The sequence below is a fragment of the Streptomyces sp. NPDC047017 genome (assembly GCF_040644175.1).
Taxonomy (GTDB): domain Bacteria; phylum Actinomycetota; class Actinomycetes; order Streptomycetales; family Streptomycetaceae; genus Streptomyces.
On record NZ_JBEYVW010000016.1, the window covers coordinates 1 to 114,556 of the forward strand.

The following is a 114,556-nucleotide window of genomic DNA, read 5'->3' on the forward strand; positions in this document are numbered from 1 at the left end:
TTAAGCACGCCGCCAGCGTTCGTCCTGAGCCAGGATCAAACTCTCCGTGAATGTTTTCCCGTAATCGGGACGACACATCACGAGAGCGGAACCAGGAGAAGGAATATTCTCCCGGTTCACAGCGTCCTCGCTGTGTTTTCTTCAAAGGAACCTCGCCCCGGCCATGATGACCGGAGACGGGGTATCAACATATCTGGCGTTGACTTTTGGCACGCTGTTGAGTTCTCAAGGAACGGACGCTTCCTTTGTACTCACCCTCTCGGGCTTTCCTCCGGGCGCTTCCCTTTCGGTGTTCCACACTCTATCAGGCTTTTCCGGCCCTCTTGACCACCGTCCCGCAGGCATGCGGAAGGCGATCCAGAGATAGGATCTGACAAGTTGGATGCCGCTCGGGCCAAGGGCGCTTGATCGCGCCGCTCACCCCCGAGCAGGAGTACGACTGTACAGGCGCCCCCGGAGCCGGTGCAAATCCGTGGGATTGGTGGTCTAGACCACTATCGTGAGCTGTCGTAAGCTCTCGCCCGGAACCGGTACTTACCGTGACATACCCTGCTGCACAGATGCGCCGTCCGGGACAGGCAGTGACGGCCCATACGAATCTCCACCCCTGGGAGGCTTCCCATGACCACCGTGACGTCCCCGCTCGCCGGACGCGCCATCGGACTGGCCGCCGTGCCGGACCCCGTCTTCTCCGGCGCCATGGTCGGGCCGGGCACCGCCATCGACCCCGTGCGTGAGCCCTCCGAGGCGGTCGCGCCCGTGGACGGTGTCATCGTCTCGCTGCACCCGCACGCGTTCGTCGTCGTCGACGAGCAGGGGCACGGCGTGCTCACCCACCTCGGTATCGACACCGTGCAGCTCAACGGCGAGGGCTTCGAGCTGCTCGTGAACAAGGGCGACACGGTGACGCGCGGCCAGGCCGTGGTGCGGTGGGACCCCGCCGCCGTCGAGGCCGCCGGCAAGTCCCCCGTGTGCCCGGTCGTGGCTCTGGAGGCCACCGCCGAGTCCCTCTCCGAGCTTCGCGACAGCGGCGATGTGAAGGCCGGCGACAGTCTCTTCGCCTGGACGTGACCGCCCCGCCGTTCTCCGGGACGGCGTACAGACCAACCACCGCGGCGGGACGCGCCGCACTATCGGAGACGGGTGAGATGGACACAACGCTGCGAGGCGTCGGTGTGAGCCACGGTGTGGCGATCGGCGAGGTACGGCACATGGGCACGGCGGTGCTGGAGCCCCCGGCCAAGCAGATACCGGCGGAGGACGCGGAGCGCGAACAGGGGCGCGCCCGCCAGGCCGTCGACGCGGTGGCGGCCGACCTGACCGCGCGGGGCAACCTCGCGGGCGGCGAGGCCCAGGCGGTTCTCGAGGCGCAGGCCATGATGGCCCAGGACCCCGAGCTGATCGCGGACGTCGACCGGCGGATCGCGGTCGGCAGCACGGCGGAGCGCGCGGTGTACGACGCGTTCGCCGCATACCGGGACCTGCTGGCCGGTGCCGGTGAGTACCTGGCGGGCCGGGTGGCCGACCTGGACGACGTGCGCAACCGGATCGTCGCGCGGCTGCTGGGTGTGCCGATGCCGGGCGTGCCGGACAGCGACGAGCCGTACGTGCTGGTCGCCCGTGACCTGGCGCCGGCCGACACGGCTCTGCTGGACCCGACGCTGGTCCTGGGCTTCGTCACCGAGGAGGGCGGGCCGACGAGCCACAGCGCCATTCTCGCGCGGGCGCTCGGGGTGCCGGCCGTCGTGGCGCTGCCCGGCGCCGGTGAGCTGGCCGAGGGCACGGTGATCGCGGTGGACGGCAGCAGCGGTGAGGTCTTCGTGAATCCCGGTGCCGCGAAGAAGGCGGAGCTGGAGGCCGCGGCCGCCGAGCGCAAGGCCGCGCTGGCCGCCTCCACGGGGCCGGGCGCCACCTCCGACGGGCACAAGGTGCCGCTGCTCGCCAACATCGGCGGTCCGGCGGACGTGGCCGCGGCGGTCGAGGCCGGTGCGGAGGGTGTGGGCCTGTTCCGGACCGAGTTCCTCTTCCTGGACGACAGCAGGACGGCACCGTCGGAGGAGAAGCAGGTCGAGGCCTACCGGCAGGTGCTGGAGGCGTTCCCCGAGGGCCGTGTCGTCGTGCGGGTGCTGGACGCGGGCGCGGACAAGCCGCTCGACTTCCTGACCCCGGCCGACGAGCCGAACCCGGCGCTGGGCGTGCGCGGTCTGCGGACGCTGCTCGACCACCCGGAGGTGCTGCGCACGCAGCTGACGGCGCTGGCCAAGGCGGCCGAAGGACTGCCGGTCCACCTTGAGGTGATGGCTCCGATGGTCGCGGACCGGGCGGACGCCAAGGCGTTCGCGGACGCGTGCCGTGCGGCGGGGCTGCGGGCGAAGTTCGGCGCGATGGTGGAGATCCCGTCGGCCGCGCTGCGGGCGCGCTCGGTGCTGCAGGAGGTGGAGTTCCTGTCGCTGGGGACCAACGACCTCGCGCAGTACACGTTCGCCGCCGACCGTCAGGTGGGTGCGGTGTCCAGGCTCCAGGACCCGTGGCAGCCCGCGCTGCTCGACCTGGTCGCGCTGGCCGCCGAGGCGGCCGGGGCCGAGGGCAAGAGCTGTGGTGTCTGCGGTGAGGCCGCGTCGGACCCGCTGCTCGCCTGTGTGCTGACCGGTCTGGGTGTCACCTCCCTGTCCATGGGTGCGGCGTCGCTGCCTTACGTGCGGGCGACGCTGGCCAAGCACACGCTGGCGCAGTGCGAGCGTGCCGCGGCCGCGGCACGGGCCACGGAGAGCGCCGACGAGGCGCGGGCCGCGGCCCAGGCGGTGCTGTCCGGCGAGTGACCGGGCCGCGCCGCCGTCACCGGCCGGCTCATGAGGGGCGCCCCGCCTTCGGGTGGGGCGCCCCTCATGCGTGGTGCGCGGTCAGTGGTGGTGCCGCGGGCTCGGTCCCTGTTCTCCGAGGTCCGGGGGCTCGCCGTAGTCGACGCCGGATTCGGGGGCGACGAGGTCGCCGGATTCCACATCGGTGCAGTAGGCGTCGAAGACCTCGCCCGCGGTGAGCGGTTCGAGGCCGTCGCCGCGCAGGCGCCAGCCGTAGACGCGGTCCGGGGTGCCGGCGGTGGTGATGCGCATGACGAGGCCACCGGGGCTGCGGGTGGCGATGCCGAGGGCGAGGACGGTGGTGAACTCCAGGGCTTCGGCTTCGTCCAGTCGGGTGGAGCCGTCGTTGTCGTCGTCGGCGTGCAGGACGGCCAGGAGGGGCTCGGGTGCGGTCGAGACGCTGCAGACCAGATGCCGGTCGCCCGGCGGTGCCGTGTCGAGGACGCGGACGAGGAGGTCGGCGGCGCGGTTGAAGGCGGCCCGGCCGATGTCCTCGCCGCAGGTGGTGCAGGGGCCGAGCCGGGACAGGAGGGTGGAGGCGTACTCCCAGGTGGCCTGGCGGACGGCTTCGTCGACGAGGGCCGGGACGAGGTCGGCGAGGGGCCGGCCGTCGTAGGCGACGGTGGGGCCGGTGGTCGCGATCTCCGCGGTGAAGCGGGCGCGGCTGGCCGGGAGGTCCGGGTCGAGGCCGGTGTCAGCGCAGTACGCGGCGTACTCCTCCGGGTCGAAGAGGGCCACTGTGGTGTGGCCGCCCTGGGCGGCCCTGGATCGCAGGAGTGTCTCCACCTGGCGGAGGTAGGCGGTGTGGTCGTCGAAGGTGAAGGTCCGGTAGCGCCGCATGGCGCGGAAGTCGTGTTCGTCGGTGAGCAGGCCGATGGTGCCGGCGATCTCCCGGCGCAGGACGCGTCGCATGGTGCGGTGGTCGGTGTGCGTCATGTCTCCCCCATGGATTTCCCCGTGTGTGCACGGTCGATCAGTGCTCACTCACAGTAACGGGAGCCACTGACAACGGGGCTGGGTCGAGGCGGTCGCGGACCATGCGGTGCTGGATGACGCAGGTCAGGGCGATGCCGGTGCCGAAGACCGCCCATCCTGCGGGGCCGGTGGCGATGGCCGCGGTGACGGCGAGTGGGCCGATGCTGCGCTGGGCGGACTGGGCGAGTCCGTGCACGCCGAGGTAGGCGCCCTGGGCGGTGTCGGGGGCCAGAGCGACGGACAGTTCCCAGGAGACGGTGGCGTGCAGCATCTCGGCCACGGTGAAGGAGGCCGCCGCGGCCGTGAGGAGCACGGTGGCCGCGAGCGCGCCGCCGGTGGCGGACAGGGCCAGGGTGATGCCGCCGAGGGCGTAGGCGAGGGAGAGCGGGAGCAGGAGGGTGCGGGCTGCCGCGGTGGTGGTGCCGAAGCGGGCGAGGGGGACTTGGAGGGCGACCACCATGACGTTGTTCAGGACCAGGAGGAGGGGTGCGAGGCCGTGGGGCGCGCTGCCGGCGTGGGCGATCCACAGGGGCAGGCCGACCTTGAAGACGGCGTCGTCGAGGAAGAGGACGGTCTCGGTCGCGACGTAGGCGAGGTAGGGGCGGTCGCGCCAGGGGTTGGCGGGCCTGGCGGGGGCCGGGGTGGTGGAGGTCGCGACGGTGCGGGAGGAGGAGGCGGGTTCGCCGCAGCGCAGGGTGAGGAGGGCGACGGCGACGAAGGAGAGCGCGTCGCCGAGGAGCAGCCACCGGTAGGCGGCGGTGGTGCCGAGGGCGAGGGCCGCAGCGGCGCCGAGGCCGCCCAGGGCCCAGCCCGCGTTGGCCATGGTGCGGTTGAGTGCCTGGTAGCGGACGCGGTCGGGGCCGGCGACGCGGGTGGCGTAGAGCTTGGTGAGGACGCTGGAGGCGCGGTCGCCGAGGCTGCCGAGGGCGGAGAAGGCGAGCAGGAGTGCGTAGTGGTCGGTGGTGAGGAGGCCGAGGGAGGCGACGGCGCGCAGGAGTTGCAGGGCGATGAGGACGCGGGTGAGGGGGAGGCGGTCCGCGATGCGGCCGCCGATCGGGGCGCCGGCGATGCCGACGGCTCCGGCGAGGGCGGCGAGGGTGCCGACCTGGGTGACGGAGAGGCCTGAGACGTAGGTGAAGTAGAGGACGGAGACGGAGGCCCACAGTCCGCTTCCGACGCGGTCCACGAAGGCGACGGCGAGCATGCGGCGCCCGTCCCGGCCGCCGGGTATGCGCGGCCTCCCCGGTCCGGCCTTCTGTCCTGTGGTGCCGCGTGCGGTTCCCATCGCTCCCCCTTGCACTTGCCCTGCATTATGTATTGATACATACTTATCAACGTGGCAATACATTATGGGATCAGTGGCACGTCGGCCAGGACGATTTCCGCGTCCGTGGAACGCGGTGTGGCCGAAGGGGCGTTGGCGCCGGGCGCCGCGCTGCCTCCGGTGCGGCGGCTCGCGGACGAGCTGGGGGTGAGTCCGGGGACGGTCGCCACGGCGTACAAGGAGCTGCGCGCGCGGGGCATCGTGGTGACCCGGGGGCGGGGCGGGACCGTGGTGGCGCCGGCTCCGGCGGTGGCGTCCCGGCGGCCGCCGAAGGTGCCGCCGGGGCTGCGTGACCTGGCCGGCGGCCATCCGGACCCGGCGTTCCTGCCCGCCCTGGTGCCCCCGTCGCGCCTGTCCTCCGGGGCGCGCTCGCACCGGTCCGCCCCGCGGCTGCCGGGCCTTGAGGAGGCCGTGCGCGGCTGGCTGCGGCCCGACGGGGTGCCGGTGGAGCACGTGACGTTCGCGCACGGGGCCCTGGATCTGGTCGGACGGCTGCTGTCCGTGGAGTTGCGGCCCGGTGACGCGGTCGCGATGGAGGACCCGGGCTACCACCATCTGCTGGATCTGGTGACCGCGCTGGGGCTGCGCGGCGTCCCGGTGGCGGTGGACGACGAGGGGATGCGCCCCGATGCCCTGCGGCAGGCGCTGCGGGCGGGGGCGCGGGCCGTGGTGTGCAGTCCGCGCGGGCAGAATCCGTACGGCGGATGCTTCTCGGCGCGGCGGCGTGACGCGCTGGCCGCCGTGCTGCGGGAGGAGCCGGACGTGCTGGTCGTGGAGAACGACCACGCCTCGGCGGTGACGGACGTACCGCTGCGGACGCTGACCGCCGACGCCGGCGGGCGCTGGGTGCATGTGCGGACGGTGAGCAAGTTCCTGGGGGCGGATCTGCGCTGGGCCGCGGCGGCCTGTGACGCCACCACCCTGGCCCGCCACGACGGGCGGCTGCTGCTGACCTCCGGCTGGGTCAGCCATCTGCTCCAGGAGACGGTCCTGGGACTGCTGACGGACGACGGCACGCGCGCGCTGGTGTCCCGCGCGCGGGAGACGTACGCGGAGCGGCGGACCGCGCTGGTGTGGGAGCTGGGTGCGCGGGGGCTGCCGGCGCACGGGGTGAGCGGGATGAACGTGTGGGTGCCGGTGGCGGACGAGTCCGCCGTGGTGAACGGGCTGCGGTCGTACGGCTGGTGGGTCGCCGCGGGGGCCAGGTTCCGGCTGTCGGCGCGGCCGGGGGTGCGGATCTCCGTGGCCGCGCTGGAGCCGGCCGACGCGGTGCGGCTGGCCTCGGACTTCGCCGCCGTGCTGGGCGAGTCCGAGGCCACCTACGGCGGCTGACCGGGGGCCGGCGTCCGGCCGGGCGGTGCGGCTCAGGCGCGCTCGCGGGCCAGGGCCTCGTAGAAGCGCAGCAGGTCGAGGTCGTCGACGGAGCCGGGGTTGACGGCCTTCTCCAGGGGGGTGCCCTGGAGAAGGCGCTTGACCGGGACCTCGATGCGCTTGCCGGTGAGGGTGTGCGGGACGCCCGGCACCTCGATGACCTCGTCGGGGACGTGCCGCGGGGAGAGCTGTTCGCGGATGGTCCGCTTGATGCGGTCCAGGAGGGCGTCGTCGAGGGCCGCTCCCGGGGCCAGGTGGACGAAGAGGGGCATCCAGTAGCCGCCGTCGGGCTGTTCGATACCGATGACCAGGGATTCCTTGATCTCGGGCAGCCGTTCGACCGCTTCGTAGATGTCGGCGGACCCCATGCGCACGCCCTGGCGGTTGAGCGTGGAGTCGGAGCGGCCGTGGATGATCACCGATCCCCGGGAGGTGAGGGTGATCCAGTCGCCGTGGCGCCATACGCCGGGGTACATGGCGAAGTAGCTGTCGTGGTAACGGCTGCCGTCCGGGTCGTTCCAGAAGTGGATGGGCATGGACGGCATGGGGTTGGTGACGACGAGTTCGCCGACCTCGTCGACGAGGGGTGCTCCGCTGGGGTCCCAGGACCGCAGGTCGGTGCCCAGGCAGGGTGCCTGGAGTTCACCGATGTGGACCGGCAGGGTCGGTACGGCTCCCGCGAAGCAGGAGCACACGTCCGTGCCGCCGCTGACGGAGGCGATCCACAGGTCGTCGCCGACCTCGTCGTGCAGCCAGCGGAAGCCGTCCGGGGGCAGCGGGGAGCCGGTGGTGGCGACGCACCGGACCGTGGACAGGTCGAAGTCGCGGGCGGGGTGCACCCCGGCCTTGCGGCAGGCCATGACGTACGCGGCGGAGGTGCCGAAGAGGGTGGCGCCGGTGCGTTCGGCGACCCGCCACTGGGCGCCTGTGTCGGGATAACCGGGACTTCCGTCGTACAGCACGATCGTCGTACCGGTCAGCAGGCCGGAGACGAGGAAGTTCCACATCATCCAGCCGGTCGACGTGTACCAGAAGAACCGGTCCCCCGGCCCCAGGTCGCAGTGCAGGCCGAGCTGCTTGAGGTGCTCGACGAGGATGCCGCCCTGCGACTGCACGATGGCCTTGGGCAGGCCGGTGGTGCCGGAGGAGTAGAGCACCCACAGGGGGTGGTCGAAGGGCACCTGCTCGAAGGCGGGCTCCACGTCGGCGGAGGTGAGGGCCGACCATTCCAGGGCGCCCTCGGGAGCGTCGGTGCCCAGCAGCGGGATGTGCACCACGGCCCGCAGGGTGGGCAGCTCACGGCGCAGTTCGGCCACCGTGTCGCGGCGGTCGTGCTCCTTGCCGCCGTAGCGGTAGCCGTCGACGGTGAACAGCACGACGGGTTCGACCTGCTGGAAGCGGTCCAGGACGCTGCGGGCGCCGAAGTCGGGGGCGCAGGAGGTCCAGACCGCGCCGACGGCGGCCGTGGCGAGCAGCGCGACGACGGCCTGGGGGACGTTCGGGAGGTAGCCGCTGACCGGGTCCCCCGGGCGCACGCCGAGGGCGCGCAGCTCGGCGGCCAGGGAGCCGACCTGGCGGCGCAGCTCGGCCCAGGTCACCGGGCGTGGTTCGTGCGTCTCGTCGACGTGCAGGAGGGCCGGCTCGTCGGGACGGGTGGCGGCGGCCCGCAGGGCGTGCTCGGCGTAGTTCAGGGTGGCGCCGGGGAACCATTGCGCGCCGGGCATCGCACGATCGCCCAGCACGCGCGCGCAGGGCGTGCTGAACCGGACGTCGAACCACTCCGTGACGGCTTGCCAGAACGCCTCCAGGTGGTCGACGGACCAGCGGTGCAGGGCCGGGTAGCCGCCCTCGGCCGGTGCTCCGTGGTGCTCGGCCGCCCAGAGCTGGAACTTCGTGATCTGTGCCTGGGCGATCCGCTGCGGATCGGGCTGCCAGAGCGGCAGGGGGTTCACGGTCGACATGGGGGCTCCCGGACTCTGCGCGTCGTGTGCGTCGGTCCGCGCACGTGCTGGGGTGTGCGCGTGACGCGGCTGACACGGACGATGCCATGTGATCGACTTCGGCACCAGGGTTGGTCCCACACAGTCCGTGCCGTGAAGATGTGGGCCGGACCTGGGTGAACGGCAGTTGAACGCGACCCGCCCGGTGGCCCGTCGGTGGCAGGGTGAGCGGCATGGACGGTCGTGACCTGGTGCGTTCGGTGAAGGCGGTCGGCTCCGCGGGGGCGGCCCAGGGGGTGCGCACCGTACGGGCCGCCTGGCGTCGGCGGCGCGCCGATGCCAAGGGCCTGCCGCCGCGGGGGGCGGAGCGCGCGCGGGTGCCCGGGGAGGTGCGGGACGCGCAGTCGGGGCCCGGCGGTGGTGTGCTGCGCTTCAGCCGGTCGCGGCTGCGCGTCCTGGTCGCGGTGAACGGCGCCGTCTTCTGGGGCTGGGACGGGGCCGGTCCCGAGCCGTCGTACGCCCTCGCCGGACCGTGTCCGGAGCCCGATCCGCGCGCGGTGCTGGAGCCGGACAAGGACGGCGGCTGGCGGGTCGTGGCCGAGCGGGTCACCGTCACCGTCTCGCGCCGGGGCGCCGTCGAGGTGTGCACGCCCGGCGGTGTCCTGCTGCGCCGCGATCTGCCGCCGCGGTGGTGGGAGCCGGCCGGCGGGGGCCCGGCGCGCTGGACGCAGCGGTCGCAGGTGGCGGCCGACGCCCGGTTCTTCGGCCTGGGCGGGCGTGCCTCGGGGCCGAGGCTGCGCGACGGTGTCCATCGTCTGTGGAACACCGATCCCGGGCACACGTCCGCCCCCGGGGACGACCCGGCGCACCTCACCATGCCGGTCCAGCTGGTCGTCGCGGACGCGGGCACGCATCTGGTGTTCCACGACAACTCCTGGGACGGCACGGTGACGCTGCGGGAGGGCGAGGAGGGCGCCGGTTCGGGGCACGACCGGCCCGGGGCGAGCGAGCTGAGGATGGACGGCGGTCCGCTGCGCTGCTGGGTGATCGTCGGTACTCCCGCGCGCGTGGCGCACACCTGGGCCTCGCTCACCGGCGCGGCCGCCCTGCCTCCCGCCTGGGCCCTCGGCCACCAGCACGCGCGCGGGGACGTCGGCGGCGAGCAGGAGCTGCGCCGGGTCGTCGACGGCTACCAGGAGCACGGTCTGCCGCTGGACGCCGTGCACCTGGGCAGCGGCCACCACGACGCCCACCGGGTGTTCACCGTGGACCAGGAGCGCTTCGGGAAGCTCCCGGTGCTCGCCGAGGAGCTGCGGCGGGACGGCATCCGGCTGGTGTCGGCCGTGGGCCCGGGGGTGCGGGCCGCGCCGGGCGACGCGGTGTACGACTCCGGTGCGGCACGGGACGCGTTCGTGCGGGACGTGTCGGGGAACGTCGTGCGGGGGGTGGGGCGGCCTGGAGAGACGGTCTTCCCGGACTTCACGGACGCGCGCGTACGCGCGTGGTGGGGCGGTCTGTACCGGGAGCGGCTGGACCAGGGGTTCTCGGGCTTCTGGCACGACGGGGACGAGCCGACGTCGTTCGCGGCCTTCGGTGAGAGGACGCTGCCCCGGTCGGCCCGGCACGCCCTGGAGGGACGTGGTGGCGACCACCGGGAGGCCCACAATGTGTACGGGCTGTGCATGGCCCGGGCCGGGTACGAGGGTCTGTGCGCGCTGCTGCCCGAGGAGCGGCCCTTCGTCCTCTCCCGCTCGGGCTGGGCCGGGACGCAGCGCTACGGCGGCACGTGGACGGGAGGGGCGGCCACCGGCTGGCCGGGGCTGCGGGCGTCGCTGGCGCTGGTGCTGGGGCTCGGACTGTGCGGGGTGCCCTGTGCGGGGCTGGACGTGGACGGGTCGGACGGCGTTCCCTCGCCCGAGCTGTTCCTGCGCCGGCTCCAGCTGGGCTCGTACCTGCCGCTGTTCCGGACGTACGCCGGTGTGCGGGCGGGGTGGCGGGAGCCGTGGGAGTTCGGCCCGGAGGTGCTCGCGCACGCGCGCGGGGCGCTGGTCGAGCGGCGTCGGCTGCTGCCGTACTTCGTGACGCTGGCGCACCTGGCACGGCGCACCGGGGCGCCCTGTGCGCGCCCGGTGTGGTGGAACTCGCCGGAGGACCGCGCGCTGCGCGACTGCGGGGACGCCTTCCTGCTCGGTGACGCCCTGCTGGTGGCGCCGGTGTTCGGTCCCGGTGTGCGGCAGCGGGTGGTGCGGCTGCCGCGGGGCCGCTGGTACGACACGGTCACCGAGCAGGCGTACGAGGGACCGGGGCAGGTGCGCGTCGACGCTCCCCTGGGGCGGATCCCCGTGCTCGCGCGCGCGGGTGCCGTGGTCCCCGTGCGGGGTGAGCGGGGCGGGCTGGAGCTGGAGGTGTGGGCGCCCGCCCCTGGGAGGACCGGGGGCGGGCAGGTGGTGCCCGACGCGGGCGACGGGTGGGACGAGCCGGAGATCGAGCGGTACGCCGTCCGCCGGCAGGGCCGTGAGGTGGTCGTGGAGCGGGAGGAGGGCGCGGGCGGGCCGATGCGTCCGGTGCGCGTCCGGGGGCTCGGCTGAGCCGGGGTCGGACGCCGGGGCCGGGATGTTCTGGCACGGATGTTCGTGGCCGGGACCGTACGCAGGCGGACACGCAGGCGGACACGCAGTCGGACACGCAGTCGGACGTACCGAGTCGGGCTCACGGAGTCGGACGTGCGCGGTCAGATGTAGCGGCCCTCGAACCAGGCCCGTACGGCCAGTGTGTGCAGCGGGAAGGCGAGCTGTTCGGGCCCGCGCAGCAGGTGCCAGCCCTCCGTCTCGTCGGTGGGGGCGGACTTCGGCAGGCTCTCGGCCGGACGTTCCGGGAGCAGGCCGAAGAGCAGCAGGTAGCCGTCGGGCGCGCTCATGGCGTCGGTGAGCCGCACCTCGCGAGCGGCCGCGTCGATGCCCGTCTCCTCCTTGAGTTCGCGGACCACGGCCTGCCGCCAGTCCTCCCGGTCGTCGATGAAGCCGCCCGGCAGTGCCGTGCCCCCGCGCGCGGGGGCGATGGTGCGGGTGATCACGACCAGGGCGGTGCCCTGGGGGTCGTACACGGGCTGGAGGGCGACCGCGACCGGCAGCGGGTTGCGGTAGACCACGGTCCCGCAGGCCGGGCAGGTGCGGGGCCAGCCGGTGACGCCCTCTCCGTAGGGCGCTCCGCAACTCGAACAGTGCGAGTTCGGTACGGAGTTGGCGGACGGGTGCTGAAGTTCGGACACGCGCGGACTGTATCCGATCAGGGCACGGACGGCTTCTGTCAGGCCGCCGGGTGTTCGGGCAGGGCTCGGGCCGGCTCGGGCTGGTACGTGTAGTGCCGTGTCATGTCTGCAACATCTGCTGGCGGCCAGGCGCCGGGCAGGGACCGGCAGCGTGCCCGCGCCCTTCCGGGCGCCTGCCTCAACCATCCCGCGCCGGATCCGTGCAATGTGGGACAAACTGATACCAGCGAGACCTCAGGGGCGGAAGGGGCCCGGCTCAGGGCCCGTTTCGCCGCTCCCGCAGATCCGCCTCCGACCCTCGCCCGAAGGGGTAGCCATGACGGACAACGCCGAGAAGTACGTGGCCGCGATCGACCAGGGCACCACGTCGAGCCGCTGCATCATCTTCGACCACAGCGGCGCGATCGTCGCCGTCGACCAGCGCGAACACCGCCAGATCTTCCCCAAGCCGGGCTGGGTGGAGCACGACGCCACCGAGATCTGGTCGAAGGTGCAGGCGGTGGTGGCGGGCGCGACGGCCAAGGCCGGACTGCGGGCCGGGCAGCTCAGCGCGCTGGGCATCACCAATCAGCGCGAGACGACCGTCCTGTGGGACCGCGCCACCGGGAAGCCGGTGCACAACGCCATCGTCTGGCAGGACACCCGTACCGCGGCGCTCTGCAACGAGCTGGGCGGCACGGACGGGCAGGACCGTTTCCGCGAGCAGACCGGGCTGCCGCTCGCCAGTTACTTCTCGGGGCCGAAGGCGGCCTGGCTGCTGGACAACGTGCCCGGGCTGCGCGAGCGCGCCGAGCGCGGCGAGATCGCCTTCGGCACGATCGACTCCTGGCTCATCTGGAACCTCACCGGCGGCACGGACGGCGGCCGGCACGTCACCGACGTCACCAACGCCTGCCGCACCATGCTGATGAACCTGGAGACGCTCCAGTGGGAGCCGTCCATCCTGGCGGCCATGAACGTGCCCGAGGCGGTGCTGCCGGAGATCCGGTCCTCCGCCGAGGTCTACGGCACCGCCGTGGGCCAGCTGGCGGGCGTACCGGTGGCCTCGGCCCTGGGCGACCAGCAGGCGGCCGTGTTCGGCCAGTGCTGCTACGACGTCGGGGACGCCAAGAACACCTACGGCACCGGCAGCTTCCTGCTCCTGAACACCGGCGACCGGCCCGTGCCCTCCAAGAGCGGCCTGCTCACCACCATGGGCTACAAGATCGGCGACGAGGCGCCCGTCTACTGCCTGGAGGGAGCCATCGCGATCACCGGCGCGCTGGTGCAGTGGTTCCGCGACCAGCTCGGCATCATCCGCACCGCGGACGACATCGAGCCACTGGCGGCGAGTGTCCGGGACAACGGCGGCGCGTACATCGTGCCCGCGTTCTCCGGGCTCTTCGCCCCGTACTGGCGTTCGGACGCGCGCGGGGTGGTCACGGGTCTGACCCGGTACGTCACCAAGGCCCACCTGGCGCGGGCCGTGCTGGAGGCGACCAGCTGGCAGACGCGTGAGGTCGTGGACGCGATGTACCAGGACTCCGGGGTGGAGCTGACGACCCTGAAGGTCGACGGCGGCATGACGAAGAACAACCTGCTCATGCAGCACCAGGCCGATGTGCTCGACGTGCCGGTGATCCGGCCCAAGGTCTCCGAGACCACCTGCCTGGGCGCCGCGTACGCGGCCGGACTCGCCACAGGTGTATGGAACGACCTGGACGAACTCAGGTCGCACTGGCAGAAGGACGCGGAATGGACCCCGTCCATGGACGCCTCCGTCCGCGACCGGCAGTACCACAACTGGCGCAAGGCCGTGGAGAAGAGCTTCGGCTGGCTGGAGGACGGCGAGGACTAGCCACGCGCGCGAGGGCCTGCGGTCCGTGCTCCACGCGCGAGGACTTACGGTCCGTGCTCCACGCGCGCGTGGCCGGCGACCGGTGCTCCACGCGCGCGTGCCGGGGCGGTGCGGCGGGGTCAGGTGGTCACGGTGCCGCGGCGTGCGGCCGCGTACTCCCCCGCGTGGCGGACGACGCCGATGAGGGCCTCCTTGACCGATTCGCGGTCCCGGGCGTCGCACAGCAGCACGGGGACGCCGTCGTCCAGGTCGAGGGCCTGGCGGACCGTCTCCACCGGGTAGCGGGCGGCTCCCTCGAAGCAGTTGACACCGATCACGAAGGGGATGGAGCGCCGCTCGAAGTAGTCGACGGCGGCGAAGCAGTCCTCCAGGCGCCGGGTGTCGGCCAGCACGACCGCCCCGAGCGCGCCCTCGGACAGCTCGTCCCACATGAACCAGAACCGCTCCTGCCCGGGCGTCCCGAACAGGTACAGCACCAGATCCTCTCGCAGCGTGATACGGCCGAAGTCCATGGCCACGGTGGTGGTGTGCTTGCCCTCCACTCCGCTGACGTCGTCGACCGGGCGGCCCGCCTCGGTGAGCACTTCCTCGGTGCGCAACGGCCTGATCTCGCTGACCGCGCCGACCAGGGTCGTCTTGCCCACGCCGAAGCCGCCGGCCACCAGGATCTTGAGCGTGAGCGGCTCGACCGGGGGCTTGCCGCGCTCAGTACGCCCGAAGATCATCGTTCTTCTTCTCCTGCTCGACGAGGGTCGGGGTCGGGTGGCGGTGGCCCGTAGCCTCCGCCGCCGGGGGTCTCGATGACGAGTACGTCGCCGGGAGCGACGTCCGCCGTATCGCTTCCGCCGAGGTCCCGGACGGAACCGTCCGGGTGTTCGACGCGGTTGGCGCCCAGGGCGCCGGGCTCGCCGCCCGCCATGCCGTAGGGCGCCACCCGGCGGTGCTGGGACAGGGTGGAGACGGTCATGGGCTCCAGGAAGCGGATGCGGCGTACCGCGCCGTCCCCGCCGCGCCACGCGCCCGCGCCGCCGCTGCCGTGCCGCACCGCGAACTCCTCCAGGCGCACGGGCAGCCGCCATTCGAGGACTTCGGGGTCGGTGAGGCGGGAGTTGGTCATATGGGTCTGGACGACACTCGCGCCCGGGAAGCCGTCGCCCGCGCCGGAACCGGAGGCGACGGTCTCGTAGTACTGGTGGTGTGCGTTGCCGAAGGTGACGTTGTTCATCGTCCCGGAGCCCTCGGCCTGGACGCCGAGTGCCGCGTAGAGCGCGCCGGTCAGGGACTGGGACGTCTCCACGTTGCCCGCGACGACGGCGGCCGGCGGCTCGGGGCTGAGCAGGGAACCGGGCGGTACGACGATCTCCAGGGGGCGCAGGCAGCCGTCGTTGAGCGGGATGTCGTCGGCGACCAGGGTGCGGAAGACGTACAGGACGGCCGCGTGGACGACGGAGAGGGGCGCGTTGAAGTTGGTGGGCGCCTGCGGTGAGGTGCCGGTGAAGTCGATGGTCGCCGACCGGTGCTCGCGGTCCACCCGGACGTGGACGCGGATGACGGCGCCCGAATCGGTCTCGTAGGCGCACTCCCCGTCGGCCAGGGCGCCGACGACCCGGCGGACGGCTTCCTCGGCGTTGTCCTGGACGTGCCGCATGTAGGCCTGGACGACGTCGAGGCCGAACTCCTCGATCATGCGGGCGACCTCGTCGACGCCCTTCTGGTTGGCGGCGATCTGGGCGCGCAGGTCGGCGAGGTTGGTGTCCGGGGCGCGGGAGGGGTGGGGGCCCGTGGTGAGCAGGCCGCGGGTCTCCTCCTCGCGCAGGCGGCCGCTCTCGGCGAGCAGCCAGTTGTCGAAGAGGACGCCTTCCTCGTCGATGGTGCGGCTGTCGGCGGGCATGGAGCCGGGCGCGATGCCGCCGATCTCGGCGTGGTGGCCGCGGGAGGCGACGTAGAAGAGGAGCCGGTCACGCCGGGTGCCGTCGGTGCCGAAGACCGGGGTGATGACGGTGATGTCCGGCAGGTGTGTGCCGCCGTGGTACGGGTCGTTGACGGCGTAGGTGTCCCCGGGCCTCATCCGGGAGCCGCGGCGCCGGATGACCTCTTTGACGCTGGTGCCCATCGAGCCCAGGTGGACGGGGATGTGCGGGGCGTTGGCCACGAGGTTCCCGTCCGGGTCGAACAGGGCGCAGGAGAAGTCCAGGCGTTCCTTGATGTTGACGGACTGCGCGGTGGCCTGCAGCCGGGCGCCCATCTGTTCGGCGATGGACATGAAGAGGTTGTTGAAGACCTCCAGCAGAACGGGATCCGCTTCCGTGTCCGGCCGGGAACTCTGCGTGACCGCCACGCGTTCCAGGATCAGCTGCCCGTCGTGGGCGGCGGCCCGCCAGCCGTCGTCGACGACGGTCGTCGCACTGGCCTCGGTGATGATCGCGGGTCCGGTGACGGTGGCGCCGGGAGGCAGGTCCTCGCGGCGGTGCAGGGGTACGTCGCGCCAGGCGCCGCCGGTGTGCAGCCGGACGGTCCCGGGTGTGCGGGAGCGGTCCGCGCGGGCGGGTTCGTACGGGGTGAGGGCGGACAGGTCGGGGGGTTCGGTGAGGCCGGTGGCCTCCACGGAGAGGGATTCGACGACGAGGGGGCGGTCGAGCGTGAAGGAGTACGTGCGGCGATGACGTTCTTCGAAGGCGTGCCGCATGGTGTCGGGGCCGGTCAGCTCGACGGTGAGGGTGGTGTCCGTGCCGTCGTAGCGGAGCTGGGCGCGCCGGGTGACGCGGACGTTCTCCTCGGGGACGGCCTCGGCGGCGAGTTCCGCGCGGGCCGCCGCCTCCAGGTCGTCGGCGGTTCGCAGGACGTCCGGCATGGCGTCCGGTCGCAGGGGTGCCTCGACGGACTGCTCGCGCATGGCGGTGGTGTCGGCGAGGCCCATGCCGAGCGCGGACAGGACGCCCGCCATGGGCGGCACCAGGACGGTGCGGATGCCGAGCGAGTCGGCGACCATGCAGGCGTGCTGCCCGCCCGCGCCGCCGAAGGTGGTGAGGGCGTAGCGGGTGACGTCGTGCCCCTGCTGCACGGAGATCCGCTTGACGGCGTTGGCGATGTTCGCGACGGCGATCCGCAGACAGCCCTCGGCGACCTGTTCCGGGGTGCGGTCGTCGCCGGTGTGCCGGCGGATCTTCCGGGCGAGCGCGGTGAAGCGGTCGTGGACGAGTTCCCCGTCGAGGGGCTGGTCGCCTCCGGGGCCGAAGACCTGGGGGAAGTGGGCCGGCTGGACGCGGCCGAGCATCACGTTGGCGTCGGTGACGGTGAGCGGGCCGCCGCCGCGGTAGCAGGCGGGTCCCGGGGCGGCTCCGGCCGAGTCGGGTCCCACGCGGTACCGGGAGCCGTCGAAGTGGAGGACGGAGCCGCCGCCCGCGGCCACCGTGTGGATGTCCAGCATGGGGGCCCGCAGCCGGACGCCCGCGATCTGCGTGGTGAGCACGCGTTCGTAGGCGCCGGCGTAGTGGGAGACGTCGGTGGAGGTGCCGCCCATGTCGAAGCCGATGACCCGCTCGTGGCCGGCGAGCCGGGACATGCGGGCCATGCCGACGATGCCGCCCGCGGGCCCGGACAGGACGGCGTCCTTGCCCCGGAACCGCCCCGCTTCGGTGAGCCCGCCGTTGGACTGCATGAACATCAGGCGGACGCCGTGCAGTTCGTCGGCGACATGCCGGACGTAGCGGCGCAGCACGGGCGAGAGGTAGGCGTCCACGACGGCCGTGTCACCGCGCGGGACGATCTTCATGAGGGGGCTGACCTCGCTGGACAGCGAGATCTGCGGGAAGCCGGTGCGGGCGGCCAGCTCGCCCACGGCCCGCTCGTGGGCGGGGTGCAGATGGCTGTGCAGGCAGACCACGGCGACGGCGCGGATCCCGTCGTCGTACGCCTCGCGCAGTGGCCCGGCGAGGGCGTCCAGGTCGGGCGGGCGCAGCACGGTGCCGTCGGCGGCGATGCGCTCGTCCACCTCGATGACGCGTTCGTGCAGCAGCTCGGGCAGGTCGATGCGGCGGGCGAAGATGTGCGGGCGGTTCTGGTAGGCGATGCGCGGCGCGTCGCGGAAGCCGCGGGTGATCACCAGGACGGTCCGCTCCCCCGTGCGTTCCAGCAGGGCGTTGGTGGCCACGGTGGTGCCCATGCGGACGGAGTCGACGGGGCCGGGGGCGGTGGCGAGGAGTTCGCGGACTCCGGCGACGGCCGCGTCGGCGTACCGCGCCGGGTTGTCGGACAGCAGTTTGCGCGTGAGGAGGCGACCGTCCGGACGCCTCGCGACGATGTCGGTGAACGTGCCGCCCCGGTCGACCCAGAACTGCCAGCCTGTCACGTCGTCACTCCGCTTCCACGCAGCTCACAGCGCCCGCAGCCCGCTGATCACGTCGCGCAGAATACTTTCGTCCGGCAGCTCGGCCGGAGGTACCGGACGGCTGACATGAACGTACTCCTCGTCCACGAGGTCACCGATCAGGACGCGCACCACACCGATCGGAAGATCGAGTTCCGCGGCGAGTTCGGCGACCGACTGCGGGGCCCGGCGGCACAGCTCGACGATGTCCACGTGTTCCGGGGACAGCGCGTGGTCCGCCTCCGGGTCGTCCACGTGGGGTTCGGTGACGACCACCGCGATCAGGTCGAGGCGGTGCTGCGCCGCGTGATTGGTGCGGCCCCGTGTCATGGCGTACGGGCGCACCACCGGCCCGGCCTCGTCGTCGAACCAGTGGCTTGCTGCCTGACCGTCTCCGCTCATGCCATCCCACTACCCGCCTGCGGGCAGGTCGGTACGCGGTGCGGCGCCCAGATGCACACCGACCCGCTTGACGAGGAGTGTCATCTCGTAGGCCACCTGGCCGATGTCGGACTCCGCGTCGGACAGGACGGCGAGGCAGCTGCCGTCCCCGGCGGCGGTGACGAACAGGAACGCCTCGTCCAGTTCGACGACCGTCTGCCGGACGCTGCCCGCCTCGAAGTGCCGGCCCACGCCCTTGGCGAGGCTGTGGAAGCCGGAGGCGACGGCGGCCAGGTGCTCACTGTCCTCGCGGGTCAGGTCCTTGGACACGCCGGTCGCCAGGCCGTCCCCGGAGAGCACGATGGCCTTGCGGATGCTGGCGACCCGGTCCACGAGGTCGTCCAGGAGCCAGTTCAGTTCCCTCTTGCCGGTCGGGCTGTGGCCGGTCGCGTTCGGTGCGGTCATCGACCGTCTCCCTTGGTCGTTCCTGGTGCTGTGCTGCCGTCGCGGACGTCGTCGCCCGCGTCGTTCTCCTCACGGCCGCGCCGCCAGCCGCGCTGGAGCGAGGCCATCCGGCTGCGTACCTCGTCGGCGTCCCGTCCGGCGGGGTCGACGTGGGTCCCGGTGTGCCGCTCGGGAGTCTGTCTGAGCTGGGGGGCGAGGTTCGCCTGCCGTACGCGCCGCGGCAGCGCCCCGGCCTCGGGCGCGGTCCCGCCGGCTCGGGGGGCGCGGCCCGGGACCGGCCCACCGCTGTCATCGCTGTCGCCGGGCGCGGGCGTGCGGGTGCGCTGCGGGAGGGCCGGCAGCTCGCCGCCTTCGCGCGGGGCGCGGGACGGGCCCGAGGGGCCGCCGCGCTCGCCGGGCGCGCCGACGGTGGTGGTGTCCGTGGTGTCCCTCCTCGGCGGCGGGCCGCCGCGGCGACGGGCCGGCAGCGGGGCCGGGGACTCCTCCCGCGGCGCGGTGGTGCCTGTGGCGTCCTGGTCGTCCGCTCCCCCGCGCCGAGGCCGCTGCCCGATGACCGGGCGCCCGTGCGAGCTGACCAGCTTGGGAGTGCGGCGCCGGGTCAGCGGGACCGGGAGATCGCCGGGCTCGCCGCCGCCGGCCTGCTCCGGCGCGTCCCGCCGGGCGGTGCCCGGCCGGTGCTCGGCCGCGGGACGGTCGGGCGTGCCGTCGCCCTGGGGGCGGGCCGGGGATCGGCGGGGGCGGAACAGACCGCCGCGTTCGCTGTCCTCGTCGGGGAGGGCGCCCGGGAAGGCCTCCAGGGGGGCCAGGCCGAGGGGGGCCTCCAGTTCCACCGGTCCGTCCAGGAGCGAGACCGGCAGTCCCGGCAGCTGGACGGGGGCCTGGGCGAGGGCGTCCCGGCGGCTCTCCTCCCGTTCGGTCTGCGTGGCGGGCCGGTCGAGACGGAAGCCGATGCCGTTGGTGTCGGGGACGTCGTCGGTCAGCAGCGCCTCGGGGATGAAGACGATCGCGGTGGTGCCGCCGTACGGCGACGGCTGGAGGGAGACGCGGACGTTCTGCCGCTGGGCGAGCCGGCTGATGACGAACAGTCCGAGGCGGTCGGTGTCGGAGAGTTCAAACTCCGGTGTCTCGGCCAGCCGGAGGTTGGCGTCCAGCAGGGTCTCGGCGGCCATGCCCAGGCCCCGGTCGTGGATCTCCAGGGTGAAGCCGTTGGCGACGCGTTCGCCGAGGACCTGGACGGCGGTGTGCGGCGGGGAGAACACGGTGGCGTTCTCCAGGAGTTCGGCGACGAGATGGGTGAGGTCGGCCACGGCGGACCCGGTGAGGGCGACCCGCGGCAGCCGCCGGACCTCGATGCGTTCGTAGTCCTCGACCTCGGCGACGGCGGCGCGGACGACGTCCATCAGCTGCACGGGCTTGCGCCACTGCCGGGACGGGGCGGCGCCGGAGAGGATCACCAGGCCCTCGGCGTGCCGGCGCATACGGGTGGTGAGGTGGTCGAGGCGGAACAGGTCGGCGAGTTCCTCGGTGTCCTCGGTCCGGCGCTCCATGGTGTCCAGCAGGGTGAGCTGCTTGTGCAGCAGGACCTGGCTGCGGCGGGCGAGGTTCACGAAGACCTCGGAGACGCCGGCGCGGAGTTCGGCCTGTTTCACGGCGGCCTCGACGGCGGCCCGCTGCAGGGTGTTGAGGGCCTGGCCGACCTCGCCCATCTCGTTCTTGTCGTATTCGAGGCGGGGCACCTCGGTCTCCACGTCGACCTGCTCGCCCGCCGACAGGCGGCGCATCACACTGGGCAGGCGCACCCCGGACGCCTCGTGGGCCTCCAGGCGCAGTTGCCGCAGGTCGCGGATGAGTCCGCGGCCGATGCGCACGGACAGGAAGAGGGAGACGAGCAGCGCGACCAGTCCGAGGACGCCGGCGACGGCGGCGCGCAGGATGACGTTCATCGCGACCGGGTGGACCCGGTCCTGGTAGCGGTCGTTGGCCCGGTCGTCGAGGGTGCCGAGATCGTCGAGGGCGCTCGCGGCGGCGGTGTCCCAGCTCTTCGCGGTCACCCCCCGCGGCATGCCCGATCCGGTGGCGGCGGCGGCCCGTTCGGCCGCGCGCAGCGGGGCGGAGGGGGCGCCGGACCAGAAGCTCTGGTAGCGGTCGCGTTCGGCGGCCGGCAGCAGCGGCAGGCTGATGTCGTACAGCAGGGACCGCTGAGCGGTGAGTGCGGCGACGTCCCGGCTCTCGTCGCGGGTGAGGGTGCCGACGACCAGCGAGGAGCCGAGCAGGGCGTCCTCGCGGGAGAGGAGTTCGCGGGCCCGGGCGAGGTTGACCAGGGCGCGGTACTGCTTGTCGAGTCCGGCGTCGTCGGCGAGGTGCAGGTCGGCGAGGAGGGCGTAGCAGGGATCGACGAGGTGGTCGTAGCGTTCGAGCGCCTGGGCGCGGTCGACGGTGCCGCCCTCGACGCCGCGGCGCAGTGCCGCGATCCCGTCGAAGGCTCGCAGTACGGCGGTCATCCGTCCGTGGTTGCCGGTGCCCATGGCCCTGCGGGCGCGGTGCGCCGCCGCGTTGCCGCGGAGCTTGGCCACGGCCTCGTCGGTGGCGGCCCGGCTGCGCCGCAGCGCGTCGAGGGTGTCGGCGGCGCGGGGGTCGGCGAGGTAGACGAGTGTCTGCCGGCGCTCCTGCTGGAGGACCCGCACGGTGTCCTCGGCGGGGTAGGCGACCTTCTCGACGACATAGGTCGCGTGGACCATCCGCGTCGCCTGCTGTCCTGTGACGACCGTGGCGAAGGCCCAGATCGCGGCCAGGGAGAGCAACGGCACGAGAAGCAGCGCCACGATCTTCCGGCGGATGGACTTCCCGCGAAAGCGCATGGCCTCCCCCAGCTCGACCCCCATCCGGAAGGGGGTACACATGTACGTCAACAAACGGCGCGAGCCTACTACCGACACACACGTATCTCGAAGGGCCGACCGGAGTTCAAACCTCCGCTCCCCTGCAAAGAGGTGGCGAGTTGTCCGGGCATGGCGTGAGATGGCGGGCCGGATCACCGGGGTGACGACCCGGCAAAACAGGTCATCCGCCCTGCCCGGTGGCCGATATTTTTCGCCTGCCGGGAATCTTCGGGACGTGTCGTTCGTCCTAGTCGATGGGAGATGGGGCGGAACGGGGCTGGAGCCGCGTCCCGTACCCGGGCGGCGTAGAACAGCGCAAGCCGGGCAGCCAATGGGGATCCGGTTCTTGGGACACCGGGGCGAGCGGTCTGCTGGCGGTGGGGAGTGACACCTTGATGGACACGGCGGAGCGACGCGGGAGGACCACCGGCGGTGGCGGCGGCAGGGTCGGGGCGGCGGTGCCCGCTCAGGTCCTGCCGGAGCAGGCCTCCTCCAAGCCGTTGTGGGTCGAGGAGCCCGCGCGCCGGCGCAGACTTCCGGACCCGGTGCGGGAGGCGGCCGTACGGGCGGTGCTGATCGCCTCCGTGACGCTCATCCTGGCCGTGGTGGCGTTCCTGTGCACCATGGCCGGCTCCTGGCCGGCGTTCCCGATGGTCATCAGCAGTGTGGCCGGCACGGTGGTGGCCACCTGGGCGGTGCTGGACGTCTGGGTGACCCGCCAGGTGTGGAACCAGCGCCACGGCGTGATCTCCGCCCCGAGCAGCACCGCCCGAAGCCTGCGGCGCGAGCGGCGCAAGGCCCGGCGGGAGCAGCGGTCGGCCGAGCGGACGCAGGAGCGGATACGCCGGGGCGGGGGCGCGGGGCGGCTGTCGCATCCGTGAGCGGGGGCGCATCCGTGAACGGGACGGCCTCGACGAGCCGTTGCGACCCCGGGTGGGTGGACCGGTGCGGTGACGCCGGGCGCAGGCCCTGCCTGTTCGTCTTCGGGTGGACGCACTGGGTGCGGTGACGGCGGCCGGGCCCGGCTTCCCGGGCGCCATACCGTCGCCGGTCTGGGACCGCGTCCAGGGCCTGCCTAGGCCGGGCGCTTGAACATGCGGGTCGCGGTGATCTCGCTGTGGGCGGCCTCCTCGGTGCGGGACTGCTGGGGCAGGCCGGGGCGCAGGTGTTCCTCGACGCTGATGTACTTCAGTCCGGCGCGCAGGTCGGCGTCGTTGCGCAGGCGGATGACCAGCGGGAACTCGGCCAGGGCGGTCGTGTCGAACAGGCCGGTGGTGTAGAGCAGCTGGACGCCGAGCGCGTCGGAGACGGCCCGCTGGAGTTCCAGCAGGTAGGTGGCGTTGGCGCGGCCGATGGGGTTGTCCAGGAACAGGGTGCCCGCGTGCCGGTGCTTGTCACGGCCCCGGTCGTTGGAGCGCAGGGCCGCCATCGTGCAGTACAGGGCGATGGCGGCGGTGAGCAGTTGGCCGCCCGAGAACACGTCGCCCATCTGCCCGACGGGCACGCGCTCGGCGCGCAGCACGGCGTCCGGCTTGAGGATCTCCACGGCCACGCCCTTGGGCTGGAGCGCGGCGCCGACCCCGCGCAGCAGCAGGGACATCCCGTCGCGGCGCAGGTCGGAGTTCTTCTTCACGGCGGCGCGGGTCGCCTCGTCGATGACCTCGCCGAGCCGCTCGGTCAAGGTCGCCTGGTCGGGCTCCTCGAAGCGGATGCGCAGGAACTCCTGCCCGGACCACTCGCCGAGCCCTTCCGGGAGGCGGGACAGGCGCTGGGCCGAGCGGAGCGTGGCGAGCGCGGACTCCACCAGGCCGCGCAGCCGGTCCACGATCGAGTCGCGGTTGCGCTCCAGCTGGGCCAGTTCGTCGGTGAGGACGCGCAGCCGGGGCGCGAACGCCTCGGCCCACTTCTGGGCGTGCTCGGGCAGCGCGGAGGCGGGCAGTTCGCGGATCTGCTGCCGCGCGGGGGTGCGTACCTGCTCGTAGCGGGTGGAGTTGGCGTGCCGGACGAGGACGTCGCTCGCCTCGCGCACGGCGGCCTCGGCGGCGGACAGGTCGGCGGCGCAGCCGCGCAGCGACCTGCGGGCCTCGGCCGCCGCCTGCCGGGCCGCCTCGGGGGTGCCCGGGTAGGGCTCCGGGGCCTGCGCCTCCTCGTCGCCGGTGTGCTCGCGCAGCAGGTCGCGGAGCAGGGCGGCGATCTCGTCGAAGCCGCTCGCCGCGTCCTCGGCGGCGCGGTGGGCCGCCAGCAGCTCGCCGTGCGCCGCACGGGCCTGGACCAGCGCCTCGGTGCGGGAGGTGAGTTCGGCGGTGGCCGTGCGCAGCAGGGCCTGGGCGTGCTCGGCGTCGCGCGGGAGCAGTTCCCCGGACAGCTCGGTGTGGGCGTCGCCGTCCTCGGGCGCCAGCCGCTCGGCCTCGCCGCGCAGCCGGCCGAGTTGTTCGCTCGCGGTCGACATCCGGGTCTCCAGGAGCTGCACCAGTTCCTCGGCGCGGGCGGCGGCGGCCTGGCGGGAGGGGCCGTCGGAGCCGTCCGGGGACCCGAGGAGCTGTTCCGCGCGGGTGCGGACCTTGTTGCTGAGGCGGTCCAGTTCGGCGCGGGCCGCGCTCTCGTCGCTCTCCGCTCGGGCCTGCTCGGCGCGCAGGTCGGCGCCGACGCCCACCTTCTCGTACACCTGGGAGGCGGCCCGGTACGCCTCGCGCAGGGCGGGCAGGGACGCCTCGGGAGCGTCCGCGCCGGCCTCGGGCAGGTCGTCGGGGGCGCCGGCGATCTCGGAGCGTTCGGCGCGCAGCGCGCGGGCGGTGCGGCGGGCGTCGTCGGCGGCGCGCTGGGCGGCGCGCCGGTCCTCGTCGGCGGCGCGGGCGCGCTCCAGGCACGACTGGGCGCGGGCCTCCGACTCGGCGGCCTCGTCGGCGAGTTCTCGCAGCCGGGCCTGCCAGCCGGCGCGTTCGCGCAGCCGGAAGGCGAGTCCGGCGAGGGCGTCGGCGGCGCGCCGGGCCTTCTGCGCGGTCTCCTGCCGCTCGTCGCGTACCTGCGCGGCCTCGGCGGCGGTCTCCTCGGCCTCGGCGCGTGCGGTGCGGGCCTCGGACAGCTCGGCCTCGGTCTCCTCGGCGAAGGCGTGTGCCTCGCGGGCGGCCTCGGCCAGTTCGGCCAGCCGTCCCGCCGGGCAGCCGGTGCGCCAGGAGGAGAGCCGGGCGGCCAGCTCGCGGTCCTTGCCGAGCCGGGCGGCGAGCCGGCGGATCTCCTCGTCCCGCTCGGTGGCCCGGGCGCGCAGCGTCTGCCGTTCCTCGTCGGCGGCGTGCTCGTCGTGCATGGCCGGGTTCGGCGGCACCAGGAAGACGTCGGTGGGCGTGGCGTCGGCCGCCGGGGTGGGGGCGAGCAGGGCGGCGGCGGTGCCGACGGCCACGGCGGAGCGGGGCAGCAGGGCGGCGTCGGCGAGGGCGGCGCGGGCCCGGGCGTGTGTGTCCGGGTCGGTGATGATCACGCCGTCGACGAGTTCGGGCCGGGCGGCCAGCACGCGCGCGTGGTCGGCGGGGTCGACGGCCTGGGCGAGGTAGCGCCAGCCGGGCAGTGCGGGAATGCCGTGCTCGCCGAGGAACTCGACGGTGGCCAGCACATCGGGTCCGGGCGGCAGCAGGCCGCCGTCACCGAGCGCGCCGAGGATGCGGGAGTCGTCGGCGGCGGCCGTACGCAGCTCGAACAGGTGCCGCTCGGCGGAGGAGACGGCGTCGTCGAGGAAGGCGCGCAGCTCGTCGGCGAAGCGGTCCAGGTCCTCCGGTGTGAGGGCGTCCTCGACGGGCCGGTGCGGTCCTTCGGCGCCGGTCCCGGCCGTCGGCGCGGTCCGGGTCCCGCCGGCGTCGTCGGACCCGCTGCGGGGGCCCGGCACGCCGAGCCGGGCGACCGCCGGGCCCGTGCCCGTGCCCGGCAGCCCCAGCAGCTCCGCGAGCCGCTCCTCGCCCGCCAGCGCCTCGGCGGTCCGCCGCTCGGCCCGGTACGCCCGTTCGGTCGCGGCCGTCGCGTCGGCTGCGCGGGCCGCGGTGAGTTCGGCGCGGGACTCGGCCGAGGCCGTCTCGCGGGCCTGCTCCGCCGCCTTCCGGGACACCTCGCGGGCCGCGTCCCAGGCGGCGACGGCCGTCTTCTCGGCGTCGCTGGCGGCCAGGGCCGCCCGGGCCGGGTCGGCGTCGGGGGCGCTGTCGTCGAGCCAGCCCGCGCGGACGGCCTCGGCGGTCTCCTGCTCGACCTCGGTGAGCCGCTGGCGCAGATGACCGGCCTCGCTGCGGGCGCGCTGCGCCTCGGTGGCGGCGGCCGTCGCGTCCCGGTGGGCCGTCTCGCCCAGCTCCTGGAGGTGCGCGGACCGCTCCTCGCCCTCGTTGGCGAGCGACTCGGCGCTCTCCGCGGCCGCGTGCAGGGCCCGTACGAGGTCCACGGCGGCCTTGGCACGGGCGGCGAGGGCCGGGGCCGCGTCCCGTTCGGCTTCCTGGATCGCCGCGGAGACCCGGGACACGCGGTCGGCGGCGGCGCGGTGGCGCAGCGCGGCCTCGGCGGCCTGCCACGCGGAGTGCAGGGTGCGGGCGTCGGCCAGTTCGCGTTTCTGCGCGGCGGCGGACTTCTCGGCGGCGGCCAGGGCCAGCGAGGCGTGCCGGTAGGCGAGTTCGGCGGCGATCAGGGCGCCGCGCTCGCGGGCGCCCTCGGAGTGCGTGACGGTGTAGGCGGCGGCGGTGACGCGCTGGGCGAGGTCGGAGGCGCGCACCCGCTCCTGCACCGCGCGGGCGGACAGCCGCCGCGCCAGCGTGCGGGTACGGCGCTCCGCTCCGGCGTGCACGTCCCGCGCGCGGGCGCGGGTCTCGGCGGCCTCGACGATCCGGCCGAGCAGGTCGGCCGAGCCGGCGGTGAAGTCGCGTTCGGCGATCAGCTCGGCCCGCCGGCCCAGCTTGTTGCCGAAGCCGCTGACCAGGTCGGCCAGTCCGTCGGTGTCCCGGGTGTCGGTGACGGCGCGCAGCAGCAGGTCGGTGAAGTCGGAGTCCTTCTTCACCGCGAACAGGCCGGCCGCCTCGCCCTCGTCGGCGTTCATCTCCCGCTGGTAGCGGAAGAGTTCGGGGTCGAGACCGAGGTCGCCGAGGTGTTCGATCCAGCGGTCGTGGATCTCCTCCCAGTGCGCCTCCAGGTGCGGGTACGCCTTGCCCGCCTCGGTGAGTGCGTCCCGGAAGCCCTTCATGGTGCGGCGCCGGCCCTGGGCGCCCGAGGTGCCCTCGGCGGGCGGCCGCACGGAGGTGGCCTCGGCGACGGGGAGGCTGTCCAGGGTGAGGCCGGGGCCGGGCCGGAAGGAGTACCAGGCCTCGGCGAACTTGCGCGGGTCGTTGGAGACCTGGCGGCCGCGCCACTCGCTCGCCTTGCCGACGACGACGCACTCGCCGGTCTGCACGTGCTGCCACTCCAGGGCGACGTGCCCGCAGTCGTCGGCGAGCAGGAACTTGCGCAGCACGCCGGAGCTGGCGCCGCCGAGGGTGTTGCGGTGGCCGGGCAGCATCACCGAGAAGATCAGCTTGAGCAGGACCGACTTGCCGCCGCCGTTCTCCAGGAAGAGCACGCCCGCGGGTGCGGGGCGGCGCGGCGGGCCGACCGGCTCCTCCTCGAAGAACTCCGCCTGGGTGGGCGCGGGGTCGGGCACCGGCTCGCCCACGCCGCGCAGGTCAAGCACGGTGTCGGCGTAGCGCGCACCGGCGGGTCCGATGGAATAGAGGCGGACCCGGGACAGCTCGTACATGGCGGACTCTCGTCAGTCTTCTTGCGGTTCGGCGTGGTTCAGGGGGTCAGGGCTGGGCGGGGGCGTGGAAGGGCAGCCCGGCGTCGGCGACCAGTTCCAGGTCGTCGGTGTCCTCGCCGGGCAGCAGGCTCGGCGTGCCGTCGGTCACCGGGACGACGCCCAGTTCCAGGAGTTCGGCCATGGCGGCGCCGGCCGCCATGTCGCGCACCTGGAGCTGGTAGCGGGCGGTGGTGCGGTAGGTGCCGCCGCTCTCGTCTCCGGTGCGCTGCAGGAACCCGGAGTCGGTGAGGAACGCCAGGGCCTTGGCGACGATGCCGGTGGTGGAGGCGGCGGGGCGGCGGGCGTCCTTGGTGGCGCCGGTCGCGCTGCGCCGCGCCCAGATCCGCCAGGCGGCCTCCAGGCCGGGCGCGTCGGTGGCCGGGTCGGTGTTCTCGCCCTGCTCCTCGGCGCGTTCCTCCAGGCGGCGGCACGCCTGGCGGACGAAGGCGTCCACGCCGTTGACCGTGACGCGGCCGATGTAGCCGTCGTCGGCCAGGTCCTCCGGGCGCGGGAACGCCAGGGCGGCCACGGCGAGGTGGGCGAGTCCGTGCAGGAAGCGGTCGGCGGAGTCGGCGGCGGCACGGCGGGCGTAGTCGCCCATGCGGACGGCGAACACGGAGTCCTCGGCGGCCGTGACCGCCATGCCCGCGCGCGGGGACACCTCCAGGACGACCAGGCCGAGTCCGGCGGCCACGGCGTCCGCGAGCCGGGCGAACGCCGGGTCCTCGCGGTGGCGGCGCAGCAGGTCGGCGTACTCCTGGTCCCGGGCCGGCTGCAGCTTGGGCTGCAGGCCGAAGGCGACCAGCCGGGCCGCGTCGGCGGCGTCGGCGGGGGTGACGGCGGCCGTCACGGCCGGCCCACCGGCTTCCGGCTCACTCCGGTCGACGTGCTCGGTCACGGACACAACTCCTTGGTCTGAGAACTGGGGGCGGGGGCGCTCGGGCGGGAGGCGCGGGGCGGGGCGCTCGGCCGCAGGGCGCGGGGCGGTGTACCCGGAAGCGGGGCGCTGGACGGCGTACCGGCCGTTCGAGGGCCGCGCGGCACGGCCCGGGCGGCCCCGTACGGGTGGGCCGGGTGCGGCGGCGGGAGCTTCACGTGGCCTCCGTACGGGTGGGCCGGTCCCAGTGGCGGGCGCGTCACGCCGCCTCCGTCCGGTCCGCGGCCATGCCCGCCGCGTCCAGCAGGGCCATGCCCACGATCAGGTCGGCGCCGCCGAACCCCGGATCGTCCAGCTCCATGCCGTCGTCCACGGCGAAGAGCAGCTTCTCCTCGCCCTGCCGGTAGGCGGTGCCGACCGGCGGGCTGGCCGCGTGCACGGCCAGCAGGGCGACCAGATAGGGCAGGTCGGCGTCCTTGCGGCGGGCCTCGGCCAGCAGTCCGGACAGCCGTCGCGGGGCGTCGGCGGGCAGGTCCAGCAACTCCATGGCGGCCGCCAGCTGCTCCTCGCTGAAGCGGCTGTCGTCCGGGGTGGCGATCAGGTCCGGCTCGGGCATCTCCGCGCCCAGGTGCTCGCGCTCCACGGGCGGGGTGAGCAGTATGTCGACGAGGTCACCGACCCGGACGGACACCGGGGTGCGCAGTCCGGTCCCGTGCCCGAAGAAGGCGTCCGTGACGCGGACGGCCCGCTCCAGCGGCAGCGGGAGCGTGGGCGCGAGCAGGTGGCCGTAGAGGTCCGTCCCCGAGGTGGTCAGGGGGGTGGCGAACGCCTGCCGGTCCTGCTCGGCGCGGAACAGCGGGCCGGCCTCCAGCAGCCGGGACTGGAGCTGGGTGTGCCGGCGGATGCAGTCCTTGACGATGTCGACCAGCTCGGCGGCGCGCCGCTTGTGCTCGGGCTCCTCGGTCTCGTCGCGGGCCTTGCGGATGTTGGTGAGGATCGCGTTCTCGTGGCGGTAGCGGTCGGCGACGTGGTCCAGCGCCTCGGCGATCATGTCCGGTACGGCGCTGAGCCAGTCCACCGCGCGGACGTTGCGCCGGGTGGCGTCCAGGGCGCGGCGCAGGGTCTCGGAGTACTGCACGGTCCGGTAGCGGGCCTGCTCGGCGGCGAGCTGGGCGTCGGCGAGCCGGCCGCGGTTGATGAGCACCTCCAGCTTGACCTCGGCGGCGATCTGCGCGCTGGTGACATCGGTGTCCAGGGCGCCGACGAGGACGTTGACCGCCTCGTCGGTCGTGCGCAGGTAGACGCTGCCGCCCGGTCCGGGCACCTCTTCGATCAGCTTGAAGTCGTAGTCCCGGCGCACATAGGTGCCGTCCGGCGCGAACGTGCCGTACACCGCGCGGAAGCCGCGGTCGGCGCTGCCGACGTTGATCAGGTTCTCCAGGACCCAGCGGGCCACCCGCTCGTGCTCGGCGGCCGGCCGCCGCGGGGCCTGGGCGGCGACGCGCGGGACGAGCCGGGCGGCGACCTGGTCGTGGTCGGCGCCGGTGTCGAAGTCCATGTTCAGGGTGACGAGGTCGATGGCGGCGAGCGCGATCTCCGCCATGCCGTACACCGAGTACTCGCCCGCGAGGTTCGCCTTGCGCGCGTCGAGGTCGTGCAGCGGCGCGGTGCAGGCGAGCGCGCGCAGCCGCCGCGCCAGTCCCTCGTCGGCGGCCGGACCCGGTGCGGGGCGCGGCCCCGCGCTGAACTGGGGCGGAACGCTGTCCGTCGATGCTGGCGAAGTCACGGTGCACAGACTAGGTCCTCGGTCTGACATCGGCCCAAACGGCGCAGACGCACCCCCGGCGGCAGCCACCGTCACCGCCCGGCGGCGCCCGCCGTCACCACTCCGCGACGCCCGCCGTCACCACTCCGCGGCGTCCCGCGACGCCCCGCACGTGACCCGTCACCCGACCCCCGGACCCCCCGTCACTCTTCCAGCCCGACCCGCCTCCGGTAGACCTCCACGACCTTCTCCAGCGAGTCGTCCAGGTAGACCGCGAGCATGCGTTCCGCCGTACCGCGCTCCCCCGCCTGGAGCGCCCGGAGGATCTCCTGGTTGCGGGTGAGGTAGGGCTCGTGCAGGCGGCGCGGGTCGTCCACGACGTGAAAGGCCAGGCGCAGTTCGGCGAAGACGCTGCGCATGAGTTCGCCGGTGCGCTCACTGCCCGCGAGCGCCACCAGTTCGCGGTGGAAGTGGATGTTGGCGGTGCCCAGCTCTTTCCAGTCACCTTCGCGCGCGGCCCGCTGCCCGTCCGCGACGGCCCCGGCGAGGCCGTCGAGCGCGTAGGGCGGCTCGCCCAGGCCCCGTACGACCGCGCACTCCACGAGGCGGCGGGTGCGGTAGATGTCCTCGACGTCCTCGACGGCCAGCACCCGCACGAAGACGCCGCGGTTCAACTCGTGGACGAGCAGCCGCTCGTGGGTGAGCAGCCGGAACGCCTCGCGCAGCGTGTTGCGGGAGACGCCGAGCGCGCCGCCGATGCTGTCCTCCGACAGCCGGGTGCCGGGCGGGAAGTAGCCCTCGGCGATACGGCTTCTGAGGATGTCCGAGACCCGCTCTGCGGTGCTGGTGCGGCCCAGCAGGGCGCGGTCGTCGGCCAGTGACGTCAGCGGCTCTCCCATGCCCGGAATTCAACCGCAGACGCAAGGACGAGACAACAGGGGTATTGAAGGATCGTTCAACGATCCTCTACCTTGCTCGTCATCGCACGGCTCAGTTCCCGCACTCTCCGTCCCTCAGCTGCGAGGTGCCCATGAGCACGACTCCCCCACCGCGGTCCCTGCCCCCCGGTGCTCGGACCGGACCGGCCGAACCCGCCCGGGAGGAGGGCGCGTTCGGCTGGCTGCGCGCCCTCGACCCGCGCGGCCGCCGCGCCTTCGCGGGCGCGTTCGGCGGCTACGCGCTGGACTCGTACGACTACTTCACGCTGCCGCTGAGCATGGTCGCGCTGGCGGCGTACTTCGGCCTGGACAGCGGCCAGACGGGCCTGTTCACCACCGTCACGCTGGTGGTCTCCGCGGTCGGCGGGGCGCTGGCCGGTGTGGTCGCGGACCGGTTCGGCCGGGTGCGGGCGCTGGTGATCACCGTCGCCACCTACGCGGTGTTCACGGTGGCCTGCGGTTTCGCGCCCGACTACGGGACACTGCTGGCCTTCCGGGCGTTGCAAGGGCTCGGGTTCGGCGGCGAGTGGGCGGTCGGCGCGATCCTGGTCGCCGAGTACGCGAGCGCGCGGCACCGGGGCCGCACCCTGGGCGCGGTGCAGAGTTCCTGGGCGGTCGGCTGGGCACTGGCCGCGGTCGTGTACACGCTGGTGTTCTCCGTCGCCGGGGACGACCTGGCCTGGCGCGTGATGTTCTGGACCGGCGCGCTGCCCGCGCTGCTGGTGCTGTGGGTACGGCGCCGGGTGCACGACGCGCCGCAGGCGACAGCGGTCCGGGAGCAGAGCGCCCGGAAGGGCTCCTTCGCGGCGATCTTCGCGCCGGGCACGGCCGGATCGCCCGGCCTGCTGCGCACCACCGTCTTCGCGAGCCTGCTCTCCACCGGTGTCCAGGGCGGCTACTACACGCTGGCCACCTGGGTGCCGACGTACCTGAAGACCGAGCGGGGCCTGTCGGTCGTGGGCACCGGCTCGTACCTGACGTTCCTCATCTCGGGCGCGTTCGCCGGGTACCTGACGGGCGGCTGGCTCACCGACGCGCTGGGCCGGCGGCGCACCATCTGGCTGTTCGCGCTGCTGTCGGCGGTGTGCGTGCTGGCGTACGCGAACATCCCGGACGGCTCGAACACCCTGCTGCTGGTGCTGGGCTTCCCGCTCGGGTTCTGCATGTCGGCGATCTTCAGCGGCTTCGGATCCTACCTCAGCGAGCTGTACCCGACGGCGGTGCGCGGCACCGGCCAGGGCTTCACGTACAACACGGGACGCGCCGTGGGCGCCGTCTTCCCGACCCTGGTCGGCTATCTGACCGACAGCTGGGGCGTGGGCGGCGCGCTGGTCTTCGGCGCGATCGGCTACGGCATCGCGGCGCTCGCGCTGCTCGGACTGCCGGAGACACGCGGGAAGGAACTGACGTGAACGGCACCCACACCACCACGGGCCACCGCCCGGCGGACATCACGGAAGATCACCCGGTGGCCGCCACCGGAGACAACGCCGCGGCCGTCGGCGACCGTCCGGTCGTACTCGTCGACGAGCACGCGCACGCGTGGAGCCCGCACGCCGCCCGGGAGCGCTTCCGGGCCGGGCTGATCGGTCCCACCGCCGGGGTCGCCGCGGGCCACACCCAGGTGAACCTGATCGCGGTCCCGGCCGACTGGGCGTACGACATGCTGCTGTTCTGCCAGCGCAACCCCAAGCCGTGCCCGGTCCTGGACGTCACCGACGCCGGCTCGGTCACGAGCGCCCTCGCCGAGGGCGCGGACCTGCGCACCGACCTGCCCCGCTACCGCGTGTGGCAGGACGGCGAGCTGGTGGCCGAACCGGCCGACGTGCGCGCACACTGGCGCGCGGACCTGGTGACGTTCCTCATCGGGTGCAGCTTCACCTTCGAGTGGGCGCTGACGGCGGCGGGTGTCCCGATCCGCCACATCGAGCAGGGCCGGAACGTGCCGATGTACGTGACGAGCCGTCAGTGCCGCCCCGCCGGACGGCTGCACGGCCCCCTGGTGGTCTCCATGCGGCCGGTGCCGCCCCAGCACCTGTCGGCGGCGATCCGGGAGAGCAGCCTGCTCCCGGCGGTGCACGGCGCTCCCGTGCACTGCGGCGAGCCGGGCGGGCTGGGCATCGAGGACCTCGGCCGCCCCGACTTCGGTGACCGGGTGGACGCCGGACCGGACGACATCCCGGTGTTCTGGGCCTGCGGGGTGACCCCGCAGGCGGCGGTGATGGCCTCCCGGCCGCCGTTCGCCATCACCCACGCGCCGGGGCAGATGTTCCTGACCGACGCCCGCGACGAGCAGTACCGCGTGGCGTGAGACGACCGACGAGCAGTACCGCATGCCCGAGAAGACCTGGGAAGAGACGTGAGCCATCCATGACCTCCATCGACCTGAACGCCGACCTGGGCGAGGGCTTCGGCCGCTGGCGGCTGACCGACGACGAGCGGCTGCTGTCCGTGGTCACCAGTGCCAACGTGGCCTGCGGCTTCCATGCCGGGGACGCCGTCACCATGCGCCGGGTGTGCGAACTGGCGGCCGCGCGCGGGGTGCGGATCGGCGCGCAGGTCTCCTACCGGGACCTCGCCGGGTTCGGGCGGCGCGCGATGGACGTGCCGTCCGCGGAGCTGGCGGCCGAGGTGGCCTACCAGATCGGTGCCCTGGAGGTCTTCGCGCGGGCGGCCGGCACCCGCGTGTCGTACGTCAAGCCGCACGGAGCCCTCTACAACCGGGCCGTGCACGACGAGGAGCAGGCCGCCGCGGTCGTCGAGGGGGTCCTGCTGGCCGACGCGGGGCTGCCGGTGCTGGGGCTGCCGGGGTCGCGGCTGCTGGAGCTGGCCGCGCGGGCCGGGCTCCCCGCCGTCACCGAGGCGTTCGCGGACCGCGCCTACACCGACGAGGGCACGCTCGTGCCGCGCGGCCGGGACGGCGCGGTGGTCACCGACGCGGACACGGTCGTGGAGCGCTCGGTGGGCCTGGCCCGCTCCGGTACGGTCGCCGCGCACTCCGGGACGCTGATCGAGGTACGGGCCCGCTCCCTGTGCCTGCACGGGGACACGCCGGGCGCGGTGGAACTGGCCCGGCGGGTCCGGGAACGGCTGGTGGCTTCGGGCGTGCGGGTGGAGTCCTTCGCGTGAGCGGGCTGCGGGGGCCTGGCGGGACGCGGGGGCCAAGTGGACCGAACGGTCTGAGAGAGCTGCGGGTGCTGCCCGCCGGTGACGGCGCGCTGCTCGTCGAGGTCTCCTCCGGCCCCGCGGCGGAGGCCCTGCACGCGGAGCTGGTGCGCCGTCGCGCCGAGGGGCTGCTGAGCGTGCGGGAGATCGTCCCCGCGGCCCGTACGGTCCTCCTGGACGGCCTCGCCGACCCCGACCGGGTGGCCCGTGAGCTGACCGCCGCCGAGGTGCCGGACGCGCCCCCGCGCGGGGAGCGGACCGTGGAACTGCCGGTGCGTTACGACGGCCCGGACCTCGCGGCCGTCGCCGCCCACTGGAAGGTGTCCGGGCCGGAGGTCGCCCGGATCCACGCGGCCACCGAGTTCCGTGTCGCCTTCTGCGGGTTCGCGCCCGGCTTCGGGTACCTCACCGGCCTGCCCGACCACTGCCACGTCCCGCGCCGGGCCACTCCGCGCACGGCGGTCCCGGCCGGCGCGGTGGGGCTGGCGGGCCCGTACACGGGGGTGTACCCGCGCTCGTCGCCGGGTGGCTGGCAGCTGATCGGCACGACCGACGCGGTGCTGTGGGACCACGCGCGCGTGCCGGCCGCGCTGCTGTCCCCGAACACGCGCGTGCGGTTCGTGCCGGTCGAGCGGCTGGGGGCGGCATGACGGACCGCGCGCTCGTCGTCGTACGCGCCGGGGCGCTGACCACCGTGCAGGACGAGGGCCGCCCCGGGCACGCGCACCTCGGGGTACCCCGCTCCGGGGCGCTGGACGCGCCGGCCGCCGCACTGGTCAACCGGCTGGTCGGCAACCCGCGCGGGGCCGCCGTCCTGGAGACCACGCTCACCGGGTGTGCGCTGCGGCCCCGCTCGGCCGTCACCGTGGCGGTCGGGGGCGCGCCCTGCCCGGTGTCGGTGGACGGGCGGCCGGTCGCCTGGGGAGCGCCGGTACGGGTCCCGGCGGGGGCGCTGCTGGAGGTGGGGGCGGCCGTCCGGGGCGTACGCGGCTACGTCGCCGTCTGCGGCGGTGTCGCCGTCGAACCGGTCCTGGGCAGCCGTTCCACGGACCTGCTGTCCGGGCTCGGTCCCCCGCCGCTGGCCGACGGCGCGATGCTCCCCCTGGGGAGGCCGGCCGGCCCTCCCGCGCGCGTGGACGTGGCCCCGCAGCCGGCGCCGCCGGCCGAGCTGGTGCTGCGGATGACCTGGGGGCCGCGCGAGGACTGGTTCACGCCGGGAGCCCGGCAGGAGTTCGTCTCGCGCCCGTACCGGGTGTCCTCGGCGAGCAACCGCATCGGGCTGCGTACCGAAGGGCCCGCCCTGGGCCGGGCACGGGAGGGCGAACTCGCCAGCGAGGGCATGGTCCTGGGCGCGGTGCAGGTGCCGCCGGACGGCCGCCCGGTGATCTTCCTCGCCGACCATCCCACCACCGGCGGCTACCCGGTGATCGCCGTCGTCCACGCCGCCGACCTCCCGGCCGCCGCACAGGCGGCTCCGGGCACGCCGGTGCGGTTCGTGGCGGTACGGGGGCGGCGGTCGCCGTAGCGCGCATCCGCGCCGCCGCCCCGTCCGACGCCGGAGGCCGGGGCGGCGGCGCGGATGAGGGGTTTGCCGGTGGTCACCGGGTGGGACATCCGGACGCCCGACTCGCACCGGCGGACGGTCACCGGACGGAAACGTGCGCCGTCGTCGGCCGATCACCGGCCGGGAGCGGGCGGCTCAGCCCACCGGGCTGCCACGGGTTGGGAGTGCCCGGCCGCCCGCCGGGCGCTCACCGAGCGGGGAGCGTTCGCCACCTCCGCGCCACACGATCACGGGCAGGGACGTCCGGCACACCCGGACTGCACGATCACCGGCCGGAGAACGCCTGGCGTACCCCGTCTGCCGATCCGATCACCACGCGGGAGCGTCCGCCCCCTCCGGCCGAGCACTGGGCCGGAACGCCCGGCTCATACCCGCCGGGTGATCACCTGGCCGGACGGCCCAGCCAGCTCCCCCGCCGCTCGGCCACCCGGCCGGAAGGTCCGGCTCGCAGCCCCCGCCCCGGCCGACCGGTCGCCCGCCGGACGGCCCAGCCCGCCGGCTCCCCGCCCGCTCACCCGGCCGGAATGTCCGGCTCGATCCGGTTGCGTACCGCCGTCTGTACCTCGGCCTCCTCGGCCGGGTCGGCGGCGAGGCGGCGCAGGCGCTCGACCACGCGCTGGTCGCCGGTCTCGGCGTAGCGGGCGGCGAGTTCGCGGGTGGTCTCCTCGCAGTCCCACAGGCACTCGACGGCGAATCCGGTGGCGAAGGAGGGGTCGGTGGCGGCCAGCGCGCGGGCGGCGCGGCCCCGCAGATGGGAGGAGGCCGTCTCGCGGTAGACATGGCGCAGCACGGGCGCGGCGCAGGCGATGCCGAGCCGCCCGGCGCCGTCCACCAGGGTCCACAGGGTGGCCGCGTCGGGTCCCTCGCCGCGGACGGCCTCGCGCAGGGCGGCCAGGACCAGATCGCGGTCGCGGGCGCCGCCGCGGCAGGCGAGCACGCGTCCGGCGGCGGCGCCCAGCGGATCGGGGCGGCGGGCCCAGCCGCGCGCCCGGTCGACGGCGGCGACACTGCGCATGCGTTCGAAGGCGTCGACGGCGGCCTCCACCACAGGGGCCGGGCCGTCGGACACGGCCGCCTCGATCAGGTCGAGGGTGTCCGGGTCGTTGCCGTCGGCCAGGTAGCGCAGGGCGGTGCAACGGGCGCCCTCGGTACCCTGCCGGGCCGCCTCCAGGATCTCGGGCCGGTCCTCGGGGCCCGCGACGGCGGCCAGACAGCGGGCGGCCGGGACATGGAGGGCCGCGCCGCGCTCGGCGCCCTGCTGGGCCCACTCGAACACGGCCCGCACGCTCCAGCCGGGGCGGGGCCCGGCGGGGCGCAGCTGGCGCTGCCAGCGGTCGAAGCAGCCGGTCTCGTGGGCGGCGCGCACCCGTTCGGCGATCGCCGGGCGCGGGTCATCGGCCCACAGCCGCCAGGGCCGCGGCTCGAAGGCGTCGCGCACCGCGGCGGCCAGCTCGGCCTCGCCCTCGGCGTCGGTGGCGAAGCGCGCGAGGACCGGGGCGGCCAGGGCGCGCAGCCCGGCGTCGTCGTCGCGCAGCGCCAGCTCGTCCAGGGCCCAGGCCCAGTTGGCACCGCGGGCGGCGTACGCGCGCAGCAGGACGAGGGCGTCCCGCCGGCCGTAGGAGGAGAGGTGCCCCAGCACGGCGAGGGCGAGCCCGGTGCGCGACTCGTCGGCGTCGAGGAGGTCCTCGGGGGCGAAGAGGTGCGCCTCGATGGCGTCCAGCTCGCCGTTCAGGTCGAGGAAGAGCCGGGCGTAGTACAGGGAGCGGTTCTCCACCTGCCAGTCGTGGCGGGGGTCGTGCAGTACACAGTGGTTCAATGCCGCGAGCGCTTCGGCGCGGGGGGCGGTGAGCGCGTGCAGTGTGCCGTCGCCGCGGCCCCGCTGGAGCAGGCCGAGCAGCGTGCCGCTGGGCGCTATGACCGGATCGAACATGGGAAACAGCCTCACATCAAGCGTCGACGCAACCGGGGAACGCGCACTACCTGGCCACGTGACAACACGTCGGGGCGCCCGCCGTCTCTTGCTTGCTGTAGACCATCTTCCTCTGCCTCTCGTCGGTGGCCCATGCGGGCCGCTTCACGGTCCGCGCGGTGCGGCAACACCTGCCCAACCGCCGCGTCCATGAATCACGACGTCATGATGACCCGGTGGGTGCGCTGCCGCGACCGAAATTTCCGGCGGCCCCGTACCGCCTCCCCCGTTTTCAGTGTCGTTGCTGGTCAAGGGGCCGTTTCAGCTGATCACGGCCCCTGCGTTCACTGCTCGCCGAACAGTTCGAGCAGCTCGGTCCGGCCGAACATGCGGGCCGTGTCGAGGGCGGACGGGGTGCCCGCGGAGGGGTCCGCTCCGCCTTCGAGGAGCGCCTCGATGACGTCCTGCTCGCCCTTGAAGACCGCTCCCGCGAGGGGCGTCTGCCCCCGGTCGTTGACGCGGTCGGCGGCGGCGCCGCGGGCCAGCAGGGCACGGACCGCGTCGGCGTGGCCGTGGTAGGCGGCGAGCATCACGAGCGAGTCGCCGCGGTCGTTGGTGAGATCGGCCGGGACGCCCGCGTCGACGTACGCCACGAGCGCTTCGGTCCCGCCCTGCCGGGCCAGATCGAAGATCTTGGTCGCCAGCTCCACGACCTCGGGGTCGGGGGCTTCACTCATCGGCCGGACCGCCTCTCACTGCACATCTCGGGGACTGTGGGTACTGCTGGTACTGCGGTGCTGCTCAGTACTGCCATGCTGCCGTGCTGCCGGTACTACTGGCATTGCCTGGTGTTGCCGGTACTGCGGGTGCCATGGATGCTGCTGACACCGCGTGGGACCCACTGGGGAGCGCGGGCCGCCGGTGCACGGCCGTGAGCGGTGCACGGCCGTACGGGTGAATCGACAGGGTACTGGCTCGTGCGGCCGGTGGCCCGCCGCGCCGGAGGTAAAGATCACCGGGAACCCGGCGGTACGCAACAGGGCCGCACGCCCGCGCCGCACACCGACTCGGCCGACCGAGCGAAATCGAACGGATTTCACCCGGTTGCACCTTTTGTCATATGGATACATGCTGTGATGCTGGAAGGACTCAGGGTGACTGTCCCCCTCGACACCAGGAGATCTCACATGATTCTCTCCATCTCAGGCGTCGTCCTGTTCGGCGTCATCGGCTTCATCTTCTTCCGCAAGGACGGCCTGAAGCCCTCCCACGCATGCGTGTCGACGCTGTTCGGCTTCTACCTGGCGAGCACGGCCATCGCCCCGAGCATCCGAGCCGGCGGCGAGAGCCTGGCCAGCCTGCTCGGCGGTATGAGGTTCTGACGCGGCCGCCCGAGGACTTCCACCAGTCCGTCCAGGGGGCGTGTCCGACCGCCCTCGCGCACTCACCGGAGGCAGCAGTGGCCCGGCGCCCCCTCCCCCGCATTCTGAGCACAGGCAGCGCGCAGCTCGCCCGGAGCCGGGAGCTGGCCCGGTCGGCGGCGGACGGTGCCACGGACATCCTCCATCCGCTGATCACCATCGCCCGTGGTCTGCGCCGGCTGGCCTCGGCCGGGCGGCGCAGATGGGCGCAGACCCCCAAGGACCGGCGCGGCCCGCTGCTGTTCATGGTGGCGGCGGTGATCCTGGTCCTGGCCCTGGTCCCGTACGGCCCGCTGCTCGCCGCCGTGTCGCTGACCGCGGCCGCGGCCTGGCACGGCCGGGACCGCACCCCGCCCGCCGCCGACGACTCCGAGGAGCCGCGCATCCAGCGCCTGACGGCCCTCTACGAGGCCCTGGTCCCGTACTTCTCGGTCGCCGAGGACCCGGTGCCGCTGTACGCGCACGGCGGCGACTGGCAGAAGGCGTTCCCCGGCCACGAGTTCGACGACTCCGGCCGCCTGACCCACCTGCTGATCCGCTACCCGGCGTACTTCACCGACGGCGAGCCCGAGGCCCGCGCGCGGATCGAGCACCTGCTGACCGCCAAGTCCGGCCGCGGCCGCGAGTACCTGTTCACCTGGGACGAGGAGGGCAACGAGCTGGCGGTCACCGCGCTGGACCCGCTGCCCACCGGCATCGCCGCCCAGCGGTTCGTCACCGCACCGGGCGAGACCGTGCTCGGCTTCACCGACCCGAGCGAGGTCCAGCGCACGCTGCCGCTCGGCTACGGCGAGGAGCAGCGCGACGTGCCGCCGGTCGTCTGGCGCACCGGGCTGCGCTCCACCGAGCCGCACCTGCTGGCGATGGGCCAGCCGGGCAGCGGCACCTCCACCCTGCTGCGCTCGCTCGCGCTTCAGGCGCTCCAGCACGGCGACGTGGTCGTCGTCGACGGCGGCGGCACCGGCGAGTACGCCTGCCTGACCGGCCGGGACGGCGTCCTCGCCGTCGAGTGCGGGCTGACCGGGGTGCTGGCGAGCCTGGAGTGGGCGGCCACCGAGACCGAGCGCCGGCTGATCGCGGTCAACCGCGCCCGGCAGGCGGGCCACCCGCCGCCCGACGACACCAGGCGCCCGCTGTGGCTGCTGGTCGACCGGCCCGCCGCCTTCACCCATCTGGCCGCCGCGGGCGGGCGCAAGGACCCGCAGGCCCTGCTCCAGGTGCCGCTGCGGCACGGCCGCGCGGTCAACGTCACGGTCGTCGTCGCCGAGCAGTTCGACAGCGCGGAGGTGCTGGGCGACGCGCTGCGGCAGCACACCCGCGCGCGCGTGGTCCTCGGACCCGCCACGGCGGAGCAGGTCAAGGCGGTGCTCGGGGCGCCGCCGCACACCACGCCGCTCGCCCTCGTCCCGCCCGGGCGCGGGTACGCGCGCCTGGGCACCGGCACCGTGCACCGGCTGCAGGTCCCGGCGACGCCCGACCCGTACGACGACACCGTGAACGAGACACTGCGCAAGGCGGTGCGGGATCTGCTGCCGCCGAACACGACCCCGGCGGACGGGGAGACGGTCCCGGAGGACGGCGAGCCGGTCACCGCGGACGACCCGGTGGCCGAGGTACCGCCGCTCGACGAGCGGACGATCGACGAGCAGGCGGTCGACCAACCGGGGGTCGACCAACCGGGGGTCGAGGCGGCCGCGGCCAAGGAAGCGGTGGTCGAGGCGGCCGCCGCCAAGGAAGCGGTGGTCGACGAGCCGGTGCTCAACGCGGCAGTGGTCAACGACTTGGTCGTCATGAGGAAGGAACCGGCGCTCCTGGAGAAGGAACCCGCCGTCCTGGACAAGAGCGCCCCGGCGACCGCCGGAACCGCGCCGGAGCAGAAACCGGTGGCCCCGCAGGCCGCCGTGGCCGAGCCCTCCTGAGCCCCCCGCCCGCACACCAGGCACGCACCACCCGCGCCCCGGCGACCGCCAGGACCGCGCCCCGGCCACGCCCTGATCAGGCCCTGATCACGCCACGAACGTGCGCGGCGACTCCCCGCCCTGCGTCGCGCCCGTCTCCACCAGCCGGGCCGCCGCCGCGAGCCGGGCCGCCGCCTCCTCCGCCACCGCCCCCTGCACGGTGAACGGCAGCCGGACGTACCCCTCGAACGCGCCGTCGACACCGAACCGCGGCCCGGACGGCACGCGGACGCCGACCCGCTCGCCGGCCTCGGCCAGCCGGGAGCCGGACAGCCCGCCGGTGCGCACCCACAGGGTCAGGCCGCCGCGCGGCACCTCGAACTCCCAGTCGGGCAGCTCACGGCGGACCGCGGCGACCAGGGCGTCCCGGTTGCCGCGGGCCTGGCCTCGGCGGACCTGCACGGCCTGTTCCCAGCCTCCGGTGCTGAACAGCCAGTTGACGGCCAGCTGTTCCAGGACGGGGGTGCCCAGGTCGGCGTAGGCGCGGGCGGCGACCAGGCTGCGGATCACGTCCGGGGCGGCCCGCACCCAGCCGATGCGCATCCCGGCCCAGAACGCCTTGCTGGCGGACCCCACGGTGATCACCGTGGACCCCGCCGGGTCGAAGCCGCACACCCGCCGCGGCATCTCCACGTCCGGGTCCAGGTGCAGCTCGCTCATCGTCTCGTCGACGACGAGGACGGTCCCGGCGGAGCGGGCCGCCTCCACCAGGCGGCGGCGCTGGTCCTCGTCGGCGAGGGCGCCGGTCGGGTTGTGGAAGTCGGCGACGACGTAGGCGATCCGGGGCGCGGCCTCCCGCAGCACCTGGCGCCAGCGGTCCAGGTCCCAGCCGGCGAGCCCGTCGGCCATCGCCACCGGCACCAGCCGGGCGCCCGCCTCCCGCATCAGCTGGAGGATGTTGGCGTAGGACGGCGACTCGACGGCGATGCGCTCGCCCCGGCCGCCGAAGAGGTGGCAGATGGCGTCGATGGCGCCCATGGCACCCGTGGTCACCATGATCTGCTCGGGCATGGTGGGGATCCCGCGCGCGGTGTACCGCTCGGCGATCATCGAGCGCAGCGCGGGCAGTCCGGCCGGGTAGTCGCCGTGCGTGTGCGCGTAGGGCGGCAGCTCCTCCAGGGCGCCCTGCACGGCCCGGGTGAGCCAGGGTTCCGGCGCCTGGAGGGCGGCGGTGCCCAGGTCGATCATCGAGCCCAGTGACTCCGGCGGCAGGGGTTCGAGCCCGCGCGCGGGCAGCGGGTTGCCGGCCGGTACCGCGGTCCAGCTGCCCGCGCCGCGCCGGGACTCCAGGAAGCCTTCGGCGCGCAGCGCCTCGTAGGCGGCGGCGACCGTGGTGCGGCTGACCGACAGGGACAGGGCCAGTTCCCGTTCGGCCGGCAGCCGGGCGGCCACCGGGACGCGGCCCTCCAGGACCAGCAGCCGGATGCCGTCGGCGAGCGCCCGGTAGGCGGGCGGTCGGCGCGCGCCGGGCCCCGCCGGGCGGTCCTGGGAGCTGAGCAGCCGGGCGAGCTGTGCGGCACCCACCGCCGAGGTCCACTGAGCCATGCCGACCAGTCCACCTTCCTCGAATTGGCCATGGAGGAGTTTCCTTCCCCTGCCACAGGGTGGCACGGGCCAGGCCACTTCCACCAGCAGGGGGACGACCGTGCCCAGACCGGACCGCCTCGGGCGGCGACTTCTGCAGCTCTACGCCGGGCTCGTGCTGTACGGCGCCAGCTCCGCGCTCCTCGTCGAGTCGGGGCTCGGCCTGGAGCCCTGGGGCGTGCTGCACCAGGGGCTTGCCGAGCTGACCGGTCTGACCATCGGTGTGGTGTCGATCGGCGTGGGCGCGGTGGTGCTGCTGCTGTGGGTCCCGCTGCGCCAGCGCCCCGGCCTCGGCACGGTCTCCAACGTCTTCGTCGTCGGCCTCGCGATGGACGGCGCCCTCGCCCTGATGTCCGGCGCCCACGGCCTCGGCGTCCGCATCGCCCTGCTGGTCGTGGGCATCGGGCTCAACGGCGTGGCCACCGGCCTGTACATCACCGCCCGCTTCGGTCCCGGTCCCCGGGACGGGCTGATGACGGGACTGCACCGGCGCACCGGCCGCTCGATCCGGCTGACGCGCACGGTCGTGGAGCTGGCGGTCGTGGCCACCGGGTTCGCGCTGGGCGGCACCATCGGGATCGGGACCGTGCTCTACGCCGTCTCGATCGGCCCGCTGGCCCAGTTCTTCCTGCGGGTGTTCGCCGTGCCGACGGCGGACGGGAGCGGGCGGGCCGTTGCCGCCGGTACACCCGAAAGGGTGATACTGCGTCCGTGAGCACGCGCGTACGCCACCCGTATCTCGACCATCCGGGGCCCCTCCCCTTCGCGCATCGCGGCGGGGCCGCCGACGGCCTGGAGAACACCCTGGCCCAGTTCCGGCGTGCCGTCGATCTCGGCTACCGGTACATCGAGACCGATGTACACGCCACTGCCGACGGCTGGCTGGTCGCCTTCCACGACGCGACCCTGGACCGCGTGACCGACGGCGCGGGCCGGATCGCCGACCTGCCGTGGCGGGAGGTGCGCCGCGCGCGGGTGGCCGGCCGGGAGCCCGTGCCGCTCTTCGAGGAACTGCTGGAGACCTTCCCCGGCGTCCGCTGGAACGTCGACGTGAAGGCGGAGCCCGCGCTGCGCCCGCTGCTGGATTTGATCGAGCGCACGGGTGCCTGGGACCGGGTCTGCGTCGGGTCGTTCTCCGAGGCGCGGGTGGCCCGGGCGCAGCGGCTGGCCGGACCGCGCCTGGCGACGTCGTACGGCACGCGCGGGGTGCTGGGTCTGCGGCTGCGCTCCTGGGGGGTGCCGGCCGTGCTGCGCCGGTCGGCCGTCGCCGTGCAGGTACCGGTCTCCCAGTCGGGCGTCCCGGTGGCCGATCCCGCCTTCGTCCGCGCCGCCCACGCGCGCGGGCTGCACGTGCACGTGTGGACGATCAACGAACCGGAGCCGATGCACCGGCTCCTGGACCTCGGGGTCGATGGCATCATGACCGATCACATCGACACGTTGCGCAAGGTCCTGGAGGAGCGGGGCGTCTGGGCCTGAGTCCCGGCCGCCGTCCCGAGGGCTCGCGCGGCACTCCAGGCGGGGAAGCGAGGGCACGGGTGGGCACCGGCACCGTGCGTGTGCAGGCGGGCGACGATCCCGTCGAGCGGCGGCGCGAGCAGCGCGGCTGGTACTTCTACGACTGGGCGTGCTCGGTCTACTCGACCAGTGTGCTCACCGTGTTCCTGGGGCCGTACCTCACCTCGGTGGCCCGGGCGGCGGCCGACCCGGACGGGTACGTGCACCCGCTCGGGGTTCCGGTGCGGGCCGGGTCCTTCTTCGCGTACTGCGTGTCGGCGTCGGTGATCCTGGCGATCGTGGTGATGCCGGTCGCGGGCGCGGCGGCCGACCGCACGGGCCGCAAGAAGCCGCTGCTCGCGGTCGCCGCGTACGTGGGGGCCGGCGCCACCACCGGCCTGTTCTTCCTGGACGGCCACCGCTACCTGCTGGGCGGCGCGCTGCTCGTCGTGGCCAACGCGTCGGTGGCCGTCTCGATGGTCCTCTACAACTCCTATCTGCCGCAGATCGCCCCGCCCGAGGAGCGCGACGCGGTCTCCTCGCGCGGCTGGGCCTTCGGCTACGCGGCCGGATCGCTGATGCTGGTGGCGAATCTGGTGCTGTTCACCGCGCACGACTCGTTCGGCGTGTCGGAGGCGACGGCGGTGCGCGTCTGCCTGGCCGCGGCGGGGCTGTGGTGGGGGCTGTTCACGCTCATACCGCTCAGGCGGCTGCGCGACCGGCGGACGGCCGCCGCGCCGCCGGCGGCCGCGCACGGCTGGCGGCAGCTGGCCGCCACCGTCCGGGACATGCGGGCCAGGCCGCTCACCCTGGCCTTCCTGCTCGCCTACCTCGTCTACAACGACGGCATCCAGACGGTGATCTCCCAGGCCTCCGTGTACGGCTCCGAGGAGCTGGGGCTGAGCCAGTCGACGCTGATCACGGCGGTGCTGATGGTGCAGCTGCTGGCGGTGGCGGGGGCGCTCGGCATGGGGCGGCTGGCCCGTCGCCACGGGGCCAAGCGCACGATCCTCGGGTCGCTGGTCGCCTGGACGCTCACGCTGGCCGCCGGGTACTTCCTGCCGGCCGGGGCGCCCGGGTGGTTCTTCGTGCTGGCCGCCGGGATCGGCCTGGTCCTCGGCGGCAGCCAGGCGCTGTCCCGGTCGCTCTTCTCGCATCTGGTGCCGCCCGGCAAGGAGGCCGAGTACTTCTCGGCGTACGAGATGAGCGACCGGGGCATGAGCTGGCTGGGGCCGCTGCTGTTCGGGATCACCTTCCAGCTGACCGGGAGCTACCGGGATGCGATCATCTCGCTGGTGGCCTTCTTCGTGATCGGGTTCGCCCTGCTCACGCGGGTCCCGGTCGGACGGGCGATCCGGGACGCGGGCAATCCGGTGCCCGACCGGATTTAGCACTCCAGGCGAAAGGGCTGTAGTGTACGCGTTTGGCCTGCCAGGCGTACCGTTACTGCGCGTCAAAGATGCCGAAACGCTGGGTGACATCTCCTTTCAGATGTGACAAACCGGGCGCCGGTGGGTACTGCACTGATTGACAAGGCTGCGGCTACGACGGCGACACCTGACCCGGAACGGGACATCGGAACGGGAATCTTTACCGCCGACCGGACGTTGACCGGATGACGACGACAGCGACACCTGTCCTGTGGGCGACAAGCCCGGGAGGCACGATTCATGAGTGAGCGAGCTCTTCGCGGCACGCGCCTCGTGGTGACCAGCTACGAGACCGACCGCGGTATCGACCTGGCTCCGCGCCAGGCCGTGGAGTACGCATGCGAGAAGGGGCATCGTTTCGAGATGCCCTTCTCGGTCGAGGCGGAGATCCCGCCGGAGTGGGAGTGCAAGGTCTGCGGGGCCCAGGCACTCCTGGTGGATGGCGACGGTCCGGAGGAGAAGAAGGCCAAGCCGGCGCGTACGCACTGGGACATGCTGATGGAGCGGCGCACCCGCGAGGAACTCGAAGAGGTCCTGGAGGAGCGTCTCGCCGTGCTGCGGTCCGGTGCGATGAACATCGCCGTTCATCCGCGGGACAGCCGCAAGAGCGCGTAGTTCCTGCGCGGCTCGGGCCGGTTATATCCGTACGCGAGAAGCGGGACGGGCGGGGCAAGTGATCATCACTTGCCCCGCCCGTTCCGCCTTTTCCGGTCTTTCCGCTTTTTCCGGTCTCTCGCCGCCCTCACCGGGTCAGCGGCGGGCGCTGCTCCCCGGAGCTGTCGGCCCGCTCGTCGTCCCTGATCACCTCGCCCTGGACGACCTTGCCGTCCGGGCGGTGCATGCGGACCTGCTGGAAGGCGTCGCCCAGCGTGCCGGGACCGGCCGTGCGCAGCTTGCGGTCGACCGTCCGCTGCGTGAGCCCGCCGACGGCCCGCTGGACGGGCGGGAGCAGCAGGAGCAGGCCCGCCGCGTCCGAGAGCATGCCGGGGATCATCAGGAGCAGACCGGCCAGCATCATCAGGCCGTTGCCGCCACGGCCCTGCGAGGGGGCGCCGCCCCGCTGCAACGCCTCGTTGAGGTTCTGGAAGGCGCGGCGGCCGGCTCGCTTGATCACCACGGCGCCGAGCACGAAGCCGGCGACCAGCAGCAGGAACACGGTGAACCCGCCCGCCGCGCCCGCGACCAGGGTCAGCAGCCAGATCTCCAGCACCAGCCAGACCGCGACGCCCAGCGGCAGGAACCTGCGCAGCCGGGAGCGCGGGGGCCGGGTGGAGTGCGGAGAGGTCGGAGCGCCAGTCGTCATACTCCCAGTGTGCCTGGGACCTGCTCAGTGCCGGATAAGAGCGGTCACTCGGGCTTGCCGCCACGCCCGGTGATCTTGGTCACCCGCTCCCCCACGCCCCAGGCGGTGACCCGCCACAGCGCCTCGACCAGGATGTCCCGGCTCATCTTGGAGTCACCGAGTTCACGCTCGACGAAGGTGATGGGGACCTCGACGACGTGGTAGCCGGCCTTCACCGCGCGGCGCGCCAGGTCGACCTGGAAGCAGTAGCCCTGCGAGGCGACCTCTTCCAGGCCCAGGCCCTCCAGCGTCTCGCGGCGGAAGGCGCGGTAGCCGCCGGTGATGTCCCGCAGCGGCAGGTCCAGCGCGAGACGCGAGTAGAGGCTGCCGCCGCGGGAGATGATCTCGCGGCCCTTGGGCCAGTTCACCACGCGCCCGCCGGGCACCCAGCGGGAGCCGAGCACCAGATCGGCACCCTTGAGGGCGGTCAGCAGCCGGGGCAGTTCCTCGGGCTGGTGCGAGCCGTCGGCGTCCATCTCGACCAGCACGCCGTAGCCGTGCTCCAGGCCCCAGCGGAAGCCCGCGAGGTAGGCGGCGCCCAGGCCCTCCTTGCCCTTGCGGTGCAGCACGTGGACGTGCCCGTCCTCGCCGGCCAGTTCGTCGGCCAGCTTGCCGGTGCCGTCGGGGCTGTTGTCGTCGGCCACGAGGACGTGCGCCTCGGGGACGGACTTGCGCACCCGGCCCACGATCGTCTTGATGTTCTCCGCCTCGTCGTAGGTCGGAATGATCACCAAGGCCGTGCCGAGCGGACCGAACCGCCTGTCCTGGGACCCAGCCGCCGGGGTGCCGTCGCCGTGGTTCACTACTGCCCCTTCATGTCCGTACGCAGGGGACCACCTTAGTGGCCGCGGCCTGCGGGGATGTGACACCACGTGGGTGCCGTGGTGTCGTTTCGGAAAGAGCGGGGTAAGAACGCTCTTTTCAGGAGTCTTACGGATTCGTACCCAGGGCCGGTGCCCCGGACCCGTGTTCCGCGCCCCGCACCGTAGGACGCGATCCGGGCGCCCGAGGGTCCCTCGTCCGCGACCTCGGTCACCGATACCTGCGGATGGGGGCCCGGTGCCCTTCGGGCCGACCTGGGACCCGCTGGCTGCGGATCGACCGAAAGCCGTTGTCTACTGAGCGACCGGGCCCCACCCGGGTCACACCTTGCCGACCGTCCGGAACGTTCCCCCGCTCACGCGGGACGCTGGGCCTGGCTCCCAGTGACGGTGACCCGGTGCGGCACACCGTCCCTGACCCAGCGGCGCCGCGCCGCGGGTACGGAAGTTCCCCGGTCAGGCGTCCGGTGGTGGACCCGGCAGAACCTACCGGCCTCCTGCCGTCGGCTGTCAAACAGCCCGCCGGCCCGGCCGGAGGGCCGCCGCCGCCCGGCCGGGCCGGAGGATGCGCAGGTCGCGCGACGGAGCGGCGTGCGGTGATCGGGCCGACGCCGCCCCGGCAGATCACTCGCCCGGCCGTACGAAGACCGTCCGGCCGCCCACCACGGTCCGCAGGCAGCGGGGCAGCTCGCGCCCGGGGGCGAGGTCGGGCAGCCCGGGCGTGCCCGACCTCGGGTCGGTCGACCAGCGCGCGACACGGTCGTCGGGGGCCTGCACCACCAGTTCCCCGGTGCGCCAGACGGCGTAGTCCGCGGGCGCGCCGGGCACCAGGACGCCCGCGTCGTCGCGGCCGATCGCCCGCCAGCCGCCCCGGGTGTGCGCGGTGAACGCGGCGCGCACGGAGACGCGGTGCCCGGGGGTGCGGTGGAAGGCCGCCGCCCGGACGGCGCCCCACGGATCAAGCGGGGTGACGGGGCTGTCCGAGCCGAAGGCGAGCGGGACGCCGGCGCGCAGCAGGGCCGCGAACGGGTTCAGGGTGCGGGCCCGCTCGGCGCCCAGGCGGGCGGCGTACATGCCCTCCTCGCCGCCCCACAGCGCGTCGAAAGCCGGCTGCACGGAGGCGGTCAGGCCCAGTTCGGCGAAGGCGGCGATCGTCTCCGGGGTGAGCATCTCGGCGTGTTCGACACGGTGCCGGGCGGCCCGGAGGCGGGCGAGGCCGACCTTCTCGGCGGCCGCGCGCATCCCCTCGACCACCGAGGTGACGGCGGCGTCGCCGATGGCGTGGAAGCCCGCCTGGAGGCCCGCCTCGGTGCAGGCGATGACGTGGGCGGCGACGGCGTCCGCGTCGAGGTAGGCGGTGCCGGTGTGGGCGGCGTCGGTGTACGGGGCGTGCAGGCAGGCGGTGTGCGAGCCGATGGCGCCGTCCACGAAGAGGTCGCCGGCGGCGCCGAGCGCGCCGAGCCTGCGCGCCTTGTCCACGTCCTGCTCGGCCCAGTAGCCGACGACCCGGGGGCCGGGCTGCGCGGCGGCCAGCTCCAGCAGGCCGGTGAAGTCGCCCTCGGAGGAGATGTCCGGCCCGCCGCACTCGTGCACCGAGCCGATCCCGAGGGAGGCGGCGTGCGCCAGCGCGGCGCGCTGCGCCTCGGCGCGCTGGGCGGGGGTCACGGCCGCGAACGCGGCGGCGCGCACGGCGTGGTGGTCACCGGCGGTCAGCGGGCCGTCCACCGGGCCCCGGACGGCCGGGACCAGATCGAGCAGGGCCGTGCTGACGACCGCGGAGTGGACGTCGATCCGGCTGAGGTAGAGCGGGCGGCCGCCGGTGGCCGCGTCGAGTTCCGTACGCGTCGGAGGCCGGCCGCCGGGCCAGCGGGCCGCGTCCCAGCCGTGGCCGAGCAGCACCCGGTCGCCGGGGCGGGCGGCGGCGAACTCCCGCACCCGGGCCAGGGCCGCGTCCAGGGTCGGGGCGTCGGACAGGTCGAGGCCGGTGAGCGCGAGACCGGTGGCGGTGGTGTGCACATGGGCGTCGGTGAACGCCGGGGTGACGAGGGCGCCGTCCAGGTCCACGACCTCGTCGACGCCGGACGCGAAGGCGTCGGCCGCCCCCTCCGAGCCGACCCACGCGACATGGCCCGCCTCGACGACCATGGCGGTGGCGAACGGGTCGGCGGGACTGTGGACCTCGCCGCGGCGGAGCAGGACGGTCTGCGGTTCGGTGGTGCGCTCACTCATGGGCACCAGTCTCGCGCCTCGCCCGGGCGGCCCGGCGCGCGGGGGCGGTCGTACGGCGGGTCGGTCCGAGGGGGCCGGGTGGGTCGTACGGCGGGTGGGGGTGCGGCGCACGGCGGGCGAGGATGAGTCGTACGGCGGCCGGGGGTGGGTCGTACGGCGGCCTGGAGCCGAGCACATCACGGCCGAGGCCCCGCGGCCGCCAGGGCGGGGCGCGCGGCCGCCGACGGGCCGTTCAGGGGCCGCCCGCGGTCGCCGTCCTGGTCAGATGCGCGGCGGCCGGGCCTCGTACGGTGTCGAGAGGACGACCGTGGTCCGGGTCGACACGCCTGCCAGCGTCCGTACCCGGGCGAGCAGTTCCTCCAGTTCGTGCGGCGTGGCGACGCGCACCTTGAGGATGTAGTTCTCGTCGCCCGCCACGCTGTGGCACGCCTCGATCTCCGGGACGCCCGCCAGGCGCTCCGCGATGTCGTCGGGGGCGCTGGGGTCGAAGGGTTTGACGGAGATGAAGGCGGTCATGGGCAGGCCCACGGCCTCGGGGTCGACGACCGCGGCGTACCCGCGGATGACGCCACGCTGCTCCAGCCGCCGCACCCGCTGGTGCACGGCCGACGTGGACAGGCCCGTAGCCTTGCCCAGGTCGGTGTAGCTCATCCGCCCGTCCTTGACGAGCAGCTGCACGATCTGTCGGTCCAGCTCCTCCATGGCGCAAGAACCTACAGTGCGCCTGATCTCCTCGGATACCTCGGCAGCCCAGGTCATGCCCCGTTTCGCGGCGGACCCGGCGGCGGCCGTCGACCCGCCAGGGGGACAAAACAGTCGAGGCGGGCATCCGCGCCAGGGGTGTGACGAACACCACACCCCGCAGCTGCCCTCCGTGATGTTCTCGTGATTACCTCGGGAACCGGACGGGAAGTGCTTGCTGTGGTCGAGACCGCAGTGCCGTCACGGCCCAGCCTTTAGGGGGAGAATCCCATGCAGAGTCTCAAGCGCCCTGGCCGTTCTGTGCCCAAGCGCAGGCAGCCCGCCGTCGAATCGCAGCCGGAGGGCGTCGAACCCGACGCCTTCGACGAGGAGCCCGACGAATTCGACACCTTCGAGATGTACCGGGTGATCTGCCCGGAGTGCGCGCAGCCCATCGCGCTGCTGGCGGACGAGGAGATCCTGCCGGAGCACGCGCTGTGCGCCTCGCCGTGGAACCCGTTCGGGCTCACGGTCTGCGCCGGCACCGGCCGCAGGGCCTGTGAGGCCCGTCCCGCCGACGAGTCCGTCGAGCCGCAGGAGCAGCAGACCGCCCTGCTGCTGACGCTCCCCCAGGGACTCGACTGGCGGACGCAGCCCTTCTCGCACGTCGGCGGCCCGGGTTCGCGCCCGCTGCGCGTACCGACGCTGCGCCGCGAAGCCGCCTGAGCGCCCGCGGACCACACCGCCTCCGGCACTCCCTGCACCATGGCCGTACGGCGCCGTGGTGCGGGTTCGACATGCCCCCCAGCGCCGCGAGCGGCCCGACGCCACGCGGGGCCGAGGTGACCGATGGCCGTGACCTGCGGCCGGGTCCGGCGCGGGACGCCGCTGGACTCACGCGCGATTCCGCCGACCGGTGACCTGGCCGCCCGGAGCCGCGTTGCCCCGGTATGACCACCCTCCATCCGGCGGCCGGGCGGCGGCGTCGCGTCTTCATGCCGCCGCCCGCGGATTCGGTCCCGCCCGTGCCGCCGCAGCTCCCGGACCCGCCGATCTACCGTGAGCTGGTGCGGGCCTGGGCGGACCGGGGCCGCACCCTGCCGGGACGCCACGACCCGGAGTGGGTCCGGCTGGCGGCGCCCTTCCTCGGTCTCGGGCAGTTCAGCGGGTCTCGGGACCCGCGACGTGCCGGGCGATGACCATCCGCTGGATCTGGTTGGTGCCCTCGACGATCTGCAGCACCTTGGCCTCGCGCAGGTAGCGCTCGACCGGGAAGTCGGCGGTGTAGCCGTACCCGCCGAGCACCTGGACGGCGTCGGTGGTCACCTTCATGGCCGCGTCCGTGCAGAACAGCTTGGCCATGGCCGCCTCCCGGGCGAACGGCCGGCCGGCGTCGCGCAGCCGCGCCGCCGCCAGGTACAGCGACCGGCCGGCCTCGATCTGGGTCGCCATGTCGGCGAGCATGAAGCGCAGGCCCTGGAAGTCGGAGATCGGCCGGCCGAACTGGCGCCGGTCGGTGGCGTAGGCGACCGCCTCGTCGAGCGCCGCCTGGGCGAGGCCGACCGCGCAGGCGGCGATGCCGAGGCGGCCGGAGTCCAGCGCGGCCAGCGCGATGGCGAAGCCCTGGCCCTCCTCGCCGATCCGGCGCTCGTCACCGACCCGCACCCCGTCGAGGTGGAGCTGTGCGGTCGGTGAGCCCTTGAGGCCCATCTTCTTCTCCGGGGCGGCGGCGCTCAGCCCTTCGGCGTCACCGGGCACCAGGAAGGCGGTGATGCCGCGCGGGCCGTCCTCGCCGGTGCGCGCCATGACCGTGTAGAAGTCGGCGATCCCGCCGTGGGTGATCCAGGACTTGGTGCCGGTGATCACCCAGTCGTCGCCGTCCCGGACCGCCTTGGTGCGCAGCGAGGCGGCGTCCGAGCCGGAGGCGGGCTCGGAGAGGGCGTACGCGCCGAGCAGGCCGCCGCCGAGCATCGCGGGCAGGTGCTCGACCTGCTGCTGCTTGGTGCCGTGGGTGGCAAGCCCGTAGGCGGCCAGGCTGTGCACGCTCAACCCGAGCCCGACGGTGAGGCGGACGGCGGCCAGCTCCTCCAGGACCTGGAGGTAGACCTCGTAGGGCTGGTCGCCGCCGCCGCACTCGGAGTCGTAGGGCAGGCCGAGCAGTCCGGAGCGGGACAGCAGGGTGAAGACCTCGCGCGGGAAGCGTCCGGCGTCCTCCTCCTCGGCCGCCTTCGGGGCGATCTCGTGCTGCGCGATGTCGCGGACGAGCGAGATCAGGTCCCGGGCCTCGTCCGTGGGCAGTTGCCGGTCCACCGGCTGCGGGGCGCGGTCGGGCATGGCGACGCTCTCCTCCCTGTCGGGCACGGGCGGACAGGCACCTTGTGGGGCGGCTCCGCCGGTCATCCTCGGGCCGGCCAATGCTCGCACTCCCGGGTCTCGGGGACGGCTGACCAGCGGCTGTGCGCTGTGAGTATGCCCGATCGGCGGCATGGAGTCACCGGTTAACGACCGCTTACTTCAAGAAAGGTCGAACCGTTACGTCGGGGGGCCGGAAACCGTCCCTCGCCCGGGTCGGGTCACAGCAGGCCGAGCTGGGTGACGAGCATGGCGATCACGACGACGAGGGTCCAGCCGAGGACGTGTTCGAGGGCCTTGGGGCCGTCGCCGTCGTCCTGGGGGCCGCCGGTGCGCGGGCGGGCGGAGGGGACGGTGGCCGGATGGGTGCTCATGGTCTCTCGCAGGGTCGTGCGTGCGGTGCGGACTCCCCCGCGGACGCGTCCCCTCCCGTCCCGCGTCCACCTTGCCACCGGCGGCGGCCGACGCGGCGGAGAGCTTGGTCACAGGGCCTGGCCACAGGGCCTGTGAGCTGCCCGGACATGCGCAAGGCCCCGGGCGCCCGGGGCCTTGCGCACAAGCTGCCCGTCCGTCAGCGCACACCCACCGCGGCGAGCGCCGCGGTCTGGCGGGGGGTGGGGTGCGCCGGGAAGTACAGGTAGCAGACGCCGCCGGTGCCCGAGACGACCGCCCCGGAGGCGTTGTACCGCTTGGTCCTGAGCCAGATGTTCTCGAACTCCCGGCGCCGGTAGACGCGCCGCACCGCCGTGTCGTCCGGCGCGGCCGGGTCGTTGGCGATCACATCGCCGTCGGCGGTGAAGCCGATGACCGTCATCAGATGGCCGGAGGTGCCGTACCCGGCGCCGGTCAGCTCGGTCTTGAGGAACGACTGCGAGGTCATCGCCGGGATGCCCGCGGCGGTCAGCGTCTCCAGGTCGGTGAGCGAGGCGAGCCGGGTGACCACGCCCTGGAGGTCCTTGAAGGTGGCCGCGTAGGCCGCGTTGAACGGCCAGTTGCCGCAGCCCGCGTACTGGTAGTCGTAGGTGTACCGGGCCGCGTTGCAGACCTGCGGGTCGGGGTAGGACGGGTCGACCCAGGACAGTTGCTGCTGGCTGAGCCGGCCGCCCCAGTACTCGATGATCATCTGCGACGAGGTGGGGCTGCACCACGCCTCGCCGCCGTTGTCGTACTGCGGGTACTGCCCCGTGTGGATCTCCTGCGAGTAGCGCGGGACGGCCAGTTCCGTGCCGGTGCGCCCGGGGGCCGAGGCGGGGACGGTGAAGCGGTCGGGGACGTCGGAGCCCATGACGCCGATCCGCCGGACGGTCGGGGTGAGCCGGGTGCCGGGCCTGCGGTAGAGGGTCAGCCGCAGCCGGTAGGAGACCAGGCGCAGGCCGGAGGCCGGGGCGTCGAGGGCGAGGGTGTCCGTCCAGACGGAGCTGCGGCCGTCGCTCTGGCCGTCGACGGAGGTCCGCTTGATGTCCTCGTCGCCGGCCGCCCAGCGGCCCATCACGTACCAGGGGGTGTTGGTGCCGTCGGAGTAGGTGCCGCGCAGTTCCGTCTGGAGCCAGGTGCCGGCCGGGGTGTGCGCGTTCCAGGAGGCGATCGCCTCGGTGGCGGGCACGGCGAGCCGGTGGGCCGGGCCGGTCCAGGTGGCGTACTCCCACCGGGCGGTGGTGCCGGTGTGCGGGTCGGTGTAGTCGGTGGTCCCCGCCGGGGCGGCGATCTCCAGGCCGGGACGGGTCCCGGCGACCGCGCGGGTGCCGCGGGTGGTGCCGGCGCGCCAGTCGGTGTACGTGGTCCAGGCGCGGTAGTCGACCGGGCGGGCCGCCTCCGCAGCGGCGGGCGGGGCCGCACCGGCGGGGGACGGAGCCGGACCGGTGGTCCGTTCGGCGGCGGTGGCGGTGGCGGTGAACGCCGGGACCGTGCCGCCGACCGCGGCGGCCGCGACGGCGGCGGCCAGGAGGGTTCTGCGGGACGGCTGTTCGGCTCTGCTCATGGGTGGAAGACCCCCGGGTGTCCGAGTCGGGGCGGGTGGCGGGTCCGTGCACGGCGTTGCGCCCACTATGGACGCGGGGACCGGCTCCTGCCAGCACTTCGGCACACGCCACGCCTACCAATATTGGTCTCGTCCACTGGCATGACCTGCGCCTGCGCCGGGCGGGGGCGGGCGCCGCGGCACCCGCCCCACCCGCTCGTCCCGGCCCGCCCCGGTCAGATGAGGTCCATCGCCGCGACCTCGTCGGGCCGCCCGTAGCTGACCGGGCCCTGGAAGCGGCGGCGGGCGGTCGCGAACCACCACACGGTGGCCACGAGCAGCACGGCGGCCAGGGCGATGGGGGCGTAGTTGAAGGAGTCGGCGGTGATCGGGGACGCCTGGGGCAGCATGAACAGCACGCTGCTCAGCACGATCCAGGTGACGGCCACGACACCGACCGGGCGGCCCCAGCGGCCCAGGTGCCAGGGGCCGGCCTGGAACTCGTCGCCGAGCCGCAGGCGCAGCAGGATCGGGACGGCGTAGGCGAGGAAGAGACCGACCACGTTGACGCTGACGATGGCGGTGAAGGCGGTGTGCGACCACCAGCCGGGCAGCACCAGGGCCAGCGAGCAGGCGACCGCCAGCCAGACCGCCTTGACGGGGGTGCGGGTGCGCGGGGAGACCGTGTGCCACCAGCGGGAGCCGGGCATGGCGCCGTCCCGGGAGAAGGCGAAGATCTGCCGGGTGTTGCTGGTGAGGTTGGCGAGGCCGCAGAAGAGCATGGACCCGATGACGATCAGCAGCATGGCCTTGGCGGTGCCCACGCCGAGGGCGTCGATGAGGAGCTGCACGGGCGGTGCGTCCGTGCTCGCCACCTGCGCGTAGTCGCGAATGCTGTAGACGAGGGCGAGCATGAGGATCAGACCTGTGACGGCGGAATAACCGATGGCGCGGATGATCCCGCGGGGCGCGTTGACGGTCGCCTGGACGGTTTCCTCGGACATGTGGAAGCTGCCGTCGAAGCCGGTGAACGTCCAGCTGGTGACCAGCAGACCGAGCATGCCGCCGTAAAGCCCGCTCGTGAAACCGGTGTTGTTCGCGAAATGCGTGATGAAGGACACCGGGCGGTGATGATCGGGAACGGCGATCAGTGCGGTGGCGATGACCACCATTCCGACCAGCAGCCACCATACGGAGATCCGGTTCAGGACGGCGACGAGCTGGACCGTGTAGGTGTTGGCCAGTCCTTGCAGCACGATGATCAGCGCGGTGATCAGCACCGTCTGGTGGGTGGTCGGCTGGTAGGAGGACCACTGGAGGGCGATGAACGCCTGGATGAAGGTGGCGGCCGCGTAACCGGTGGCGGCGGTGCCGCCGACCTGGCCGACGAAGTTCAGCCAGCCGGTGAACCAGGACCAGGCCCCCTTGTGGCGTTTGGCGAGTTTCCCGGCCGAGAAATACAGCGCGCCGCTCGTCGGATACGCGGAGGCGACTTCCGCCATGGCCGCGCCGACGAACAGCACCATGACGGAGACGCCGATCCAGCCGAACACGAGAATGCGGGGGCCGCCCGCGTTCATACCGAATCCGAAGGACGAGAAAATACCCGAGATGATGTTGATGATGGTGAACGAGATGGCGAAATTGTCGAACGCCTTGAAACGCCGGGTGAGTTTCCTCGGATAACCCATCGCGTGCAGGGTCGCGTCGTCGTCGAGCGCGCTCGGGTCCGCGGGGCCGTGGGCCTTGGCTCGCGGGGCCTGTATCCGTTCCGACACGGGTCGGCCTTTCTCTCGATGGGCGGGCTGGTGGGCGGGGTGGGTCGGGCGGGTGGGTCGGGCGGGTCAGGGGGCCTGGGGTACGGGCAGGCCGCAGGCGCGCCGGGCCCGGGAGAGCTGCTCGACGGGGTCGCCGAAGACCGCCCAGGGCATCCGTGAGGCGTAGGGGCCCATGGCGGTGAGCACCGCGCGGGCCTCGAACTCGCAGCCGGCCAGCACCAGCGCGTGCCCGAGATAGGCGAGGTCGAGCACCGGGGTGAAGCGGTAACCGGCTGCGGCGGGCAGCCAGTTGCGGTAGATCGCGAGCGCGGTGGCGCGCCACTGGGGCTGTTCCCACACCCGGTCCGCGAGCAGTTGCGAGGGGTCGTAGCTCTCCACCAGGGCGACCAGCGGCAGCAGCCGCAGCGCGGAGTCGGCGGGCGCCCGCTGGCTCAGGAAGGCGGCCACGTCCCAGGCGGCGTTGACCGAGCCGCCGTACCGGGTGAAGAAGAAGGCGAGGAAGCGGTGGTGGGCCTCGCGGTGCCAGGGGTCGAGGGACAGGATGTGCGCGAACAGCCGCCAGGGCCCTGGCGGGGCGGTCAGCAGCCCCTGCGGCGCCGGGTCGCGCAGCCGGTGCAGCCGGGCCATGGCCAGCTTGGCGGCCCAGGGGGTGGGGTCGGCGGGGTCGATCGCGGAGGCCCGCTCGCAGGCCGACAGCGCTATCCGCTCCAGCGGGGCGGCCCGCTCGTCGCCGGCGTCGGCCGCGCGCAGCGCCCGCAGGACCGCCACCCGCGCCCACACCAGCGCGGACTCGGGGGCCGGCTCCTCGGCCAGCCAGCGTTCGGCCAGGTCGGAGTCGGCGGCCTCGGAGGCCAGCACCAGGGAACGGTGGGCCCGCAGGGCGAAGTCGCCGCGCGTCTCGGCCAGCGCGGCACGGGCGCTGGCCCAGCGGCCGGCCCGGATGTCGACGCACACGCTGGCGAGCACGCGGTCGTCCGCCGCCGGGTGCCAGACGTACTGCCCGTCGAATAACCCAGCGGTCATCTTCCCCCGTCCATCCCCGTACGGCACCCCAGTGTTGTGCTGCTTGCACTTTACTCAGCACGGGGCACAACCGGAACGCGCTTTTCGACATGTTCACCCGGGGAATCACGCGGTGATTAGCGGACTTGACAGACGCTCACCGGGCAGTTCACCGAACGGTTCAACATAGAACCTTTTCGGTGCCGCGCCGGGTGTCCGGTTCGGCCGGTGGCTAGAATGTTGCCGCGAAATATCCCCTCACATCGGCACCCGCCCCGCGCGCATTCACTCCGGGAACCACCATTCACACCCTCGCTGCCCAGCTGCGCCGCCTCCCGCCGTCCTGCGGCCCCGTCCGCCTGATCGGCGTCGACGGGCACGCGGGCTCCGGGAAGTCCACCTTCGCCGGGCGGCTCGCCGCCGCGCTCGGCGACGCCCCCGTGCTGCACCTGGACGACATCGCCAGCCACGCGGAGCCGTTCGCCTGGGACCGGCGGCTGCTGGCCGAGGTGATCGAGCCGCTGGCCGGCGGCGCGACGGCGCACTACGCCCCCTACGACTGGCACGCCCGGCGCTTCGGCCCGGCCCGCGCGCTGCCGCCCGCGCCGGTGATCCTCGTCGAGGGCGTGGGGGCCGGCCGCCGGGCGCTGCGCCCGCATCTGGCCCGGCTGCTGTGGATGGAGCTGGAGCGCGAGGAGTCCTGGGCGCGCGGACGGGCCCGGGACGGCGCGGAGCAGCGGGAGTTCTGGGCCGGCTGGGTCGAGGCGGAACACCGGCACTTCGCGCGGGACCCCTCCCGGCCCTTCGCGGACCTCCTGGTGCGGCAGGCGGCTCAGGGGTACGAGCTGCTGCCAGGGCCCGCCGGAACCCTCGGTCCGGACCAGTTCGTCACCCACCGTGATGGGCCGTCGGCAATGTGCTGAACTTGTGAAGACCCCTGTGGAAGAAGTTCGCCCAGTCTCCCAACTCTGCTTGACCGGGGGGACGTACAGGTCTTACGTTCTCAATGTGCGGTCATCGAGGACCGCCCGCAGACGCGAAGCCCCCGGTTGTTCCCCCGTGATCGGGGGCTTCGTTCTGCCCTCGTTCCGTTTTCCGGACACCGCGCACCACTTTTTACTCACCCTCAGTCACCGTTCCGGTGCGCCCCTGTCCGCCCCCGCCCCGGCGAACGCTCCCCTCCGCACCCTTCGGCGCGGGGTGGCCCCGCGGGTACGATGCCCTCGGTGCGACCTTCGGACAGCTGCTTCGCGCACCTGCAACTCCGGTCCGCGGCACTGCGGTTCGACCAAGGCGGCCACCGGGCGACGGTCCGGCGGCGAACCTACGGGGGCACGGTTCGTGGGGGACGTGATGGACTTCGGCACGCAGGGCCCCGACGCCCCGGCCGACCTCGCCTGGCTGCGCGGCGTGGACGCCTACACGATGGGCGCCTATCCGCAGGCCGAGGAGGAGTTCCGGGCCGCCGTGGAGATGGATCCCGCGATGGCGGACGGCTGGCTCGGGCTGCACGCGCTGCGGGTGGACACGACGACCGCGCTGCTGCGCATGTTCCGGCACCGCGACCGCTTCGGCGAGCAGCGCGCCCGGCACCGCCGCACCCTCAACTCCTGGTACTGGCTGGGCTGGTGGGTGCAGCCCGTGCTGGAGAGCCCCCGCGATCTGCTGCTCGCGCACTCCTCGCACTGGCTGGACGGGCGGCACGTGCCCGAGCTGGACCGGGCGCTGGCCGGGCTGCCGCCGGTGGACGCCGACGCCCAGGTGCGGTTCCTGCACGCCTGCCGCGCCTATCTGGTCAAGGACTGGGAGCAGTTGGTCCGGCACACCGACCCGCTGGTCGACGACGCGATGCTCGGCATCGAGGCCGGGCTGTTCGGCGGCATGGCCCGGGTCCGGCTGGAGATGTACGGGCAGGCCGAGCCGCTGCTGTCGGCCTCGCTGATGCGCTGCCGCAGCGAGCAGCCGCAGCGCAAGGAGCTGCGGTACTGGCTGGCCCGGGCGCACGAGGGCACCGGCCGCAGCGCCGCCGCGCTCCCCCTGTACCGGGCGGTGCACCGGGTCGATCCGGCCTTCATGGACACCTCCGCGCGGCTCGCGGCGATCGCCGAGGGCGACGGGTACGACGACAGCGCGGACCTCGCGGCGCTCACCCTCACCGGGGCCGGGCAGGACAGCGTGGACGGTCCGGACGTCCTCGACCCGCTCTTCGGCACCGAGGGCCGGGACCTGAAGCTCGGTGAACCCGATCTCCCGGCCGGCGGGCCGTACTCCTCGGCGGCCGATCCCGCGGTGCGCGAGCGGACCGCGGTGGTCACCGGGCCGCTGCCCAGCGGGCCCACCGACCCCGCGTTACTCGAACAGGCGCTCGCCGAGCTGGAGCGCATGGTGGGCCTTGAGCCGGTGAAACGGCAGGTCAAGGCGTTGTCGGCACAGCTGAACATGGCCCGGTTGCGGGCCGGGCAGGGGCTGCCCGTGCAGCCGCCCAAACGTCACTTCGTCTTCTCCGGCCCCTCGGGCACCGGCAAGACCACGGTCGCCCGCATCCTGGGCCGGGTCTTCTACGCGCTCGGGCTGCTCGGCGGCGACCATCTGGTGGAGGCGCAGCGCGCCGACCTGGTGGGCGAGTACCTGGGCCAGACCGCGGTCAAGGCGAACGAGCTGATCGACTCCGCGATCGGCGGGGTGCTCTTCGTCGACGAGGCGTACTCCCTGTCCAACTCGGGGTACGGCAAGGGCGACGCGTACGGCGACGAGGCGCTGCAGGTGCTGCTGAAGCGGGCCGAGGACAACCGGGACCATCTGGTGGTGATACTGGCCGGCTATCCCGAGGGCATGGACCGCCTGCTCGCCGCCAATCCGGGTCTCTCCTCCCGTTTCACCACCCGGGTGGACTTCCCGTCGTACCGCCCCGCGGAACTCACCGAGATCGGCCGGGTGCTGGCCGCGGAGAACGGCGACCAGTGGGACGAGGAGGCCCTCGACGAGCTGCGCTCGATCGCCGGGCACGTGGTCGACCAGGGGTGGATCGACGAACTCGGCAACGGCCGGTTCCTGCGCACGCTCTACGAGAAGAGCTGCGCCTACCGGGACCTGCGCCTGTCGGTGTACCCGGGCACGCTGACCCGGGACGACCTGGCGACCCTGCGGCTGCCTGACCTCATGCAGGCGTACGGGGAGGTGCTGTCCGGGCGGGGGCCCCAGGACCCGTCCGCGCTGTGACGGAGTCGATCCGTCCGCGGCGCGGCGGAGTCCCGGGGCCGTCCGGCCGGCCGCCCGAGGGGCGGGTGCCCGCGGGGTGCGGCGGGCCCGGCGGCTCAGGAGGCCAGGACCTCCTCCGGCTCCCCGTTGCCCCGCGGCTCCGTCAGGCGTACCTCCGTCGCCACCCGGTGGGCCGGGTCACGGACCTCGCCCACCAGCAGCTCCAGTACGTCCTCCAGGGCCACCACGCCGAGCACCTTGCCGCAGGCGTCGGCCACCTGGGCCAGATGGGTGGCCGCCCGGCGCATCACCGTCAGCGCGTCGTCCAGCGGCAGCTCGGACCTGAGCGTGGTCATCGGGCGCCATATCCGCTGGGGCACGGCCCGGTCGGAGTCCTCCAGGTCGAGGACGTCCTTGACGTGGAGGTAGCCCATGAAGGCGCCGTTGTGCGCGGCGACCGGGAAACGGGAGTACCCGGTGCGGGCGGTGAGCGCGACGATCTCGCCGGGGGTCACCGAGGGGCTGACGGTGACCAGCGCCTCCCGGCCCAGCAGTACGTCCAGGACGGGGCGGGAGCCCAGTTCCAGGGCGTCCTCCAGCCGCTCCTGCTCCTCGGGGTCGAGCAGTCCGGCCTGCCCGGAGTCCTCCACCAGCCGGTTGAGCTGCTCGCTGGTGAAGACGGCCTCGACCTCGTCCTTCGGCTCGACGCGGAAGAGCCGCAGGACGCCCTTGGCGCAGGCGCCGAGCGCCACGGTGACCGGCTTGCAGACACGGGCGAAGGCGACCAGGCCGGGGCCCAGCCACAGCGCGGCCTTCTCCGGCGCGGCCATCGCCAGGTTCTTCGGCACCATCTCACCGATGACCAGGTGGAAGAAGACCACGGCCGCGAGCGCGATGACATAGCCCAGCGGATGGACCATCCCGTCGGGCAGCCGCATCCAACCGAACACCGGTTCGAGCAGTTGGGCCACCGTGGGTTCGGCGACGGCGCCGAGCGTCAGCGAGCAGACGGTGATGCCGAACTGCGCGGCGGCCATCATCTGCGGCAGCCGCTCCAGGCCGTGCAGCACCTGGCGGGCCCGGGCGGTGCCGACCGGCTCGATCTGGCTGCGGCGGACCGAGACGAGCGCGAACTCGGCGCCGACGAAGAAGCCGTTGGCGAGCACGAGCAGCGCGGCGAAGACCAGTTGGAGGACGCTCATCGGGCGGCCTCCGCCAGGTCGGCGGCGGCGTCGGCCGCCGGGGCGGTGCGGACGAGACGGACGCGCTCGGCGCGGTAGTGCCCGACCTGGCGCACGGCGAGCCGCCAGCCCGGCAGCTCGGCCCTGTCACCGGGGGCCGGGATCCGGCCGAGCAGATCGGCCACCAGGCCGGCGACCGTCTCGTACGGGCCCTCGGGCGCTTCCAGGCCGATGCGCCGCAGCAGGTCGACGCGGCAGCCGCCGTCGACGTCCCAGGCGGGCCGGCCGTCCTCGGGCGGGGCGGGGGCCAGCTCCGGCACGTCCTTGGCGTCGTGCTCGTCGCGGACCTCGCCGACCAGTTCCTCGACGATGTCCTCCAGGGTGACCACGCCCGCCGTGCCGCCGTACTCGTCGACGACGACCGCGATGGGCTGCTCGCTGCGCAGCTGCGTGAGCAGCGGCCGCACCGGCAGCGTCTCGGGGACCAGCAGCGCCGGGCGGGCGATACGGCCGACCGGGGTGCGCAGCCGCTTCTGGGCGGGCACCGCGAGGGCGTCCTTGAGATGGGCCATGCCCACCACCTCGTCGATCTTCTCCTGGTAGACGGGGAAGCGGGACAGGCCGGTGGCGCGGGTGAGGTTGACCACGTCCTCGGCGGTCGCCGAGATCTGCAGGGCGCTGACCTTCACGCGCGGCGTCATCACGTGCTGCGCGGTCAGGTCGCCCAGGGACAGGGTGCGCACGAACAGGTCGGCCGTGTCCTGTTCCAGGGCACCGGCCCGGGCCGAGTGCCGGGCCAGCGAGACCAGCTCGCCGGGGGTGCGGGCGGAGGCCAGCTCGTCGGCGGGCTCCACGCCGAGCGCCCGCACCAGGCGGTTGGCCACCGTGTTCAGTGCGGCGATCACCGGGCGGAACAGGCGGGCGAAGGCGTGCTGCGGGCCGGCCACGAAGCGCGCGACCTGCAGCGGCCGGGAGACCGCCCAGTTCTTCGGGACCAGCTCGCCGACCACCATCTGGAGGGCGGAGGCGAGCAGCATGCCGACGACCACGGCGATCCCGGACACGGCGCCCTCGGGCAGGCCGGTCGCGGCGAAGGGACCGCGCAGCAGGTCGGCCAGCGCCGGTTCGGCGAGCATGCCGACGACCAGTGAGGTGATGGTGATGCCGAGCTGGGTGCCGGAGAGCTGGAAGGACAGCTCGCCCAGCGACTCGACGACCGTACGGGCCCGTGGGTCGCCGTCGGCGGCGGCCTTCTCGGCCTCCGGACGCTCGACCGTCACCAGGCCGAACTCGGCCGCGACGAAGAAGCCGTTCGCGAGGATCAGCAGGAAGGCCGCTCCGAGGAGCAGCAGGGAGAGGGTCATGATGCCGCCGCCTCGGCGTACGCGCGGGCCGCGGGGTCGCGGCGCGCGCCATGCCGGCAGGGGGCGGCGCAGGTACTACAGGACGATCCGTCCATCGCCGGAGGGAGTCACTCCTCGGGTAGCAGGAGCCCCTGGCACCGGGCGGGGCACAGGGGCGGGGGCTCAGCGAAAAGCCTCCCCCAACAGATTAATCAAGACCGGGCCCGGCGCGGCAGGGCGGACGCCCCCGACTCAGCCCCGGGGTTCCCCCTGGGACCTCTCGGGGTCCTCGGCCGTCCCGGCGTCGACCAGTGCGCGCAGGGCGCGGGCGTCGGTGAGGGCGCGCTGCCGGGCGATGCCCGGCTGGATGCCGAGCACGGGCAGGCTGGTGCCGTCGCTCAGGTCGAGGAACACCCACGGGTCGCCGGGGCGCAGGTTCACCTGAAGGATCTCCGGCCAGGCCAGCCGGCGCCGGGAGGCGATGTTGACCACGGTGACGCCTCTCTCGTCGGCGACCACCTTGGGCCGGGCCAGCATCGCCAGCACCCCGAACAGGAGCGCGCCGGTGAAGACGAAACTGAGGCGCTCACCGGGGGTGAGCTGTTCCAGCAGGACCGCGACGACCGCGATCACCGCGAAGATCGCGGTGCCGGCCGAGAGCAGGACCGCGCGGGTGACGCCCGGCCGGAAGGTGACGGGGAGTGCGGGCAGGTCGGACATCGGATCTGGGCCTCTCTGTGCCTCGCGTCGCCTTTTCCCGGGTGCTCAGAGGCGGCAGGCGTGGATGGCCGTGGTCAGGATGGCCCGGGCGCCGATGGCGTACAGGTCGTCCATGATCCGCTGGGCGTCCTTGGCGGGGACCATCGCGCGCACGGCGACCCAGCCCTCGTTGTGCAGCGGGGAGACGGTCGGGGACTCCAGGCCGGGGGTCAGCGCGACGGCCTTCTCCAGCTGCTCGACCCGGCAGTCGTAGTCCATCATCACGTACGTCCGGGCGACCAGGACGCCCTGGAGGCGGCGCAGGAACTGCTGCACCTTGGGCTCCTCGGCGTCCGCGCCGGTGCGGCGGACGACGATCGCCTCGGACTTCATGATCGGCTCGCCGAAGACCTCGAGGCCCGCGTTGCGCAGGCTGGTGCCGGTCTCCACGACGTCGGCGATGACCTCGGCGACGCCCAGCTCGATCGCAGTCTCCACCGCGCCGTCGAGGTGGACGACGGAGGCGTCGACGCCGCTGTCGGCGAGGTGCTTGGCGACGATGCCCTCGTAGGAGGTGGCGACCGTCTTGCCGTTCAGATCGCCCACGCCGTTGGCGGTGCCGGGCTTGGAGGCGAAGCGGAAGGTGGAGCGGGCGAAGCCGAGCGGGAGGATCTCCTCGGCGTTGGCGCCGGAGTCCACGAGCAGGTCGCGGCCGGTGATGCCGATGTCGAGGCGGCCGGAGGAGACGTAGATCGCGATGTCGCGGGGGCGGAGGTAGAAGAACTCGACCTCGTTGTTCGGGTCGACGATCCGCAGTTCCTTGGACTCGCGGCGCTGCTGGTAGCCGGCCTCATGCAGCATGTCCGCCGCAGGGCCGGAGAGTGAACCCTTGTTGGGGACGGCGATGCGCAGCATGAGGTCGGCTTCCTTTGTTCGTCTCGTACGGATGCGTCGCGTAGGGATTCTTCGCGTACGAAGGGGTGTGCGGGGGTGGTTCAGAGGTGGGCGTAGACGTCGTCCAGGGAGATGCCGCGGGCGACCATCATCACCTGGACGTGGTACAGCAGCTGCGAGATCTCCTCGGCGGCGGCGTCCTTGCCCTCGTACTCGGCGGCCATCCAGACCTCGGCGGCCTCCTCGACGACCTTCTTGCCGATGGCATGGACGCCCTTGCCGACCAGCTCGGCGGTGCGGGAGGTGGCGGGGTCGCCCTGGGCTGCCTTGTGCTGGAGCTCGGTGAACAGCTCCTCGAACGTCTTCTTGGACATGGTGCTCCCCACCCTAGCCGCTGTACCGGCCGGCTCACCGCCAGGGTTCGGATACTGAACGCAGCGTGGCCGCGGTGGCGACCGCCGCGGTGACCGCCTCGTGTCCCTTGTCCTCGCGGGAGCCGTCCAGGCCGGCCCGGTCCAGGGCCTGCTCCTCGGTGTCGCAGGTGAGCACGCCGAAGCCGACGGGCACGCCGGTCTCGACCGACACCTGGGTCAGGCCCTGGGTGACGCCCTGGCAGACGTACTCGAAGTGCGGGGTGCCGCCGCGGACGACCACGCCGAGGGCGACGATCGCGTCGTAGCCGCGGCCCGCCAGCACCTTGGCCACCACCGGGAGTTCGAAGCTGCCGGGGACCCGGAGCAGGGTCGGCTCGTCGATCCCGAGGTCGTGCAGGGCGCGCAGGGCGCCGTCCACCAGTCCGTCCATCACCTTCTCGTGCCACTGTGCCGCGATGACGGCGACCCTGAGATCGCCGACGTTGCGGACGGACAGTTCCGGTGCACCCTTGCCGCTCACGTGTCTCCTCCGTGCTGTTCTCTTGCCGTGCTGGTCGTGCTGGTCGTGCTGGTCCGGCCGGCCCTGCTCGCCGGGCCGGCCGGGTTCACTGGTTGCCGCAGGTGGACGCGGTGGTGCCGTCCAGCCAGGGCAGGTCGTGGCCCATCCGGTCCCGCTTGGTGCGCAGGTAGCGCAGATTGTGCTCGCCCGCCTGGACGGGCATCGGCTCCCGCTCGGTGACCTTGATGCCGTGGCGCAGCAGCGCGTCGGACTTGTCGGGGTTGTTGGTCAGCAGCCGGACGCTGCGGACGCCGAGGTCCCGCAGGATCTGCGCGCCGGCGCCGTAGTCGCGGGCGTCGGCGGGCAGGCCGAGTTCGAGGTTGGCGTCCAGGGTGTCGCGGCCCTGCTCCTGCAGTTCGTAGGCGCGCAGCTTGGACATCAGGCCGATGCCGCGTCCCTCGTGGCCGCGCAGATAGACGACCACTCCCCTGCCCTCCTGCTGGATGCGCTCCAGGGAGGCGTCCAGCTGGGGGCCGCAGTCGCAGCGCAGCGAGCCGAAGACGTCGCCGGTCAGGCACTCGGAGTGGACGCGGACCACGACGTCCTCGCCGTCCGCGAGGTCGCCGTGCACGAGGGCGACGTGCTCGACGCCGTCGGCGGTGGAGCGGTAGCCGTACGCGGTGAAGGTGCCGTGCGCGGTGGGCAGGCGGACCTCGGCCTCGCGGCGGACGGTGGGCTCGCTGTCGCGGCGGTAGGCGATCAGGTCCTCGATGGAGATGATCGTCAGGCCGTGCTTGCGGGCGAAGACCATCAGCTCGGGCAGGCGCAGCATCCGGCCGTCCTCGCCGGCGATCTCGACGATGGCGCCGGCCGGGCGCAGTCCGGCGAGCCGGGCGAGATCGACGGCGGCCTCGGTGTGGCCGTCGCGGGCCAGGACGCCGCCGGGCCGGGCGCGCAGCGGGAAGACGTGCCCGGGGCGGACGAGGTCGGTGGGCTCGGCCGTGCCGCCCGCCAGCAGCTGGAGCGTGGTGGCGCGGTCGGCGGCGGAGATGCCGGTGGTGACGCCGTGCGCGGCGGTGGCGTCGACGGAGACCGTGAAGGCGGTCTTCATCGACTCGGTGTTCTCCTGGACCATCTGCGGGAGCCGGAGCCGGTCCAGTTCCGCGCCCTCCATGGGGGCGCAGATCAGCCCGCGGCACTCGGTCATCATGAACGCGACGATCTCGGGGGTCGCCTTCTCGGCGGCGATGACGAGGTCGCCCTCGTTCTCCCGGTTCTCGTCGTCGACGACCACGACCGGGCGTCCGGCCGCGATGTCCGCGACGGCCTGCTCGACCGGGTCGAGCCCGAACTCCTCGGGGTCGCCGGTGCTGTAGAGGACGGTTGCCGCACTCATGCGGGCGCTCCTTCCGGGACGGGCCGCGCGCTGTGGCGGGAGCGCAGCCACCAGTCGCGCAGGCCCCACAGGACGAGCGCGCCGTAGATGACGTAGACGAAGCCGGAGAAGGCGAAGCCGTTGGCGAAGTTGAGCGGGACGCCGACGGCGTCCACGAGCAGCCAGGCGAGCCAGAACTCGACCATGCCGCGCGCCTGGGCGTACATGGCGACGACGGTGCCGACGAAGATGTACGCGTCGGGCCAGGGGTCCCAGGACAGCGACGGGTAGGCCGTGAACAGGCCGGCCACCGCGACCGTGCCGACGGCCGCCGTGGCGAGCAGGGCGGCCCGTTCGCGCCAGGTGGCGAAGCGTACGGCGATGTGGCCGTCCGCGCCGGTGGCCTTGCCGCGGTTCCACTGCCACCAGCCGTAGACGGCGACGACCATGACGACGATCTGCTTGCCGGCGCTGCCGGACAGGTGCGCGGTGGCGAAGGCGGCGAAGAGGATCACGCCGGACAGGAACTGGGTGGGCCAGCTCCACAGGGAACGCCGCCAGCCGAACGCCAGGCCGAGCAGGCCGATGACGTTGCCGATCATGTCCGACCACTTGATGTGCTGGTCGAGGAGGGTGAAGGCCTCCGAGTTGAGCCAGTTCACCTGCCCTCCCCCTCTCGCGTCTCCGTTCCCGGCGCGCGGTCGCCGAGCAGCCGCTCGACGTACTTGGCGACGACGTCCACTTCCAGGTTGACCGGGTCCCCGGGCTGTTTGAGGCCGAGGGTGGTCAGGGCGAGGGTGGTGGGGATGAGGCTGACGGTGAAGTGGTCGGCGCCCACCTCGACGACGGTGAGGCTGATGCCGTCGACGGTGATGGAGCCCTTCTCCACGACATAGCGCGCGAGGTCGTCGGGGAGGGAGATCCGCACGATCTCCCAGTGCTCGGAGGGGGTGCGGTCCAGGACGGCGCCGGTGCCGTCGACGTGTCCCTGCACGATGTGGCCGCCGAGGCGGGCGCCCACTGCGGTGGGGCGTTCGAGGTTGACCCGGGAGCCGACGGCGAGGGCGCCGAGGCTGGAGCGCTTGAGGGTCTCCGCCATGACGTCGGCGGTGAACTCGTCGCCCTCGTGCTCGACGACGGTGAGACAGACTCCGTTCACGGCGATGGAGTCGCCGTGCTGCGCGCCCTCGGTGACGACGGGGCCGCGGAGCCGGAAGCGCGCGGCGTCGCCGAGGTCCTCGACGGCGGTGACTTCGCCCAGCTCTTCGACGATTCCGGTGAACACTTCCCGGGTCCTCCTGCCTCTTCGGGCACGGACTCCGGGGCTGTCGCGAACGACAGGGAAGACGAACGAACACACACGGGGCGACGACGCCGGAACGGGTCCCGTCATGACGACGAGCCCGTAGACGGCGGCGCGCGCACAGAGGTGTGCCCGCTCGCCGCGCACTGCCTCCCATCCGGACTTTAACCGTCGGTCCAGGAATTCCACCTGGTCAACCGGCCGCTGGAAGCGACCGGGTCGCGGACTATAACCGCCGGTTCGGACTTTCACCGACCCCGGAGTGCGCTGCTACTGGTACACGGCCAGTGTGCCACGCGTGGTCGGCATCCATACAGGCGGTCGGTGTGGGCTCGCTCACAGAGCGCAGTGCCGCGAGACCCGGCGGCGGGCAAGGGCCGTCGTCACCGCCGCCGGGCCGGTCTGTGCAGGAGTCAGACCTTAAAAGGACTAGACCAGTCCGGTCAACAGATCGGCGGAGGCGGGGAGCTCACCCGGGGCGCGCGAGCGGCGGACGGGCGCCGCGTGGACGGCGTACGGGCGGCGCGCAGGCGGGGGCGCGGATGGCATTACGTACGGCACGGCGTTACGGGGTGGACGGTGGACGGGGACGAACGAGGACGCACGAGGACGGCGGTGCGGGTGCGCTCGATGACGAACGCGGACAAGCTGGACGGGACCTCACCGCGCACGTCGTCCGGAGGGACTGAGGAGCATGACCACGATCCTGGTGACCGGCGGCACCGGAACACTGGGCAGGCATGTCGTCGGGCGGCTGCGCGCGGACGGCCACGAGGTGCGCGTGCTCAGCCGGCGTGGCGGGCCGTACGCCGTCGATCTGCGCGAGGGCGGCCCGGGGCTGGACGCGGCCGTCACCGGCGTCGACACCATCGCGCACTGCGCCAGCTCGCCCCGGGGCGGCGACGAGGAGGCCGCCGCCCACCTGATCGCGGCGGCCCGGAGAGCGGGGGTCGGTCACCTCGCCTACATCTCCATCGTGGGCGTCGACCGCGTGCCGCTCGGCTACTACGCCTCGAAGCGCGCCGTGGAGCGGCTGGTCGTGGAGTCGGGGCTGGGCTGGACCGTGCTGCGGGCCACCCAGTTCCACGATCTCCTGGTCACCTTCTTCCAGACCCTCGCCAGATCGCCGGTCCTGCTGCTCCCGGCGGGCGTGCGGGACCAGCCCGTCGAGGTCACGGAGGTCGCGGGCCGGCTGGCCGAGCTGGCCGCGGGCGCTCCGGCGGGCCGGGTCCCGGACCTGGGCGGCCCGGAGATCCGCCCCCTCGAATCCCTGGCCCGCGCCTACCTCCGCGCCACCACCCGCCACCGCCCCGTCCTGAACGTCCCCCTACCGGGCCGCACCTACCGCGGCTTCCGCGAGGGCAGCCATCTGACTCCGTCCAGGGCGGTGGGGAAGCGGACGTTCGAGGAGTATCTGGCGGGGCGGTTCGGGGGTGGTGGGTGACGGGGGGCGCGGGGTGGGGCTCGGGAGTGCGGCACCCGCTCAAGCCACCGAGCCGGGCGGAGCCGGGGGGCGCAGGGGGCGGAGCCCCCGCCGGGGATCAGGGCCCGGAGCGAAGGCCCAGGGACGGCCACCCCCTCAAGCCACCGAGCCGGGCGGAGTCCAGGGGTGCAGGGGGCGGAGCCCCCGCCGGGGATCAGGGCCCGGAGCGAAGGCCCAGGGACGGCCACCCCCTCAAGCCACCGAGCCAGCCGGAACCCAAGGGCGCAGGGGGCGGAGCCCCCGCCGGAGGGACCGGCGCGGAGTCCCAGGGGGACGATCGCCTCTCAAGCCACCGAGCCGAGCGGAACCCGGGGGTGCAGGGGGCGGAGCCTCCGCCGGGGGCCGGGGCGGAGACCCGGGGGCGGTCACCCCTCAAGTCACCGAGTCGGGTGGGTGGGTGGGCCGAGGGGGGTGAAGAGTTCCTCCTGGGCTCGGTCTCGGGCCATCAGGACCGCCCCCCGCAGCACCGCTCCGCCGCCCAGTTCCCCCGCCCGCACCTCCGTGGGCAGCGGCGACATCTCCCGTACCCGTTCGGCCACCCGCGCGGCGAGTGTCTCTCCTCCGGCCTGCCCGACCTCTCCGCCGAGCACCACGCACCCGGGGTCCAGCACGGCCGCGACGGAGGCGGCCCCGAGGGCGAGGCGGCCGGCGAGGGCGTCCAGGAAACCGGCGGCCCCGGTCGCCTCGCCGCACACCGCACGCCGTACCAGTTCCGCCGCGGCCGGCTCCGGCCCCGTACCGGCACCCGACAGCCCGTACCGCCCGGCCAGGTCCACCACCGCCGCCGATCCGGCCAGCGAGTGGAAGCCGCCCGCGCAGTCCGTCGCCGAGGGCGGCCGGCCGGTGCCGGGCACGGGCAGGAAGCCGATCTCGCCGGTGCCGCCGGAGGCCCCGCGGCGCAGCATCCCGTCCAGGACCACCGCCGCGCCGATGCCGTGCCCGAGCCAGAGCAGCACGAAGGTGTCCCGGTCCCGGGCGGCCCCGTCCCGCTGCTCGGCGAGGGCCGCGAGGTTGGTCTCGTTCTCGACGGTGACCCGGGTGTGCGGCATCCGTTGCTGCAGCGCGGCCACCAGCCGCCGGTGCCAGGCGGGCAGCCCGGTGGTGTCGCGCAGTTCGCCGGTGACCGGGTCGATCAGTCCGGGCGCGCCGATGCCCACGGTGTGCAGCCGGGCGGCCCCGGCCTCCTTCGCCGCCCGTTCCACCAGGGTGACCGCCCGCTCCACCGCCGCCCCGGTGCCGGTGTCCCCGACGACCGGCGCGGACGCCCCGGCCAGTTCCCGCCCGAGCAGGTCGGACACGGTCACGGTGACGCTCTCGGTGCGGACGTCGAGGGCGGCCAGATGGGCGCGGTCGGCGACGATGCCGTACAGCCGTGCGTTCGGGCCGCGCCGTTGCGCGCCGGACTCCCCCACCACGGTGATCAGTCCGGAGGCCGTCAGGCGTTCGACCAGATCGGCGACGGTGGGCCGGGACAGGCCGGTGAGCTGCTTCAGCCGCCCTGCCGTCAACGGCCCTTCCTGCTGCAGCAGCCGCAGGGCGAGCCGGTCGTTGATGGCCCGGGCGGTGCTCGGGGATGCGGGCATGGCGGGAATCCTCCCAGACCGGCGGGGCCGCGCCGACGGGACGGCCGTATATCCGCTATCTATCAGGTATCCGCTATCTATCAGGCAGGGTCCCTGATAGTTTACGCCGAAACCTGAGCACGGCCCGGGGAGGGGCAGCGGAATGAGCGCAGTGGGGCACGACCGGGGCGAGGTACGGCGCGCGCGGTACGCCGTGGCGGCCGTCTTCGCGGTGCACGGCGCGGTGACCGGTTCGTTCGCGACCCGGATGCCGTGGATCCAGGACCACGCCTCGGTCGGCGCCGGCCAGCTGGGCCTGGCGCTGGCCTTCCCCGCGCTGGGCGCGTCCCTGGCGATGCCGCTGGCCGGCGGCATCACCCACCGCTTCGGCGCCCGTACCGCGCTGCGCGGCCTGCTCGCCCTGTGGACGCTCTCCCTGGTGCTGCCCGCGCTCGCCCCGAACCTGCTCACCCTGTGCCTGGCCCTGTTCGTCTACGGCGCCTCGGCGGGCATGTCGGACGTCGCGATGAACGCGCTCGGGGTGGAGGTGGAGAACCGGCTCGGCCGCTCGATCATGTCCGGCCTGCACGGCATGTGGAGCGCGGGCGCCCTGACCGGCTCGGCGGCCGGCACGCTCGCCGCGCACCTGGGCGCGGACGCCCGGCTGCACCACGCCCTGGCGGCCGCCGTGCTGACCGTTCTCGGGCTGATCGCCTGCACCTGGGTCCTGGACCTGCAGGCCGCCGAGGACGAGGAGCCGCCGCCGCGGTTCGCACTGCCGCCGCGGTCGGCGCTGCTGATCGGGGCGATCGGGTTCTGCGCGGTCTTCGCGGAGGGCGCCAGCCTGGACTGGTCGGCGGTGTACCTGCGCCACCAGCTGGAGACCTCGGCCGGTCTCGCGGCGGCCTGCACCACGGGCTTCACCCTGACCATGGCCGTCGCCCGGCTGGCGGGCGACAAGGTGGTGGACCGGTTCGGTTCCGTGCGCACGGTCCGGGCGAGCGGCGTGCTGGCCGTCGCCGGCGGCCTGCTGGTGGTGCCGGCCGGGCATCCGGTGGTGGCGATGGCCGGGTTCGCGCTGCTGGGGTTGGGCATCGCGGTCGTCGTGCCGCTGTGCTTCGCCGCGGCCGGGCGCAGCGGCCCGAACCCCAGTCAGGCCATCGCGGGCGTGGCGACCATCACGTACACCTCCGGCCTGGTGGCGCCGGGCGCGATCGGCGGGCTCGCCCAGGCGACGAGTCTGGTGGTCTCGTTCGGCCTGGTCACCGTGCTGGCGTGCGGCCTGGCGGCCTTCGCGGGCGTGCTGCGGGCGGGCGACCGGGGCCGCCCGCAGGTCAGTGGCCGTCCCGCAGCAGTTCCCGGCCCGCGGTCCTGAACTCCTCGCTCCACGGCGCCGGGCGCAGGGTCGCCGCGTCCAGCCGGACCAGGACGCGGGTGCCGTGGGCGTACGTGGTGGCGCCGTCGGCCGAGCAGAACCGGAAGCCGTACGTCAGCCCGGTCGTGCCGAGCCGTTCCAGCCACAGGTGGACGGCGTACTCACCCGGCCGGGTCACCGGCGCCTCATAGGTCACGCGCAGTTCCCTGACGGCGTTGCAGGCGTCCCCGGCCGCCGCCCAGTCGCCCTCGAAGCGGAACCCGTGCCCCTGCCACAGCTCGGACCAGGCGCGCTCGACGAGGAGGGGGTAGCGGGCGTTGTGCAGCAGGCCGAGCGCGTCCAGGTCGTCGAAGTGGACGACGACGGGGATCAGCCGGCCGGACGACAGGGCGGGGGCGGCGGGTGCTTCGGCGGTCACGGCGGTGCTCCTGAAGGTACGGGCTGAACGAGCTGGCGGGACGGTGGTGCACCGCCATACTAAGCGGACGCTCAGCGGCCGTTCGAACAGAGCACGGCCCGGCACCCCCGACAATGGTTTCCGGACAGTCCCAAGAAGTCTTCAGGCAGCGGAAACAGCCTTCAGGCACAGAGAAAGCGGAACCCCACATGGACCTCGGCGTGCGCTGGAAACTGCACGGTGACGGGCGCACGCCCGCACCCGGAGCGGTGGTCCGGCCGGACGAACGGCTCTCCTGGCCCCGCACGGTGGGGCTCGGCGCCCAGCACGTCGTGGCCATGTTCGGGGCCTCCTTCGTGGCCCCCGTGCTGATGGGCCTCGACCCCAACCTCGCGATCATGATGTCGGGCGTCGCGACCGTGCTCTTCCTGCTGGCCACCCGCGGCCGGGTGCCCAGCTACCTGGGCTGCTCGCTGTCGTTCGTGGGCGTCGCCGCGGTCATCCGGGCGCAGGGCGGCACGACCGCGACCGTGACCGGCGCGGTCCTCGTCGTCGGTGCCGTGCTGTTCCTGGTCGGTCTCGCGGTGCAGCGCTTCGGCGCCCGGATCATCCACGCCGCGATGCCCCCGATCGTCACCGGCGCGGTCGTGTTGCTGATCGGCTTCAACCTCGCCCCGGTGACCGCCTCCACCTACTGGCCGCAGGACCAGTGGACGGCCCTCCTGGTGATGCTGTTCACCGGTCTGGCCGTGGTCTGCCTGCGCGGTTTCTGGTCCCGGATCGCGATCTTCCTCGGGCTGGTCTTCGGCTACGGCATCTCCTGGGTCTTCGACCGCGTCTTCGGGAAGATCCACTCCACGGACGGGTCCGGCAGGCTCACCGACCACTGGCGCCTGGACCTCTCCGGCGTCGGCAAGGCCGACTGGATCGGGCTGCCCTCCTTCCACGGCCCGGCCTTCCACTGGTCGGCGGTCCTGGTCGCGCTGCCCGTGGTGATCGCGCTGGTCGCGGAGAACGCCGGACACGTCAAGGCGGTCGGCGAGATGACCGGCGACCCGCTCGACGACAAGCTGGGCACCGCCATCTCCGCGGACGGCGTCGCCTCCATGCTCTCCACGGCCGTGGGCGGCCCGCCCAACACCACGTACTCCGAGAACATCGGCGTGATGGCCGCCACCCGCGTCTACTCGACCGCCGCCTACTGGGCCGCCGCCTGCTTCGCGCTGCTTTTCGGCGTCTGCCCGAAGTTCGGCGCCGTCGTGGCCGCCATCCCCGGCGGTGTGCTCGGCGGCATCACCGTCATCCTGTACGGCATGATCGGCCTGCTCGGCGCGCAGATCTGGATCACCGCCGGGGTGGACCTGCGCAACCCGCTGAATCTGGTGCCGGCCGCCGCGGGCATCATCATCGGCGTCGGCAACGTCAGCCTGAAGTTCACCGACACCTTCTCCCTGAGCGGCATCGCGCTCGGCACGATCGTCGTCATCACCGGCTACCACGCGCTGCGCGCCTTCGCCCCGGTGCACCTCAAGCAGCAGGGGCCCCTGCTGGACGAGGGCACCTCGGCCTACGACGAGCCGGGACAGGGCGGGGCCCGGCGCACCGAGCCGTAGTCACTGCGGGCCCAGTCCCCCCTCCCGGTTCGCGTACACGCGTGCGGGTTCCCCCGTTCCGGGGAAGCGTCCGGCCCGTCGGCACCCAGGCCGGCCCGGGCCTGGGACGCTGCCCCCATGGGGCAATCGGCACAACTCACCCGTCGCCCGGACACCGTGGACGCGGTCGTGACCCGGATGCGGGGCCTGGCCGCCGCACTGCCGGAGCGGGACGGGATCGCGGTCTTCAACCGGGTCTACCTCACCGTCACCGAGGAGGTGGACCGGCGCCTGACGGCCGGGCGGTTCGCGGACCCGAGAGGCGCGAGCGCGCTGGACGTACGGTTCGCCGAGCGGTACCTCGCCGCCGTGGACGCGCCCGAGGCACGGCACGCCCCGGCCTGCTGGCGCCCGCTGCTGCAACTGCGCCGCCATCCCGGCGTCCGGCCGCTCCAGTTCGCGCTGGCGGGCGTCAACGCGCACATCGGCCACGACCTGGCCCTGGCCGTCGTGGACACCTGCCACGCCCTGGAATGCGAACCGGCCGCACTGGAGGGCGACTTCGACCGGGTGGGCGAGCTGCTCGTGGCGCTGGAGGAACGCGTCCGCGAGGACCTGATGCCGGGCCCCGACCTGCTGCAGATCGCCGACCCGCTCACCCATCTGCTCGGCGCCTGGAGTCTGGAGGCGGCCCGGGACGCCGCCTGGTCGGCCGCGCGGGCCCTGTGGGCGCTGCGCGGACTGCCCGGGCTGGCCGGGGAGTTCGCCCAGCGGCTGGACGCGGCGGCCGGCTTCGCCGGACGCATGATGCTCACCCCGCTGCCCGGCTGACACCCGCCCGCGCTCCCCGGAACTCCCGCCCGGTCGCTGTACGTTGCCCAGGAACACCGGCGATCACTGGCGATCACGAAGGAGTACGTCCATGGCGACCCGGCTGGGACTCGGTCTTCCGCAGAATCGGCAGTACGACCTCGGCCGCGACGTGCCCGACGTGGCGCGCGCCGCGGAGGGCATCGGGTACGACAGCCTGTGGGTGTACGAGCGGGCCCTGGTCCCGGAGCCCGCCACCCAGGGCCTGTACGGCATCGAGGGCGTGCCCTGGCCCGACTCCTACCGTCATGTGGCCGACCCGCTGATCACCCTCGCCCTGGCCGCCGCGGTCACCGGGCGGGTGAGCCTGGGCACCAGTGTGCTGGTCGCGCCGCTGCACGTGCCCTTCCAGCTCGCCAAGGCCCTGGCCTCGCTGGACGCCGCCAGCGGCGGACGGGTGATCGCGGGCTTCGGCACCGGCTGGTCGCTGGACGAGTACGCCGCCGCGGGCATCCGGCCGATCAAGGAGCGCGGCCGGGTCCTCGACGAGGTGATCGACGTCTGCCGGGCCGTGTGGGGGCCGGACCCGGTGCGCCACCACGGCCCGACCACCGCGATCGACTCGGCCGTGGTCGGCCCCAAGCCCGCCCGGCCGATCCCGATCCTGCTGGCTGCGGGTTCGCGCCGGGCGCGCGAGCGGCTGGTCGAGCACGCCGACGGCTGGCTGCCGACCAGCCTCGGCATCGACCAGGTCGCCGACCAGTGGCAGGCCCTGCGGGACCTGGCCGCCGAGCGCGGCCGGCAGCAGCCGATCCGGACCGTGCTGCGGGCCAACGCGCGCTACTCGGCCAAGGCCCACGAGGGCAGCGGCCGGCGCCCCTTCCACGGCAGCGCCGACCAGATCGTGGAGGATCTGTCCACCTATGCCGAGCTGGGCATGCGGGAGATCCTGATCGATGTGCAGAGCACCCTGCGGGACGCCGCGGAACTGAAGGACGTGGCCGCCGAGATCCACGAGAAGGCGCGGGCAGCCGGGCTGTGACCGCCCGCGCGGTGGCTCGTTCCCCGGGGACCCGCCGCGCGGTGGCCCGTTCCCCGGGGACCGCCGGCCCGGTGGCTCAGTCCTCGGGGAGTTCGACGGGCGCGATCTCGTCGTAGAGGTCGCCGGGGCCGGGGTTGGTCGCGTCGGTGGACCCGCCGAAGTGGTGCATGACGCCCCAGACCGCGTTCAGCGCGGTCTGCACGGCGCCCTCCGCCCAGCCGGCCGTCCAGGAGATGTCGTCGCCGGCCAGGAAGATGCCCCGCTTGTCCGCGGGCAGCCCCTCCTGCATGAAGTGCGTGAACAGGCGGCGCTGGTAGCGGTAGTGGCCGGGCAGGTTCGCCTTGAACGCGCCCATGAAGTAGGGCTCGTTCTCCCAGGACACCGTCACCGGGTTGCCGATGATGTGCTTCCGGACGTCGACCTTGGGATAGATCTCCGACAGCGACTTCAGCATGACCTCCATCCGCTCGTTCGCGGACAGCGGCAGCCACTTGAGGCTGTCGTCGCACCAGGTGTAGGAGAGGCAGATGACGGCGGGCTTGTCCGGGCCGTCGTCCAGGAGGTAGGTGCCGCGGGTCATCCGGTCGGTGAGCGTCATCGACATGACGTCCCGGCCGGTCGGATTTCCCCTGTCGTCGACGGCCTTGTCCAGCCAGAACGGCCGGTCCACGGGCACGAACAGCTTGCTGGACTCCATGTAGTGGGTGCGCTCGATCGCCGTCCAGTGGTCGATCGGGAACAGCCCGTCGTCGCACTGGATCTTGGACAGCAGCATCCAGGACTGGGCGGTGAAGACCGCCGCCCGGTAGGTGCGGATGTCCCCGTCGGCGTCCGTCACGGTGATCCGGTCGCCGGCGGTGCGGTGCAGCCGGGTCACGGCCGGGCGCGGCTCGCCGCCGGTGTGCAGGGACCGCAGCGAGGTGCCGTAGGGCCAGTGGACGATCTTCTCCGGCTCGCGCTCCCACAGCCGCAGCGGCAGCTGCTGCGAGCCGCCGACGATACCGCGGTGGTGGTCGTCGGCCTCGGTGTAGACGACGCGCAGGATCTCCAGGATGGAGTTCGGGAAGTCGGTGTCCCAGCCGCCGGTGCCGAAGCCGACCTGGCCGAAGATCTCGCGGTGCCGGAAGGACTTGAACGCCTCGGAGTCGCAGAGGAAGCCGTAGAAGGTCTGGTTGTCGAGCTTCTCGACGAGCTTCGCCCAGATCTCCCGGATGCGCGGCACGTCCCGCTCGCGCAGGGCGCGGTTCATGTCCGAGAAGTCGGCGCCCTCCTCCAGGCACCTGCCCCAGGCGTCCGCGACATCCCGGTAGACCTGCGGCAGGTCGTCGATCGTCTCGGCGTAGTGCGACTCGCCCTTGAGGTCGACGACGGTCGACGGGGTGCCCTCGGCCAGCGGGTTCGGGAACGGCCGGGTGACCAGGCCCACCAGATCGATGTAGTGCTGGAGCGCCGTGGAGGACGGCGGGAAGCGCATGGCGCCCATCTCGGCGGTCAGCGACTCGTCGCAGCCCTCGAAGCCGACGGTGCGCAGCCGGCCGCCGATCCGGTCGGCCTCGTAGACGACGGGCTTGAGGCCCATCTTCATCAGCTCGTAGGCGGCCACGATGCCGGACAGCCCGCCGCCGATGACCGCGACCTCGGCGCCGTGCTCGGTCGCCGGGACCTGGCCGAGGCCCGCCGGGTGGGCGAGGAAGTCGTCGTACGCGTACGGGAAGTCCGGGCCGAACATGGTGATCGGCGGCTGCTGCTCGTCTGCGTGCTCGACGGCGTTGGGCACCGTGGACGTCATGGGGTACGGACTCCTTGCGCGGAAGAACGGAGGGGGGAGGCGGAGGGACGCTGGGCCCGGGTCAGGCGAGGGACCCGTACAGGCCCGGGCGGCGGTCCGCCAGGTACGGGTTGGCCTCGCGGGAGGCGGCGAGGAAGGCGGGGTCGACGTCGGCGAGGACCAGTTCCCCGGCGCGTCCGGCGCGGGCGCGGGCGATGCCGTCGGGGCCGGCGAGCACGGAGAGCCCGATGAACTCGAACTCGCCCTCCTGACCGGCCCGGTTGACGTACGCCACGTACAGCTGGTTCTCCCAGGCGCGCACCGGGACCAGGGACTCGGCGACGAACTGGAACGGGTGCATCTGGGCCGTCGGGACGAGCAGCAGGTCGGTGCCGGCCAGGGCGTGGGCGCGCACGTTCTCCGGGAACTCGACGTCGTAGCAGATCATGAGGCCGACGGTCACGCCGTTCAGCTCGGCCTGGACGACGGGCGTCTCGCCGGGGGTGAAGTGGTCGCGTTCGAAGCAGCCGAAGAGGTGGGTCTTGCGGTAGTTGGCCAGCCGCCTGCCGTCGGCGGAGATCAGCTGCGCCGAGTTGAAGACGGCCTCGCCGTCCCGCTCCGGGTAGCCGTAGGCGACCGCGAGGCCGTGCCGGCCGGCCAGGTCGGCGATCGCGTCGGCCGAGTCGCCGTCCGCGGGCTCGGCGAGCCGGCCGATGCCGTCGCCGATCGCGTACCCGGTCAGGAACAGCTCCGGCGCGACCAGCAGGGCGGCGCCCGCGGCGGCGGCGCGGCCCGCGGCCTCGTCGAGGATCTGGAGGTTCTCGGCGACCGAGCCGGGACGGCCGGAGCTCTGGAGCAGGGCGGTGCGCAGCGGCGGCATGGCGGTCCTCGGGAACGTGCGAACGGGGTGGGGGCCGCAGTGAAGGGCCGCATCGACGGTACGTTTGCGCTGGTCGGCGGGACAAGCCGGGACTGTTGCGTCTGTGCGTGCGATCCGTTGCACGGCGGCCGCCGCTCGCGGCGATTCGTTGCGCGCCCGCCGTGGGATCGCGCCCGTGTCCGGTGGTCAGGTGGGCGAGCCCGAGGAGAAGCGGCGCAGCAGCGGGGAGAGGACCAGTACCGACTTGGTGCGCTCCACGAACGGCTCGCCCGCGATGCGTTCCAGGACCCGTTCGAAGTGCCGCATGTCGGCGGCGAAGACCTGGGCGATCGCGTCCGCGTCACCGGTGACGGTGGACGCGGACACGACCTCCTGGTAGCGCTCCAGGCCGCGCTGGATGGTCTCCGGGGAGGTGTTGCGGCGGCAGTGGATCTCGACGTACCCCTCGGTCTGCCAGCCCAGGGCGGCCGGGTCGACGCGGACAGTGAAGCCGGTGATGGCTCCCGTGGCGCGCAGCCGGTCCACGCGCCGCTTGACGGCGGGCGCGGACAGGCCGATCAGCTGCCCGATGTCCGCGTAGGAGCGGCGGGCGTCCTCGGCGAGGGCGTGCACGATGTGTTCGTCGAGATCGTTCAGCACGGGGTGTGGGTCACTTCTTCGGGCTCGGTCAGTTCTCTGCCGCCGCGGGGGCCGGTGCGGCCGCGAGACGGGAACGGCGATGGCCGTACCCGAAGTAGACCACGAGCCCGACGGCCATCCAGATTCCGAAGACCACCCAGGTGACGGCGGACAGGCTGCCCATCAGCCACACGCACAGTACGAAGCCCACCGCGGGCAGCACCGGCGACAGCGGCACCCGGAAGGTGCGGTGCATGGCGGGGCGGGTCCGGCGCAGCACCACGACGGCCACGTTGACCAGGGCGAAGGCGAAGAGCGTGCCGATGCTGGTGGCGTCCGCGAGCTGGCCCAGCGGGATGGCGGCGGCCAGCACACCGCAGAACAGGGAGACGATCAGCGTGTTGACGCGGGGCGCCCCCGACTTCGGGTGCACCCGGGAGAACGCCTTGGGGACGAGGCCGTCGCGGGACATCGCGAACAGGATGCGGGTCTGCCCGTACAGCACGGTCAGCACGACGCTGGCGATGGCGATGACCGCGCAGAAGGCCAGCAGGGTGCCCCAGAAGGTCTGGCCGGTGACCTCGCGCATGATCTGGGCGAGGGCCGCCTCCGAGTCGTTGAACCGCCGCCAGGGCTTGGCGCCCACGGCGACGGCGGCGACCAGCACGTACAGCACGGTCACGATGCCCAGCGACAGCATGATCGCGCGGGGCAGGTCGCGCTGGGCGTTCTTCGCCTCCTCGCCGGCGGTGGAGGCGGCGTCGAAGCCGATGTAGGAGAAGAAGACCGTGGCGCCGGCCGCGCTGACACCGCTCATGCCCAGCGGCATGAAGGGGGAGTAGTTGCCGGAGCGGAAGCCCTGGACGCCGATGGCGCAGAACAGCACCAGCGCGGCGATCTTCACACAGACCATGACGGTGTTGGCGCGCGCGGACTCCTTGGCGCCGCCGAGCAGGAAGGTCATCGCCAGCAGGACGACGATCAGCGCCGGCAGGTTGAACAGGCCGCCGTCACCGGGCGGCGCCGACAGGGCCGCCGGGAGGGTGACGCCGATGGTGCCCTTGAGCAGGTCGTTGAGGTACTGGCCCCAGCCGACGGCCACGGCGGCCACCGACACGCCGTACTCCAGGATCAGACACCAGCCGCACACCCAGGCGATCAGCTCGCCCATCGTTGCGTATGCGTACGAGTACGAGGACCCGGAGACCGGTATGGTGCCGGCCAGCTCGGCGTAGGACAGGGCGGAGAAGAGCGCCGCGAGACCGGCGATCACGAAGGACACGACGACCGCGGGTCCGGCCTTGGGGACGGCCTCGCCGAGGATCACGAAGATGCCGGTGCCCAGGGTGGCACCGATGCTGATCATGGTGAGCTGCCACAGCCCGAGCGAGCGCCGCAGAGTGCCGCCCTCGCCCTGGCCACCCTCCGCGACCAGCCGTTCCACCGGCTTGCGGCGCATGAGGCGGGCACCGAGGGACGGCGGGGCGGTGGTTCTGGGGCTGTGCGGGGGTGCGCCGTGGTCGAGCACGCGTGGCTCCTTGTCGCTACGGGTCGTGAAGCGGCGGGGACCAGCGGGCACCCGTCCTGTGGGAACCCGCCGAGCGGGGTCCCTGCCACGCCGTACAGCGCAGACCCTATGAGGCCGCGCTTCACGAGCGTAATGCAGCAACCTTGCGCGTGCCCGCAAGATCGTTGCGTTCCGGGGGGCCGGGCGGGTGTTCGTTGCGCGGGCGGTATCGACCGTTGCGCACCGGTGGGGCGGGTGTGTCCGGTGTGCCGGGCATGCGCACGGCCCCCGCCGTCCCGTGACCGGGACGGCGGGGGCCGTGGGCAAGGTCACACGGGGCGGGGCGGCCCCGTGCGGAAAGGATTCGGCTCAGCTCCAGCTGGCGTGCAGCGGCTTGCCCTCGGCGTAGCCGGCGGCGCTCTGGACGCCGACGATGGCGTTGGCGGCGAACTCCTCCAGGGAGTTGGCGCCGGCGTAGGTGCAGGAGGAGCGGACACCCGCGATGATCGAGTCGATCAGGTCCTCCACGCCCGGGCGGGTCGGGTCGAGGAACATCCGGGAGGTGGAGATGCCCTCCTCGAACAGGCCCTTGCGGGCGCGGTCGTACGACGACTCCTCCGAGGTGCGGTTGCGCACCGCGCGCGCGGAGGCCATGCCGAACGACTCCTTGTACAGCCGGCCGCTGGCGTCCTGCTGGAGGTCGCCCGGCGACTCGTAGGTGCCGGCGAACCAGGAGCCGATCATCACGTTGGACGCGCCGGCCGCGAGCGCCATCGCCACGTCGCGCGGGTGGCGCACGCCGCCGTCGGCCCACACGTGCTTGCCGTACTTCTTCGCCTCGGCGGCACACTCCAGGACGGCGGAGAACTGCGGCCGGCCGACGCCGGTCATCATGCGGGTGGTGCACATGGCGCCGGGGCCGACACCCACCTTGATGATGTCCGCGCCCGCGTCGATCAGGTCCTTGACGCCCTCGGCGGAGACGATGTTGCCGGCCACGATCGGCACCCGCGGGTCGAGGTCGCGGACCAGCTTGACCGCGCTGATCATAGACTCCTGGTGGCCGTGCGCGGTGTCGATGACGAGGGTGTCCACGCCCGCGTCCAGGAGCTGCTTGGCCTTGCCCGCCACATCGCCGTTGATCCCGACGGCGGCGGCGACACGCAGGCCGCCCTTGGCATCGGTGGCCGGGGTGTAGAGGGTGGCGCGCAGGGCGCCCTTGCGGGTGAGGATGCCGGCCAGGCGGCCGTCCTTGTCCACGGCCGGCGCGTAACGGCGGTTGGCCGCGTCGAGCCGGTTGAACGCCTCGCGCGGGTCGATGTCCGCGTCCAGCAGGACCAGGTCCTTGCTCATGACCACTTCGAGCTGGGTGAAGCGGTCCACCCCGGTCAGGTCCCGGTCGGTGACGACACCGACGGGCCGCTTGTCCTCGTCGACGACCACACCGGCGTTGTGCGCGCGCTTGGGCAGCAGGGCCAGGGCGTCGGCGACGGTCTGGTGCGGGGCCAGCACGATCGGCGTGTCGAGGACGTGGTGGCGGCCCTTGACCCAGGAGATCACCTCGGTGACGACCTCGATCGGGATGTCCTGCGGGATGACCACCAGACCGCCGCGACGGGCCACGGTCTCGGCCATGCGGCGGCCGGCGATCGCGGTCATGTTGGCGACGACGAGCGGAATGGTGGTGCCCGTGCCGTCCGGGGAGCTGAGGTCCACGCCCTGACGCGAGCCGACCGCGCTGCGGCTCGGCACCATGAAGACGTCGTCGTACGTCAGGTCGTACGGGGGCTGGATGTCGTTGAGGAAACGCACGTGCTGCACATCCCAGTCGATCAGAGGTGGCCCCCGGACAGGTCAGCCAGGGGGAAAGAGCACGTACTTCATTCTCCCATGCCATCGGGCCCGGTACCCCCTGGCATAACGTCCAGGCCGTCCGGAGAAGGGCTAGGAGGAAGGTCCAAGAGGTGCGCCGAGGGCGAGGGCGACGGTGAGCGCGGGGGTGCGGCCGGCGGCCTCGGTGAACACCTCGGTGGCGGTGCGCCACTCGTCCGGATTCCGCTCGGCGTAGGCCCGCCAGCCCGTCACGACGACCAGCAGGCCCCGCTCGGCGGCCGCCCCGGGCCAGACGGTCCGGTCCCCCAGGGAATCGGCCAGCGCGTCCCAGTTGCGCCCGAACCAGCCGGGCAGCGCCAGGGCGTGCGCGACGCGGTCCATCAGGGCGGCCTTGCCGGTGACGCCGTCGAGGTCCAGGGTGATCAGGTGGCGGCCGGCCAGGTCTTCGGTGCTCGTCTCTGCGCCTTCGCTCATCGTGTCACCGCTCGGAACGTGTCGTAGTGATCATCGGTGTAGTAGATCTCCCCGTCCCGGCCGGTGACGATGCGCCGGGCCCCGCGGTCGTGCGCGCCCGGGGTCTTCACCGTGTACTCGTGGTAGTAGCCGCGCGATTGCTGGGGCAGCCGTTTCTCGTGGTTGCCGAAGACGACGCCGTCCTGGCTGTACGGGAAGGGGCCGCCTTTGTCGATGAGGGCCAGCGTCCTGCGGGCCTCGGCGGGGAGCCGGGACTCCTGGACGGTGGCCAGGCCACGGGCCCCTGACGGGGTGGACGCGGTAGGGGCTGCTGGGGCCGTCCGATGGGCTGAGGCCGTTCCCTGGGCCGGGGGCTTGCCTGTGGTGGTGGCGCAGCCCGCCGCCAGCAGGACGGTCAGACAGACGACGAGGCCCGCGAGGGCACGGGGGGCGAACCGCAGGAGCATGCAGATGATGCTCCCACGGCCGTCCCCCGTCCCCCAGGACTTCGCACCCGAGTGAATCGGGGGCGCGGGTCAGGAGCCGTCCGGGTCCGCCCGGTTCAGCGCGGGCTTCGGGGCGGGTCCGGCCGTCATCAGGTAGTCGGCGGCCGAGGTGTCCGTGACCAGGCTGGTGACCAGGCCGGAGCGGAGCACGGCGTCGATCGCCGCGGCCTTGCGCTGACCGCCCGCGATCGCGACGACCTCCGGGATACGGCGGAGCTGGTCGGCCTTGACCGTGATGCACCGCTCCCCCAGGTCCCGCCCGATCCGGCGGCCCTCGGCGTCGAAGAGGTGCGCGGCCATCTCGGCGGCCACGCCCAGCGAGGCGTAGTGGGCGCGCTCCTCGTCGCTGAGCATGTCGTGCACCGTGGAGATGCCCGGCTCCCAGGAACCGATGGACACGCAGGCGACGGTGACCTTGTCGAAGTACTCGAAGGCCCGGGCGATCCCGGTCTGGTTGCGCAGCGCCGCCGCGGTGGCCGCGTCCGGCAGCAGCATCGGCGCGTAGATGGGGTGGGCGTCGCCGCCGGACACCTGGGCGGCGCGGCGCACCGCCTCCACCGAGCCGCGCTCGGAGGTCCCCGCGTCGTACACGCCCGTCAGCTGCACCACCGTGCACGGGGGCAGCCGGTCCAGGGCCGCCGCCATGTGGATGGTGGAGCGGCCCCAGGCCATGCCGAGCACGTCGCCCTCGTCGACCAGCTCGCCGAGCAGGTCGGCGGCGACCTCGCCGAGGTTCTCCGGGTCGGGGGTCTCCTCGGCCTCGGCCGGGGACTCGACCACCACGGCGTGCCGGAGGCCGTAGCGGGCGCGGAGCGCGTCGGAGCGCTCGGCGTCCAGCTCGGCCGGCACCCGGATCTCGATGCGGACGAGATCCCGTTCGAGGGCGGTCTCCAGGACCCGGGCCACCTTGAACCGGCTGACGCCGAACTCCTCGGCGATCTGGATCTTGGACTTGCCCTCGAGGTAGAAACGGCGGGCCATGGCCGCCGCCTGCACCATCTCAGCGGGTCCCATCCGTACTGCTGACCGGCCCGCCGACATACCCGACACGGCGATCTCCTCACTTCTGTTCACACTCTGGATTCGCCGTTCATCCTTGCAGATCCGGCGCTGATGATCAGCCCTGATGAGAGCCGTTCACGTACCTGATGCTCAGTGGTCGCACGCCCAGGATGCCCGGGAGGTGGCCGTCCGCGCCTGCTCGCGCAGGGCACGGACCGCCTCGGCGGGGTCCTCGGCGCCGTAGACCGCCGAGCCGGCCACGAAGACGTCGGCGCCGGCGTCCGCGCAGCGCTCGATCGTCGACGCCGACACCCCGCCGTCCACCTGGAGCCACAGCTGCAGGCCGTGCTTGCTGATCAGCTCCCTGGTGCGGCGGATCTTCGGCAGCATGATGTCGAGGAACGCCTGCCCGCCGAAGCCCGGCTCCACCGTCATGATCAGCAGCATGTCCAGCTCGGGGAGCAGGTCCTCGTAGGGCTCGACAGGGGTGGCGGGCTTGAGCGCCATCGACGCCCTGGCGCCCTTGGCGCGGATCTCGCGGGCCAGCCGGACCGGCGCGGCCGCCGCCTCCACGTGGAAGGTGACCGAGGAGGCGCCCGCCTCGACGTACTGCGGGGCCCACCGGTCGGCGTCCTCGATCATCAGGTGGCAGTCCAGCGGGGTGTCCGTCGCCCGCGCCAGGGACTCCACGATCGGCACACCGAGCGTGAGATTGGGGACGAAGTGGTTGTCCATCACGTCGACGTGGAGCCAGTCGGCCCCCTCGACCGCCTTCGCCTCGTCGGCGAGGCGCGCGAAGTCGGCGGACAGGATGCTGGGGTTGATCTGCACGGCCATGCCCCAAGCCTGCCATGCCGTGGCACGGTTGTTCGCCTCGGTACCGGAGGCGGGACGTGACGGGCTCGGTACCGGAGGCGGAGCGTGACGGGTGGGCATGCGCGGCAGCCCTCCCGGAGCCGCCGCCCCCGCCGCCCGCCCAGTCGCTCCAGGAAGCCGGCCACCACGCCCGCCGCGCCGGCCGGCCCGCGAGCCCCTGCCGCGACCGCGGCGGCGCCGGACACCCCCGTCGCTCAGCCCGTACGGCGGATGAGGGCCAGGTACATCGCGTCCGTGCCGTGCAGGTGGGGCCACAGCTGTACGTCGGGGCCGTCGCCGAGGGCGGGGACGCCGGGGAGGAGCGGCCTGGCGTCGATCAGTTCCGCCCCGGGGAACTGCTTGAGCAGGTCGGTGACGACCGCGCGCGTCTCGGCGAGGTGGGGCGAGCAGGTGGCGTAGCCGACGACACCGCCGACGCGCACGGACTCCAGGGCGGTGCGCAGCAGGCCGCGCTGGAGGGGCGCGAAGCCGTCCAGGTCCTCCGGGCGGCGGCGCCAGCGCGCCTCGGGGCGGCGGCGCAGGGCGCCGAGGCCGGTGCACGGCACGTCGACGAGGACGCGGTCGAAGCTACCGGGCCGCCAGGCGGGCCGCGTCCCGTCGGCCGCGATGACCTGGTACGGCCCCGGGTTCCCGGCGAGCGCCTTGGCCACCAGGCCGGCCCGGTGCGGCTGCTTCTCGGAGGCGAGCAGGACCGCGCCGCGTTCGGCGGCGAGCGCGGCCAGCAGGGCCGCCTTGCCGCCGGGGCCCGCGCAGCCGTCCAGCCACATCCGGTCGGGGCCGTCCACCGGCGCGTCGGCCAGGGCGAGGGCGACGAGCTGGCTGCCCTCGTCCTGCACGCCCGCGCGGCCCTCCCGTACGGCGTCCACCGCGCCGGGCTCGCCGCCCTCGGTCAGCCGGACCGCGTACGGCGACCAGCGGCCCGGCAGCGCGGCCTCCTCGCGCAGCAGTTCGTCGGTGGTGGCGCGGCCGGGACGGGCGACCAGGGTCACCTCGGGCCGCTCGTTGTCGGCCTCCAGCAGGTCCTCGATGCCCGCGCGCGGGCCGCCGAGCGAGTCCCACAGGGCGGAGACCACCCAGCGCGGGTGGGAGTGGACGACGGCGAGGTGGTCCTCGGGGTCCTCGTCGTAGGGCGGGGCGACCTTCTCCAGCCAGCCGTCCAGGTCGTTCTGGGCGACCTTGCGCAGGACCGCGTTGACGAACTTGGCCCGCCCGTCGCCGAGCACCACCCGGGCCAGTTCGACGGTGGCGGACACGGCGGCGTGACTCGGGATGCGGGTGCCGAGCAGCTGGTGGGCGCCCAGGCTGAGCACGTCCAGGACGGGCGGGTCCACCTCCCTGAGCGGCCGGTCCACACAGGCGGCGATGATCGCGTCGTACGTCCCCTGGCGGCGCAGCGTGCCGTAGACCAGCTCGGTGGCGAGCGCGGCGTCCCGCCCGTCGAAGTCGCCCTTCTCGCGGGCCTTGCGCAGCAGCGGCGGCAGGACGAGGTTGGCGTAGGCGTCCCGCTCGTCCACGGCGCGCAGCGCGTCGAAGGCGAGGATGCGGACGGGGTCCTTCTGGGGCCGGCGGTAGGGCTTGGCGGGCCGGCGGGGCCGACGGGAGGTGTCGCTCACTGAGAAAGGTGCTCCGGATGTCTGGGGCGCCGCGCACGCGCGCGGGGACGGGCCCGGGCGCGGGTGCGCGTGGCGCGGATGCGCTGTGCCTCCAGCCTACGTCCCGCGCCCGCCCGGCCGGTCAGCCCCCGGGCATCCCGCACCCGCCCACCCGCCTGACCGTCCGCCCACCCGCCTGATCGACCGGCCGGCCGGTCAGCCGGTCAGCCGGTCAGCCGGTCAGCCGGTCAGCCCCCGAGTGTCTCGCCCTCGCCGATGCGCACCCCGCGCGCCCAGTCCGCCGCCCGCATCGGCTTCTTGCCCTGCGCCTGCACCCACAGCAGCTCCACGGCGTACGAACCGGTGCCCGCGTGGACGCTGTTCTTGCCGACGGCGAGCGCGCCCGGGGCCAGCTCGGTGCGCCCGGGCACGGGCGCGGCCTGGATCAGCTTGAGCCGCTCGCCGCGGAACGTGGTCCAGGCGCCGGGCGCCGGGGTGCAGCCGCGCACCACGCGGTCCACGCGCAGGGCGGGGGCGGACCAGTCGATCCTGGCGTCCTCGACGGTGATCTTCGGGGCCAGGGTGACGCCCTCGGCCGGCTGCGGCACGGCCTTCAGGGTGCCGTCCTCGATGCCGTCCATGGTCGCGGCCAGCAGCCCGGCACCGGCGAGGGCGAGCCGGGTGAGCAGGTCGCCGCTGGTGTCGGTGGGCCGGATCTCCTCGGTGACGGTGCCGTAGACCGGGCCGGAGTCGAGGCCCTCCTCGATCAGGAAGGTGGAGGCTCCGGTGATCTCGTCGCCCGCCATGAGGCTGTGCTGCACGGGCGCCGCGCCGCGCCAGGCGGGCAGCAGGGAGAAGTGCAGGTTGACCCAGCCGTACCGGGGGATCTCCAGAGCGGACGGGGGCAGCAGGGCGCCGTAGGCGACGACGGGACAGCAGTCCGGGGCGATCTCCCTGAGCCGCTCCTGGAAGTCGGGGTCGCGCGGCCGGGCGGGCTTGAGCACCTCGATCCCGGCCTCCTCGGCCCGCTCGGCGACCGGGCTCGCGACCAGCCTGCGGCCGCGGCCGGCCGGTGCGTCGGGGCGGGTGACGACGGCCGCGACCTCGTGCCGCCCGGAGGCGAGCAGGGCGTCCAGTGCGGGAACGGCGACCTCGGGGGTACCGGCGAAGACGAGCTTCATGAGCGGGTGCGGGCCTCTCGGTCGGGAGTCGGGCTGGGAGTGCGCGGCCCACAAGTCTATGACCATGAGCGCGGAGCCGCCGAGGCCGAGCGGCGCACCCGCCCGCAGGCGCAACGACGGCGAACGACGCAGCGCGCGCCCACCCGTGGGGGCGTACGCATATGCCCTTACGCCCCCACACCGTGACCAGCGGAGCGAAAACGCGTTGGTCAAGTGAGAGTTGACCAAAAGGGCCGCTCGTACGGCCCGTTCCTTTCAACGCCGGTTCGAGAGGCTTGTTCATGGCCGACCACGCAACCCACGACGCCCAGGCCCGGGCCAGCCTGCACTTGCTGGTGCGGGACATCGAGCGGGTCCGCCGGCAGGTGGACGCACTGCGCACGCTCACCGCCCAGTTGGGCAACGTCTACCGCCCGCGCCGCTCCGGCCCCGCCACGGGCTTCGTCGTCTACGGACGTGCCCCCGCCCCGACGGTCCGCCTCGCGCAGGAACTGCGGGACAGCGTCGAGACCCTGGTCACCGCGGCCGTCGACTTCGACCGCTCGCTCGGCTTCTCGTGGGACGCGGTGGGCTCGGCGCTCGGGGTCACCAAGCAGGCGGTGCACCGCCGTTACGGCGCCCGCCGCGCCACCGCGCAGGGCGCCGCCGAGGCCGAGCGGGCCGCGGAGCCCGCGAGCACCCGCACGGCCGAGGTGGGCCCGGGCATCCCCGTGGTGCCGACCGTCCCCGCGGCCCGTTCCATGCCGACCCAGCCGACGGCGGCCAGCTCGGCCCTGCGCGAGGAACTCAGGCCGGCCCTGCGCGAAGACGTCAGGCCCGCGCTCCGCGACGAGGTCAGGCCCACCGCCTTCCCGGCTCCGCGCAACGGCTGACCCGCCGTCACCGCCGACGCCCCGCAAGGTCAGGGCCCGGCCGCCGAGGGGCGGCGGGCTGCGGGGAAGGCGGTGTCCCGCGGGCCCTCGCCCCGCGAGAACGCGGACGCCCCACGCCCGGCGGACATGCGCGTTCCGCGCACTTTCCGACACCCCGCGCCGGACGACCGGTACGACGATCCCGGCCGTCTCGACCCGCCCCGGCGGACCGAAGGACCAGCGGACCGAAGGACCAGCGGACCAGAGGCCCAGTGAGCCGAAGGACCAACGGGCCGACTCACCGGAGACCCGGCGAACCGAAGGACCGGCAGACCGGAGACCCGGCGAACCGACGGGCCCAAGGACCGACTGCCGGAGACCGGGCGAACCGAAGGACCGGCAGCGGACCGGAACCCCGAGAAACCGCCGCCCCAGCCCCAGCCCCAGCCCCAGCCCCAGCCCCAGCCCCACACTCTCCTCAGCCGGTGTCCGGTGCCGCAAGCCCCTCCCCCTCCTCGGCCGACGTCCGGCGGACCTCAGCCGATGTCGGGCGGATCGATCCGCACCCACACCGCCGCCCCGCCGCTCCCCCGGGCCGAGTGGGCCGTCCGGGCCGCCTGCGCGGCCTTCAGCGCCGCCGCGAGCGCGGCCCCGCTGCCGGGCGGTACGCGGACCAGCGCCCGTTCCCACTGCTCGCCCGGAGGCGGCCCGCCCGGCCGCCGGGGCCGGCCGGCGGGAGTGACCGGCAGCGGCACCGGCCCCAGCACCTCCGCCTCGGCCGGCAGCCGGACCGTACCGAGGAAGTCCGCGACCGCCTCAGCCGGGCCGCTCACGGCCGCCATCCGGGACACCGGCGGAAACCCCAGCTCGGCCCGGTCCGCCAGCTCCCGCACGGCGTGCCCGGCCGGGTCCCAGCGGACCAGCGCCTGCACGGGCCGCAGGGTCGGCTCGGCGACCACGACCACCGTGCCGCCCGCCTCCTGCGGCCGTACCAGCGCGGCGGCCCCGAGCCACCGCCGCAGCGCGTCCTCGCCCGCCCGCAGATCGGGCCGGCCCAGCATGGCCCAGCCGTCCAGGAGCAGGGCCGCGGCGTAACCGCCCTCGGCGACCGGCTCGGCCCCGGGCGTGCTCACCACCAGGGCGGGTGTGTCCGGCACGGTGTCCAGTACGTGTTCGCGTCCCGAGGTGCGCACCGGCACGGCGGGAAAGGCGCGGCCCAGTTCCTCGGCGGTCCGCCGGGCCCCGACCACCTGGGCCCGCAGCCGGAAGGACCCGCACTCCGGGCAGTGCCAGGAGGACTCCTGCCGCCCGCACCACTCGCAGCGCAGCACCCCCGCGTCCTGCCCCTGCAAGGGACCGGCGCAGTGCCGGCAGCGCGCCGGCGCCCGGCACTGGGCGCAGACCATCCGCGGCACGTACCCGCGGCGCGGCACCTGCACCAGTACGGGCCCGTGCCGCAGTCCTTCGCGCGCCGCCTGCCAGGCGAGCGAGGGCAGCCGGGCGGCCCGCGCGGCCTCGTCCCGCGCGAGGTCGCCGTCGCCCACGGTGCGCACCAGCGGGGCCGCCCGCCGCACCTGCTCCCGGACGGCCGTCAGGGGGCGCGCCCAGCCGGTCTCGACGAGCTGGGCGGCCTCCACGGTGCAGTTCCAGCCGCCGACCAGGAAGGCGCACCGGTCCTGTGCGGCGCGCAGCAGCAGCACCTCGCGGGCGTGGGGCTGCGGGGCGTGCTGCTCGCTGTGGCTGTCGTCGCCGTCGTCCCACAGGGCGACCAGGCCGAGATCCTGTACCGGCGCGAACATGGCGGCCCTGGTCCCGACGACGGCCCGCACCGAACCCCTGCGCACCGCGAGCCACTGCCGGTAGCGCTGCTCGGGGCCCGCGTCGGCGGTGAGCAGCGCGTGCCGTCCCTCGCCGAGGAGGGAGGTCAGCGCGGCGTCGACGCGGGCGACGGTCCGGCCGTCGGGTACGACGACGAGCGCGCCGCGTCCCGAGGTGAGGGTCGCGGCGACAGCGCGGGCCAGTTCCTCGCTCCACAGGGGGCCCGGCAGGGCGTTCCACACGGCCCGGGGCGAGCCGCCCGCGGCCAGCGACTCGATGAAGGCGCCCCCGTGCTCGTACCGGGCCCAGGAACCGGCGTCCGGGGCGGGCGGCGGGGGCAGCGGATCGGGCGACGGCCGCTGCTCGGCCCGGGCGCTGCGCGGCGGTACGGCGAGCTGGAGCACGTCGGCCATGCTGCCCGCGTACCGGTCGGCGACGGCCCGGACCAGTGCGAGGAGTTCCTCGCTGAGCACCGGTTCGGGGGACACGACCTGGGCGAGTGCGGCCAGCGGCCCGGAGTAGTCGGACTCGGCCCGCCGCTCGACCAGGAAGCCGTCGACGAGGCCGCCGCCCTCGCGGCGTCCCTCGCGCACCCGGTGCCGGCCCGCTCCGAACCGCACCCGCACCCGCACCCCGGGCTGCGCGTCGGCGTCCAGCTCGGCGGGCACCGCGTAGTCGAAGTACCGGTCGAGGTGGAGCACGCCCTTGTCGACGAGCACCCGGGCGACGGGCAGCTCGGCGGCGAGCGCGGCCCCCCGCCAGGTGCGCGGCTTGGCCCGCGGCTCCTTCGCCTTCCGCACACTCTCCCGAATGAGCGCAAGCTGCTCGGGCGGCGCCCCCTCGGCCCCGCCGTCCCCCGACCCGTTCTCGCTGCTCACGCTCGCATTCTTACCAAACGCCACTGACATCGCCGCCCGCCCGGCCCGCCGGCGCCCGGCACGAAGGGCGCTCAGGCGTCGCGCCGCCGCACCGCCCACCAGCCGGCCAGCAGCGCGGCAGCCGCCCACAGCAGGGACACGGCCAGGCCCGTCCACGGACCGAGGCCCCCCGCCGGGTCCTGGTGCAGGATCTGCTGTCCGGCGCGGTCCGGGAGCCAAGCGGCGGCGCCCCCGGCGATGTCACCGACCACGAAGGACACGATCAGGACGAACGGGACGAGCAAGCTGAGCACGGCGACGGCGCTGCGCAGCAGGAAGGTGAGTCCGGCGGCGAACAGGGCCATCGCGGTGAGGTAGATCCCCGCGCCGACGCAGGCCCGCAGCGCTCCCCGCTCGCCGAGGCCGATGGCGTACGGCCCCAGGAACGCCTGGCCCACGAGGAAGGCGGTGAACGCGGCGGCGAGTCCCACGACGAGCCCGGCGGCGGCCACGACCGTCGTCTTCGCCGCGTAGAACAGTCCCCGGCGCGGCACGGCCGACAGGGAGATCCGCAGGGCGCCGCCCGTGTACTCGGAGGAGACGACGGTGGCCCCGAAGGCCATCGCGGCGATCTGTGCGAAGTTGATGGCGTAGAAGGCGCCGAGAACGGGGTCTCCGCCGTCCTTCGCCTCCGCCCGGCCGACGGTGGCGTAGACGAGCAGGGTGATGGCCAGGGTGGTCGCGAAGACCGCGAGGAGTGAACCGAAGCTCGCCCGGACCGACCTGATCTTGATGCACTCGGAGTGGAGCACCGAGGTGACGGACATGGTCAGGCCTCCCGTGACGTGGTCCGGTGTGCGGCGGGTACGGCGGTGAACTCCGCCTCGCCGGCCGTCAGGGCGAAGTAGGCCTGCTCCAGCGAGGCGCGTTCGTCGGTGAGTTCGAGCACGGGGATGCCCTCCCGGGCGGCGAGGGAGCCGACCTGCTCGGCCGTGGCGCCCTCGACCGTCCACCCGCCGCCGTCGTCCCGCGCGACCGTGTATCCCCGGGTCAGCAGCGCGGCGCGCAGCCGTACAGGGTCGTCGGTGCGCACGCGCACGCGTGCGGGGCTGTGCTCCGCGATGAACTCCTGTGTGGGCACGTCGGCCAGGAGCCGGCCCCGGCCGAGGACGACGAGGTGGTCGGCGAAGGTCACGGTCTCGTTCATCAGGTGGCTGGAGACCAGGACCGTGCGGCCTTCGCGGGCGAGCCGGCGCAGCAGGTGGCGGATCCAGACGATCCCTTCCGGGTCGAGGCCGTTGGTGGGCTCGTCCAGCATGAGGACGGGCGGGTCCCCGAGCAGCGCGGTGGCGATGCCCAGGCGCTGGCGCATGCCGAGCGAGAAGGTCTTGATGCGGCGGTGCGCCACGGAGGCGAGACCGGTGTCCTGGAGGACCTCGTCCACCCGGTGGGGCGCGAGGCGGTTGCTGACGGCGAGGAAGCGCAGGTGGGCACGGGCGGTGCGGGAACCGTGGGCCGCCTGCGCGTCCAGCAGGGCACCGACCGTGCGCAGGGGTTCGCGCAGCGTCGCGTAGGAGCGGCCGCCGACCGTGGCGGTGCCGGAGGTGGGGCGGTCGAGGCCGAGGACGAGCCGCATGGTGGTGGACTTGCCGGCGCCGTTGGGGCCGAGGAAGCCGGTGACCCGGCCCGGTCCGATGCTGCACGTCAGCCGGTCCACGGCCCGGTCGTGGCCGTAGGTCTTGGTGAGGTCTTCGACATCGATGCTGGTCATGGCCACAGCGTGGTCGAGGCGGCGCGGGCGGACACCCCCCGCCGGAGGAGAGCGTCTCCCCCGCCCGGGGGAGACGCCGGGCCGTGCCGCTCTGCCAGGATGGCGGCATGCCGGGACTCCTTCTTCCCTTTACCCGTGCGGTGACGTACACCCGCTGGCTGCATCTGCTGGTGGGCGCGGTGGTTCCGCTCGCCTGCGCCATGGCCTATCCGGGGCTGACCGGCCTGTCGCCGGACGAGTGGGCGCTGATCCCGCTGCTTCCGCTCCCCCTGGTCCTGACCGCCGCCCTGGTGCCGTCCGTGCGCCGTGCGGAGGGGCTGCAGGCGCGGCTGATGCTGTTCCCCGGTCCGCACGCGCGGGTGCGGACCGCCGGGGAGCCGCCCGTCTCCGCCGTCTCCTCCGCTTCGTGGACCGACCGGGCCAGGACCGGTGCCTGGCTGGTGCTGCGCCTGGAAGCGGGGCTCGCCCTGGCACTGGTGACCGACGCGTTGCTGACGTTCGCATTGTCGCTCGCCGGGGCCGCCGCCGGGGACCCCGGGCTGGCCGACCCGCTGCTGCGCGTCTCCGGGGCGGGCTGGGTGTACGCCCTGCTGGTACCGGTGCCCGTGCTGGTGCTGGTCATGGTGGCCGCCGGAGCGGGCGCGCTGCTGGCCCGGGCCGCTCGCCGGCTGCTCGGGCCCTCGGTCAAGGAGCGGCTGGCGGTGCTGGAGCAGCGCACCGAGCAGCTGCTGGAACGCAACGACATCGCGCGCGAGTTGCACGACACCCTGGGCCATGCGCTGACCCTGGCCGTGGTGCAGGCGGGTGCCGCCCGGGCGGCAGGCGATCCGGAGTTCACCGACCGGGCCCTGGAGGCCATCGAGGAGGCGGGGCGGGCCGCGCTGGAGGATCTGGAACGGGTGCTGCTCGTGCTGCGCGAGACGGGGCGGCCGGCCGGCGCCCGGCCGGGTCTCGGTGAGGCGGGCCTCCTGCTGGATTCCGCGCGCTCCTCGGGTGCCCGGGTGGACGCCGAGGTGACCGGGCCGTTGGAGCACCTGCCGGGGCCGGTCTCCCGCGAGGCCTACCGAATGCTCCAGGAGGCCCTCACCAACGTGCTGCGGCACGCGGGCCCTGTCCAGGTCGCCGTTCGCATCGCCGTGCACGAGGCCCGGCTGCGCCTCGAAGTGCGCAACCCGCTGCCCGTGGAGACGCTGGTCGCCGGCCGAGGGCGTGGCAGCGGGCTGCGCGGCATCCGTGAGCGGGCCGCGCTGCTCGGCGGCGAGGCCCGGGCGGGACAAGACGGCGGCCAGTGGCTGCTCCACGTCGACCTGCCGCTGCGGTGATCCAGGCTGACCGGATGCCGCCGCCGCTCACCGTTCTGCTGGTCGACGACGAACCGCTCGTGCGGGCCGGGCTGCGTGCGGTGCTGGAGACCCAGCCGGACATCGAGGTGGTGGGCGAGGCGACCGACGGGGCCGCCGTGATCCCCCTGGTACGGCGGCTGCGCCCGGACGTCGTGGCCATAGACGTCCGGATGCCGCTGATGGACGGCATCGAGGCCACCCGGGCGGTGCTGCGCACGGTGCCGGACCCGCCGAGAATCGTCGTGGTGACGACCTTCGAGAACGACGAGTACGTCTATGGCGCGCTACGCGCGGGCGCCCACGGCTTCCTGCTCAAACGGGCGCGGCCCGCGGAGATCGTGCACGCGGTACGGCTGGTGGCCGAAGGCGATTCGCTGCTGTTTCCCGCGGCGGTACGGCAACTGGCCGCCGCTTACGGCCACGATCGCGGCGACAGCGCCGCCCGGGCCGCCATGGAGCGTGCCGCGCTGACCGAGCGCGAGGGCGAGGTGCTGCGTCTCATGGCACGCGGCCTGTCGAACGCGGAGATCGCCGCGCGGCTGATCGTGGGGTCCGAGACGGTCAAGTCCCATGTGAGTTCCGTGCTGGCGAAACTGGGCGTGCGGGACCGCACGCAGGCGGTCATCGCGGCGTACGAGTCCGGATTCGTGTCCCCGGGCTGAGTACAGAGAAGGACCGAGGGGGCCGCTCCCCCCCGGGGGGGGAATGACCAGCCCTCGGCCGGGAGTCGCTCTCCCGGAGAGGGCGACCGGCCGCCGCCCCGGCGCGCACGCGCCGAGGCCCGGCCCCCCGCGTGCGGGGCCGGGCCTCGGCGCGTGCTTCGTGCGGTGGGCTACAGGCCCGCCGCCTCGCGCAGCGCGTCCACCCGGTCGGTCTTCTCCCAGGTGAAGTCGGGCAGCTCACGGCCGAAGTGGCCGTAGGCGGCGGTCTGGGCGTAGATCGGGCGGAGCAGGTCGAGGTCGCGGATGATCGCGGCCGGGCGCAGGTCGAAGACGTCCTCGACGGCCTTCTCGATCTTCTCGGGCTCCACCTTGTGGGTGCCGAAGGTCTCCACGAACAGGCCGACCGGCTCGGCCTTGCCGATCGCGTAGGCGACCTGGACCTCGCAGCGGGAGGCGAGCCCCGCGGCGACGACGTTCTTGGCGACCCAGCGCATCGCGTACGCGGCGGAGCGGTCCACCTTGGACGGGTCCTTGCCGGAGAAGGCGCCGCCGCCGTGGCGGGACATGCCGCCGTAGGTGTCGATGATGATCTTGCGGCCGGTCAGGCCGGCGTCGCCCATCGGGCCGCCGATCTCGAAGCGGCCGGTGGGGTTGACCAGCAGGCGGTAGCCCTCGGTCTCCAGCTTGATGCCGTCGTCCAGCAGCGCCTTCAGCTCCGGCTCGACGACGAACTCGCGGATGTCGGGAGCCAGCAGCGACTCCAGGTCGATGTCCGAGGCGTGCTGGGAGGAGACGACGACGGTGTCCAGGCGGACCGCCTTGTCGCCGTCGTACTCGATGGTGACCTGCGTCTTGCCGTCGGGGCGCAGGTAGGGGATCGTGCCGTTCTTGCGCACGTCGGACAGGCGCTTGGCCAGGCGGTGTGCGAGGAAGACCGGCAGCGGCATCAGCGTCGGCGTCTCGTCGGAGGCGTAGCCGAACATCAGGCCCTGGTCGCCGGCGCCCTGGCGGTCCAGCTCGTCGTCGTCGCCCTCGACCCGGTTCTCGTACGCCGTGTCCACGCCCTGCGCGATGTCCGGGGACTGCGCGCCGATGGACACCGACACGCCGCAGGAGGCGCCGTCGAAGCCCTTCTTGGAGGAGTCGTAGCCGATCTCGAGGATCTTGTTGCGGACGAGGGTCGCGATGTCCGCGTAGGTCTTGGTCGTGACCTCGCCGGCCACGTGCACCAGGCCGGTGGTGATCAGCGTCTCCACGGCGACCCGGGACGACGGGTCCTCCCGCAGAAGCGCGTCGAGAATGGTGTCGCTGATCTGGTCAGCGATCTTGTCGGGGTGACCCTCGGTCACGGACTCCGAGGTGAACAGGCGACGGGACACAATGCTCCCTGGGGTTGCAGCGGCTGCTGGCTGATCAATGGCGGACAGCGCGGGGCTGCGCCCGGCCGTCCGTGGAACAGCTTATCGGTCGTACCCGTCCGCCGGCCCACCTGTCTCGCCTCTCGGGAACGCTGTGACCTGCGGCACGGGCATTGTGCCCAATGCCCGATGTTCTTGAACAGGGCCCCCGGGCATCGAAGTGGCGAGCCCCCGGGGCCTGCCGAGTGGCGGAAGCACTCAGTCCAGCCGGGTGGCCACCAGATCCCACACGGTGTCGGCCAGGGCCTCCTTCGGACCGTGCGGCACCGGGGTCTCGGTGCCGTCGGCGCCCAGCACCACGGCCTCGTTCTCCTCGGCGCCGAAGGTCTTGCGCTCCCCCACCTCATTGACGACGAGCAGGTCGCAGCCCTTGCGCGCCAGCTTCACGCGGCCGTTGGCGAGGACGTCGTCGGTCTCCGCGGCGAAGCCCACGATCACCTGTCCGGAGCGCGCCCGGTCGGCCGATATCTCCGCCAGAACATCCGGATTGCGCACCAGGGCGACCGGCTCGGGCTCCTGGCCGTCCCGCTTCTTGATCTTGCCGGCCGCGTATGTCGCGGGGCGGAAGTCGGCGACGGCGGCCGCCATCACCACGGCGTCGGCGTCGGCGGCCGCCTTCAGCACCGCCTCGCGCAGCTGCACGGCCGTCCCGACCCGGACCACGTCCACACCCGCCGGGTCCGCCAGGTCCGCGTTGGCGGAGACCAGCGTGACCCGCGCGCCCCGGGCCGCCGCCGTGCGCGCCAGCGCGTACCCCTGCTTGCCGGAGGAGCGGTTGCCGAGGAAGCGGACCGGGTCGAGGGGCTCGCGGGTGCCGCCGGCGCTGACGACGACGTGCCGGCCGGCGAGGTCGGGGCCGGCCGCGCCCCGGGCGAGGACGCGGCGGCAGACCTCGAAGATCTCCGCCGGGTCGGGCAGCCGGCCCTTGCCGGTGTCGACGCCGGTGAGGCGGCCGACGGCCGGCTCGACGACCACGGCGCCGCGGCGGCGCAGGGTCGCCACGTTCTCCTGGGTGGCCGGGTGCTCCCACATCTCGGTGTGCATGGCGGGGGCGAAGATGACCGGGCAGCGCGCGGTGAGCAGGGTGTTGGTCAGCAGGTCGTCGGCGAGGCCGTGGGCGGCCTTGGCGAGCATGTCGGCCGTCGCCGGGGCGACGACCACGAGGTCGGCGTGCTGGCCGATGCGGACGTGCGGCACCTGGTGGACGTCGTCCCAGACCTCGGTGGCGACCGGGTTGCCGGACAGCGCGGACCAGGTGGCGGCGCCCACGAAGTGCAGCGCGGAGGCGGTCGGGACGACCCGCACGTCATGCCCGGACTCGGTCAGCCGGCGCAGCAGCTCGCACGCCTTGTAGGCGGCGATGCCGCCGCTGACCCCCAGAACGACCTTCGGCTTGTCCACCGTCTCTCCCGATGCGGCTCCGGTGCGCCCGGTGCGGCGCACGCCTTCTATGACACACCACAGGCCCGGCAGTCGTGCTGCCGGGCCTGTGGAAAAACCTGCCGCGGTACGTAGATATGACGTACCGACGTACTACCGCGTAGCGCGCGTGTATGAGGTGCTACTGCGCCGGACCTTCGATGGCCTCGGACGTCAGCAGACCCGCGTTGATCTCACGCAGGGCGATGGAGAGCGGCTTCTCGTGGACGTGGGTGTCGACGAGCGGACCGACGTACTCGAGGAGGCCCTCGCCGAGCTGCGAGTAGTACGCGTTGATCTGGCGGGCCCGCTTGGCCGCGTAGATCACGAGGCTGTACTTCGAGTCGGTTGCCTCGAGGAGCTCGTCGATCGGCGGGTTGATGATGCCCTCGGGCGCGGAGATGGAAGAGGACACGCTCTACCTTCCGATGGATGGGAAAGAATCAGTCTTGATGATCGGTGACGATCACACGACGTCCATCAAGGCTAGCAGCTCGCGCGCCACGTCCTCGACGGAGGTGTTGACCAGGGTCTCGTCGAACTCCGGCTCGGCCGCCAGCTCGACCTTCGCGGCCTGCAGCCGGCGCTCGATCACCTCGGGCGGCTCGGTCCCCCGGCCGGTGAGCCGGCGCACCAGCTCCTCCCAGGAGGGCGGGGCGAGGAACACCAGCCGGCCCTCGGGCATGGACTCGCGGACCTGCCGGGCGCCCTGCAGGTCGATCTCCAGGAGGACCGGAACACCGGTCTCCAGGTGCTCCAGCACGGCGGCGCGCGGCGTGCCGTAACGGTTGCCGGCGAACTCGGCCCACTCCAGCAGCTCGCCGTTGGCGATCAGCTTGTCCATCTCCTCGTCGGTGACGAAGAAGTAGTGGACGCCGTGCTGCTCGCCGGGGCGGGGCTTGCGGGTCGTCGCCGAGACCGAGAGCCAGACCTCGGGGTGCTCCTTGCGCATATGAGCGACGACCGTGCTCTTGCCGACCCCGGAGGGGCCGGAGAGCACGGTCAGCCGCGGACGTGCGTCCGGGGGTACGGGGGTCGTCCCCCGGGGTGTTACAGCCATGCAGCGATTATTCCAGCAATCCCGGGGTGCCCGGGACTCCTGTCCGGAGGTCCCCGGACTCAGGAACCGGTGCTGCCGAACTCACGCTCCAGGGAAGCGATCTGGTTGGAGCCGAGGCCGCGCACCCGACGGCTCTCGGAGATGCCGAGCCGCTCCATGATCTGCTTGGCGCGGACCTTGCCCACGCCCGGCAGGGACTCAAGGAGGGCGGACACCTTCATCTTGCCGATGACGTCGTTCTCCTGGCCCTGCTTGATGACCTCGTGCAGGGAGGCGCCGGAGTGCTTGAGTCGATTCTTGACCTCGGCCCGCTCCCGGCGAGCCGCGGCGGCCTTTTCGAGCGCGGCTGCGCGCTGTTCAGGGGTAAGGGGCGGAAGAGCCACGCCTACGTCACCTCGGATGTCGAACTGTCGGATACGGACCGGTGAGGAACCTAGTCGCCCCACACCTGGCGAGCCACGAGCAACACGCTTGCCCGAGGGCTCTCGTCGGAGACTAGCGGTCAAGGGCGCCGGAGTCAGCGAGAACAGCGGAAAAGTCCTGGTCAGCCTTAGTGAGGCCGGACATTTAGGACATATTCCCTCGGTTTTCGGAATGTATCCAGACCCAGGACGCCTCCGAACCCTCTCCGCAGGGCCTCAGACGCCGGCCACCGCGGCACGGATCTCGTCCGCGAAACGGTCCGCCGCGTCCCGCAGGGCCGCCACGTCGGGACCGTGACGCAGGACACCCCGGCTGACGTTCGGGACCACGTTGCGCACCGCCGGGCCGAAGACCGCGGGAAGATCGGCGGCGGTCGCCCCCTGCGCGCCGATGCCGGGCGCGAGGAGCGGCCCGTTGATGTCCAGGTCGTACGACGACAGGTCGCCGAGCGTGGCGCCGACCACCGCGCCGAAGGAGCCGAGCGGGCGCTGTCCCGCGTTCTGCGCCGCCAGGTGCGCGAGCACGGTCGCGCCCACGGTCCGCCCGTCGGGCCGCACGGCGTGCTGCACCTCGCCGCCCTCCGGGTTGGAGGTCAGCGCCAGCACGAACAGGCCCGCGCCGCTCTCCCGCGCCAGGTCGGCCGCCGGCTTGAGCGAGCCGTAGCCGAGGTAGGGCGAGACGGTCAGCGCGTCCGAGAACAGCGGCGCGTCCGGGCGCAGGAAGGACTCCGCGTAGGCGGCCATGGTCGAGCCGATGTCGCCGCGCTTGGCGTCCATGAGGACCAGCGCCCCGGCCTGGCGCGCCTCCTGGACGGACTTCTCCAGGACCGCGACGCCGCGCGAGCCGAACCGCTCGAAGAAGGCGCTCTGCGGCTTGAGGACGGCGACCCGGCCGGCCACCGCCTCCACCACGGTGCGGCTGAACCGCTCCAGGCCGGCCACGTCGTCGTTCAGGCCCCACTCGGCGAGCAGGGAGGCGTGCGGGTCGATGCCGACGCACAGCGGGCCGCGCTCGTCCATGGCGCGGCGCAGGCGGGCGCCGAAGGGCTCCAGGGGGCTCATGCGGGCTTCCTCACGTCGGCGCCGACCGCGTCGGCGAGGGTGGCGTAGGGGCTGGTGCGCAGGCGGGCGGCGAGGCCCTTGTGGATCGCGCGGCCCCAGCAGGGGCCCTGGTAGATGAAGGCGCTGTAGCCCTGGACCAGCGTGGCGCCGGCCAGGATGCGCTGCCAGGCGTCCTCGGCGTCCTCGACGCCGCCCACGCCGACCAGGGTGATCCGGTCGCCCACGCGCGCGTACAGGCGGCGCAGCACCTCCAGGGAGCGGGTCTTGAGCGGCGCTCCGGACAGTCCGCCGGTCTCCTCGGTCAGCGCGGGCGAGGACCGCAGGCCGAGGCCCTCGCGCGCGATGGTGGTGTTGGTGGCGATGATGCCGTCCAGGCCCAGTTCCAGGGCGAGGTCGGCGACGGCGTCCACGTCCTCGTCGGCGAGGTCCGGCGCGATCTTGACCAGCAGCGGCACCCGGCGGGCGGGCACGGCCCGGTCGGCGGCCTCGCGCACGGCGCTCAGCAGCGGGCGCAGCGCCTCGGTGGCCTGGAGGTTGCGCAGGCCCGGCGTGTTGGGCGAGGAGACGTTGACGACCAGATAGTCGGCGTGCGGCGCCAGGCGCTCGGCGGACTTCACGTAGTCGGCGGCGGCCTCCTCCTCGGGGACGACCTTGGTCTTGCCGATGTTGACGCCGACGACGGTCCGGAAGACGGGCGTACGGGAGGCCAGGCGGGCGGCGACGGCCAGCGAGCCGTCGTTGTTGAAGCCCATGCGGTTGATGAGCGCGCGGTCCGCGACCAGCCGGAACAGCCGTTTCTTGGGGTTGCCCGGCTGCGGCTCGCCCGTCACGGTGCCGATCTCGACGTGGTCGAAGCCCAGCATCGACATGCCGTCGATCGCGACGGCGTTCTTGTCGAAGCCGGCCGCGAGCCCGAAGGGGCCGTGCATGCGCAGCCCCAGCGCCTCGGTGCGCAGCTCCTTGTACCGGGGGGCCAGGACGGCCGCGGCGAAGGTGCGCAGCACCGGGACGCGGGCGGCCAGCCGGATCCAGCGGAAGGCGAGGTGGTGGGCCTGTTCCGGGTCCATGCGCCAGAAGACCAGGCGGAAGAAGAGCTTGTACATCACTGTGTCCTCGGGAGACCTCATGGAGAGGGGGACACCGTTTCCGGTGTCCCCCTCGGGGCTGGCTGCTAGTCGCGGGCCGCGGTCAGGAACCCGGCGTGTTCCTGGAGCGAGCGCACGCCCACGTCGCCGTGGTTGAGGGCGTCGATGCCCTGGACCGCCGCGGCGAGCGCCTGGACCGTCGTCAGGCACGGCACGGACCGCGCCACGGCCGCCGTACGGATCTCGTAGCCGTCCAGGCGGCCGCCGGTGCCGTACGGGGTGTTGACGATGAGGTCGACCTCGCCGTCGTGGATGAGCTGGACGATGGTCTTCTCGCCGTTCGGGCCGGTGCCCTCGGACTGCTTGCGCACCAGCGTGGCGTTGATGCCGTTGCGCTTGAGGACCTCGGCGGTGCCGGAGGTGGCGAGCAGTTCGAAGCCGTGGGCGACCAGCTCGCGGGCCGGGAAGATCATCGAGCGCTTGTCCCGGTTGGCGACCGAGATGAAGGCGCGGCCCTTGGTGGGCAGCGGGCCGTAGGCGCCGGCCTGCGACTTGGCGTACGCCGTGCCGAAGACGGAGTCGATGCCCATGACCTCGCCGGTGGAGCGCATCTCCGGGCCGAGGACCGTGTCGACGCCGCGGCCCTGGATGTCGCGGAAGCGCGACCAGGGCATGACGGCCTCCTTGACGGAGATCGGCGCGTCCAGCGGCATGGTGCCGCCGTCGCCGTTCCTCGGCAGCAGGCCCTCCTCGCGCAGCTCGGCGACGGTGGCGCCCAGCGAGATCCGGGCGGCGGCCTTCGCCAGCGGCACCGCGGTCGCCTTCGAGGTGAAGGGGACGGTGCGGGAGGCGCGCGGGTTGGCCTCCAGGACGTAGAGGATGTCGCCGGCCAGCGCGAACTGGATGTTGATCAGGCCGCGGACGCCGACGCCCCTGGCGATCGCCTCGGTGGAGGCGCGCAGCCGCTTGATGTCGAATCCGCCCAGGGTGATCGGCGGCAGCGCGCACGCCGAGTCGCCGGAGTGGATGCCGGCCTCCTCGATGTGCTCCATGACGCCGCCCAGGTACAGCTCCTCGCCGTCGTAGAGGGCGTCCACGTCGATCTCTATGGCGTCGTCCAGGAACCGGTCGACGAGGACCGGCCGGGACGGGCTGATCTCGGTCGACTCGGCGATGTACGCCTCCAGGCGCGCCTCGTCGTAGACGATCTCCATGCCGCGGCCGCCCAGCACGTAGGACGGGCGCACCAGGACCGGGTAGCCGATCTCGTCGGCGATGGTCTTGGCCTGGGCGAAGGTGGTGGCGGTGCCGTGCTTGGGGGCGGGCAGGCCGGCCTCGGCGAGCACCTGGCCGAAGGCGCCCCGGTCCTCGGCCGCGTGGATGGCCTCGGGCGAGGTGCCGACGACCGGCACGCCGTTGTCCTTGAGTGCCTGGGACAGGCCCAGCGGGGTCTGGCCGCCGAGCTGGACGACGACACCGGCGACCGGTCCCGCCTGCCGCTCGGCGTGGACGATCTCCAGGACGTCCTCCAGGGTGAGCGGCTCGAAGTACAGCCGGTCGGAGGTGTCGTAGTCGGTGGAGACGGTCTCCGGGTTGCAGTTGACCATCACGGTCTCGTACCCGGCGTCGGACAGCGCGAAGGAGGCGTGCACGCAGGAGTAGTCGAACTCGATGCCCTGGCCGATGCGGTTGGGGCCGGAGCCGAGGATGATCACCGCGGGCTTCTCGCGCGGGGCGACCTCGCTCTCCTCGTCGTAGGAGGAGTAGAAGTACGGCGTGCGGGCGGCGAACTCGGCGGCGCAGGTGTCGACCGTCTTGTAGACCGGGCGGATGCCGAGCGCGTGGCGGACCTCGCGGACGACGTCCTCGCGCAGGCCGCGGATCTCGGCGATCTGCTGGTCGGAGAAGCCGTGCCGCTTGGCCTCGGCGAGCAGGTCGGCGGTCAGCTCGGGGGCTGCGGCCAGCTCGTCGGCGATCTCCTTGATCAGGAAGAGCTGGTCGACGAACCACGGGTCGATCTTCGTGTGGTCGAAGACCTCCTCGGGGGTGGCGCCGGCGCGGATGGCCTGCATGACCGTGTTGATCCGGCCGTCGGTGGGGCGTACGGCCGCCTCCAGCAGGGCGGCCTTGTCGCCCGGCTCGCCGGTGAAGGCGAACTGGCTGCCCTTCTTCTCCAGCGAGCGCAGCGCCTTCTGGAAGGCCTCGGTGAAGTTGCGGCCGATGGCCATGGCCTCGCCGACCGACTTCATGGTGGTGGTGAGGGTCGAGTCCGCGCTCGGGAACTTCTCGAAGGCGAACCGCGGGGCCTTCACGACCACGTAGTCGAGGGTCGGCTCGAAGGAGGCCGGGGTCTCCTGCGTGATGTCGTTGGGGATCTCGTCGAGGGTGTAGCCGACGGCGAGCTTGGCGGCGATCTTCGCGATCGGGAAGCCGGTCGCCTTGGAGGCGAGCGCCGAGGAGCGGGAGACGCGCGGGTTCATCTCGATGACGATGACCCGGCCGTCCACGGGGTCGACCGCGAACTGGATGTTGCAGCCGCCGGTGTCGACGCCGACCTCGCGGATGACGGCGATGCCGACGTCGCGCAGGATCTGGTACTCGCGGTCGGTGAGGGTCATCGCCGGGGCGACGGTGATCGAGTCACCGGTGTGCACGCCCATCGGGTCGAAGTTCTCGATGGAGCAGACGACCACGACGTTGTCGTGCTTGTCGCGCATCAGCTCCAGCTCGTACTCCTTCCAGCCGAGGATGGACTCCTCCAGGAGGACCTCGGTGGTCGGCGAGAGGGTGAGGCCGGTGCCGGCGATGCGGCGCAGCTCCTCCTCGTCGTGCGCGAAGCCGGAGCCGGCGCCGCCCATGGTGAAGGAGGGGCGGACCACGACCGGGTAGCCGCCCAGCTCGTCCACGCCGGCCAGCACGTCGTCCATGGTGTGGCAGATGACCGAGCGGGCGGACTCGCCGTGCCCGATCTTCTTGCGGACCTCCTCCACGACCAGCTTGAACTGGTCGCGGTCCTCGCCCTTGTGGATGGCCTCGACGTTGGCGCCGATCAGCTCGACGCCGTACTTGTCCAGGACGCCGTTCTCGTGCAGCGAGATGGCGGTGTTCAGGGCCGTCTGGCCGCCCAGGGTGGGCAGCAGGGCGTCGGGGCGCTCCTTGGCGATGATCTTCTCGACGAACTCGGGGGTGATCGGCTCGACGTAGGTGGCGTCGGCGATCTCCGGGTCGGTCATGATCGTCGCCGGGTTGGAGTTCACCAGGACGACCCGCAGGCCCTCGGACCGCAGGACGCGGCACGCCTGGGTGCCGGAGTAGTCGAACTCCGCGGCCTGGCCGATGACGATCGGGCCGGAGCCGATGACCAGGACGGACTGGATATCGGTGCGCTTAGGCACGCTGGCCCTCCATCAGGGAAACGAAGCGGTCGAACAGGTAGGCGGCGTCGTGCGGGCCGGCGGCCGCTTCGGGGTGGTACTGGACACTGAAGGCCGGCTTGTCGAGCAGCCGGAGGCCCTCCACCACGTTGTCGTTGAGGCAGACGTGGGAGACCTCGGCACGGCCGAAGGGGGTCTCGGAGACCTGATCGGTGGGGGCGTCCACGGCGAAGCCGTGGTTGTGCGCGGTGACCTCGACCTTGCCGGTCGTACGGTCCTGCACGGGCTGGTTGATGCCCCGGTGGCCGTACTTCAGCTTGTAGGTGCCGAAGCCGAGGGCGCGGCCGAGGATCTGGTTGCCGAAGCAGATGCCGAACAGCGGCGTGCCGCGCTCCAGGACGCCCCGCATGACGGAGACCGGGTGGTCGGCGGTGGCCGGGTCGCCCGGGCCGTTGGAGAAGAACACGCCGTCGGGCGCGACCGCGTACACGTCCTCCACGGTGGCGGTGGCGGGCAGCACGTGCACCTCGATGCCGCGCTCGGCCATGCGGTACGGGGTCATGCCCTTGATGCCGAGGTCGACGGCGGCGACGGTGAACTTCTTGTCGCCGATCGCCGGGACGACGTACGCCTCCTTGGTGGCGACCTCCGCGGACAGGTCGGCGCCGGCCATCTCGGGGGCCTCCTGGACGCGGGCCAGCAGCGCGGCGTCGTCGCGGACGGCGTCGCCGCTGAAGATGCCGACCCGCATGGCGCCGCGCTCGCGCAGGTGGCGGGTGAGGGCGCGGGTGTCGATGCCGCTGATGCCGACGACGCCCTGGGCGGCCAGTTCCTCGTCCAGGGAGCGCCGGGAGCGCCAGCTGGAGGGCACGCGCGCGGGGTCGCGCACGACGTAGCCGGCCACCCAGATGCGCTGCGACTCGGGGTCCTCGTCGTTGACGCCGGTGTTGCCGACGTGCGGGGCGGTCATGACGACGACCTGGCGGTGGTACGACGGGTCGGTGAGGGTCTCCTGGTAGCCGGTCATGCCGGTGGAGAACACGGCCTCGCCGAACGTCTCCCCCGCGGCCCCGTAGGCGCGGCCCCGGAAGATCCGGCCGTCCTCCAGGACGAGCACGGCGGGAGCCGCCTTGTGCCTTCGCGAGGCGGTCCCCTGGATGGAGGTGGTCATCGTTCGGCGCCTTCCGTGGTGCTTGCTTCGATCATGGAGTTGAGGACTGCGACCCACTCGGTGTGCTCGGCCGCCCGGTCGGAGCGGAAGCCGGAGTCGATCAGCTTGTCGCCGTGTGCCCAGGTCACCACCAGCAGTCCGCCCTCGGCGAGGACCTTGCCGGCGATGCCCTTGTCGAGCCGGGCGCCGCGCAGCCGTGCGGCCGGGACGAAGAAGTCCCGCGCGCCGGGGCGTACGACGTCCAGGCCCGCGTCCGTCAGGGTCAGCTCGGCCCGGCTGCGGGTGCCCAGGCCGTGCGCGACGATGCGGTCCAGCCACTGACCGGCCGTGGTGGAGCCGTGGTAGCGGCCCGTCATGGCCAGTCTGGCCTCGCCCGGGTCCTCCGGCACTCCAGGCAGCGGCGGCTTGCCGCCTCGGTCGAGGGTGGTGGTGGCAGACGGGCGGGCGGGCAGCTCGGGCAGGTCGCCCTGGAGGGTGGCGCGCCACTTCCAGCCCTCGCGCATCAGCCAGTAGACGAGGGCGACGAACAGGGCGAGGCCGACCAGCCAGCCGATGCGTCCGCCCCAGTCGGTGACCGTCGCCGACTTCTCCTCGGCGGCGAGGCCGGTGGCGAGTCCGGCCGCGAGCAGTGTTGCAGGTGTCACGTGAGCTTCCCGTCGACGAGCGTGGCCTTGCCCCGGAGCCAGGTGTGGGTGACACGGCCCGGCAGCTCGCGCCCCTCGTAGGGGGTGTTGCGGCTGCGCGAGGCGAAGCCCGCGGGGTCCACCTGCCCACGGTATGCGGTGTCGACCAGGGTGAGGTTGGCGGGCTCACCTGCCGAGACGGGGCGTCCGTGGCCGGTGGCGCGGCCGATCCGGGCCGGGGCGGCGGACATGCGGTCGGCGACGCCGGCCCAGTCGAGGAGCCCGGTGTCGACCATGGTCTCCTGGACCACCGACAGGGCGGTCTCCAGGCCGACCATGCCCATGGCGGCCGCGGCCCACTCGCAGTCCTTGTCCTCGTGCGGGTGCGGGGCGTGGTCGGTGGCGACGATGTCGATCGTGCCGTCGGCGAGCGCCTCGCGCAGGGCGCGCACGTCCCGCTCGGTGCGCAGCGGCGGGTTGACCTTGTAGACCGGGTCGTACGTCCGCACCAGCTCGTCGGTGAGGAGCAGGTGGTGCGGGGTGACCTCGGCGGTGACGTCGATGCCGCGGGACTTGGCCCAGCGGACGATCTCGACGCTGCCCGCGGTCGACAGGTGGCAGATGTGCACGCGGGAGCCGACGTGCTCGGCGAGCAGCACGTCGCGGGCGATGACCGACTCCTCGGCGACGGCCGGCCAGCCGCCCAGGCCCAGCTCGGCGGAGACGACGCCCTCGTTCATCTGGGCGCCCTCGGTCAGCCGCGGCTCCTGCGCGTGCTGGGCGACGACCCCGCCGAACGCCTTCACGTACTCCAGCGCCCGGCGCATGATCACCGCGTCGTCCACGCACTTGCCGTCGTCGGAGAAGACGGTGACCCCGGCGGCCGACTCGTGCATGGCGCCCAGCTCGGCGAGCTTCCTGCCCTCCAGGCCGACGGTGACGGCGCCGATGGGCTGCACGTCGCAGTAGCCGTGCTCGCGGCCGAGCCGCCAGACCTGCTCGACCACGCCGGCGGTGTCGGCCACGGGGAAGGTGTTGGCCATGGCGAACACGGCGGTGTAGCCGCCCGAGGCGGCGGCGCGGGTGCCGGTGAGGACGGTCTCGGAGTCCTCGCGGCCGGGCTCGCGCAGATGGGTGTGCAGGTCGACCAGGCCCGGCAGGAGGAGCTTGCCGCCGGCCTCGACGACCTCGGCGCCCTCCGCGGACAGTCCGGTGCCCACCCCGGCGATGGTCTCGCCGTCGATCAGCACGTCCTGCGGCTCGCCGCCGAGCACCTTCGCACCACGGATAAGGATCTTGCTCATGGGGGGTTACTTCTCCTCGTTGGTGCGGGTGTGGGTGACGGCGGGCTCGTTGCCTCCGAGCAGCAGGTACAGCACGGCCATCCGGATGGAGACGCCGTTGGCGACCTGCTCGACGACCGTGCAGCGCGGGGAGTCGGCGACCTCGGCGGTGATCTCCATGCCGCGCACCATCGGGCCGGGGTGCATCACCAGGGCGTGCTCGGGCATCTTCGCCATGCGGTCGCCGTCCAGGCCGTAGCGCCGGGAGTACTCGCGCTCGGTCGGGAAGAAGGCGGCGTTCATGCGCTCGCGCTGGACGCGCAGCATCATCACCGCGTCCGACTTGGACAGCACGGCGTCCAGGTCGTAGGAGACCTCGCAGGGCCAGGAGGCGACGCCGACCGGCAGCAGGGTGGGCGGGGCGACGAGGGTGACGTCGGCGCCGAGGGTGTGCAGCAGGTCCACGTTGGAGCGGGCGACGCGGCTGTGCAGGACGTCGCCGACGACGGTGACGCGCTTGCCGGACAGGTCCTGGCCGAGGCCTGCGTCCCGGCCGATCAGGCGGCGGCGCATGGTGAAGGCGTCCAGCAGGGCCTGGGTGGGGTGCTGGTGGGTGCCGTCGCCGGCGTTGATCACGGCGGCGTCGATCCAGCCGGAGGTGGCCAGGCGGTAGGGGGCGCCGGAGGCGCCGTGCCGGATGACCACGGCGTCCACGCCCATGGCCTCCAGGGTCTGGGCGGTGTCCTTCAGGGACTCGCCCTTGGAGACGCTGGAGCCCTTGGCGGTGAAGTTGATGACGTCCGCGGACAGCCGCTTCTCGGCGGCCTCGAAGGAGATCCGGGTACGGGTGGAGTCCTCGAAGAAGAGGTTGACGACGGTGCGGCCGCGCAGGGTCGGCAGCTTCTTGATCGGCCGGTCGGCGACCCGGGCCATCTCCTCGGCGGTGTCGAGGATCAGGACGGCGTCGTCGCGGGTGAGGTCGGCGGCCGAGATGAGATGACGCTGCATCTGTCAGGCTCCGTAGGGCAGTTCGACAGGGAGGATTCGGGCACAGGGGTGCGCGTGGGCACCCGCGCGGGGCGTACGCGGTACGCGTACGCGCGCGTGGGCTACGGCTGCTGGTCGCCCTGGGCGTCCGGCTTGGCGCCGAGCAGCACGGTGTCGCGACCGTCCTCCTCGGCGAGCTGGACCTTGACCGTCTCCCGCAGCGACGTGGGGAGGTTCTTGCCGACGTAGTCGGCGCGGATGGGCAGTTCGCGGTGGCCGCGGTCGACGAGGACGGCGAGCTGCACCGCGCGCGGGCGCCCGATGTCGTTCAGCGCGTCGAGGGCGGCGCGGATGGTGCGGCCGGAGAAGAGCACGTCGTCGACGAGGACGACCAGGCGGCCGTCGATGCCGTCACCGGGGATCTCGGTGCGGGCCAGCGCGCGCGGCGGGTGCATGCGCAGGTCGTCGCGGTACATGGTGATGTCGAGCGAGCCGACCGGGATCTTGCGCTCGGTGATCTGTTCGAGCTTGTCGGCGAGCCGCCGGGCGAGGAAGACGCCGCGGGTGGGGATGCCGAGGAGCACCACGTCGTCGGCGCCCTTGGCGCGCTCGACGATCTCGTGGGCGATGCGGGTCAGCACCCGCGCGATGTCGGGGCCTTCGAGAACGGGCCGCGCATCGGTCGCCTGGGCACCGGCGTGCGTGTCGTGCGTGTCCATACGAAACGGACCTCCTTCTCCGCCTCACGGGACGGACCTTAAAGGACGTCGGATTTGCGCCATCCACGGTAGCAGGTGCGGCGGACCGCTCCGCGCACCCCCCATCACCCCCTCGCCGCTCCCCCACCACCCCCTCGCCGCTCTGCTGTCACTCGCCTGGCGCAACGGGGCGCCGATAGCACGGAAGAGGCGGTGTGGACCATTCGGCTTGACGCGGCAGAGTAACGCTGCGTAACCTCACAGTGAGTTACCAGCCGCGCGGCGCGGACCACCGTCCGACCGCGTCGACACAGTGTCCGGGGAGCCATATGTCCAGCGAATACGCCAAACAGCTCGGGGCCAAGCTCCGGGCGATCCGCACCCAGCAGGGCCTTTCCCTCCACGGTGTCGAGGAGAAGAGCCAGGGACGCTGGAAGGCGGTCGTGGTCGGCTCGTACGAGCGCGGCGACCGTGCCGTGACCGTGCAGCGCCTCGCCGAGCTGGCGGATTTCTACGGGGTCCCCGTGCAGGAGCTGCTGCCGGGCACCACTCCCGGCGGCGCCGCCGAGCCCCCGCCGAAGCTGGTCCTGGACCTGGAGCGGCTGGCCACCGTGCCCGCCGAGAAGGCCGGCCCGCTGCAGCGGTACGCGGCGACGATCCAGTCCCAGCGCGGCGACTACAACGGCAAGGTGCTCTCGATCCGCCAGGACGACCTGCGCACCCTCGCCGTCATCTACGACCAGTCGCCCTCGGTCCTGACCGAGCAGCTGATCAGCTGGGGCGTGCTGGACGCGGACGCCCGCCGCGCGGTCGCGTCCCACGAGGACGCCTGAGCCCCATCGGCTCCGGCTGACGCGACAGGCTTCCGCAGAAACGTGCCGCCGGGGTGGCCGGAACTTGACGGTTCCGGCCACCCCGGCGGCTTTCTGCGGCCCTCGGCGGCCGCCGGGGCACGGGAACGCCCGAGGGCCCGCAGCATCGACGCTGCGGGCCCTCGGGCGTTTCTGTGCGCTGCTCCGCGCCTCTCTACGCCTCGTCGCTCGCCTCGCGGCGCAGCGAGGGCTTGAGGTCCTTGAGCCGGCCCAGCAGGCCGTTGACGAACGAGGGCGACTCGTCCGTGGAGAACTCCTTGGCCAGCTGCACCATCTCGTCCAGCACGACGGCGTCCGGGGTCTCGTCGACCCAGATCAGCTCGTACGCGCCGAGCCGCAGGATGTTGCGGTCGACGACCGGCATCCGGTCCAGCGTCCAGCCCACCGCGTACTGCGCGATCAGCTCGTCGATCCGGGTCGCGTGCTCGGCGTAGCCCTCGACCAGCTGCATCGTGTACTCGCTGACCGGCGGCTGCCGGGTGTCGGACCGGGACAGCCGGACCCAGTCCGCGAGGACCGTGAGGACGCCGACACCGCGCTGGTCGCCCTCGAAGAGGATCTGGAAGGCGCGCTTGCGGGCCGTGTTGCGGGCAGCCACGGTTAGCTGTTCACCCGGCCGAGGTAGTCGCTCGTACGGGTGTCGACCTTGATCTTCTCACCGGTGGTGATGAAGAGCGGGACCTGGATCTGGTGGCCGGTCTCCAGCGTGGCGGGCTTGGTGCCGCCGGTGGAGCGGTCGCCCTGGACGCCCGGCTCGGTCTCCTGGACGACCAGCTCGACGGCGGCCGGCAGCTCGACGAAGAGCACCTCGCCCTCGTGCTGGGCGACGGTGGCGGTGAAGCCCTCGATCAGGAAGTTGGCGGCGTCGCCGACGGCCTTGCGGTCGACCATCAGCTGGTCGTAGGTCTCCATGTCCATGAAGACGAAGTACTCGCCGTCCATGTACGAGAACTGCATGTCGCGCTTGTCGACGGTGGCCGTCTCGACCTTGACACCGGCGTTGAAGGTCTTGTCGACCACCTTGCCGGAGAGCACGTTCTTGAGCTTGGTGCGCACGAAGGCCGGGCCCTTGCCGGGCTTGACGTGCTGGAACTCGACGACGGACCAGAGCTGGCCGCCTTCGAGCTTGAGCACCAGGCCGTTCTTGAGGTCGTTCGTGGAAGCCACGGTTGCGGAATCTCCTGGACTGACGTACGACCCCGGCGCGCGCACCTGGCTATAGGGCGAGCAGCTCCTTGGTCGTGATGGTGAGTAGCTCGGGTCCGCCGTCCGCCTCGGGGCGGACGACGAGCGTGTCATCGATCCGGACACCGCCCCGGCCCGGGAGGTGGACCCCCGGTTCGACGGTGACCGGCACGCAAGCGTCCAGTTTACCCATGGCTGCGGGGGCCAACTGAGGGTCCTCGTCGATTTCGAGTCCGACGCCGTGTCCGGTGAGGGGTTGCAGGCCCTCGGCGTATCCGGCGGAGTCCAGCACCTGCCGTGCCGCGCGGTCCACCTCGCGGTAGGCGGCGCCGGGCATCAGGGCCTCCCGTCCGGCCCGCTGGGCTGCGAAGACGAGGTCGTACAGCTGGATCTGCCAGTCCGCGGGAGAGGTGCCGATGACGAACGTACGGCCGATCTCGCAGCGGTAGCCGCGGTAGGCGGCGCCCAGGCAGACGGAGAGGAAGTCGCCCTCCTCGACCCGCCGGTCGGTGGGCCGGTGGCCGCGGCGGCCGGAGTTCGGGCCGGTGGCCACCGAGGTCGGGAAGGCGGGGCCGTCGGCGCCGTGGTCGACGAGCCGCCGCTCCAGTTCCAGGGCGAGATGGCGTTCGGTGCGGCCCACGAGGATGGACTCCAGCAGCTCGCCGAGCGCCTGGTCGGCGATCTCGGCACCGATCCGCAGGCAGGAGATCTCCTCCTCGTCCTTGACCACCCTCAGCTGCTCGACCGCGCTGCCGAGGTCGGCGACGCGGAGCCGGGGCGCCACCGAGGCGAGGGCGCGGTGGCGGGCCACCGTGAGGTGGTGTTCCTCGATGGCGAGCGAGTCGGCGCCCTGGGCCTGGGCGAGGTCGGCGGCGGCCACGGCCGGGTCGCCGCCGGGCTGGGGCAGGATCCGCACCGCCAGCGATTCGTCGGGGCGCCCCTCACAGGGCCGGTCGTCCGGTGGGCTCTCGCACACCAGCAGGTCCTCGCGCTTTCCGAGGAGCAGGACGGCACCGAGCGGGGCTGCTCCCGCGAGGTACCGGACATTGGCGGGACGAGTCACCAGCGCCGCCGCGCTGCCGCCCGCGTTGCAGCGCTCCCGTAGCCGGGTCCGGCGGGCCGCGTACACCTCTGACATGAACCGAGCGTAAGAGCCCTGGCCGGATATCGCCGTTCGGGAGGGGCCGAGTGGGGATGCCCTCGGCCGCTACCAGCTCGGCGGGCTGGCGATGGCCCGGGAGAGGACCTCGTCCAGGACCCGGGCCGTGGTCGGTATGTCGAGCTGGGAGTTGTCGATGATGGGCAGGCCGGAGCCGTACCAGCCGGCCATGCGGCCGTGGATGCGGGCGACCTCCTCGTCGGTGAGGCGGCGGTTGCCGCTGCGCTCGGCGTTGCGCTCCAGCACGATGTCCAGGCCGGGCAGCAGGACGACCGGGAGCAGGCCGGGGCCCACATGGCGTTTCCAGCCACCGAGGCCGACCACCGGGCGGTCCGGGAAAACGGCGTCGTCGAGGATGCACGAGA

At 73.3% G+C, this 114,556-nt stretch carries 95 protein-coding genes, 1 pseudogene and 1 riboswitch (1 of these 97 cut by a window edge); of the genes and pseudogenes, 29 read left to right on the top strand and 67 right to left on the bottom strand.

The genetic code is table 11. The features are described from left to right. The first annotated feature begins 621 nt into the window (after positions 1-621). The gene (locus tag ABZ858_RS25260) at positions 622-1,071 is read left to right on the top strand and encodes a PTS glucose transporter subunit IIA (RefSeq protein WP_361382828.1); all 450 of its coding nucleotides are present in this window, start codon (positions 622-624) and stop codon (positions 1,069-1,071) included. A gap of 77 nt (positions 1,072-1,148) precedes the next feature. Further along, positions 1,149-2,819 (top strand): phosphoenolpyruvate--protein phosphotransferase, encoded by a 1,671-nt coding sequence (ptsP, locus tag ABZ858_RS25265; RefSeq protein ID WP_361382831.1) that lies wholly within the window; start codon positions 1,149-1,151, stop codon positions 2,817-2,819. An 81-nt stretch (positions 2,820-2,900) separates the two neighbouring features. On the opposite strand, the gene ABZ858_RS25270 is transcribed toward ptsP, so the two are convergent. Together ABZ858_RS25270 and ABZ858_RS25275 are read right to left on the bottom strand one after the other, a co-directional pair. Next, positions 2,901-3,794 carry a hypothetical protein gene (locus ABZ858_RS25270; RefSeq protein ID WP_361382833.1) on the bottom strand — a complete coding sequence of 298 codons (894 nt, stop codon included), beginning with the start codon at positions 3,792-3,794 and terminating at the stop codon, positions 2,901-2,903. 37 nt (positions 3,795-3,831) lie between these two features. Then, positions 3,832-5,118, bottom strand: a complete 1,287-nt coding sequence (locus tag ABZ858_RS25275) for an MFS transporter (RefSeq protein WP_361382836.1) — start codon at positions 5,116-5,118, stop codon at positions 3,832-3,834. A gap of 51 nt (positions 5,119-5,169) precedes the next feature. Here ABZ858_RS25275 and ABZ858_RS25280 point away from each other — a divergent pair, with 51 nt between their 5' ends. Continuing rightward, complete coding sequence (locus ABZ858_RS25280) at positions 5,170-6,489, top strand: aminotransferase class I/II-fold pyridoxal phosphate-dependent enzyme (RefSeq protein WP_361382839.1); 1,320 nt, start codon at positions 5,170-5,172, stop codon at positions 6,487-6,489. A gap of 32 nt (positions 6,490-6,521) precedes the next feature. On the opposite strand, the gene ABZ858_RS25285 is transcribed toward ABZ858_RS25280, so the two are convergent. Then, positions 6,522-8,489 (bottom strand): acetoacetate--CoA ligase, encoded by a 1,968-nt coding sequence (locus ABZ858_RS25285; RefSeq protein ID WP_361382843.1) that lies wholly within the window; start codon positions 8,487-8,489, stop codon positions 6,522-6,524. Positions 8,490-8,701: 212 nt separating this feature from the next. Here ABZ858_RS25285 and ABZ858_RS25290 point away from each other — a divergent pair, with 212 nt between their 5' ends. Beyond that, positions 8,702-11,056: a TIM-barrel domain-containing protein gene (locus tag ABZ858_RS25290; protein WP_361382846.1), complete on the top strand. Its 2,355-nt coding sequence runs from the start codon at positions 8,702-8,704 to the stop codon at positions 11,054-11,056. 143 nt (positions 11,057-11,199) lie between these two features. Here ABZ858_RS25290 and ABZ858_RS25295 read toward each other — a convergent pair whose 3' ends face one another. Next, positions 11,200-11,736, bottom strand: a complete 537-nt coding sequence (locus ABZ858_RS25295; RefSeq protein WP_361382849.1) for an NUDIX domain-containing protein — start codon at positions 11,734-11,736, stop codon at positions 11,200-11,202. A 316-nt stretch (positions 11,737-12,052) separates the two neighbouring features. On the opposite strand from ABZ858_RS25295, the gene glpK reads away from it, so the two are divergent. Beyond that, positions 12,053-13,573 (top strand): glycerol kinase GlpK, encoded by a 1,521-nt coding sequence (gene glpK / locus ABZ858_RS25300; RefSeq protein WP_361382852.1) that lies wholly within the window; start codon positions 12,053-12,055, stop codon positions 13,571-13,573. A gap of 119 nt (positions 13,574-13,692) precedes the next feature. On the opposite strand, the gene ABZ858_RS25305 is transcribed toward glpK, so the two are convergent. The 5 genes and pseudogenes from ABZ858_RS25305 to ABZ858_RS25325 form a co-directional block, all read right to left on the bottom strand. Next, entirely contained in the window at positions 13,693-14,298 is a 606-nt protein-coding gene (locus tag ABZ858_RS25305) for an ATP/GTP-binding protein (RefSeq protein WP_361382855.1), read from the bottom strand. Continuing rightward, positions 14,279-17,921: pseudogene (locus ABZ858_RS25310) on the bottom strand (hydantoinase B/oxoprolinase family protein). The gene ABZ858_RS25305 and the pseudogene ABZ858_RS25310 overlap by 20 nt, the downstream one beginning before the upstream one ends. A gap of 24 nt (positions 17,922-17,945) precedes the next feature. Beyond that, on the bottom strand, positions 17,946-18,341 hold the full coding sequence (locus ABZ858_RS25315; RefSeq protein ID WP_361382858.1) for a DUF742 domain-containing protein: 396 nt from the start codon (positions 18,339-18,341) through the stop codon (positions 17,946-17,948). A gap of 9 nt (positions 18,342-18,350) precedes the next feature. Then, positions 18,351-18,785 carry a roadblock/LC7 domain-containing protein gene (locus ABZ858_RS25320; RefSeq protein WP_361382861.1) on the bottom strand — a complete coding sequence of 145 codons (435 nt, stop codon included), beginning with the start codon at positions 18,783-18,785 and terminating at the stop codon, positions 18,351-18,353. Then, entirely contained in the window at positions 18,782-21,643 is a 2,862-nt protein-coding gene (locus ABZ858_RS25325; RefSeq protein ID WP_361383290.1) for a nitrate- and nitrite sensing domain-containing protein, read from the bottom strand. Before ABZ858_RS25325 ends, ABZ858_RS25320 begins: the two co-directional genes overlap by 4 nt. 416 nt (positions 21,644-22,059) lie before the next feature. Here ABZ858_RS25325 and ABZ858_RS25330 point away from each other — a divergent pair, with 416 nt between their 5' ends. After that, positions 22,060-22,545 carry a hypothetical protein gene (locus ABZ858_RS25330; protein WP_361382864.1) on the top strand — a complete coding sequence of 162 codons (486 nt, stop codon included), beginning with the start codon at positions 22,060-22,062 and terminating at the stop codon, positions 22,543-22,545. Positions 22,546-22,739: 194 nt separating this feature from the next. On the opposite strand, the gene ABZ858_RS25335 is transcribed toward ABZ858_RS25330, so the two are convergent. From ABZ858_RS25335 to ABZ858_RS25350, 4 genes are all read right to left on the bottom strand, one after another. Then, complete coding sequence (locus ABZ858_RS25335; RefSeq protein WP_361382867.1) at positions 22,740-27,419, bottom strand: hypothetical protein; 4,680 nt, start codon at positions 27,417-27,419, stop codon at positions 22,740-22,742. Positions 27,420-27,465: 46 nt separating this feature from the next. Further along, positions 27,466-28,356, bottom strand: coding sequence for a hypothetical protein (locus ABZ858_RS25340; RefSeq protein ID WP_361382871.1), 891 nt, complete (start codon positions 28,354-28,356; stop codon positions 27,466-27,468). 238 nt (positions 28,357-28,594) lie between these two features. Then, positions 28,595-30,121: a hypothetical protein gene (locus ABZ858_RS25345; RefSeq protein ID WP_361382873.1), complete on the bottom strand. Its 1,527-nt coding sequence runs from the start codon at positions 30,119-30,121 to the stop codon at positions 28,595-28,597. Between the two features lie 182 nt (positions 30,122-30,303). Next, entirely contained in the window at positions 30,304-30,999 is a 696-nt protein-coding gene (locus ABZ858_RS25350) for a GntR family transcriptional regulator (protein WP_361382876.1), read from the bottom strand. 131 nt (positions 31,000-31,130) lie between these two features. On the opposite strand from ABZ858_RS25350, the gene ABZ858_RS25355 reads away from it, so the two are divergent. Genes ABZ858_RS25355 through ABZ858_RS25375 form a run of 5 tightly spaced genes read left to right on the top strand, consistent with a single transcriptional unit; the run spans position 31,131 to position 35,728 of the window. Continuing rightward, complete coding sequence (locus ABZ858_RS25355; protein WP_361382879.1) at positions 31,131-32,450, top strand: MFS transporter; 1,320 nt, start codon at positions 31,131-31,133, stop codon at positions 32,448-32,450. Between the two features lie 56 nt (positions 32,451-32,506). Then, positions 32,507-33,349, top strand: a complete 843-nt coding sequence (locus ABZ858_RS25360; RefSeq protein ID WP_361383293.1) for a putative hydro-lyase — start codon at positions 32,507-32,509, stop codon at positions 33,347-33,349. Positions 33,350-33,408: 59 nt separating this feature from the next. Next, a complete protein-coding gene (locus ABZ858_RS25365) occupies positions 33,409-34,167 on the top strand; it encodes a 5-oxoprolinase subunit PxpA (protein ID WP_361382882.1) in 759 nt (252 codons plus the stop codon). A gap of 59 nt (positions 34,168-34,226) precedes the next feature. Continuing rightward, on the top strand, positions 34,227-34,853 hold the full coding sequence (locus ABZ858_RS25370) for an allophanate hydrolase subunit 1 (protein ID WP_361383296.1): 627 nt from the start codon (positions 34,227-34,229) through the stop codon (positions 34,851-34,853). Continuing rightward, entirely contained in the window at positions 34,850-35,728 is an 879-nt protein-coding gene (locus ABZ858_RS25375; protein ID WP_361382885.1) for a biotin-dependent carboxyltransferase family protein, read from the top strand. The genes ABZ858_RS25370 and ABZ858_RS25375 overlap by 4 nt, the downstream gene beginning before the upstream one ends. A gap of 550 nt (positions 35,729-36,278) precedes the next feature. On the opposite strand, the gene ABZ858_RS25380 is transcribed toward ABZ858_RS25375, so the two are convergent. Then, entirely contained in the window at positions 36,279-37,697 is a 1,419-nt protein-coding gene (locus ABZ858_RS25380) for a HEAT repeat domain-containing protein (protein WP_361382888.1), read from the bottom strand. A gap of 323 nt (positions 37,698-38,020) precedes the next feature. After that, on the bottom strand, positions 38,021-38,413 hold the full coding sequence (locus ABZ858_RS25385; protein WP_361382891.1) for an ankyrin repeat domain-containing protein: 393 nt from the start codon (positions 38,411-38,413) through the stop codon (positions 38,021-38,023). 450 nt (positions 38,414-38,863) lie between these two features. On the opposite strand from ABZ858_RS25385, the gene ABZ858_RS25390 reads away from it, so the two are divergent. Next, positions 38,864-39,058 (top strand): hypothetical protein, encoded by a 195-nt coding sequence (locus ABZ858_RS25390; RefSeq protein ID WP_019983932.1) that lies wholly within the window; start codon positions 38,864-38,866, stop codon positions 39,056-39,058. A 77-nt stretch (positions 39,059-39,135) separates the two neighbouring features. Beyond that, the gene (locus ABZ858_RS25395) at positions 39,136-41,016 is read left to right on the top strand and encodes a hypothetical protein (RefSeq protein WP_361382894.1); all 1,881 of its coding nucleotides are present in this window, start codon (positions 39,136-39,138) and stop codon (positions 41,014-41,016) included. An 87-nt stretch (positions 41,017-41,103) separates the two neighbouring features. On the opposite strand, the gene ABZ858_RS25400 is transcribed toward ABZ858_RS25395, so the two are convergent. Continuing rightward, complete coding sequence (locus ABZ858_RS25400) at positions 41,104-42,600, bottom strand: PLP-dependent aminotransferase family protein (protein ID WP_361382897.1); 1,497 nt, start codon at positions 42,598-42,600, stop codon at positions 41,104-41,106. 100 nt (positions 42,601-42,700) lie between these two features. Between ABZ858_RS25400 and ABZ858_RS25405 the strand changes: the two genes are divergently transcribed. The 4 genes from ABZ858_RS25405 (at position 42,701) to ABZ858_RS25420 (ending at position 46,181) form a co-directional block, all read left to right on the top strand. Continuing rightward, a complete protein-coding gene (locus tag ABZ858_RS25405) occupies positions 42,701-43,354 on the top strand; it encodes a hypothetical protein (protein ID WP_361382900.1) in 654 nt (217 codons plus the stop codon). Continuing rightward, positions 43,351-44,118: a glycerophosphodiester phosphodiesterase gene (locus ABZ858_RS25410; RefSeq protein ID WP_361382903.1), complete on the top strand. Its 768-nt coding sequence runs from the start codon at positions 43,351-43,353 to the stop codon at positions 44,116-44,118. The genes ABZ858_RS25405 and ABZ858_RS25410 overlap by 4 nt, the downstream gene beginning before the upstream one ends. A gap of 59 nt (positions 44,119-44,177) precedes the next feature. Then, positions 44,178-45,527: an MFS transporter gene (locus tag ABZ858_RS25415; RefSeq protein WP_361382905.1), complete on the top strand. Its 1,350-nt coding sequence runs from the start codon at positions 44,178-44,180 to the stop codon at positions 45,525-45,527. Between the two features lie 279 nt (positions 45,528-45,806). Next, positions 45,807-46,181 (top strand): RNA polymerase-binding protein RbpA, encoded by a 375-nt coding sequence (locus ABZ858_RS25420; RefSeq protein WP_003977404.1) that lies wholly within the window; start codon positions 45,807-45,809, stop codon positions 46,179-46,181. 127 nt (positions 46,182-46,308) lie between these two features. On the opposite strand, the gene fxsA is transcribed toward ABZ858_RS25420, so the two are convergent. The 4 genes from fxsA to ABZ858_RS25440 all read right to left on the bottom strand — a co-directional run bounded on the left by fxsA (position 46,309) and on the right by ABZ858_RS25440 (position 50,660). Continuing rightward, a complete protein-coding gene (gene fxsA, locus ABZ858_RS25425; protein ID WP_361382908.1) occupies positions 46,309-46,869 on the bottom strand; it encodes an FxsA family membrane protein in 561 nt (186 codons plus the stop codon). A 44-nt stretch (positions 46,870-46,913) separates the two neighbouring features. Continuing rightward, entirely contained in the window at positions 46,914-47,711 is a 798-nt protein-coding gene (locus ABZ858_RS25430) for a polyprenol monophosphomannose synthase (RefSeq protein WP_361382911.1), read from the bottom strand. A gap of 642 nt (positions 47,712-48,353) precedes the next feature. After that, positions 48,354-49,958: an amidohydrolase gene (locus ABZ858_RS25435; protein ID WP_361382915.1), complete on the bottom strand. Its 1,605-nt coding sequence runs from the start codon at positions 49,956-49,958 to the stop codon at positions 48,354-48,356. A gap of 261 nt (positions 49,959-50,219) precedes the next feature. Further along, positions 50,220-50,660 carry an Lrp/AsnC family transcriptional regulator gene (locus ABZ858_RS25440; protein WP_184597107.1) on the bottom strand — a complete coding sequence of 147 codons (441 nt, stop codon included), beginning with the start codon at positions 50,658-50,660 and terminating at the stop codon, positions 50,220-50,222. A 270-nt stretch (positions 50,661-50,930) separates the two neighbouring features. On the opposite strand from ABZ858_RS25440, the gene ABZ858_RS25445 reads away from it, so the two are divergent. Then, positions 50,931-51,365: a hypothetical protein gene (locus ABZ858_RS25445; RefSeq protein WP_361382917.1), complete on the top strand. Its 435-nt coding sequence runs from the start codon at positions 50,931-50,933 to the stop codon at positions 51,363-51,365. A 435-nt stretch (positions 51,366-51,800) separates the two neighbouring features. Here ABZ858_RS25445 and ABZ858_RS25450 read toward each other — a convergent pair whose 3' ends face one another. The 5 genes from ABZ858_RS25450 to ABZ858_RS25470 form a co-directional block, all read right to left on the bottom strand. After that, complete coding sequence (locus ABZ858_RS25450; RefSeq protein ID WP_361383299.1) at positions 51,801-52,973, bottom strand: acyl-CoA dehydrogenase family protein; 1,173 nt, start codon at positions 52,971-52,973, stop codon at positions 51,801-51,803. Positions 52,974-53,212: 239 nt separating this feature from the next. After that, complete coding sequence (locus tag ABZ858_RS25455) at positions 53,213-53,365, bottom strand: SCO1431 family membrane protein (protein WP_361382919.1); 153 nt, start codon at positions 53,363-53,365, stop codon at positions 53,213-53,215. A gap of 197 nt (positions 53,366-53,562) precedes the next feature. Continuing rightward, on the bottom strand, positions 53,563-54,969 hold the full coding sequence (locus ABZ858_RS25460; protein ID WP_361382922.1) for a peptidase C39 family protein: 1,407 nt from the start codon (positions 54,967-54,969) through the stop codon (positions 53,563-53,565). Between the two features lie 215 nt (positions 54,970-55,184). Then, complete coding sequence (locus ABZ858_RS25465) at positions 55,185-56,726, bottom strand: amino acid permease (RefSeq protein WP_361382925.1); 1,542 nt, start codon at positions 56,724-56,726, stop codon at positions 55,185-55,187. A 66-nt stretch (positions 56,727-56,792) separates the two neighbouring features. Next, a complete protein-coding gene (locus ABZ858_RS25470; protein WP_361382928.1) occupies positions 56,793-57,749 on the bottom strand; it encodes a hypothetical protein in 957 nt (318 codons plus the stop codon). Between the two features lie 281 nt (positions 57,750-58,030). On the opposite strand from ABZ858_RS25470, the gene ABZ858_RS25475 reads away from it, so the two are divergent. Beyond that, the gene (locus ABZ858_RS25475; RefSeq protein ID WP_361383302.1) at positions 58,031-58,651 is read left to right on the top strand and encodes a hypothetical protein; all 621 of its coding nucleotides are present in this window, start codon (positions 58,031-58,033) and stop codon (positions 58,649-58,651) included. Positions 58,652-59,081: 430 nt separating this feature from the next. After that, positions 59,082-60,947 carry an AAA family ATPase gene (locus ABZ858_RS25480; RefSeq protein ID WP_361382931.1) on the top strand — a complete coding sequence of 622 codons (1,866 nt, stop codon included), beginning with the start codon at positions 59,082-59,084 and terminating at the stop codon, positions 60,945-60,947. Positions 60,948-61,042: 95 nt separating this feature from the next. Here the strand turns inward: ABZ858_RS25480 and ABZ858_RS25485 are convergent, their stop codons facing one another. The 9 genes from ABZ858_RS25485 to ABZ858_RS25525 all read right to left on the bottom strand — a co-directional run bounded on the left by ABZ858_RS25485 (position 61,043) and on the right by ABZ858_RS25525 (position 68,576). Then, positions 61,043-62,128 (bottom strand): hemolysin family protein, encoded by a 1,086-nt coding sequence (locus tag ABZ858_RS25485; protein ID WP_361382934.1) that lies wholly within the window; start codon positions 62,126-62,128, stop codon positions 61,043-61,045. Then, complete coding sequence (locus ABZ858_RS25490) at positions 62,125-63,471, bottom strand: hemolysin family protein (RefSeq protein WP_361382937.1); 1,347 nt, start codon at positions 63,469-63,471, stop codon at positions 62,125-62,127. The genes ABZ858_RS25485 and ABZ858_RS25490 overlap by 4 nt, the downstream gene beginning before the upstream one ends. Before the next feature lie 231 nt (positions 63,472-63,702). After that, complete coding sequence (locus tag ABZ858_RS25495; protein ID WP_361382940.1) at positions 63,703-64,170, bottom strand: PH domain-containing protein; 468 nt, start codon at positions 64,168-64,170, stop codon at positions 63,703-63,705. A gap of 45 nt (positions 64,171-64,215) precedes the next feature. After that, the gene (gene hisG / locus ABZ858_RS25500) at positions 64,216-65,064 is read right to left on the bottom strand and encodes an ATP phosphoribosyltransferase (protein ID WP_361382943.1); all 849 of its coding nucleotides are present in this window, start codon (positions 65,062-65,064) and stop codon (positions 64,216-64,218) included. 80 nt (positions 65,065-65,144) lie between these two features. Next, positions 65,145-65,417, bottom strand: a complete 273-nt coding sequence (locus ABZ858_RS25505; RefSeq protein WP_361382947.1) for a phosphoribosyl-ATP diphosphatase — start codon at positions 65,415-65,417, stop codon at positions 65,145-65,147. Positions 65,418-65,451: 34 nt separating this feature from the next. Further along, on the bottom strand, positions 65,452-65,937 hold the full coding sequence (gene ribH, locus ABZ858_RS25510; RefSeq protein WP_361382950.1) for a 6,7-dimethyl-8-ribityllumazine synthase: 486 nt from the start codon (positions 65,935-65,937) through the stop codon (positions 65,452-65,454). Between the two features lie 85 nt (positions 65,938-66,022). Further along, on the bottom strand, positions 66,023-67,312 hold the full coding sequence (locus ABZ858_RS25515; protein WP_361382953.1) for a bifunctional 3,4-dihydroxy-2-butanone-4-phosphate synthase/GTP cyclohydrolase II: 1,290 nt from the start codon (positions 67,310-67,312) through the stop codon (positions 66,023-66,025). Further along, positions 67,309-67,953: a nicotinamide mononucleotide transporter family protein gene (locus ABZ858_RS25520; protein ID WP_361382956.1), complete on the bottom strand. Its 645-nt coding sequence runs from the start codon at positions 67,951-67,953 to the stop codon at positions 67,309-67,311. Before ABZ858_RS25520 ends, ABZ858_RS25515 begins: the two co-directional genes overlap by 4 nt. Then, positions 67,950-68,576, bottom strand: coding sequence for a riboflavin synthase (locus ABZ858_RS25525; protein ID WP_361382958.1), 627 nt, complete (start codon positions 68,574-68,576; stop codon positions 67,950-67,952). Before ABZ858_RS25525 ends, ABZ858_RS25520 begins: the two co-directional genes overlap by 4 nt. Positions 68,577-68,733: 157 nt before the next feature. Continuing rightward, positions 68,734-68,864, bottom strand: a riboswitch (FMN riboswitch). A gap of 424 nt (positions 68,865-69,288) precedes the next feature. Between ABZ858_RS25525 and ABZ858_RS25530 the strand changes: the two genes are divergently transcribed. Continuing rightward, positions 69,289-70,038 carry an SDR family oxidoreductase gene (locus ABZ858_RS25530; RefSeq protein WP_361382961.1) on the top strand — a complete coding sequence of 250 codons (750 nt, stop codon included), beginning with the start codon at positions 69,289-69,291 and terminating at the stop codon, positions 70,036-70,038. A gap of 416 nt (positions 70,039-70,454) precedes the next feature. Here the strand turns inward: ABZ858_RS25530 and ABZ858_RS25535 are convergent, their stop codons facing one another. Continuing rightward, positions 70,455-71,660 carry an ROK family transcriptional regulator gene (locus ABZ858_RS25535; RefSeq protein ID WP_361382964.1) on the bottom strand — a complete coding sequence of 402 codons (1,206 nt, stop codon included), beginning with the start codon at positions 71,658-71,660 and terminating at the stop codon, positions 70,455-70,457. A 142-nt stretch (positions 71,661-71,802) separates the two neighbouring features. Between ABZ858_RS25535 and ABZ858_RS25540 the strand changes: the two genes are divergently transcribed. After that, on the top strand, positions 71,803-73,014 hold the full coding sequence (locus ABZ858_RS25540) for an MFS transporter (RefSeq protein WP_361382967.1): 1,212 nt from the start codon (positions 71,803-71,805) through the stop codon (positions 73,012-73,014). On the opposite strand, the gene ABZ858_RS25545 is transcribed toward ABZ858_RS25540, so the two are convergent. Continuing rightward, complete coding sequence (locus ABZ858_RS25545; RefSeq protein ID WP_361382970.1) at positions 72,974-73,432, bottom strand: thioesterase family protein; 459 nt, start codon at positions 73,430-73,432, stop codon at positions 72,974-72,976. The genes ABZ858_RS25540 and ABZ858_RS25545 overlap by 41 nt on opposite strands. Before the next feature lie 188 nt (positions 73,433-73,620). Between ABZ858_RS25545 and ABZ858_RS25550 the strand changes: the two genes are divergently transcribed. The 3 genes from ABZ858_RS25550 (at position 73,621) to ABZ858_RS25560 (ending at position 76,855) form a co-directional block, all read left to right on the top strand. Further along, a complete protein-coding gene (locus ABZ858_RS25550; protein ID WP_361382972.1) occupies positions 73,621-75,024 on the top strand; it encodes a solute carrier family 23 protein in 1,404 nt (467 codons plus the stop codon). Positions 75,025-75,141: 117 nt separating this feature from the next. Next, positions 75,142-75,834, top strand: a complete 693-nt coding sequence (locus ABZ858_RS25555; protein ID WP_361382975.1) for a DUF5995 family protein — start codon at positions 75,142-75,144, stop codon at positions 75,832-75,834. Positions 75,835-75,925: 91 nt separating this feature from the next. Further along, on the top strand, positions 75,926-76,855 hold the full coding sequence (locus tag ABZ858_RS25560) for an LLM class F420-dependent oxidoreductase (protein WP_361382978.1): 930 nt from the start codon (positions 75,926-75,928) through the stop codon (positions 76,853-76,855). A 76-nt stretch (positions 76,856-76,931) separates the two neighbouring features. Here the strand turns inward: ABZ858_RS25560 and ABZ858_RS25565 are convergent, their stop codons facing one another. From ABZ858_RS25565 to fmt, 11 genes are all read right to left on the bottom strand, one after another. Further along, the gene (locus ABZ858_RS25565; protein ID WP_361382982.1) at positions 76,932-78,644 is read right to left on the bottom strand and encodes an NAD(P)/FAD-dependent oxidoreductase; all 1,713 of its coding nucleotides are present in this window, start codon (positions 78,642-78,644) and stop codon (positions 76,932-76,934) included. A 61-nt stretch (positions 78,645-78,705) separates the two neighbouring features. Beyond that, the gene (locus ABZ858_RS25570) at positions 78,706-79,494 is read right to left on the bottom strand and encodes a carbon-nitrogen hydrolase family protein (protein WP_361383305.1); all 789 of its coding nucleotides are present in this window, start codon (positions 79,492-79,494) and stop codon (positions 78,706-78,708) included. Between the two features lie 195 nt (positions 79,495-79,689). Next, entirely contained in the window at positions 79,690-80,142 is a 453-nt protein-coding gene (locus ABZ858_RS25575) for an Lrp/AsnC family transcriptional regulator (protein ID WP_361382985.1), read from the bottom strand. A 28-nt stretch (positions 80,143-80,170) separates the two neighbouring features. Then, positions 80,171-81,649 carry an amino acid permease gene (locus ABZ858_RS25580; protein WP_361382989.1) on the bottom strand — a complete coding sequence of 493 codons (1,479 nt, stop codon included), beginning with the start codon at positions 81,647-81,649 and terminating at the stop codon, positions 80,171-80,173. Between the two features lie 348 nt (positions 81,650-81,997). Beyond that, on the bottom strand, positions 81,998-83,449 hold the full coding sequence (locus ABZ858_RS25585; RefSeq protein WP_361382992.1) for a GuaB1 family IMP dehydrogenase-related protein: 1,452 nt from the start codon (positions 83,447-83,449) through the stop codon (positions 81,998-82,000). Positions 83,450-83,572: 123 nt separating this feature from the next. Then, positions 83,573-83,935: a barstar family protein gene (locus tag ABZ858_RS25590; protein ID WP_361382995.1), complete on the bottom strand. Its 363-nt coding sequence runs from the start codon at positions 83,933-83,935 to the stop codon at positions 83,573-83,575. Next, positions 83,932-84,381, bottom strand: coding sequence for a ribonuclease domain-containing protein (locus ABZ858_RS25595; RefSeq protein ID WP_361382998.1), 450 nt, complete (start codon positions 84,379-84,381; stop codon positions 83,932-83,934). Before ABZ858_RS25595 ends, ABZ858_RS25590 begins: the two co-directional genes overlap by 4 nt. A gap of 69 nt (positions 84,382-84,450) precedes the next feature. Then, entirely contained in the window at positions 84,451-85,494 is a 1,044-nt protein-coding gene (locus ABZ858_RS25600; protein WP_361383001.1) for a sugar-binding domain-containing protein, read from the bottom strand. Between the two features lie 78 nt (positions 85,495-85,572). Next, positions 85,573-86,259 (bottom strand): ribulose-phosphate 3-epimerase, encoded by a 687-nt coding sequence (rpe, locus tag ABZ858_RS25605; RefSeq protein ID WP_361383004.1) that lies wholly within the window; start codon positions 86,257-86,259, stop codon positions 85,573-85,575. 233 nt (positions 86,260-86,492) lie between these two features. Continuing rightward, positions 86,493-87,911, bottom strand: a complete 1,419-nt coding sequence (locus ABZ858_RS25610) for a transcription antitermination factor NusB (RefSeq protein WP_361383007.1) — start codon at positions 87,909-87,911, stop codon at positions 86,493-86,495. Positions 87,912-88,138: 227 nt separating this feature from the next. Next, positions 88,139-89,071, bottom strand: coding sequence for a methionyl-tRNA formyltransferase (gene fmt / locus ABZ858_RS25615; protein ID WP_361383010.1), 933 nt, complete (start codon positions 89,069-89,071; stop codon positions 88,139-88,141). 281 nt (positions 89,072-89,352) lie between these two features. Here fmt and ABZ858_RS25620 point away from each other — a divergent pair, with 281 nt between their 5' ends. Further along, entirely contained in the window at positions 89,353-89,943 is a 591-nt protein-coding gene (locus ABZ858_RS25620; protein ID WP_361383013.1) for a hypothetical protein, read from the top strand. Positions 89,944-90,458: 515 nt separating this feature from the next. On the opposite strand, the gene ABZ858_RS25625 is transcribed toward ABZ858_RS25620, so the two are convergent. The 3 genes from ABZ858_RS25625 to ABZ858_RS25635 all read right to left on the bottom strand — a co-directional run bounded on the left by ABZ858_RS25625 (position 90,459) and on the right by ABZ858_RS25635 (position 94,368). Continuing rightward, a complete protein-coding gene (locus ABZ858_RS25625) occupies positions 90,459-92,618 on the bottom strand; it encodes a primosomal protein N' (protein ID WP_361383016.1) in 2,160 nt (719 codons plus the stop codon). Between the two features lie 71 nt (positions 92,619-92,689). Continuing rightward, a complete protein-coding gene (locus ABZ858_RS25630) occupies positions 92,690-93,424 on the bottom strand; it encodes an ABC transporter permease (RefSeq protein ID WP_361383019.1) in 735 nt (244 codons plus the stop codon). A 2-nt stretch (positions 93,425-93,426) separates the two neighbouring features. Continuing rightward, entirely contained in the window at positions 93,427-94,368 is a 942-nt protein-coding gene (locus ABZ858_RS25635; RefSeq protein WP_361383024.1) for an ATP-binding cassette domain-containing protein, read from the bottom strand. A 107-nt stretch (positions 94,369-94,475) separates the two neighbouring features. On the opposite strand from ABZ858_RS25635, the gene ABZ858_RS25640 reads away from it, so the two are divergent. Together ABZ858_RS25640 and ABZ858_RS25645 are read left to right on the top strand one after the other, a co-directional pair. Next, positions 94,476-95,690, top strand: coding sequence for a histidine kinase (locus ABZ858_RS25640; protein ID WP_361383027.1), 1,215 nt, complete (start codon positions 94,476-94,478; stop codon positions 95,688-95,690). Between the two features lie 14 nt (positions 95,691-95,704). Next, positions 95,705-96,373 (top strand): response regulator transcription factor, encoded by a 669-nt coding sequence (locus ABZ858_RS25645; RefSeq protein WP_361383030.1) that lies wholly within the window; start codon positions 95,705-95,707, stop codon positions 96,371-96,373. A gap of 170 nt (positions 96,374-96,543) precedes the next feature. Here ABZ858_RS25645 and metK read toward each other — a convergent pair whose 3' ends face one another. The 13 genes from metK to pyrR form a co-directional block, all read right to left on the bottom strand. Next, positions 96,544-97,752, bottom strand: coding sequence for a methionine adenosyltransferase (metK, locus tag ABZ858_RS25650; RefSeq protein WP_361383033.1), 1,209 nt, complete (start codon positions 97,750-97,752; stop codon positions 96,544-96,546). A 237-nt stretch (positions 97,753-97,989) separates the two neighbouring features. Continuing rightward, positions 97,990-99,192 carry a bifunctional phosphopantothenoylcysteine decarboxylase/phosphopantothenate--cysteine ligase CoaBC gene (gene coaBC, locus ABZ858_RS25655; RefSeq protein WP_361383036.1) on the bottom strand — a complete coding sequence of 401 codons (1,203 nt, stop codon included), beginning with the start codon at positions 99,190-99,192 and terminating at the stop codon, positions 97,990-97,992. Positions 99,193-99,352: 160 nt separating this feature from the next. Beyond that, positions 99,353-99,625: a DNA-directed RNA polymerase subunit omega gene (gene rpoZ / locus ABZ858_RS25660; protein ID WP_003977348.1), complete on the bottom strand. Its 273-nt coding sequence runs from the start codon at positions 99,623-99,625 to the stop codon at positions 99,353-99,355. A 51-nt stretch (positions 99,626-99,676) separates the two neighbouring features. Next, positions 99,677-100,270 carry a guanylate kinase gene (gene gmk, locus ABZ858_RS25665; protein ID WP_361383039.1) on the bottom strand — a complete coding sequence of 198 codons (594 nt, stop codon included), beginning with the start codon at positions 100,268-100,270 and terminating at the stop codon, positions 99,677-99,679. Between the two features lie 59 nt (positions 100,271-100,329). Then, a complete protein-coding gene (locus ABZ858_RS25670) occupies positions 100,330-100,653 on the bottom strand; it encodes an integration host factor (protein ID WP_003977346.1) in 324 nt (107 codons plus the stop codon). A gap of 255 nt (positions 100,654-100,908) precedes the next feature. Then, complete coding sequence (pyrF, locus tag ABZ858_RS25675) at positions 100,909-101,754, bottom strand: orotidine-5'-phosphate decarboxylase (protein ID WP_361383042.1); 846 nt, start codon at positions 101,752-101,754, stop codon at positions 100,909-100,911. Next, positions 101,751-102,857 (bottom strand): quinone-dependent dihydroorotate dehydrogenase, encoded by a 1,107-nt coding sequence (locus tag ABZ858_RS25680; RefSeq protein ID WP_361383046.1) that lies wholly within the window; start codon positions 102,855-102,857, stop codon positions 101,751-101,753. The genes pyrF and ABZ858_RS25680 overlap by 4 nt, the downstream gene beginning before the upstream one ends. A gap of 68 nt (positions 102,858-102,925) precedes the next feature. Next, positions 102,926-106,234 (bottom strand): carbamoyl-phosphate synthase large subunit, encoded by a 3,309-nt coding sequence (gene carB / locus ABZ858_RS25685; protein ID WP_361383049.1) that lies wholly within the window; start codon positions 106,232-106,234, stop codon positions 102,926-102,928. After that, positions 106,227-107,384 (bottom strand): glutamine-hydrolyzing carbamoyl-phosphate synthase small subunit, encoded by a 1,158-nt coding sequence (carA, locus tag ABZ858_RS25690; protein ID WP_361383052.1) that lies wholly within the window; start codon positions 107,382-107,384, stop codon positions 106,227-106,229. Before carA ends, carB begins: the two co-directional genes overlap by 8 nt. Next, positions 107,381-108,028: a hypothetical protein gene (locus tag ABZ858_RS25695; RefSeq protein ID WP_361383055.1), complete on the bottom strand. Its 648-nt coding sequence runs from the start codon at positions 108,026-108,028 to the stop codon at positions 107,381-107,383. Before ABZ858_RS25695 ends, carA begins: the two co-directional genes overlap by 4 nt. After that, positions 108,025-109,311 (bottom strand): dihydroorotase, encoded by a 1,287-nt coding sequence (locus tag ABZ858_RS25700; protein WP_361383058.1) that lies wholly within the window; start codon positions 109,309-109,311, stop codon positions 108,025-108,027. The genes ABZ858_RS25695 and ABZ858_RS25700 overlap by 4 nt, the downstream gene beginning before the upstream one ends. 6 nt (positions 109,312-109,317) lie before the next feature. Continuing rightward, the gene (locus tag ABZ858_RS25705) at positions 109,318-110,298 is read right to left on the bottom strand and encodes an aspartate carbamoyltransferase catalytic subunit (RefSeq protein WP_361383061.1); all 981 of its coding nucleotides are present in this window, start codon (positions 110,296-110,298) and stop codon (positions 109,318-109,320) included. Between the two features lie 101 nt (positions 110,299-110,399). Then, positions 110,400-110,996: a bifunctional pyr operon transcriptional regulator/uracil phosphoribosyltransferase PyrR gene (gene pyrR, locus ABZ858_RS25710; protein WP_361383064.1), complete on the bottom strand. Its 597-nt coding sequence runs from the start codon at positions 110,994-110,996 to the stop codon at positions 110,400-110,402. 308 nt (positions 110,997-111,304) lie between these two features. Here pyrR and bldD point away from each other — a divergent pair, with 308 nt between their 5' ends. Next, on the top strand, positions 111,305-111,808 hold the full coding sequence (bldD, locus tag ABZ858_RS25715) for a transcriptional regulator BldD (protein WP_006131213.1): 504 nt from the start codon (positions 111,305-111,307) through the stop codon (positions 111,806-111,808). A 193-nt stretch (positions 111,809-112,001) separates the two neighbouring features. Here bldD and nusB read toward each other — a convergent pair whose 3' ends face one another. From nusB to ABZ858_RS25735, 4 genes are all read right to left on the bottom strand, one after another. Beyond that, complete coding sequence (gene nusB, locus ABZ858_RS25720; RefSeq protein WP_361383067.1) at positions 112,002-112,445, bottom strand: transcription antitermination factor NusB; 444 nt, start codon at positions 112,443-112,445, stop codon at positions 112,002-112,004. Between the two features lie 2 nt (positions 112,446-112,447). Continuing rightward, on the bottom strand, positions 112,448-113,014 hold the full coding sequence (gene efp / locus ABZ858_RS25725) for an elongation factor P (RefSeq protein WP_037742222.1): 567 nt from the start codon (positions 113,012-113,014) through the stop codon (positions 112,448-112,450). A 49-nt stretch (positions 113,015-113,063) separates the two neighbouring features. Continuing rightward, the gene (locus ABZ858_RS25730) at positions 113,064-114,170 is read right to left on the bottom strand and encodes an aminopeptidase P family protein (RefSeq protein ID WP_361383070.1); all 1,107 of its coding nucleotides are present in this window, start codon (positions 114,168-114,170) and stop codon (positions 113,064-113,066) included. Between the two features lie 69 nt (positions 114,171-114,239). Next, positions 114,240-114,556, bottom strand: the 3' end of a protein-coding gene (locus tag ABZ858_RS25735) for an AAA family ATPase (protein WP_361383307.1). 502 nt of this gene lie beyond the right edge of the window; only the last 317 of its 819 coding nucleotides appear in the window; its start codon lies beyond the right edge, outside the window; it ends in the stop codon at positions 114,240-114,242.

Bases quoted from the DNA above. Each gene is read 5' to 3' on its own strand.
- ABZ858_RS25565 (WP_361382982.1), bottom strand. From the start codon at position 78,644: ATGACGTCCACGGTGCCCAACGCCGTCGAGCACGCAGACGAGCAGCAG.
- ABZ858_RS25350 (WP_361382876.1), bottom strand. From the start codon at position 30,999: ATGGGAGAGCCGCTGACGTCACTGGCCGACGACCGCGCCCTGCTGGGC.
- ABZ858_RS25270 (WP_361382833.1), bottom strand. From the start codon at position 3,794: ATGACGCACACCGACCACCGCACCATGCGACGCGTCCTGCGCCGGGAG.
- ABZ858_RS25285 (WP_361382843.1), bottom strand. From the start codon at position 8,489: ATGTCGACCGTGAACCCCCTGCCGCTCTGGCAGCCCGATCCGCAGCGG.
- ABZ858_RS25640 (WP_361383027.1), top strand. From the start codon at position 94,476: ATGCCGGGACTCCTTCTTCCCTTTACCCGTGCGGTGACGTACACCCGC.
- ABZ858_RS25305 (WP_361382855.1), bottom strand. From the start codon at position 14,298: ATGATCTTCGGGCGTACTGAGCGCGGCAAGCCCCCGGTCGAGCCGCTC.
- ABZ858_RS25420 (WP_003977404.1), top strand. From the start codon at position 45,807: ATGAGTGAGCGAGCTCTTCGCGGCACGCGCCTCGTGGTGACCAGCTAC.
- ABZ858_RS25540 (WP_361382967.1), top strand. From the start codon at position 71,803: ATGAGCGCAGTGGGGCACGACCGGGGCGAGGTACGGCGCGCGCGGTAC.
- ABZ858_RS25385 (WP_361382891.1), bottom strand. From the start codon at position 38,413: ATGAGTGAAGCCCCCGACCCCGAGGTCGTGGAGCTGGCGACCAAGATC.
- ABZ858_RS25505 (WP_361382947.1), bottom strand. From the start codon at position 65,417: ATGTCCAAGAAGACGTTCGAGGAGCTGTTCACCGAGCTCCAGCACAAG.
- ABZ858_RS25330 (WP_361382864.1), top strand. From the start codon at position 22,060: ATGGACACGGCGGAGCGACGCGGGAGGACCACCGGCGGTGGCGGCGGC.
- ptsP (WP_361382831.1), top strand. From the start codon at position 1,149: ATGGACACAACGCTGCGAGGCGTCGGTGTGAGCCACGGTGTGGCGATC.
- ABZ858_RS25435 (WP_361382915.1), bottom strand. From the start codon at position 49,958: ATGAGTGAGCGCACCACCGAACCGCAGACCGTCCTGCTCCGCCGCGGC.
- carA (WP_361383052.1), bottom strand. From the start codon at position 107,384: ATGACCACCTCCATCCAGGGGACCGCCTCGCGAAGGCACAAGGCGGCT.
- ABZ858_RS25275 (WP_361382836.1), bottom strand. From the start codon at position 5,118: ATGGGAACCGCACGCGGCACCACAGGACAGAAGGCCGGACCGGGGAGG.
- bldD (WP_006131213.1), top strand. From the start codon at position 111,305: ATGTCCAGCGAATACGCCAAACAGCTCGGGGCCAAGCTCCGGGCGATC.
- ABZ858_RS25320 (WP_361382861.1), bottom strand. From the start codon at position 18,785: ATGACCGCACCGAACGCGACCGGCCACAGCCCGACCGGCAAGAGGGAA.
- glpK (WP_361382852.1), top strand. From the start codon at position 12,053: ATGACGGACAACGCCGAGAAGTACGTGGCCGCGATCGACCAGGGCACC.
- rpe (WP_361383004.1), bottom strand. From the start codon at position 86,259: ATGGCCGTGCAGATCAACCCCAGCATCCTGTCCGCCGACTTCGCGCGC.
- ABZ858_RS25705 (WP_361383061.1), bottom strand. From the start codon at position 110,298: ATGCAGCGTCATCTCATCTCGGCCGCCGACCTCACCCGCGACGACGCC.
- ABZ858_RS25630 (WP_361383019.1), bottom strand. From the start codon at position 93,424: ATGTCCGTCACCTCGGTGCTCCACTCCGAGTGCATCAAGATCAGGTCG.
- ABZ858_RS25680 (WP_361383046.1), bottom strand. From the start codon at position 102,857: ATGTACAAGCTCTTCTTCCGCCTGGTCTTCTGGCGCATGGACCCGGAA.
- ABZ858_RS25440 (WP_184597107.1), bottom strand. From the start codon at position 50,660: ATGGAGGAGCTGGACCGACAGATCGTGCAGCTGCTCGTCAAGGACGGG.
- ABZ858_RS25590 (WP_361382995.1), bottom strand. From the start codon at position 83,935: ATGAGCGAAGGCGCAGAGACGAGCACCGAAGACCTGGCCGGCCGCCAC.
- ABZ858_RS25550 (WP_361382972.1), top strand. From the start codon at position 73,621: ATGGACCTCGGCGTGCGCTGGAAACTGCACGGTGACGGGCGCACGCCC.
- ABZ858_RS25455 (WP_361382919.1), bottom strand. From the start codon at position 53,365: ATGAGCACCCATCCGGCCACCGTCCCCTCCGCCCGCCCGCGCACCGGC.
- ABZ858_RS25620 (WP_361383013.1), top strand. From the start codon at position 89,353: ATGGCCGACCACGCAACCCACGACGCCCAGGCCCGGGCCAGCCTGCAC.
- ABZ858_RS25460 (WP_361382922.1), bottom strand. From the start codon at position 54,969: ATGAGCAGAGCCGAACAGCCGTCCCGCAGAACCCTCCTGGCCGCCGCC.
- ABZ858_RS25470 (WP_361382928.1), bottom strand. From the start codon at position 57,749: ATGACCGCTGGGTTATTCGACGGGCAGTACGTCTGGCACCCGGCGGCG.
- ABZ858_RS25335 (WP_361382867.1), bottom strand. From the start codon at position 27,419: ATGTACGAGCTGTCCCGGGTCCGCCTCTATTCCATCGGACCCGCCGGT.
- ABZ858_RS25480 (WP_361382931.1), top strand. From the start codon at position 59,082: ATGGACTTCGGCACGCAGGGCCCCGACGCCCCGGCCGACCTCGCCTGG.
- ABZ858_RS25445 (WP_361382917.1), top strand. From the start codon at position 50,931: ATGCAGAGTCTCAAGCGCCCTGGCCGTTCTGTGCCCAAGCGCAGGCAG.
- ABZ858_RS25485 (WP_361382934.1), bottom strand. From the start codon at position 62,128: ATGAGCGTCCTCCAACTGGTCTTCGCCGCGCTGCTCGTGCTCGCCAAC.
- ABZ858_RS25260 (WP_361382828.1), top strand. From the start codon at position 622: ATGACCACCGTGACGTCCCCGCTCGCCGGACGCGCCATCGGACTGGCC.
- ABZ858_RS25355 (WP_361382879.1), top strand. From the start codon at position 31,131: ATGAGCACGACTCCCCCACCGCGGTCCCTGCCCCCCGGTGCTCGGACC.
- ABZ858_RS25400 (WP_361382897.1), bottom strand. From the start codon at position 42,600: ATGGCTCAGTGGACCTCGGCGGTGGGTGCCGCACAGCTCGCCCGGCTG.
- ABZ858_RS25515 (WP_361382953.1), bottom strand. From the start codon at position 67,312: ATGAGTGCGGCAACCGTCCTCTACAGCACCGGCGACCCCGAGGAGTTC.
- ABZ858_RS25380 (WP_361382888.1), bottom strand. From the start codon at position 37,697: ATGTTCGATCCGGTCATAGCGCCCAGCGGCACGCTGCTCGGCCTGCTC.
- ABZ858_RS25555 (WP_361382975.1), top strand. From the start codon at position 75,142: ATGGGGCAATCGGCACAACTCACCCGTCGCCCGGACACCGTGGACGCG.
- ABZ858_RS25595 (WP_361382998.1), bottom strand. From the start codon at position 84,381: ATGCTCCTGCGGTTCGCCCCCCGTGCCCTCGCGGGCCTCGTCGTCTGT.
- ABZ858_RS25645 (WP_361383030.1), top strand. From the start codon at position 95,705: ATGCCGCCGCCGCTCACCGTTCTGCTGGTCGACGACGAACCGCTCGTG.
- pyrR (WP_361383064.1), bottom strand. From the start codon at position 110,996: ATGGACACGCACGACACGCACGCCGGTGCCCAGGCGACCGATGCGCGG.
- ABZ858_RS25495 (WP_361382940.1), bottom strand. From the start codon at position 64,170: ATGTCCGACCTGCCCGCACTCCCCGTCACCTTCCGGCCGGGCGTCACC.
- fmt (WP_361383010.1), bottom strand. From the start codon at position 89,071: ATGAAGCTCGTCTTCGCCGGTACCCCCGAGGTCGCCGTTCCCGCACTG.
- fxsA (WP_361382908.1), bottom strand. From the start codon at position 46,869: ATGACGACTGGCGCTCCGACCTCTCCGCACTCCACCCGGCCCCCGCGC.
- gmk (WP_361383039.1), bottom strand. From the start codon at position 100,270: ATGGCTGTAACACCCCGGGGGACGACCCCCGTACCCCCGGACGCACGT.
- ABZ858_RS25490 (WP_361382937.1), bottom strand. From the start codon at position 63,471: ATGACCCTCTCCCTGCTGCTCCTCGGAGCGGCCTTCCTGCTGATCCTC.
- ABZ858_RS25290 (WP_361382846.1), top strand. From the start codon at position 8,702: ATGGACGGTCGTGACCTGGTGCGTTCGGTGAAGGCGGTCGGCTCCGCG.
- ABZ858_RS25635 (WP_361383024.1), bottom strand. From the start codon at position 94,368: ATGACCAGCATCGATGTCGAAGACCTCACCAAGACCTACGGCCACGAC.
- ABZ858_RS25390 (WP_019983932.1), top strand. From the start codon at position 38,864: ATGATTCTCTCCATCTCAGGCGTCGTCCTGTTCGGCGTCATCGGCTTC.
- ABZ858_RS25450 (WP_361383299.1), bottom strand. From the start codon at position 52,973: ATGCCCGACCGCGCCCCGCAGCCGGTGGACCGGCAACTGCCCACGGAC.
- ABZ858_RS25730 (WP_361383070.1), bottom strand. From the start codon at position 114,170: ATGTCAGAGGTGTACGCGGCCCGCCGGACCCGGCTACGGGAGCGCTGC.
- pyrF (WP_361383042.1), bottom strand. From the start codon at position 101,754: ATGAGCCCCCTGGAGCCCTTCGGCGCCCGCCTGCGCCGCGCCATGGAC.
- ABZ858_RS25535 (WP_361382964.1), bottom strand. From the start codon at position 71,660: ATGCCCGCATCCCCGAGCACCGCCCGGGCCATCAACGACCGGCTCGCC.
- ABZ858_RS25365 (WP_361382882.1), top strand. From the start codon at position 33,409: ATGACCTCCATCGACCTGAACGCCGACCTGGGCGAGGGCTTCGGCCGC.
- hisG (WP_361382943.1), bottom strand. From the start codon at position 65,064: ATGCTGCGCATCGCCGTCCCCAACAAGGGTTCACTCTCCGGCCCTGCG.
- ABZ858_RS25560 (WP_361382978.1), top strand. From the start codon at position 75,926: ATGGCGACCCGGCTGGGACTCGGTCTTCCGCAGAATCGGCAGTACGAC.
- ABZ858_RS25325 (WP_361383290.1), bottom strand. From the start codon at position 21,643: ATGCGCTTTCGCGGGAAGTCCATCCGCCGGAAGATCGTGGCGCTGCTT.
- ABZ858_RS25375 (WP_361382885.1), top strand. From the start codon at position 34,850: ATGACGGACCGCGCGCTCGTCGTCGTACGCGCCGGGGCGCTGACCACC.
- ABZ858_RS25530 (WP_361382961.1), top strand. From the start codon at position 69,289: ATGACCACGATCCTGGTGACCGGCGGCACCGGAACACTGGGCAGGCAT.
- ABZ858_RS25315 (WP_361382858.1), bottom strand. From the start codon at position 18,341: ATGAGCGGAGACGGTCAGGCAGCAAGCCACTGGTTCGACGACGAGGCC.
- ABZ858_RS25700 (WP_361383058.1), bottom strand. From the start codon at position 109,311: ATGAGCAAGATCCTTATCCGTGGTGCGAAGGTGCTCGGCGGCGAGCCG.